Source organism: Streptomyces sp. NPDC001970 (assembly GCF_053594115.1).
The window spans coordinates 1-111,559 of sequence record NZ_JBSFDW010000010.1; the positions used below are offsets into that span (position 1 = coordinate 1).

General features: G+C 72.0%; 101 protein-coding genes, 6 tRNA genes and 4 pseudogenes (1 of these 111 cut by a window edge). 65 read left to right on the forward strand and 46 right to left on the reverse strand.

Going from position 1 to position 111,559, the window contains the following annotated elements; translation table 11 throughout:
• Positions 1–479: 479 nt before the first annotated feature.
• Positions 480–1,106 carry a hypothetical protein gene (locus ACWCP0_RS14720; RefSeq protein WP_451079187.1) on the forward strand — a complete coding sequence of 209 codons (627 nt, stop codon included), beginning with the start codon at positions 480–482 and terminating at the stop codon, positions 1,104–1,106.
• Between the two features lie 323 nt (positions 1,107–1,429).
• Here the strand turns inward: ACWCP0_RS14720 and ACWCP0_RS14725 are convergent, their stop codons facing one another.
• The 3 genes from ACWCP0_RS14725 to ACWCP0_RS14735 all read right to left on the reverse strand — a co-directional run bounded on the left by ACWCP0_RS14725 (position 1,430) and on the right by ACWCP0_RS14735 (position 3,970).
• The gene (locus ACWCP0_RS14725) at positions 1,430–2,509 is read right to left on the reverse strand and encodes a sensor histidine kinase (protein WP_451079188.1); all 1,080 of its coding nucleotides are present in this window, start codon (positions 2,507–2,509) and stop codon (positions 1,430–1,432) included.
• On the reverse strand, positions 2,502–3,197 hold the full coding sequence (locus tag ACWCP0_RS14730; protein WP_451079189.1) for a response regulator transcription factor: 696 nt from the start codon (positions 3,195–3,197) through the stop codon (positions 2,502–2,504). The genes ACWCP0_RS14725 and ACWCP0_RS14730 overlap by 8 nt, the downstream gene beginning before the upstream one ends.
• A 68-nt stretch (positions 3,198–3,265) precedes the next feature.
• Positions 3,266–3,970, reverse strand: a complete 705-nt coding sequence (locus ACWCP0_RS14735; protein WP_451079190.1) for a VanZ family protein — start codon at positions 3,968–3,970, stop codon at positions 3,266–3,268.
• Between the two features lie 527 nt (positions 3,971–4,497).
• On the opposite strand from ACWCP0_RS14735, the gene ACWCP0_RS14740 reads away from it, so the two are divergent.
• Together ACWCP0_RS14740 and ACWCP0_RS14745 are read left to right on the forward strand one after the other, a co-directional pair.
• Positions 4,498–5,235 carry a VOC family protein gene (locus ACWCP0_RS14740; RefSeq protein ID WP_451079191.1) on the forward strand — a complete coding sequence of 246 codons (738 nt, stop codon included), beginning with the start codon at positions 4,498–4,500 and terminating at the stop codon, positions 5,233–5,235.
• Between the two features lie 183 nt (positions 5,236–5,418).
• Positions 5,419–5,907, forward strand: coding sequence for a hypothetical protein (locus ACWCP0_RS14745; protein ID WP_451079346.1), 489 nt, complete (start codon positions 5,419–5,421; stop codon positions 5,905–5,907).
• Positions 5,908–5,942: 35 nt separating this feature from the next.
• Here the strand turns inward: ACWCP0_RS14745 and ACWCP0_RS14750 are convergent, their stop codons facing one another.
• From ACWCP0_RS14750 to ACWCP0_RS14765, 4 genes are all read right to left on the reverse strand, one after another.
• The gene (locus ACWCP0_RS14750; RefSeq protein ID WP_451079192.1) at positions 5,943–7,577 is read right to left on the reverse strand and encodes an allophanate hydrolase; all 1,635 of its coding nucleotides are present in this window, start codon (positions 7,575–7,577) and stop codon (positions 5,943–5,945) included.
• A gap of 96 nt (positions 7,578–7,673) precedes the next feature.
• Positions 7,674–11,225 (reverse strand): 5-oxoprolinase/urea amidolyase family protein, encoded by a 3,552-nt coding sequence (locus tag ACWCP0_RS14755; RefSeq protein WP_451079193.1) that lies wholly within the window; start codon positions 11,223–11,225, stop codon positions 7,674–7,676.
• Positions 11,222–11,815 (reverse strand): urea amidolyase associated protein UAAP2, encoded by a 594-nt coding sequence (locus ACWCP0_RS14760; protein WP_451079194.1) that lies wholly within the window; start codon positions 11,813–11,815, stop codon positions 11,222–11,224. The genes ACWCP0_RS14755 and ACWCP0_RS14760 overlap by 4 nt, the downstream gene beginning before the upstream one ends.
• A complete protein-coding gene (locus ACWCP0_RS14765) occupies positions 11,812–12,636 on the reverse strand; it encodes an urea amidolyase associated protein UAAP1 (RefSeq protein WP_451079195.1) in 825 nt (274 codons plus the stop codon). The genes ACWCP0_RS14760 and ACWCP0_RS14765 overlap by 4 nt, the downstream gene beginning before the upstream one ends.
• Positions 12,637–12,794: 158 nt before the next feature.
• On the opposite strand from ACWCP0_RS14765, the gene ACWCP0_RS14770 reads away from it, so the two are divergent.
• The gene (locus ACWCP0_RS14770) at positions 12,795–13,415 is read left to right on the forward strand and encodes a TetR/AcrR family transcriptional regulator (RefSeq protein ID WP_451079196.1); all 621 of its coding nucleotides are present in this window, start codon (positions 12,795–12,797) and stop codon (positions 13,413–13,415) included.
• Positions 13,416–13,536: 121 nt separating this feature from the next.
• Here ACWCP0_RS14770 and ACWCP0_RS14775 read toward each other — a convergent pair whose 3' ends face one another.
• The 4 genes from ACWCP0_RS14775 to ACWCP0_RS14790 all read right to left on the reverse strand — a co-directional run bounded on the left by ACWCP0_RS14775 (position 13,537) and on the right by ACWCP0_RS14790 (position 17,525).
• Positions 13,537–14,475: an ADP-ribosylglycohydrolase family protein gene (locus ACWCP0_RS14775; protein WP_451079197.1), complete on the reverse strand. Its 939-nt coding sequence runs from the start codon at positions 14,473–14,475 to the stop codon at positions 13,537–13,539.
• A 4-nt stretch (positions 14,476–14,479) separates the two neighbouring features.
• A complete protein-coding gene (locus tag ACWCP0_RS14780) occupies positions 14,480–16,018 on the reverse strand; it encodes an amino acid permease (RefSeq protein WP_451079198.1) in 1,539 nt (512 codons plus the stop codon).
• Between the two features lie 119 nt (positions 16,019–16,137).
• Entirely contained in the window at positions 16,138–16,944 is an 807-nt protein-coding gene (locus tag ACWCP0_RS14785; protein WP_451079199.1) for an anti-sigma factor, read from the reverse strand.
• Positions 16,941–17,525, reverse strand: coding sequence for a sigma-70 family RNA polymerase sigma factor (locus tag ACWCP0_RS14790; RefSeq protein ID WP_351223993.1), 585 nt, complete (start codon positions 17,523–17,525; stop codon positions 16,941–16,943). The genes ACWCP0_RS14785 and ACWCP0_RS14790 overlap by 4 nt, the downstream gene beginning before the upstream one ends.
• A 333-nt stretch (positions 17,526–17,858) precedes the next feature.
• Between ACWCP0_RS14790 and ACWCP0_RS14795 the strand changes: the two are divergent.
• Positions 17,859–18,008, forward strand: a pseudogene (locus ACWCP0_RS14795) (ABC transporter permease); the annotation flags it as partial.
• Between the two features lie 110 nt (positions 18,009–18,118).
• On the opposite strand, the gene ACWCP0_RS14800 reads toward ACWCP0_RS14795, so the two are convergent.
• On the reverse strand, positions 18,119–18,967 hold the full coding sequence (locus ACWCP0_RS14800) for a siderophore-interacting protein (RefSeq protein WP_451079200.1): 849 nt from the start codon (positions 18,965–18,967) through the stop codon (positions 18,119–18,121).
• 73 nt (positions 18,968–19,040) lie between these two features.
• Positions 19,041–19,946, reverse strand: a complete 906-nt coding sequence (locus tag ACWCP0_RS14805; protein ID WP_451079347.1) for a 5'-3' exonuclease — start codon at positions 19,944–19,946, stop codon at positions 19,041–19,043.
• A 361-nt stretch (positions 19,947–20,307) separates the two neighbouring features.
• Between ACWCP0_RS14805 and ACWCP0_RS14810 the strand changes: the two genes are divergently transcribed.
• The 4 genes from ACWCP0_RS14810 to ACWCP0_RS14825 all read left to right on the forward strand — a co-directional run bounded on the left by ACWCP0_RS14810 (position 20,308) and on the right by ACWCP0_RS14825 (position 25,434).
• Positions 20,308–21,390 carry a quaternary amine ABC transporter ATP-binding protein gene (locus tag ACWCP0_RS14810; RefSeq protein WP_451079201.1) on the forward strand — a complete coding sequence of 361 codons (1,083 nt, stop codon included), beginning with the start codon at positions 20,308–20,310 and terminating at the stop codon, positions 21,388–21,390.
• The gene (locus ACWCP0_RS14815; RefSeq protein ID WP_451079202.1) at positions 21,383–24,004 is read left to right on the forward strand and encodes an ABC transporter permease/substrate binding protein; all 2,622 of its coding nucleotides are present in this window, start codon (positions 21,383–21,385) and stop codon (positions 24,002–24,004) included. Before ACWCP0_RS14810 ends, ACWCP0_RS14815 begins: the two co-directional genes overlap by 8 nt.
• Before the next feature lie 162 nt (positions 24,005–24,166).
• Complete coding sequence (locus ACWCP0_RS14820; protein ID WP_451079203.1) at positions 24,167–24,718, forward strand: helix-turn-helix domain-containing protein; 552 nt, start codon at positions 24,167–24,169, stop codon at positions 24,716–24,718.
• An 8-nt stretch (positions 24,719–24,726) separates the two neighbouring features.
• On the forward strand, positions 24,727–25,434 hold the full coding sequence (locus tag ACWCP0_RS14825; RefSeq protein WP_451079348.1) for a helical backbone metal receptor: 708 nt from the start codon (positions 24,727–24,729) through the stop codon (positions 25,432–25,434).
• Here the strand turns inward: ACWCP0_RS14825 and ACWCP0_RS14830 are convergent.
• Complete coding sequence (locus ACWCP0_RS14830; protein ID WP_451079204.1) at positions 25,373–26,473, reverse strand: TDT family transporter; 1,101 nt, start codon at positions 26,471–26,473, stop codon at positions 25,373–25,375. The two genes, ACWCP0_RS14825 and ACWCP0_RS14830, sit on opposite strands and share 62 nt — an antisense overlap.
• A 70-nt stretch (positions 26,474–26,543) precedes the next feature.
• On the opposite strand from ACWCP0_RS14830, the gene ACWCP0_RS14835 reads away from it, so the two are divergent.
• A complete protein-coding gene (locus tag ACWCP0_RS14835) occupies positions 26,544–27,476 on the forward strand; it encodes a LysR family transcriptional regulator (protein ID WP_451079205.1) in 933 nt (310 codons plus the stop codon).
• Between the two features lie 469 nt (positions 27,477–27,945).
• On the opposite strand, the pseudogene ACWCP0_RS14840 reads toward ACWCP0_RS14835, so the two are convergent.
• The 3 genes and pseudogenes from ACWCP0_RS14840 to ACWCP0_RS14850 all read right to left on the reverse strand — a co-directional run.
• Positions 27,946–28,221: pseudogene (locus tag ACWCP0_RS14840) on the reverse strand (gamma-glutamyl-gamma-aminobutyrate hydrolase family protein); the annotation flags it as partial.
• 13 nt (positions 28,222–28,234) lie between these two features.
• Positions 28,235–29,680 (reverse strand): ethanolamine permease, encoded by a 1,446-nt coding sequence (gene eat / locus ACWCP0_RS14845; protein WP_451079206.1) that lies wholly within the window; start codon positions 29,678–29,680, stop codon positions 28,235–28,237.
• A gap of 102 nt (positions 29,681–29,782) precedes the next feature.
• Complete coding sequence (locus tag ACWCP0_RS14850) at positions 29,783–30,511, reverse strand: FadR/GntR family transcriptional regulator (RefSeq protein WP_451079207.1); 729 nt, start codon at positions 30,509–30,511, stop codon at positions 29,783–29,785.
• Positions 30,512–30,695: 184 nt separating this feature from the next.
• Here ACWCP0_RS14850 and ACWCP0_RS14855 point away from each other — a divergent pair, with 184 nt between their 5' ends.
• The 3 genes from ACWCP0_RS14855 to ACWCP0_RS14865 are packed head-to-tail and all read left to right on the forward strand — an operon-like array spanning position 30,696 to position 34,239.
• Positions 30,696–32,069: a glutamine synthetase family protein gene (locus ACWCP0_RS14855; protein ID WP_451079208.1), complete on the forward strand. Its 1,374-nt coding sequence runs from the start codon at positions 30,696–30,698 to the stop codon at positions 32,067–32,069.
• Between the two features lie 8 nt (positions 32,070–32,077).
• On the forward strand, positions 32,078–33,448 hold the full coding sequence (locus ACWCP0_RS14860) for an aldehyde dehydrogenase family protein (protein WP_451079209.1): 1,371 nt from the start codon (positions 32,078–32,080) through the stop codon (positions 33,446–33,448).
• A gap of 5 nt (positions 33,449–33,453) precedes the next feature.
• Positions 33,454–34,239, forward strand: a complete 786-nt coding sequence (locus tag ACWCP0_RS14865; protein WP_451079210.1) for a 3-oxoacyl-ACP reductase — start codon at positions 33,454–33,456, stop codon at positions 34,237–34,239.
• Positions 34,240–34,624: 385 nt separating this feature from the next.
• Here ACWCP0_RS14865 and ACWCP0_RS14870 read toward each other — a convergent pair whose 3' ends face one another.
• On the reverse strand, positions 34,625–35,827 hold the full coding sequence (locus tag ACWCP0_RS14870) for an amino acid deaminase/aldolase (RefSeq protein WP_451079211.1): 1,203 nt from the start codon (positions 35,825–35,827) through the stop codon (positions 34,625–34,627).
• Between the two features lie 183 nt (positions 35,828–36,010).
• Between ACWCP0_RS14870 and ACWCP0_RS14875 the strand changes: the two genes are divergently transcribed.
• Positions 36,011–37,228 (forward strand): hypothetical protein, encoded by a 1,218-nt coding sequence (locus ACWCP0_RS14875; protein ID WP_451079212.1) that lies wholly within the window; start codon positions 36,011–36,013, stop codon positions 37,226–37,228.
• Entirely contained in the window at positions 37,225–38,439 is a 1,215-nt protein-coding gene (gene mycP, locus ACWCP0_RS14880) for a type VII secretion-associated serine protease mycosin (RefSeq protein WP_451079213.1), read from the forward strand. Before ACWCP0_RS14875 ends, mycP begins: the two co-directional genes overlap by 4 nt.
• 302 nt (positions 38,440–38,741) lie before the next feature.
• Here mycP and ACWCP0_RS14885 read toward each other — a convergent pair.
• Positions 38,742–39,047 (reverse strand): annotated as a pseudogene (locus ACWCP0_RS14885) (serine hydrolase); the annotation flags it as partial.
• Positions 39,048–39,070: 23 nt separating this feature from the next.
• Here ACWCP0_RS14885 and ACWCP0_RS14890 point away from each other — a divergent pair.
• From ACWCP0_RS14890 to ACWCP0_RS14940, 11 genes are all read left to right on the forward strand, one after another.
• A complete protein-coding gene (locus tag ACWCP0_RS14890) occupies positions 39,071–39,802 on the forward strand; it encodes an SseB family protein (protein ID WP_451079214.1) in 732 nt (243 codons plus the stop codon).
• 24 nt (positions 39,803–39,826) lie between these two features.
• On the forward strand, positions 39,827–40,219 hold the full coding sequence (locus ACWCP0_RS14895) for a DUF1844 domain-containing protein (RefSeq protein WP_451079215.1): 393 nt from the start codon (positions 39,827–39,829) through the stop codon (positions 40,217–40,219).
• 364 nt (positions 40,220–40,583) lie between these two features.
• Positions 40,584–41,216: a translation initiation factor IF-3 gene (gene infC / locus ACWCP0_RS14900; RefSeq protein WP_451079349.1), complete on the forward strand. Its 633-nt coding sequence runs from the start codon at positions 40,584–40,586 to the stop codon at positions 41,214–41,216.
• Between the two features lie 104 nt (positions 41,217–41,320).
• Positions 41,321–41,515, forward strand: coding sequence for a 50S ribosomal protein L35 (gene rpmI, locus ACWCP0_RS14905; RefSeq protein WP_451079216.1), 195 nt, complete (start codon positions 41,321–41,323; stop codon positions 41,513–41,515).
• A gap of 104 nt (positions 41,516–41,619) precedes the next feature.
• Positions 41,620–42,012, forward strand: coding sequence for a 50S ribosomal protein L20 (gene rplT / locus ACWCP0_RS14910; RefSeq protein ID WP_242333133.1), 393 nt, complete (start codon positions 41,620–41,622; stop codon positions 42,010–42,012).
• Between the two features lie 714 nt (positions 42,013–42,726).
• Positions 42,727–43,575 carry a TrmH family RNA methyltransferase gene (locus ACWCP0_RS14915; RefSeq protein WP_451079217.1) on the forward strand — a complete coding sequence of 283 codons (849 nt, stop codon included), beginning with the start codon at positions 42,727–42,729 and terminating at the stop codon, positions 43,573–43,575.
• Positions 43,576–43,679: 104 nt separating this feature from the next.
• Positions 43,680–44,810 carry an ATP-binding protein gene (locus tag ACWCP0_RS14920; protein ID WP_451079218.1) on the forward strand — a complete coding sequence of 377 codons (1,131 nt, stop codon included), beginning with the start codon at positions 43,680–43,682 and terminating at the stop codon, positions 44,808–44,810.
• A gap of 134 nt (positions 44,811–44,944) precedes the next feature.
• Positions 44,945–46,069 carry a phenylalanine--tRNA ligase subunit alpha gene (gene pheS, locus ACWCP0_RS14925; protein WP_451079219.1) on the forward strand — a complete coding sequence of 375 codons (1,125 nt, stop codon included), beginning with the start codon at positions 44,945–44,947 and terminating at the stop codon, positions 46,067–46,069.
• Positions 46,069–48,600 carry a phenylalanine--tRNA ligase subunit beta gene (gene pheT / locus ACWCP0_RS14930; RefSeq protein ID WP_451079220.1) on the forward strand — a complete coding sequence of 844 codons (2,532 nt, stop codon included), beginning with the start codon at positions 46,069–46,071 and terminating at the stop codon, positions 48,598–48,600. Before pheS ends, pheT begins: the two co-directional genes overlap by 1 nt.
• A 630-nt stretch (positions 48,601–49,230) precedes the next feature.
• Positions 49,231–50,574 (forward strand): transcriptional regulator, encoded by a 1,344-nt coding sequence (locus ACWCP0_RS14935; protein WP_451079221.1) that lies wholly within the window; start codon positions 49,231–49,233, stop codon positions 50,572–50,574.
• A gap of 85 nt (positions 50,575–50,659) precedes the next feature.
• Positions 50,660–51,190, forward strand: a complete 531-nt coding sequence (locus tag ACWCP0_RS14940) for an NUDIX domain-containing protein (protein ID WP_351224049.1) — start codon at positions 50,660–50,662, stop codon at positions 51,188–51,190.
• Positions 51,191–51,210: 20 nt separating this feature from the next.
• On the opposite strand, the gene ACWCP0_RS14945 is transcribed toward ACWCP0_RS14940, so the two are convergent.
• Both ACWCP0_RS14945 and ACWCP0_RS14950 read right to left on the reverse strand, forming a co-directional pair.
• Positions 51,211–51,468 carry a hypothetical protein gene (locus tag ACWCP0_RS14945; protein WP_451079222.1) on the reverse strand — a complete coding sequence of 86 codons (258 nt, stop codon included), beginning with the start codon at positions 51,466–51,468 and terminating at the stop codon, positions 51,211–51,213.
• Positions 51,469–51,622: 154 nt separating this feature from the next.
• Positions 51,623–52,483 carry a 3-hydroxybutyryl-CoA dehydrogenase gene (locus ACWCP0_RS14950; RefSeq protein ID WP_451079350.1) on the reverse strand — a complete coding sequence of 287 codons (861 nt, stop codon included), beginning with the start codon at positions 52,481–52,483 and terminating at the stop codon, positions 51,623–51,625.
• 146 nt (positions 52,484–52,629) lie between these two features.
• On the opposite strand from ACWCP0_RS14950, the gene ACWCP0_RS14955 reads away from it, so the two are divergent.
• A complete protein-coding gene (locus ACWCP0_RS14955; RefSeq protein WP_451079223.1) occupies positions 52,630–53,874 on the forward strand; it encodes a glycoside hydrolase family 10 protein in 1,245 nt (414 codons plus the stop codon).
• Between the two features lie 20 nt (positions 53,875–53,894).
• On the opposite strand, the gene ACWCP0_RS14960 is transcribed toward ACWCP0_RS14955, so the two are convergent.
• Together ACWCP0_RS14960 and ACWCP0_RS14965 are read right to left on the reverse strand one after the other, a co-directional pair.
• Positions 53,895–54,095 (reverse strand): DUF1918 domain-containing protein, encoded by a 201-nt coding sequence (locus tag ACWCP0_RS14960; RefSeq protein WP_351224055.1) that lies wholly within the window; start codon positions 54,093–54,095, stop codon positions 53,895–53,897.
• A gap of 93 nt (positions 54,096–54,188) precedes the next feature.
• On the reverse strand, positions 54,189–55,124 hold the full coding sequence (locus ACWCP0_RS14965; protein WP_451079224.1) for a DMT family transporter: 936 nt from the start codon (positions 55,122–55,124) through the stop codon (positions 54,189–54,191).
• Here ACWCP0_RS14965 and ACWCP0_RS14970 point away from each other — a divergent pair.
• The gene (locus ACWCP0_RS14970) at positions 55,123–56,559 is read left to right on the forward strand and encodes an aminotransferase-like domain-containing protein (protein WP_451079225.1); all 1,437 of its coding nucleotides are present in this window, start codon (positions 55,123–55,125) and stop codon (positions 56,557–56,559) included. The genes ACWCP0_RS14965 and ACWCP0_RS14970 overlap by 2 nt on opposite strands.
• A gap of 7 nt (positions 56,560–56,566) precedes the next feature.
• Here ACWCP0_RS14970 and ACWCP0_RS14975 read toward each other — a convergent pair whose 3' ends face one another.
• Positions 56,567–57,190 carry a DUF6461 domain-containing protein gene (locus ACWCP0_RS14975; protein ID WP_451079226.1) on the reverse strand — a complete coding sequence of 208 codons (624 nt, stop codon included), beginning with the start codon at positions 57,188–57,190 and terminating at the stop codon, positions 56,567–56,569.
• 57 nt (positions 57,191–57,247) lie between these two features.
• Here ACWCP0_RS14975 and ACWCP0_RS14980 point away from each other — a divergent pair, with 57 nt between their 5' ends.
• Entirely contained in the window at positions 57,248–57,688 is a 441-nt protein-coding gene (locus ACWCP0_RS14980) for a GNAT family N-acetyltransferase (RefSeq protein WP_451079227.1), read from the forward strand.
• Between the two features lie 61 nt (positions 57,689–57,749).
• Positions 57,750–58,325, forward strand: a complete 576-nt coding sequence (locus tag ACWCP0_RS14985; protein ID WP_451079228.1) for a histidine phosphatase family protein — start codon at positions 57,750–57,752, stop codon at positions 58,323–58,325.
• Here the strand turns inward: ACWCP0_RS14985 and ACWCP0_RS14990 are convergent.
• The gene (locus ACWCP0_RS14990) at positions 58,302–59,330 is read right to left on the reverse strand and encodes a pyridoxal-phosphate dependent enzyme (RefSeq protein WP_451079229.1); all 1,029 of its coding nucleotides are present in this window, start codon (positions 59,328–59,330) and stop codon (positions 58,302–58,304) included. The two genes, ACWCP0_RS14985 and ACWCP0_RS14990, sit on opposite strands and share 24 nt — an antisense overlap.
• A gap of 85 nt (positions 59,331–59,415) precedes the next feature.
• Positions 59,416–60,210, reverse strand: coding sequence for an ArsR/SmtB family transcription factor (locus ACWCP0_RS14995; RefSeq protein ID WP_451079351.1), 795 nt, complete (start codon positions 60,208–60,210; stop codon positions 59,416–59,418).
• Positions 60,211–60,787: 577 nt separating this feature from the next.
• On the opposite strand from ACWCP0_RS14995, the pseudogene ACWCP0_RS15000 reads away from it, so the two are divergent.
• The 7 genes and pseudogenes from ACWCP0_RS15000 to ACWCP0_RS15030 form a co-directional block, all read left to right on the forward strand.
• Positions 60,788–61,074 (forward strand): annotated as a pseudogene (locus tag ACWCP0_RS15000) (AraC family ligand binding domain-containing protein); the annotation flags it as partial.
• Between the two features lie 144 nt (positions 61,075–61,218).
• On the forward strand, positions 61,219–61,533 hold the full coding sequence (locus ACWCP0_RS15005) for a helix-turn-helix transcriptional regulator (protein WP_451079352.1): 315 nt from the start codon (positions 61,219–61,221) through the stop codon (positions 61,531–61,533).
• Positions 61,534–61,737: 204 nt separating this feature from the next.
• Entirely contained in the window at positions 61,738–62,766 is a 1,029-nt protein-coding gene (gene argC / locus ACWCP0_RS15010) for an N-acetyl-gamma-glutamyl-phosphate reductase (RefSeq protein WP_451079230.1), read from the forward strand.
• Entirely contained in the window at positions 62,763–63,917 is a 1,155-nt protein-coding gene (argJ, locus tag ACWCP0_RS15015) for a bifunctional glutamate N-acetyltransferase/amino-acid acetyltransferase ArgJ (protein WP_451079231.1), read from the forward strand. The genes argC and argJ overlap by 4 nt, the downstream gene beginning before the upstream one ends.
• A gap of 20 nt (positions 63,918–63,937) precedes the next feature.
• On the forward strand, positions 63,938–64,843 hold the full coding sequence (gene argB / locus ACWCP0_RS15020) for an acetylglutamate kinase (RefSeq protein ID WP_451079232.1): 906 nt from the start codon (positions 63,938–63,940) through the stop codon (positions 64,841–64,843).
• Positions 64,840–66,051: an acetylornithine transaminase gene (locus ACWCP0_RS15025; protein WP_451079233.1), complete on the forward strand. Its 1,212-nt coding sequence runs from the start codon at positions 64,840–64,842 to the stop codon at positions 66,049–66,051. Before argB ends, ACWCP0_RS15025 begins: the two co-directional genes overlap by 4 nt.
• A gap of 7 nt (positions 66,052–66,058) precedes the next feature.
• On the forward strand, positions 66,059–66,598 hold the full coding sequence (locus ACWCP0_RS15030; protein ID WP_451079234.1) for an arginine repressor: 540 nt from the start codon (positions 66,059–66,061) through the stop codon (positions 66,596–66,598).
• Positions 66,599–66,605: 7 nt separating this feature from the next.
• Here ACWCP0_RS15030 and ACWCP0_RS15035 read toward each other — a convergent pair whose 3' ends face one another.
• Positions 66,606–67,601 carry a sigma-70 family RNA polymerase sigma factor gene (locus tag ACWCP0_RS15035; RefSeq protein ID WP_451079235.1) on the reverse strand — a complete coding sequence of 332 codons (996 nt, stop codon included), beginning with the start codon at positions 67,599–67,601 and terminating at the stop codon, positions 66,606–66,608.
• A 218-nt stretch (positions 67,602–67,819) separates the two neighbouring features.
• Here ACWCP0_RS15035 and ACWCP0_RS15040 point away from each other — a divergent pair, with 218 nt between their 5' ends.
• A complete protein-coding gene (locus ACWCP0_RS15040) occupies positions 67,820–68,059 on the forward strand; it encodes a hypothetical protein (protein WP_451079236.1) in 240 nt (79 codons plus the stop codon).
• A gap of 402 nt (positions 68,060–68,461) precedes the next feature.
• Here ACWCP0_RS15040 and ACWCP0_RS15045 read toward each other — a convergent pair whose 3' ends face one another.
• The 5 genes from ACWCP0_RS15045 to ACWCP0_RS15065 form a co-directional block, all read right to left on the reverse strand.
• Positions 68,462–69,214, reverse strand: coding sequence for an FAD:protein FMN transferase (locus ACWCP0_RS15045; RefSeq protein ID WP_451079353.1), 753 nt, complete (start codon positions 69,212–69,214; stop codon positions 68,462–68,464).
• Between the two features lie 38 nt (positions 69,215–69,252).
• Positions 69,253–70,167, reverse strand: coding sequence for an FMN-binding protein (locus ACWCP0_RS15050; RefSeq protein WP_451079237.1), 915 nt, complete (start codon positions 70,165–70,167; stop codon positions 69,253–69,255).
• An 8-nt stretch (positions 70,168–70,175) separates the two neighbouring features.
• Positions 70,176–71,543: a ferredoxin reductase family protein gene (locus ACWCP0_RS15055; protein WP_451079354.1), complete on the reverse strand. Its 1,368-nt coding sequence runs from the start codon at positions 71,541–71,543 to the stop codon at positions 70,176–70,178.
• 127 nt (positions 71,544–71,670) lie between these two features.
• Positions 71,671–72,252: a pyridoxamine 5'-phosphate oxidase family protein gene (locus ACWCP0_RS15060; RefSeq protein WP_451079238.1), complete on the reverse strand. Its 582-nt coding sequence runs from the start codon at positions 72,250–72,252 to the stop codon at positions 71,671–71,673.
• Positions 72,228–73,697: a hypothetical protein gene (locus tag ACWCP0_RS15065; RefSeq protein ID WP_451079239.1), complete on the reverse strand. Its 1,470-nt coding sequence runs from the start codon at positions 73,695–73,697 to the stop codon at positions 72,228–72,230. The genes ACWCP0_RS15060 and ACWCP0_RS15065 overlap by 25 nt, the downstream gene beginning before the upstream one ends.
• 115 nt (positions 73,698–73,812) lie before the next feature.
• Here ACWCP0_RS15065 and ACWCP0_RS15070 point away from each other — a divergent pair, with 115 nt between their 5' ends.
• The 3 genes from ACWCP0_RS15070 to ACWCP0_RS15080 all read left to right on the forward strand — a co-directional run bounded on the left by ACWCP0_RS15070 (position 73,813) and on the right by ACWCP0_RS15080 (position 78,869).
• Positions 73,813–75,006, forward strand: a complete 1,194-nt coding sequence (locus ACWCP0_RS15070; RefSeq protein ID WP_451079240.1) for an argininosuccinate synthase — start codon at positions 73,813–73,815, stop codon at positions 75,004–75,006.
• A gap of 84 nt (positions 75,007–75,090) precedes the next feature.
• Complete coding sequence (gene argH, locus ACWCP0_RS15075; protein WP_451079241.1) at positions 75,091–76,518, forward strand: argininosuccinate lyase; 1,428 nt, start codon at positions 75,091–75,093, stop codon at positions 76,516–76,518.
• Positions 76,519–76,649: 131 nt separating this feature from the next.
• Positions 76,650–78,869 carry an NADP-dependent isocitrate dehydrogenase gene (locus tag ACWCP0_RS15080; protein ID WP_451079242.1) on the forward strand — a complete coding sequence of 740 codons (2,220 nt, stop codon included), beginning with the start codon at positions 76,650–76,652 and terminating at the stop codon, positions 78,867–78,869.
• Positions 78,870–78,941: 72 nt separating this feature from the next.
• On the opposite strand, the gene ACWCP0_RS15085 is transcribed toward ACWCP0_RS15080, so the two are convergent.
• Positions 78,942–79,448, reverse strand: coding sequence for an HAD domain-containing protein (locus tag ACWCP0_RS15085; RefSeq protein ID WP_451079243.1), 507 nt, complete (start codon positions 79,446–79,448; stop codon positions 78,942–78,944).
• A gap of 85 nt (positions 79,449–79,533) precedes the next feature.
• Here ACWCP0_RS15085 and ACWCP0_RS15090 point away from each other — a divergent pair, with 85 nt between their 5' ends.
• Positions 79,534–80,085 carry a TetR/AcrR family transcriptional regulator gene (locus tag ACWCP0_RS15090; RefSeq protein ID WP_451079244.1) on the forward strand — a complete coding sequence of 184 codons (552 nt, stop codon included), beginning with the start codon at positions 79,534–79,536 and terminating at the stop codon, positions 80,083–80,085.
• Complete coding sequence (locus ACWCP0_RS15095) at positions 80,082–81,629, forward strand: MFS transporter (protein ID WP_451079245.1); 1,548 nt, start codon at positions 80,082–80,084, stop codon at positions 81,627–81,629. The genes ACWCP0_RS15090 and ACWCP0_RS15095 overlap by 4 nt, the downstream gene beginning before the upstream one ends.
• 248 nt (positions 81,630–81,877) lie before the next feature.
• Here the strand turns inward: ACWCP0_RS15095 and ACWCP0_RS15100 are convergent, their stop codons facing one another.
• Positions 81,878–82,567: a lysophospholipid acyltransferase family protein gene (locus tag ACWCP0_RS15100; RefSeq protein ID WP_451079246.1), complete on the reverse strand. Its 690-nt coding sequence runs from the start codon at positions 82,565–82,567 to the stop codon at positions 81,878–81,880.
• 224 nt (positions 82,568–82,791) lie between these two features.
• Between ACWCP0_RS15100 and ACWCP0_RS15105 the strand changes: the two genes are divergently transcribed.
• From ACWCP0_RS15105 to ACWCP0_RS15115, 3 genes are all read left to right on the forward strand, one after another.
• Positions 82,792–83,964, forward strand: a complete 1,173-nt coding sequence (locus ACWCP0_RS15105) for a glycerophosphodiester phosphodiesterase (RefSeq protein ID WP_451079247.1) — start codon at positions 82,792–82,794, stop codon at positions 83,962–83,964.
• 141 nt (positions 83,965–84,105) lie between these two features.
• Complete coding sequence (locus ACWCP0_RS15110) at positions 84,106–84,675, forward strand: sigma-70 family RNA polymerase sigma factor (protein ID WP_451079248.1); 570 nt, start codon at positions 84,106–84,108, stop codon at positions 84,673–84,675.
• A gap of 36 nt (positions 84,676–84,711) precedes the next feature.
• Entirely contained in the window at positions 84,712–85,215 is a 504-nt protein-coding gene (locus ACWCP0_RS15115) for a GNAT family N-acetyltransferase (protein ID WP_451079249.1), read from the forward strand.
• Between the two features lie 259 nt (positions 85,216–85,474).
• Here ACWCP0_RS15115 and ACWCP0_RS15120 read toward each other — a convergent pair whose 3' ends face one another.
• Complete coding sequence (locus tag ACWCP0_RS15120; RefSeq protein WP_451079250.1) at positions 85,475–85,918, reverse strand: hypothetical protein; 444 nt, start codon at positions 85,916–85,918, stop codon at positions 85,475–85,477.
• A 2-nt stretch (positions 85,919–85,920) separates the two neighbouring features.
• Positions 85,921–86,280, reverse strand: a complete 360-nt coding sequence (locus ACWCP0_RS15125) for a hypothetical protein (protein WP_451079251.1) — start codon at positions 86,278–86,280, stop codon at positions 85,921–85,923.
• A gap of 561 nt (positions 86,281–86,841) precedes the next feature.
• Between ACWCP0_RS15125 and ACWCP0_RS15130 the strand changes: the two genes are divergently transcribed.
• The 8 genes from ACWCP0_RS15130 (at position 86,842) to ACWCP0_RS15165 (ending at position 97,934) form a co-directional block, all read left to right on the forward strand.
• Positions 86,842–87,924 carry a methionine ABC transporter ATP-binding protein gene (locus ACWCP0_RS15130; protein WP_451079252.1) on the forward strand — a complete coding sequence of 361 codons (1,083 nt, stop codon included), beginning with the start codon at positions 86,842–86,844 and terminating at the stop codon, positions 87,922–87,924.
• On the forward strand, positions 87,921–88,589 hold the full coding sequence (locus tag ACWCP0_RS15135; RefSeq protein ID WP_451079253.1) for a methionine ABC transporter permease: 669 nt from the start codon (positions 87,921–87,923) through the stop codon (positions 88,587–88,589). The genes ACWCP0_RS15130 and ACWCP0_RS15135 overlap by 4 nt, the downstream gene beginning before the upstream one ends.
• Positions 88,590–88,690: 101 nt before the next feature.
• A complete protein-coding gene (locus ACWCP0_RS15140) occupies positions 88,691–89,563 on the forward strand; it encodes a MetQ/NlpA family ABC transporter substrate-binding protein (protein ID WP_451079254.1) in 873 nt (290 codons plus the stop codon).
• Between the two features lie 200 nt (positions 89,564–89,763).
• Positions 89,764–90,396, forward strand: a complete 633-nt coding sequence (locus tag ACWCP0_RS15145; protein ID WP_451079255.1) for a GNAT family N-acetyltransferase — start codon at positions 89,764–89,766, stop codon at positions 90,394–90,396.
• 77 nt (positions 90,397–90,473) lie between these two features.
• Positions 90,474–91,739: a precorrin-6y C5,15-methyltransferase (decarboxylating) subunit CbiE gene (cbiE, locus tag ACWCP0_RS15150; protein ID WP_451079256.1), complete on the forward strand. Its 1,266-nt coding sequence runs from the start codon at positions 90,474–90,476 to the stop codon at positions 91,737–91,739.
• 343 nt (positions 91,740–92,082) lie between these two features.
• On the forward strand, positions 92,083–95,511 hold the full coding sequence (gene cobT, locus ACWCP0_RS15155; RefSeq protein WP_451079257.1) for a nicotinate-nucleotide--dimethylbenzimidazole phosphoribosyltransferase: 3,429 nt from the start codon (positions 92,083–92,085) through the stop codon (positions 95,509–95,511).
• A gap of 277 nt (positions 95,512–95,788) precedes the next feature.
• Positions 95,789–97,048 carry a uroporphyrinogen-III C-methyltransferase gene (gene cobA / locus ACWCP0_RS15160; RefSeq protein ID WP_451079258.1) on the forward strand — a complete coding sequence of 420 codons (1,260 nt, stop codon included), beginning with the start codon at positions 95,789–95,791 and terminating at the stop codon, positions 97,046–97,048.
• A gap of 64 nt (positions 97,049–97,112) precedes the next feature.
• Positions 97,113–97,934: a TrmH family RNA methyltransferase gene (locus tag ACWCP0_RS15165; RefSeq protein WP_451079259.1), complete on the forward strand. Its 822-nt coding sequence runs from the start codon at positions 97,113–97,115 to the stop codon at positions 97,932–97,934.
• A gap of 193 nt (positions 97,935–98,127) precedes the next feature.
• Here the strand turns inward: ACWCP0_RS15165 and ACWCP0_RS15170 are convergent, their stop codons facing one another.
• Positions 98,128–99,366 (reverse strand): serine/threonine-protein kinase, encoded by a 1,239-nt coding sequence (locus ACWCP0_RS15170; RefSeq protein WP_451079260.1) that lies wholly within the window; start codon positions 99,364–99,366, stop codon positions 98,128–98,130.
• Positions 99,367–99,571: 205 nt separating this feature from the next.
• Here ACWCP0_RS15170 and ACWCP0_RS15175 point away from each other — a divergent pair, with 205 nt between their 5' ends.
• From ACWCP0_RS15175 to ACWCP0_RS15190, 4 genes are all read left to right on the forward strand, one after another.
• The gene (locus ACWCP0_RS15175; protein WP_451079261.1) at positions 99,572–99,850 is read left to right on the forward strand and encodes a hypothetical protein; all 279 of its coding nucleotides are present in this window, start codon (positions 99,572–99,574) and stop codon (positions 99,848–99,850) included.
• A gap of 186 nt (positions 99,851–100,036) precedes the next feature.
• Complete coding sequence (locus ACWCP0_RS15180; RefSeq protein ID WP_451079262.1) at positions 100,037–100,243, forward strand: hypothetical protein; 207 nt, start codon at positions 100,037–100,039, stop codon at positions 100,241–100,243.
• 568 nt (positions 100,244–100,811) lie between these two features.
• Positions 100,812–101,741, forward strand: coding sequence for a phosphotransferase family protein (locus ACWCP0_RS15185; RefSeq protein WP_451079263.1), 930 nt, complete (start codon positions 100,812–100,814; stop codon positions 101,739–101,741).
• Positions 101,742–101,793: 52 nt separating this feature from the next.
• A complete protein-coding gene (locus tag ACWCP0_RS15190) occupies positions 101,794–102,066 on the forward strand; it encodes a TFIIB-type zinc ribbon-containing protein (protein ID WP_451079264.1) in 273 nt (90 codons plus the stop codon).
• A 61-nt stretch (positions 102,067–102,127) separates the two neighbouring features.
• On the opposite strand, the gene ACWCP0_RS15195 is transcribed toward ACWCP0_RS15190, so the two are convergent.
• The 5 genes from ACWCP0_RS15195 to ACWCP0_RS15215 form a co-directional block, all read right to left on the reverse strand.
• Positions 102,128–102,199: transfer RNA gene (locus ACWCP0_RS15195), tRNA-Val, on the reverse strand.
• A 34-nt stretch (positions 102,200–102,233) separates the two neighbouring features.
• Positions 102,234–102,305, reverse strand: a tRNA-Val gene (locus ACWCP0_RS15200).
• Between the two features lie 20 nt (positions 102,306–102,325).
• Positions 102,326–102,397, reverse strand: a tRNA-Val gene (locus ACWCP0_RS15205).
• Position 102,398: 1 nt separating this feature from the next.
• Positions 102,399–102,472: transfer RNA gene (locus tag ACWCP0_RS15210), tRNA-Cys, on the reverse strand.
• A 38-nt stretch (positions 102,473–102,510) separates the two neighbouring features.
• Positions 102,511–102,583: transfer RNA gene (locus ACWCP0_RS15215), tRNA-Gly, on the reverse strand.
• A 200-nt stretch (positions 102,584–102,783) separates the two neighbouring features.
• On the opposite strand from ACWCP0_RS15215, the gene ACWCP0_RS15220 reads away from it, so the two are divergent.
• From ACWCP0_RS15220 to ACWCP0_RS15230, 3 genes are read left to right on the forward strand one after another with little or no spacing between them, the layout of a single operon-like run.
• Complete coding sequence (locus ACWCP0_RS15220; protein ID WP_451079265.1) at positions 102,784–103,833, forward strand: chorismate-binding protein; 1,050 nt, start codon at positions 102,784–102,786, stop codon at positions 103,831–103,833.
• Positions 103,830–104,660: an aminotransferase class IV gene (locus ACWCP0_RS15225; RefSeq protein WP_451079266.1), complete on the forward strand. Its 831-nt coding sequence runs from the start codon at positions 103,830–103,832 to the stop codon at positions 104,658–104,660. Before ACWCP0_RS15220 ends, ACWCP0_RS15225 begins: the two co-directional genes overlap by 4 nt.
• 58 nt (positions 104,661–104,718) lie before the next feature.
• Positions 104,719–105,570 (forward strand): GNAT family N-acetyltransferase, encoded by an 852-nt coding sequence (locus ACWCP0_RS15230; protein ID WP_451079267.1) that lies wholly within the window; start codon positions 104,719–104,721, stop codon positions 105,568–105,570.
• Between the two features lie 54 nt (positions 105,571–105,624).
• Here ACWCP0_RS15230 and ACWCP0_RS15235 read toward each other — a convergent pair whose 3' ends face one another.
• Entirely contained in the window at positions 105,625–106,149 is a 525-nt protein-coding gene (locus ACWCP0_RS15235) for a DsbA family protein (RefSeq protein ID WP_451079268.1), read from the reverse strand.
• Positions 106,150–106,313: 164 nt separating this feature from the next.
• Between ACWCP0_RS15235 and ACWCP0_RS15240 the strand changes: the two genes are divergently transcribed.
• Both ACWCP0_RS15240 and ACWCP0_RS15245 read left to right on the forward strand, forming a co-directional pair.
• A complete protein-coding gene (locus tag ACWCP0_RS15240) occupies positions 106,314–106,763 on the forward strand; it encodes a hypothetical protein (protein ID WP_451079269.1) in 450 nt (149 codons plus the stop codon).
• Positions 106,764–106,955: 192 nt separating this feature from the next.
• Positions 106,956–107,108 (forward strand): hypothetical protein, encoded by a 153-nt coding sequence (locus ACWCP0_RS15245; RefSeq protein ID WP_351224145.1) that lies wholly within the window; start codon positions 106,956–106,958, stop codon positions 107,106–107,108.
• A 24-nt stretch (positions 107,109–107,132) separates the two neighbouring features.
• On the opposite strand, the gene ACWCP0_RS15250 is transcribed toward ACWCP0_RS15245, so the two are convergent.
• Positions 107,133–107,693 carry a CGNR zinc finger domain-containing protein gene (locus ACWCP0_RS15250; protein ID WP_451079270.1) on the reverse strand — a complete coding sequence of 187 codons (561 nt, stop codon included), beginning with the start codon at positions 107,691–107,693 and terminating at the stop codon, positions 107,133–107,135.
• A gap of 200 nt (positions 107,694–107,893) precedes the next feature.
• The gene (locus ACWCP0_RS15255; protein ID WP_003959770.1) at positions 107,894–108,307 is read right to left on the reverse strand and encodes an SsgA family sporulation/cell division regulator; all 414 of its coding nucleotides are present in this window, start codon (positions 108,305–108,307) and stop codon (positions 107,894–107,896) included.
• A 189-nt stretch (positions 108,308–108,496) separates the two neighbouring features.
• Here ACWCP0_RS15255 and ACWCP0_RS15260 point away from each other — a divergent pair, with 189 nt between their 5' ends.
• Positions 108,497–108,976: a TIGR02611 family protein gene (locus tag ACWCP0_RS15260; protein ID WP_451079271.1), complete on the forward strand. Its 480-nt coding sequence runs from the start codon at positions 108,497–108,499 to the stop codon at positions 108,974–108,976.
• Positions 108,977–109,064: 88 nt separating this feature from the next.
• Positions 109,065–109,139 (forward strand) — tRNA-Val (locus ACWCP0_RS15265).
• A gap of 94 nt (positions 109,140–109,233) precedes the next feature.
• On the opposite strand, the gene ACWCP0_RS15270 is transcribed toward ACWCP0_RS15265, so the two are convergent.
• Positions 109,234–111,559, reverse strand: the 3' portion of a protein-coding gene (locus ACWCP0_RS15270) for an SCO7613 C-terminal domain-containing membrane protein (RefSeq protein WP_451079272.1). 221 nt of this gene lie beyond the right edge of the window; 2,326 of the gene's 2,547 nt are visible here — the last part of the coding sequence; its start codon lies off the right edge, out of view; it ends in the stop codon at positions 109,234–109,236.

Below are 111,559 nucleotides of genomic sequence, written 5' to 3' on the forward strand. Positions count from 1 at the left end.
CATCGACCGGACCACCTACAAGGCCACCATCAGCATCACCATGCTCACGGACACCTCTTGACACACCCGACTCCGCCCTAACTGAACGGCGTTGGGGCTAGAGGTGGGGCAAGGGCCCTGCACCGCGTCGGTGCAGGGCCCTTTCCGCTGCGGTGCGTCAGCCCGTTCACATAGGTGAGACTGCGCGCTTCAGTTGGCACCTGTAGCAGCTGAGTTGGCCCCTTGAGCGTCCGAGTCGGCGCGCAGGGTACTCGCGTCGCATCACTGATCTGGGCTTTCCCGGGTTTCGGCTCCCCTTGGCGGACGAGTGGGCTGTGCTCTTCGCGTGGAGTCGACGTTGCGCGTGGTGGAGCCTGGCGCCGGACCGGTGTGGTCGCACCAGTGCGGCCTGCTGGATCTCGCTCTGCCGTATACGTCAGAGGCGGACGGGCTGCTGGAGCCTGTTGAGGGAACTTGGGCCGGCGGTGGATCGTCTGCGCATGCACCGCGCCGACGACCAGGACACCCTCGACCTGATCCGCGCCTTCATGAGCATGCACGTCACCCTCGTCCTGATCGGCGTTGACATCCCCGCCTCCGGCCTCCTGCGCGAAGGACGCCTGGACCCGGCGACCGGACAGAGCGTGCTCCCGGCCTCCCGTCACGCCACCGCACACGGCCTGGAGGCCACGCAGTCAGAGCGACGCTTCGACCTCGTCGAACTCGACCGCTTCCGCTACGACACCGACGAAAGATCACCGCCTGGATCACCCATCTCGCCGGACTCGAAAAGGGCGGTACGCCTACTGAACGCCCGGCCCGGCATGCTCACCGAAGGCCGCATGCCGGAATACCTCTTCGCCCGCACGAACGGCGTCGTCGGCCTGCTGGAACGCCTCATCGAGGACGGCTGCACCGAAGCGATCACCAACCAGACCGAATGCCTGACCCAGACCCTCGTCGACAGCCTCCCCCTCACCCTCGCGGGCGCCCCCGGCCGTGACGCGCAGGCCGGCGAAATCCCCGCCCTGCCCACAGACCCGGCGCCCCAACCGCCGGTCCGCCGCTCCGGCCGGCACCGCAACGGCGCCTTCGACGACCCCGGACCCGCGGCGGGAACAGCATGACCGGCCCCCTGCCCAGAAGCCTCGATCCGGCGCCTGGTGAGCTGCTACCGGGATACCTCCTGCGCATCGCCCACCGGATCGGGGTCCCTCCGCTCGACATCGCCCACCGGTGCCGGCTCACCTCCGGCCCGCTGATGCCCGCCCACCACCTGGTCCGCCTCGATGAAGCACTCTCCCAGCAGGTCGCGGCCGTCTGCCGCCTCACCCCCACGGAAGCCGCTGCGCTCACCCTCGCCGGGCAGGCCCCGGGCTACGCACCGCTCACCCTGGCCTGCACCGATCTTCCAGCCAACGATCCAGCGGGCCCCGCTCGGGGACGATGCCTACGGCGTGCCGGGAAGCCGAACCGTGACGAGGAGACCGCCGGCGGGGCGGGGGACGAGATCGAGGGTCCCGTCGTGGGCGCGGACGATGCTGTGCACGATGGCCAGGCCGAGGCCGACGCCGGCGTGCTCGTCGGTGCGTACGCGTTCCGTTCCGCGCTGGAAGGGTTCGGTGAGGGTCGGTACCAGTTCCGGTGGGAGCCGGCGGCCCGTGTTCTCGACCCGCAGCACGCTCGTGTCGCCGTGCGCCTCGGTGTGGACCGTCACGGTGCCGCCGGCGGGGAGGTTGTGGACGATGGCGTTCTGGACGAGGTTCGTCACCATCCGCAGCAGGAGCTCCGCGGAGCCGCTGGTCTGGGCCGCCCCGCCGGTGACGTCGAGCGTGATCCGGCGTTGTTCGGCGAGGGGAAGCAGCGTTTCGGCGGCTTCTTCGGCGATGAGGGAGAGGTCGACGCTCTCGCGGGTGAAGTTTCCGCGGTCGCCGCGGCTGAGCAGCAGGAGGGCCTCGGTGAGGTCGATCGCCCGCGTATTGACAGCGCGCAGGCGTTCGATGAGTTCGCCGTGGTCCCGCGTGGGGTCCTTGCGGGCGACGTCGAGGAGTGTCTTCGAGATTGCCAGCGGGGTGCGCAGTTCGTGGGAGGCGTTCGCGGCGAACCTCTGCTGTTCGGTGACGTGGGATTCGAGTTGTTCGAGCATGGTGTCGAACACGTCGGCGAGTTCGCGGAATTCGTCTTTGGGGCCTTCCGAGCGGATCCGGTGGGACAGTGATCCGTTCGCGGCCATCCGCGCCGCGTCTGTGATCCGTGTCAGGGGTGCGAGCATCCGACCGGCGAGAATCCATCCTCCCAGGAGGCCGAACACGAGGAGGAAGGCCAGTGCTGCGGCCGCGGCGGGGGCGAAGGTGCGCAGGAGGAGGTAGCGGTTGGGTGCGATCCCGAGAAGGCCCCGGGGGCTGTCGGGTACGTAGCGCAGCAGGAACACCCACACCACGGCCAGCAGGAGAGCACTGGCGAGGAGGAGGAATCCGGCGTAGCTGCTGGTGAGTTTCAGTCGGGCGCTGAGCCCTGGGCGCCTATTCATGCGTACTGCCGGGGTGGGTGGTGTCCATGCCGGTGTCGATGCGGTAGCCGACGCCGGGCACCGTGGCGATGATCCATGGTTCGCCGAGCCGTTTGCGCAGTGCGGAGACGGTGATGCGCACGGCGTTGGTGAGGGGGTCGGCGTTCTCGTCCCAGGCCCGTTCAAGCAGCTCTTCAGCGCTGACGACCCCGCCCTCGGCGACGACGAGGACTTCCAGCACGGCGAACTGTTTGCGGGTGAGCGCGACGTAGCGTCGGTCGCGGAAGACCTCCCGGCGGAAGGGGTCGAGCCGCAGGCCCGCGATCTCGCGGACCGGGGGCCGGGCGTACGCGCGTCTGCGGTCGAGCGCCCTCAGCCGCAGGACGAGCTCCCGCAGCTCGAACGGTTTGGTGAGGTAGTCGTCGGCGCCGAGCTCGAACCCGGAAGCCTTGTCGTCGATCCGGTCGGCAGCGGTGAGCATGAGGATCGGGATGCCGCTGCCGGAGGCGACGATGCGCCGGGCGACCTCGTCGCCGGAGGGGCCGGGGATGTCGCGGTCGAGGACCGCGAGGTCGTAGGAGTTGAAGCTGAGCAGTGCCAGGGCGGAGTCGCCGTCGCCGGCGATGTCGGCGGCGATAGCCTCCAGCCGCAGACCGTCACGGACGGCTTCGGCCAGGTAGGGCTCGTCCTCCACGATCAGTACGCGCATGTCTGAAGCCTAAGCAGCACAACCTATCGCCGACGTATGCAAAGACGTGTGCACACCGGACACGCGACTCAGCCTGCAGGTGCCAGCGCAGGGCGAGGCTGGTCCGACGGCGCTTGTGCCGTAGTGCGCCACCAGCGGCGCGACGCCAGCGCGGTCAGCACGGCGCCGGCGGCGTTGACCAGTACGTCGTCCACGGAGGACACCCGGTCCAGCCGCAGGACGTACTGTGCGGTTTCGACCAGGACCGCGCAGCCCGCCCCGAGCGCCAGGATCCGTGGCACGGACGCCAGCGCCGCGAACCGCATCGGGGCGAAGAACCCCAACGCCGCGAAGATCAGCAGGTTGCCGACGATCCCGGCCGGCCCCATCGTGAGCAGGTCCCGCAGCGGTACCAGGCTCACCCGGCCGGGGACGGTGCCGGCCCCGGCACCCGGCATCATGGTCATCCATACGAACGGCACCGTCCCGTGGACCATGCCCACCTCGGCCAGCGACATCCGCCACGCCGATGTGACGCCGGTGGCACGCCGACGGCGCGCCAGAGCCCACACCACCAGCGCGGCCAACGGCAGCGCGACCAACGTCATGAGCACCACACCGTTGAACGTACCGAAGCAGCCGTGCCACCGCCCGGCCATGCACATCGGAGCGGACATCATGAGCGGCCGCCGCACGACGAACGCGGCGCTCGCCATGCCGAGGATCGCCACGCTGAGGAGCACGATCCTGCGCGTGCGGCGGAGCGGTGCTGGCAGGGATGCGTTGTGGTTCATGCCCCCATTGGAGACGGAGGGCCGTTGCGGTGGCGTATGCGATTTTCGATACGCCCGCGATACACGGAATCCCCGGCATCAAGGAACTGGCTGAAGCTGCCATGGAGATGGTCCCGCCGCTGGTGATCGCGCCGGCCCAGCCACCGCAGTGCCGGACGACTCGTCCGTGAACATCGCACTGCCGAGCATCCAGGACGAGCTCGCCGTCACGCCCGCACATCTGCCCTGGTCCGAGGACCATTGCGGCTGAGCTGAACCGCCACCGTGATCAATATGAGCGACCTCACCACTCGCACCCGACTTCCTTCCCGTGGTGCGAGAGTGAGCGTGCAGTTGGCCGGACGGTCCATCTATGGCGCTCAGTCACACCGGGTGTGACTGAGCGCTTCATCTGGCGAGTGAGCAGTTCACCTGGCGGGGCTGAGCGCTCAAGTTGGCGATCTGAGCATTGCGGCTCGTGAGCGAGTTGATCTCTGTTCGGCGACGGTGCGGATGTCGTGGCAGAGCGGGTGCATAGGGTCGCCGGCATGGCACTGCGACCTGTCCTGGTGAACATAAAGGCTCTTGATGACTCGGCGGTCGGCCGGTTCTGGGCGGAGGCGCTCGGCTGGCGTGTTACCAGCGAGGGATCCGGCGCGACCGCCGCTCAACCCGTCGGCTTCGATTGGCTGGACCCGGTCACCGTCTGCGTCGACGTCATTGCCGTCCCGGAACCCAAGACAACGACAAAGAACCGTGTGCACCTCGATCTCGCCACCACCTCTGCGGCCCATCAGGCGGAGTTGGTCGCGCGCCTCCAGGCTCTCGGTGCGACGCCCGCCCACGTGGGCCAGGGCAAAGTGCCGTGGACGGTCCTCGCGGATCCGGAGGGCAACGAGTTCTGCGTGCTGGAGCCTCGGGAGATCTACCGGGACACCGGGCCGATCGCCCGGGTGGTGGTCGACTGCGCGGATCCGCGGGCCATGGCCCGGTTCTGGGACGAGGCGATGGGCTGGACCCTGCACGAGGTGACCGACGATCATGCGGTGTGGCGCTCCGCCAAGGGTGTCGGCCCGTATCTCGAGTTCGTCCGCACTGGCGTGAAGACGGTGCCGGACCGCGTCCATCTTGACCTGGTGCCGGACCCCGGTGACGAGAAAGCAGCGGAGGTGGCCCGGCTGCGGGCCCTCGGCGCCACCGACCTCGACGTCGGCCAGGGCGACGTCCCGTGGACGTGCCTGGCCGACCCGGAGGGCCACGAGTTCTGTGTCCTCGCCCGGTCCTGACGCGGAGCCTCAACGACACCCCGACACGTGAGCCCTGTCCGCTCATGCGCCATGACCCCCGGGTGGGTTGGGCTGCGGCGTCCCGGTGGATGCGGGCGGCGAGAGCCCCGTGTCGGGGCGAGATCAGCTCGCTCGCCAACCACGGACACGGATACGGGCCGGTCAGAGGTAGGGGTGGAATGGATGAGCCCAGATGGGGAGCGGGAGCGCTGGGAACTGCGGTCCGAAGCCGGTGTGGGGCCGCTGCAGTTCGGGATGTCTCCAGCCGAGGTCGCCGAGGCACTGCTGGTCTCTGAGCCGCAGGCACGGGTTGGAGGTCCGTACGGGCAGGAAGGCTTTCCGGACGGTGTGAAGGCGTTCTACGACGCGGGCAAGCTTGCATGCGTCGCGCTGGATGCCGTCACCGGTCGGCAGGTCTTCCTGGCCGGCTTCCCGCTGGCAGGGAGCGATCCAGCGCAGGGCCACCAGTTTCCTCTGGACCATGCCGCGGAGCATGGGAACTGGGTGCTTCACACCCCTGACGAGTCGCTTTCCCTGACCGATCTCGGGCTTGTTCTGCGTTCACAGCGGGTCGGGGAAGCACGCCTTACGCGTCCGCTCTTCGTGAAGGAGGAGTGGCTGGATTCGCCGTACTACCGAGACCACCTTCCGCTGGAGGATGCCTCAGGCTGAGCGCTCGATCTGGCGAGCGGCGCCACCTGGACTGCTCAGTCACCATAGGCCCGCCAGGCGCCGTACGCCGTGATGTCCTCGGCGCCGTCGATCGCCTCGGGCTCGCAGAGGAAGCCGGCCACGGCGGTGTCGTCGGCCAGGGTGACGCGGCCGATCGTCATGGGGCGGGGGAGCGCGGCGACGAGACGGCCGAGGCCCTCCGCCGGAAGCTCCCAGACTTCCGCCTCGATCGGGGTGCCGCCCTCGGGGACGTGCACGAGGCCGGGTTTGGGCGGGTCGGTGGGCAGGGCGTACAGGCGGTAGCGGGGCGCCGTCGTGGTCGTACGGAGCAACCGGGCGCCGAGCGCGAGGAGTTGGGGGTTGAGGGGCTGCCCCGTCAGATGCGCGCCCACCACAGCCAGGCGCACGGGCGGGGTGAGCAGGGCGGCGATGGTGGCCAGGGCGTCGTCCGTGCCCGCCGGGCCCAGCAGCATCGCACCGAACGGGCGGCCGCCCACCTCGCCGGCCGGCACCGCGACCGCGGCCAGGTCGAAGAGGTTGGTGGAGTTGGTGAAGCGGCCGAGGCGGGCGTTGCTGCCGAGGGGGTCGGCCGCCACGTCCGCGAGCGTGGGGTGCCCCGGCGTGGTCGGCAGCAGGAGCGCGTCCGCGTCGCCGAGACCGGCCAGCGCGGCGGCGCGCAGGGCCGCGAGCCGCTCACGGTCCTCGAAGAGCCGGTACGCGGGGAGGTCGCGTGAACGGCGAATGATCCCGGCGACGGTCGGGTCGAGATCCGGGGTCCCCTTGTCGACAAAGGCACCCACCGCGGCGTACCGCTCGGCCACGAACGCGCCCTCGTACAGCATCGCCGCCGCCTCCGTGAACGGTGCGATGTCGACCGGCCGAAGCTCGGACCCGGCCGCCTCGAGACGGGCCGCCGCCTGCTCATACGCCTCCGCCCAGCCCTTGTCCAGCTCGCCGAGCCGATCGGTGGGCGCAACGGCGACCCGCCAGGGCCCGGGCACCCGGGCGGGAGCGGCCACCGGCGATCCGCCCCGCGCCAGCACCGCCAGGGCGAGCCGCGCCTCCGGGAGCGTACGGGCGAAGACGCTGACGCAGTCGAGGCTTGCGCACGCGGGCACCACCCCGTCCGTCGGCACCAGGCCGCGGGTGGGCTTGAGCCCCACGATGCCGTTGAATGCGGCGGGGACGCGGCCGGAGCCCGCCGTGTCCGTACCCAGCGCCAGATCGGCGATGCCGAGCGCGACGGCGACCGCCGAGCCCGAGCTGGAGCCCCCGGCGGCCTTCTCCGGGTCGAGGCCGCTGGGCACCACCCCGTACGGGGAGCGGGTGCCGACGAGTCCGGTCGCGAACTGGTCCATGTTGGTCGTGCCGAGGACGACCGCACCGGCCTCCTTCAGGCGGGAGACCACCGGGGCGTCCCGTTCCGGCCGGTACGCGTACGAAGGGCAGCCGGCGGTCGTCGGCAGTCCGGCCACATCGATGTTGCCCTTGACCGCGACGACGGTCCCGGCCAGCGGGAGGTGCTCACCGGCTTCGCGCCGGGCGTCGACCGCGCGGGCGTCCGCCTCGGCGTCGGCCTGCGGGCGCAGGGTGATCCACACCTCGGGGCGGCCGACCTGCGCGATGCGTTCGTACGCGGCGCGGACGCGGGGGAGTGCGGGGTGGGGCATGGCGCAGGTCTCCTCGGTGGAAGGGACGGGGTGCGGCGTGACATAGGACGTGGCGTCAATTCCGGTATACGTGGCGTACTCCCGGCAAACACGGCGTCACTCCCGCGGCGCCAGGATCAGCAGCGGCGTGCCCGCCGTGACCTGGGCGCCGGGTGCGACCAGGACCTCGGCGACCACGGCGTCCTGCGGTGCCGGGACGCGTGATTCCATCTTCATCGCCTCCAGCGCCAGCAGCGGCTGCCCCGCGCGGACCGGGTCGCCCGGGGCCACGTGCACCTGCCATACCGAGGCCGCGAACTCCGCCTCCACGACCCGGCCGCCCGGCGGAGCGGTGAACTCCGCGGACGGTGCGTCCGCGGACGGAGCCGACGCCCGTTCCGCCCGGGCGAACTCGCCCGCCGCCTCCCAGGCCTCCCGTTCCGCCGTGAAGGCCGCCGCCTGACGCGCCCGGAACCCGGCGATCGAGTCCGCGTGCCCGGCGAGAAACCGCTGGTGGTCGGCGAGCGAGAAGGTGCCCTCCTCGATGCGCGGCGTGAAGCGGCCCGCCGCCATGTCCGCGCGCAGCTCCAGCAGTTCCTCCGCGCCCACCGCGTACCACTTGATGCGGTCGAAGTGCCGCAGCAGCCACGGTCGCGGCCCGGACCAGGGCGACCACACCTGGGTTGTACGGCCCACGAACTGATAGCCGCCCGGGCCCTCCATCCCGTACACGCACAGATACGCGCCGCCGATGCCGACGGAGTTCTCCGCGGTCCATGTCCTCGCCGGGTTGTACTTCGTCGTCACCAGGCGATGGCGCGGATCGAGGGGTGTGGCGACCGGTGCGCCGAGGTAGACGTCGCCGAGCCCCAGGACCAGGTACTCCGCGTCGAAGACCGTCCGGTACACGTCGTCCACCGACGCGAGGCCGTTGATCCGGCGGATGAACTCGATGTTCCACGGGCACCAGGGCGCGTCGTCCCGTACGCCCGCCATGTAGCGGGCGATGGCCTCGCGGGTCGCCGAATCGTCCCAGGACAGCGGGAGATGGACCGTACGGGAGGGGACGACGAGCGCGTCGGCGGGCGGCAGCTCCTCCTCGACGCGGCGTACGTGTGCGAGGACCCGGTCCAGCGGCAGCACGGCCGGGTCGATCTTGATCTGGAGGGACCGGATACCCGGAGTCAGGTCCATGACCCCGGGCAGGGGATCGACCCGCAGTGCCTCGGCGAGGGCGTGCACCCGCAGCCGCAGGGCCAGATCCAGCTGCATCGGCCCGAACTCGACCAGCAAATTGTCGTCGCCGCTGCGGCGGTACGTGACATCGTCGCGCCGCGCCAGGACCCCGCCGTCCACGATCTCCGCGCGCGGGGCCCCGTCCGTGGTCACGGGCACGAACCGCACCCCGTCCTCCGGCCGCAGCTGCCCCAGTTTCCAGCGTTCGCGTGTCAGGACCGTCGCCGGGCAGACGAAGCCGCCGAGCGAGGGCCCGTCCGGGCCGAGCAGCACCGGCATGTCACCGGTGAAGTCGACCGCCCCGACCGAGTACGGCGTGTCGTGGATGTTCGACGGATGCAGGCCGGCCTCGCCGCCGTCGGTCCGTGCCCAGCGCGGCTTCGGACCGACCAGGCGCACCCCCGTGCGCGCGGAGTTGAAGTGGACCTTCCAGTCGGCCGCGTAGAAGTCACGGATGTCCTCCTCGGTGAAGAACTCCGGTGCGGCATGCGGACCTTCGACCGCGCCGACCTCCCACGCCGAGGTGAACGCGGGCCGGTCGGCGTGCGGCACCGGTGCCACCGCGTCCGTCTCCGCGCCTCCGTGCAGCACATCCCCCGTGACGAGCGCCCGGCCACCGTGCCCGCCGAAGCGGCCCAGCGTGAAGGTCGCCGCGCTGCCCAGGAAGCCGGGAACGTCCAGCCCACCCCCCGCGACCAGCAGATAGGTGCGCAGCCCGTGCTCGGCCGGCGCCCCGATGCCGAGCGTGGCCCCGGCCGGGACCGTGAACGGCTGCCACTGCGCGGCCGGTTCGCCGTCGACCGTGACCGGAGCCGGCGCGCCCGTCACGCACACCGTGGTGGCGTGGCTGAAGCGCAGGGCCGGTCCCTGGAGCGTGCACTCCAGGCCGGGGGCGCCCTCGGCGTTGCCCAGTGCGCGATTGCCGAGGCGGAAGGACAGATCGTCCATGGGGCCCGACGGCGGTACGCCGACCTCCCAGTGGCCGGTGCGGCCGGGCCAGTCCTGGACGGTGGTGAGCGTGCCGCCGGACATGACCTCGATCCGGGGCGTCGGGTCGGTGACGGTCGCGAGGGTCGCCGTGGAGTGGGTGGCTTCGCGCACGGCCGGGTCGGCGAGCGCCGCCCGTACGAGCCCCAGATTGGTCTCGATGCCGTCGACGCGGGTGGCGGCGAGAGCCAGGTCCAGTCTCTCGAGCGCCTCGGCGCGGTCGTTCCCGTGGGCGACGACCTTCGCCAGCATCGGGTCGTACGCCGTTGTCACCTCCGTGCCCGTCGCGACCCAGCCGTCCACCCGTACGTCGTCGGGGAAGGCGACCCGGGTCAGCAGTCCGGCACTCGGCCGGTGGCCCCGCGACGGATCCTCGGCGTACAGCCGGGCCTCGACGGCGTGGCCGCGTGGCGCGCCCGGCTCCCGTACGACACCTGGGTCGCCCTGCGCGAGCCGCAGCATCCACTCCACGAGATCGACGCCGTGGATCTCCTCGGTGACCGGATGCTCCACCTGGAGCCGGGTGTTGACCTCCAGGAAGTACGCTTCCTCGCGCTTCGCGTCGTACACGTACTCGACGGTGCCGGCGGAGCGGTAGTCGACACTCGCGCACAACCCCCGGGCCGATTCGGCCAGTTGTTCACGGACCCGGTCCGGCAGGCCGGGGGCCGGGGCCTCCTCCACCACTTTCTGGTTGCGGCGCTGGAGGGAGCAGTCGCGGTCGCCGAAGGTGACGACCCTGCCCTGCCCGTCGCCGAAGACCTGCACCTCCACATGGCGGGCGTCCTCGACGAGCCGCTCCAGGAAGACGCCGGCCGAGGAGAAGGATGCCTCGGCCACCCGTTGCACGCGCTCCCAGGCGTCGGCGAGCCCCGCCGGATCGTGCACGGCCCGCATGCCGATGCCGCCGCCGCCGCCCGTCGCCTTGAGCATGACGGGGTAGCCGATGCGCTCCGCGGCGGCAAGGGCCTCGGTGAGTCCCGGCAGCAGACCGCTGCCGGGCGCCAGGGGGACGCCCGCGGCCTCGGCCGCCACGCGGGCGGTGTGTTTGGCGCCGAACAGCTCCAACTGGGCGGGGGTGGGGCCGACGAAGACCAGTCCTGCGTCCTCGCAGCGGCGGGCGAAGCCCGCGTCCTCGGACAGGAAGCCGTAGCCGGGGTGGATCGCCCCGGCGCCCGTGTCCTTCGCGGCCTTCAGCACCAGATCGGCGTCGAGGTACGACTCCTTCGCGGGCGCCGGCCCGAGGCGGACCGCCTCGTCCGCGAGCCGGACGTGGCGTGCGGAGCGGTCGGGGTCGGAGAAGACGGCGACCGTGCGGATCCCGAGGCGCCGGGCCGTACGGATGATGCGTACGGCGATCTCGCCCCTGTTGGCGACGAGAAGCGTGTCGAAGGCCGTGCCGCGAGCCGTGTCGTACGTCGTGTCGTGAGGCGTGTCGAAGGTCATGCGGCGGCCTCGATGGTCATCTCCACCGCCGTCGGCTCGAAGCCGTTGCAGGGGTTGTTGATCTGGGGGCAGTTGGAGACCAGGACCAGGACGTCCGTCTCGGCGCGCAGGGTGACGCGCAGTCCGGGGGCGGAGATTCCGTCGACGATGCCGAGCGTCCCGTCCTTCTCGACGGGGACGTTCATGTACCAGTTGATGTTCGACACGACATCCCGTGCGGTCAGTCCGTGCCGGGCGCCCTCCGCGAGGAAGTTGTCCAGGCAGGCGTGCTGCGACCAGGTGTGATGGCCGTAGCGCAGGGTGTTGGACTCCTTGGAGCAGGCGCCGCCGAGGGTGTCGTGACGGCCGCAGGTGTCCTCGGTGACCGTCATCAGCGGGGTGTGCTCGTTCGACATCAGCACGCTGCCGGTGGTGAGGAAGATGCCGCCCTGGGCGTGGATCGTGTCCGGGGCGCTGTAGCGGACGGCGGTGTCGTGGGCGTCGTACACCAGGTAGTCCACGGCCTGGTTGCCGTGCAGATCGGTGATGGTGAGCTGCTCGCCCCGGCGGACGACCGCCGACCAGGCGGAGCGGGCGGGTACGACGGTCATGACTGCCCCCTGGCGGCGAGGAACTCGGCGGTGTTGAGGAAGGCACGGCGGCCCTCCGGGGTGGCGTCCCAGAGCGGGTCGCCGGGCGCGGTCGGCGCGGCGCGCCAGGCGAGGACCTCCAGCGGGCTGCTCGTGTACGCGGGCCGCGGGTCGAGCGGATGCGGGACGTTCGCGATGAGCACGGTCAGGTCCTGCTCGGCGCGCAGGGTCACGGACGCCCCCGGGCCCGCCGAGCCGGTGAAGTCGAGCGAACCGTCGTCCCGTACCTCCACGCCCTGGAAGAGGGCGACGGAAGGCGGCAGATCGCGGGGCTCCAGACCGTTTTTCAGGGCGGCGAGCTTGAGGAGTTCGCGTCCGGCGGGGGCCGGCGACCCGGGGCTCCCGCCCCCGTAGCGCGCGGTGTTCCGTGCGAGCGTCGAGGTGCCGCACAGCGCGTCATGGCGGCCGCCGGTGTCCTCGACGAGGGAGGCGAGGACGCGGCCCTGGCCGGAGAGGAGCAGCCGGCCCTTGGTGAGGTACGCGTTCCACTGGACCTTGACCGTGTCCGCGGTGTTGAGGCGCTCCCAGGGGCGCCCGTCCGCATACAGCACGAGGTGCGCACAGGCGTCGCCCCTGAGGTCGGTGAGGCGCAGCTCGGTGCCGCGGGCCAGGACGCGGTGGGTGTAGCTGCCGTCCGCCACGGTCTCCGCCCAGACCAGATGCCCGGCGGCGCAGGGCGGGGCCGGCCAGTCCGTGGCGGGTACCACGGGCATGGCCTCGGCGCGGGTGCCCTCCTGGGCGCGGGCGTGGTCCCGGGCTCCGTGTGTCGTCGCAGTCGCCATGGTGGCGGTACCTCCGGCTCGCGCGTCTCGGGTTCATTTCTGTCGTGCGACAGAAATTAGGAGGACGGGACTTCCGTGCGATTGCACGTGCATTGCCGGGGCGTAACCGAACGCTCACCAAGATCCCGGCGCCGTCTGCGTGTGGGACGATCGGCCACATGGGTACGACGGGACGGAAGGTCGGACGACCGCGCGCGGAGCAGCGGCCGGACAGCGGGCTGTCCGCGCGCGAGGAGCTGCTCGCGGCCGCGGCGGAGCTGTTCACGACGCGGGGGTACGCGGCGACGACGACCCGGGTCGTGGCCGAGCGCGCCGGGATGCGGCAGGCCACGATGTACCACTACTTCGGCGGCAAGGAGGATCTCCTCTCGGAGCTCCTCGAATCGACGGTCACACCGTCGCTGGCCCTGGCGCGACGGCTCCTCGCGGACGACGAGCGCGGGGCGGAGGAGAGGCTGTGGGAGCTCTGCCGCTCGGACGTCGAGCTGCTGTGCGGGGGCCCGCACAACCTGGGCATGCTGTATCTGCTCCCCGAGATCCAGGCGGAACGTTTCGCCGGGTTCCATCGGGTGCGGGCGGACCTGAAGGACGCATACGGGCAGCTGCTCGCCGGCACGGGGCCGGGGCGCGCGCTCGACAAAAGTGAACTCTCACTCCGCACGGACCTGGTCTTCGGCCTCATCGAGGGCGTCATCCTCGTCCACCGCTCGGACCCGGACCGCCCGCTGGCGTCGTTCGCGTCGGCGACGGCGGATGCGGCGCTGCGGATCGTGGGCTAGCAGGGGCGGTGCCCCTGCCGCCCCGGGCGTGTTTCGAGCCCGTCCGGCATTGGGGGACGGACACACCGGCCCACACGGCGGTACGGGGGCAAGCACGCGCTCCGAACCGCGGCAGCGGGGCTCAGACCGCCAAGGCCCGGGCGAGGGCCGAGAGGTCCGGGGCGCGCAGGACGCGGTCCCCGTAGCCAGGGAGCGGGACGTGGAGGGGGTCCGTCCAACGTGGTGGGATCGCGGACGCCCCGTACACCGCGCCGGCCAGGGCGCCCGTGACCGCCGCGACCGTGTCGGTGTCGCCGCCGAGACCGATCGCGGCGCCCAGCGACTCCTCGAACGACGACGTGGTACGCAGCGCCCACAGCGCCGAGGCCAGGCACGGCCACACCGCGCCGTTGAACTCGGTCGCGTCGTCCGGATGCCACCCCGGAGCCAGTACTCCCGCCCAGCGCTCCCGGTGGTCCTCGTACACTGCGGCCAGTGCGTCGGGCACGGCGCGCAGCGGGTCGTCCCCCTCGAGCGCGACCCGGATCAGCTCGTGGAGCACCGCCGTGCCCTCCCATGCCGCCCGGTCGCCGTGCGTGAGGGCCGCGATCCGGCGGGCGGCGTCCATCGTGGGCGCGCGCCCGTCACACGCGAAGTACACCGCCGACGTCGCGGCCCGCATCAGTGAACCGTTGCCTGCCGCACGGCCGTTGACCTGGAAATGCAGGCCCGCAGCGAGATTCCACGGGTCGCCGCTGCCGAGCACCTGCTCGGTCTGGAGGCCGATGTCCTTCGGCTCGCCCGCGGCCCAGCGCCGGAAGCGCTCGAACATGTCCTCCGGGTCGAGTCCGCCCCGCTCCAGCAGGGACTCGCCCACCAGAACGGCCATCTGAGTGTCGTCGGTGGCCTCGCCGGGATCCCAGCCACCGCCCCCGCACATCTCGCCCACGCCGTCCGGGAAGCGGGCCGCGTACCCACCCGCGAGCCCGAACTCGAACGGCGCACCCAGCGCATCACCGACAGCCGAGCCGACCACCGCCCCGACCACCCGGTCCGTTCGCTCTGCTGTGTGCGGACGCATCGGGTCAGCGTATGCGCCCCCGCAGCGCCCGGTACGTCGCCCCCGCCGCCAGCGTGCTGCCCACGAAGAGCAGCGTGAACCACTGGAAGTACCAGTGACCGCCCGTCGGGTCGTAGACCTCGGCGCGGGGCCAGGCGAGGTTCAGGGTCATCGCGATCCCGTACACCAGCGCAAGCGCGTTGATCGGCAGGCCCCAACGGCCGAGGGTGAAGAGCGGGGCGCCCTTCTCGTCGCGGTCGTCCGGGTGCGGCTTGCCCCATCGGCCGCGCAGGCGGCGCACCAGCATCGGGCCCGTGACCATCGCGTAGGCCAGGTAGACCATGGCGATGCAGGTGGTGCCGATGGCCAGCAGGGCCTCGGGGGAGAGGAAGTTGAGAAGCAGGAGCAGCGCCGCGAGGACGCCGACCGTGACGGCCGCCGCGGCGGGCATACCCGTGCGGGCCGGGACCTTGGAGAGGAGGCCGGACAGGGGGAGTTGGCGGTCGCGGGCCATGGAGTAGAGCATGCGGGTCGCCGAGGTCTGGATGGCGAGCGTCGCGGCGCAGATCGCGATGACCACGTCCGCGAGGAGCACCTTGCCGAGGCCGTCGCCGAGGGTGCTGGTGAGGACGTACGAGAGACCCTCGGTGGCGAGTCGCCCGTCCACCAGGCTGGGCGCGGCGAGCAGGCCGCCGAGCAGCAGCAGACCGCCGCAGACGCCGGAGGTGGTGAGCGCGGAGAACGTGGTGCGGGGCGCCGTGCGCCGGGGGTTGACCGTCTCCTCGCTCATCTCGCTCGCGCTCTCGAAGCCGATGAGGACGTACGCCGCCGTGAAGGAGCCGATCAGCAGCGCGCCGATCGCCCCGCCCGCGCCGCCCGTCTCGAGGACGATGCCGGGGTCGCGTTCGGCGTGGGTGAGGAGCAGCGTCACGATGAGGGCGACTCCGACGATCTCGGCGGTCACGCCGATGGTGTTGACGGCCGTCAGGACCCGGTTGTCGAGGACGTTCACGACGGTCGTGAGAGTCAGCAGGATCAGCCCGAGCAGGGCCGCGTTCGCCGCGCCGCTCGCCGAGGTCGGTGAGGGATCGTCGCCGACGAGCTGGAAACCGGACCAGATCGCGGGCAGCACGGCCTGCAGCGCGAGGGCCGCTGCGCCCACCACGACGACCCTGCCGATCACCATGAGCCAGCCCGCGTACCAGCCGAACGCCGGGGTGCTCAGGCGCGTCGCCCACTGGTAGACGGCGCCCGCGATCGGGTATCGGGCGGCGAGTTCGGCGAAGCAGGCGGCGACCAGGAGCTGGCCGGCGAGCACGACCGGCCAGGTCCAGAAGAAGGCCGGGCCGCCGAAGGAGTAGCCCATCGCGAAGAACTGGAAGACCGTCGTCAGGACGGAGATGAAGGAGAAGCCGGCGGCGAAGGACGCGTACCGGCCCATCCGCCGCCGCAGTTCCTGCTGGTAGCCGAAGCCCGCGAGCTCGGACTCGTCGGGCCCGGTCGCGGTCCCGGTCCCCGGCCGGGGGAGGGGGTTCGGGGTGGAGGTGGGTGCGGTCACGGTCATGGCAGCCCCTGTCGCTTCATTCCTGTCGGGCGACAGAAATTAGGGACGGGCTGTTTCCGCTGCGTGTCACGGCCATGTCGGGGCGGGGCCGAAGTGCTCACGGCCCCGCCCGCACCCCCTTACGCCAGAGGGAAGTTCAGCAGCGCGAGCGGCTCGGACGTCGGTGCCGGCGAGCCTCCCGCAGGCTCCACCGTGACGCCCATCCCGGACGCCCGCCCCACCGGTCCGTCCATGAGCAGCGACTCGGCCGCCCCCGACGAGTCGAGCAGTCCGGCCGGCCGCATCGTCCCGCCGTCGGCGAACCACAGCTGGTACACCTTCCCGGCGCCCGGCCGCGGCAGCCCGGACGCCAGGAACACGGCCCGGTCCCGCTCGCGCGACACGGCCACCGTGCCGGTCGCCCCGCCGTCGCCGAGTGCCGCCGTGCTGGTCCGCACGTCGGGTGCCGTCAGCACCTGGGCCAGCGCCTCGGCCTCGCGCTGTGCCTGCTGTGCCACGGTCCGGGCCTGCTCGGCGGCGCGCTGCTGCCAGACCGCGACACCCCCGAGCGCGGCCACGCCTGCCAGGCACGCCGCGAGCACGAGGCGGGAGAGCCGCCGCCTGCCGCCCGGCCGGAAGCCCTTCACGCGCGGCCGGTCCCCGCCCGCCGCGCCCGCGCCGCCCACCAGCGGGGCTTCCTGGCGCACCGTGGCGATCCGTGACAGCACCTGGCCCTTCATCGCGGGCGGCGGGTTCTCGGTGGCCGCGAGTCCCAGCCGTACCGCCGTCGCGCTGAGCTCCCGCACCTCCTGCGCGCAGGCCTCACAGGCGTCGAGGTGCCGCTCGAACCGGACGCGTTCGCGGTCGCCGAGCGCGTGCAGGGCGTACGCGCCGGTCAGCGTGTGCAGTTCGGCGTCGCGCCCGGCGCTCCGTCCCACCGTGCTCATGCGTTCACCCCCAGGCAGTCGCGCAGCCGGATCAGCCCGTCGCGCATACGGGTCTTCACGGTGCCCAACGGCACGGAGAGCAGCTCGGCCACCTCGCGGTAGGCGAGCCCCCGGTAGTAGGCAAGGGTCACCGACTGGCGCTGCAGCTCGGTCAGGGTGCGCAGACAGCGGCGTACCTGTTCGCGCTCCAGCCTGGCCTCGACCTGTTCGACGACCTCGTCGAAGTCCGGGGTCCCGCCGAGCCTGGCCGCCTTCTGCTCACGCTCGGCCGCGGCCTGGGCGGACCGCACCCGGTCCACCGCGCGGCGGTGGGCGAGGGTCAGCGTCCATGTCATCGCGGAGCCCCGGGAGGGCTGGAAGCGCGCGGCCGTACGCCACAGTTCGACCAGCACCTCCTGCGTCACCTCCTCCGACTGTGCCGGATCACGCAGCACGCTGCGCACGACGCCGAGCACGGGGCCGCAGACCGCGTCGTACACCTGGGAGAAGGCATCCTGGTCGCCGCGTGCGACCCGCACGAGCAGTTCGTCGAGCCCCGGACCGGCCGGCGGCGCCCCTGTGATCCGTACGGCTTCCTTCACTCGCACTCCCTCTCGCCCCGAGCTCACCACGTCGCCCCACCTCATATACGGAGCCGGAGGGCGTGTGGACTGGTGTACGGAAGAGTTGTTATGCGGCCGTGCCACGGCATCGACATCGTGCCTTCCTGATGCTGCCGCTGACGTTACTCTCCTCGGCCTGCCGGGCACCCGGTCGGACGCCGGGGTGGATGCGGCACATCGCCGACGATCAACCGCAGCACCGCCTCGTCCCGCAGACAACGCAGGGAGCCCTCGGGCCTCGACGGGCCGACGCCCAAGCTCACTCGTCCACGATCATTGGCACATGTACGTGCTCATCCGGCAGCCGGTCGCAACCCCCGTCGACCGGCGATGATCGCGGGCCGTTCCGCGATGTCCGCCGACCCGGTGCGGGGCGACGTGCTGACCCGGGGTGGTGCGCTGCCGGCGCCGGCGGTCGCTGCCGTGCGGCTGTCGACCCGTACGTTCCGCTCGGGCCGGTAGTCCGTCCGGCGCCCGTCGGCTGCCAGGCCGACCGCACGAAGGTCCGGCCCCGGGCACTCGCTGCCCGGGGCCGGACCCTCTCGTATGCGTGGCGGCGGCCGGCGCAGGCGCTACGCGGCCCGCGAGGCCTCCTGCTCGCGTTCGACCTGCGCGTTCCAGTCGCGCTTGATCGCACGCCATGCCTCGTCCGACTTGCCCAGGCGCCAGTAGCCCGAGATCGACAGGCGGGCGGCGGGGACGCTCCGCTCCAGGCGGAGATGGCGGCGGAGCTCCTTCACCGCGCCCGCCTCGCCGTGCACGAAGGCCTGGACGTCGCCGGCGGGGAAGTCCAGCTCGCGGACCGCCGCGAGGAGCGCCTCGCCCACGGCCCGGTCGCCCCGGTGCAGCCAGGTCACCGTGACCCCGTGCGGCGTCGCGATCTTCTGCTCCTCCTCGGGGCCGGCCAGCTCCACGAACGCGTGGACGACGGCGCCCGCCGGCATCCGCTCCAGCGATGCGGCGATGGCGGGCAGTGCGCTCTCGTCGCCCGCCAGCAGATGCCAGTCCGCGGTCGCGTCGGGGGCGTAACCCCCGCCCGGGCCCTGCAGCCACACCGTCTCGCCCGGCCGGACGCGCGCCGCCCAGGGCCCGGCCAGCCCCTCGTCGCCGTGGACCACGAAGTCGATCGTCAGCTCGCGGTGCACGGGGTCCCAGGCTCGCACCGTGTACGTGCGGTTGGCCGGCCACTGGTCGCGCGGGAGCTCCTCACGGATCCGGGCCATGTCGAACGGCTCCGGGTACGTCACCCCCGGCAACGGGAAGACCAGCTTGACGTACGCATCCGTCGACCCGTCCGTCGCGAACGCGGCCAGGCCCTCGCCGCCGAGCACGACGCGCACCATGTGCGGAGTGATCCGGTCCGTGCGCACCACCCGCGCCTCATGGGCCTGCGGTGCCTTGCGGGCGGGCGTCTCTGCCACGGCGTCTCCCTCGGTGTCGTGCCGGTTAGGCTCACCTAAGTTAACACCTCACCCGGGTGATCGCCGTTCCGGCTCAGGCCCTTAGCTCGACCAGCAGCCGGTTCACCACCCGCCCGAGACCCCATCGCGCTGCCAGCTCCTCAAGCCGCTCGGGATCGCGCGGCTCCTTCGGCAGGGCCGGATCGAAAGCGGGCAGCGGTACGTCCGCGGCCACCCGCACCACCTTCGGCGCCACCGCCACGTACCCCCGCGCCTCGTCGAGCCGCTTGCGCTGCGAAGGCGTCAGCTTCGACGCCGGGTCGTCGACGGCCGCCATGATCCCGGCCAGGTCCCCGAACGCGTCCAGCAGCTTCGCCGCCGTCTTCTCGCCGATGCCCGGCACACCCGGCAGCCCGTCGCTCGGGTCTCCCCGGAGCAGCGCCAGATCCACGTACCCGGGCCCGTCGACCCCGTACTTCTCGCGCAGCACCGCCTCGTCCGTGGCCTGCATCATCCCGACGCCCTTCAGCGGGTACAGCACCCGCACACCCCGCGCGTCGTCCACCAACTGGTACAGATCCCGGTCGCCGGTCACGATGTCCACCGGCCCCGCCGCGCGGAGGGCGAGCGTGCCGATGATGTCGTCCGCCTCGTACCCCGCGACGCCGACCCGCGCGATGCCCAGCGCGTCCAGCACCTCCTCGATGATCGGGACCTGCGGGGCCAGCGTGTCCGGGACCTCCTCCTGGTCCGGACCCGTCTCGGTCTCCACCGCCACCCGGTGCGCCTTGTACGACGGGATGAGCTCCACCCGCCAGTGCGGACGCCAGTCGGCGTCCATGCAGGCCACGAGCTCGTCGGGATGGTGGTCCTGGACCAGCCTGGTGAGGAATTCGATCAGCCCGCGCACCGCGTTGACCGGTGTGCCGTCGGGCGCGCGCACGGAGTCCGGAACCCCGAAATAAGCGCGGAAGTAGAGGGAAGCGGTGTCGAGGAGCATCAGGCGTCGCGTCACAGTCCGATGATGCCGCACCCCACCGACAACGCCCCGCGCGCACGACGCGACGCCCGCCGCGGCTGCCCGGCTGCCGCGGGGCGCCCCGGTCCGCCCGACGCGACGCCCCCGTCCCCCCACGCGACGGCCGCCTGGCCGCACGGTGTCGTCCGAGTGAACTGGATCACTTTCCGTTTGCCCCCGGCGTGCCCGGGCAGGCGCGACGCCGGAGCAGACCCCATTGCGCCCTCGGCCAGCAGCGACGCTGCCGGCGACGCAAACCCGGGGAGGCGGGCCGAACCCGTCCGCTCCACGGCCCGCAGGGTGGGGGAGGCGGGCCGTTCTTGGTTCAACACGTGAGGTTTATGTGTCCAGGCTTGAAGCCGAGCATCTGTACAAGGTGTTCGGTAAACGACCCGACCAGGCGGTGCGGAAGCTCGAGAACGGCGCCGGCCGCGACGAGCTGCGTACCGATGGAACGACCGCGGCCGTGATCGACGCCTCCTTCACCGTCGAGCCCGGCCAGATCTTCGTCGTCATGGGTCTCTCCGGATCCGGAAAGTCCACGTTGCTGCGCATGCTCAACGGGCTGCTGGAGCCGACAGCCGGGCGCGTCCTCTTCGACGGCCAGGACCTGACCACGCTGAGCGCCCGTGACCTGCGCGCCGTCCGCTCCACCCGGATCAGCATGGTCTTCCAGCACTTCGCGCTGTTCCCGCACCGCAGCGTGCTGGAGAACGCCGCCTACGGCCTCGAGGTGCAGGGAGTCGCCCGCGCCGAGCGCGAGCGCCGTGCCGCCGAGGCGCTGGAGCTGTGCGGCCTCGCGGGCTGGGAGAAGTCCTGGCCCGACGAGCTGTCCGGCGGTATGCAGCAGCGCGTCGGCCTCGCCCGCGCGCTCGCCACCGACGCCGATCTGCTGCTGATGGACGAGTCCTTCAGCGCCCTCGACCCGCTGATCCGCCGCGACATGCAGGACCAGCTCCTGGAGCTCCAGAAGACGCTCAAGAAGACGATCGTCTTCATCACGCACGACCTGCACGAGGCCATGCGCCTCGGCGACCGGATCGCGGTGATGCGCGACGGCCGGATCGTCCAGCTCGGCACTGCCGAGGACATCCTGGTCAGTCCCGCGAACGACTACGTCGCGTCCTTCATCCAGGACGTGGACCGCACCCGCGTCCTGACCGCGGCGGCCGTCATGACCGAGCCCCGCCCCGACGCGGACACCTGCGACTGCGAGACCGTCACCCCCGACACCCTCGTCGCCGACGTGTGCGCCGTCAGCGCACGGGTCCCGCACCCCGTGGCCGTCAAGAACGCGGCCGGCAAGGTCGTCGGCGTCGTACCGCAGTCCCGTCTGATCGGCCTCGTCGGCGACGAACGCGGCGAGCCGGTGCCGTGCCGCCTCCCGGCCCAGCAGCGGCCGACGGAGGTGGCCGCCCATGCCTAGGCTCCACCTCGGCCAGTGGGTCGACAGCGGTGTCGACTGGCTCCAGGCCCACCTCTCCTGGCTGTTCGACGCCATCAGCCGACTCGTCACCACCATGTACGACGGCATCGACGCGGCGCTCTCCGCGCCCGAGCCGCTCCTCTTCGCCGCCATCCTCGCCGTCGCCGCCTGGTGGCTGCGCGGGCTGCTCGCGGGCGTCCTGGCCTTCGCCGGATTCGCGCTGATCGACTCCATCGAGCTGTGGGACGACGCCATGTCGACCCTCTCCCTGGTGCTCGTCGCCACGATCGTCACCCTGGCCATCGCGGTGCCGCTGGGCATCTGGGCCTCCCGCTCGAAGACCGTCAGCGCCGTGACCCGGCCGGTCCTGGACTTCATGCAGACCATGCCGGCCATGGTCTACCTGATCCCCGGCATCATCTTCTTCGGCGTCGGCGTCGTGCCCGGCATCATCGCCACCATCGTCTTCGCCCTGCCGCCCGGCGTACGCATGACCGAGCTCGGCATCCGCCAGGTCGACAAGGAACTCGTCGAGGCCGCCGAGGCGTTCGGCACGACGCCGCGCAACACCCTCGTCCGCGTCCAGCTGCCGCTCGCGCTGCCCACGATCATGGCCGGCATCAACCAGGTCATCATGCTGGGCCTGTCCATGGTCGTCATCGCCGGCATGGTCGGTGGCGGCGGCCTCGGCGGCGCCGTCTACCGCGCCATCGGCAACGTCGACATCGGCCTCGGCTTCGAGGCGGGCATCTCCATCGTCATCCTGGCCATGTACCTGGACCGGATCACCGGCGCGCTGGGCCGCCAGGTCTCGCCGCTCGGCCGCCGTGCCCTCGCCAGGGCGAAGGCCCTGACCGGCGGTGCGAAGATCTGGAACTACCGCCCCCAGCCCGTCGTCGCCGTCGTCGGCGTCGTGGTCCTCGCCCTCGTCGCGGGCGGCATGGGCATCTTCGGCGGCACCAAGTCCGCCGACGCGTCCGACGCCACGAACGTCGGCCAGGGCAAGAAGATCTCCGTGGGCTACATCCCCTGGGACGAGGGCATCGCCTCCACCTTCCTCTGGAAGGAGATGCTGGAGCAGCGCGGCTTCGAGGTCGACGCCAAGCAGCTCGAGGCCGGCTCGCTCTACACCGGTCTCGCCGGCGGTCAGATCGACTTCCAGACCGACTCCTGGCTGCCCGTCACCCACGCCCAGTACTGGGACAAGTACCAGGACAAGCTGGAGGATCTGGGCTCCTGGTACGGTCCCACATCGCTGGAGCTGTCCGTTCCCTCGTACGTGAAGGGCGTCGACTCCCTGGAGGATCTCAAGGGCAAGGCGGGCCAGTTCAAGGGCCGCATCATCGGCATCGAGCCGAGCGCCGGAATGATGGGCATCCTCAAGGACAAGGTCCTCAAGGAGTACGGTCTGGAGGGCGAGTACAAGGTCGTCGACGGTTCCACGCCCGGCATGCTCGCCGAGCTGAAGCGCGCGTACGACAAGAAGGAACCCGTCGTCACCACCCTGTGGTCGCCGCACTGGGCCTACAGCACGTACGACCTGAAGAAGCTCAAGGACCCCAAGGGCACCTGGGGCAAGGGCGACGGCGTCCACACTCTCGCCCGCAAGGGCTTCGCCGCCGAGAACCCGCAGGTCGGCAAGTGGCTCAAGAACTTCAGCATGACCGAGGCTCAGCTCACCGGCCTCGAGGCGAAGATCCAGAAGACCGGCAAGGGCAAGGAGCAGGAAGCCGTCCGCGCCTGGCTGAAGGACAACCCGGGCCTCGCCGACAAGTGGACCCCGGTCGCCAAGGCCGGCAGGTCCGCGGACGGCAAGGACGAGCGCGAACGCGCCCTGAACGTCGCCTGGTTCCCGTGGGAGGAGGACATCGCCGCCACCTACCTGTGGAAGGCCGTCCTGGAGGAGCGCGGATACCGGATGAACCTCAAGCAGTTCGAGGTCGGCCCCATGTACACCGCGCTGTCCCGTGGCCAGATCGACGTCCAGTTCGACGGCTGGCTGCCCAGCACGCAGAAGAAGTACTGGGACGCGTACGGCGACAAGCTCACCGACATCGGTTCGTGGTACGGCCCGACGTCGCTGGAGATCGCGGTGCCCTCGTACGTGCAGGGCGTCGACTCGCTGGCGGATCTCAAGGGCCGCGGCGACGAGTTCAAGGGCCGGATCATCGGCATCGAGCCCGGCACCGAGACCATGAACATTCTCAAGAGCAAGGTTCTGCCCGGCTACGGCCTGGACAAGGAGTTCACGGTCGTCGACAGCTCCACGCCCGGCATGCTCGCCGAGCTGAGGCGCGCGTACGCGAAGAAGGAGCCCGTCGCCGTCATGCTGTGGACCCCGCACTGGGCCTACAGCGAGTACGGGCTGACCAAGCTCAAGGACCCGCAGAAGCTCTTCGGCGAGGGCGACCGCATCCACACGGTCGCGAGCAAGGACTTCCCGAAGCAGTACCCGCAGCTGACGAAGTGGCTCAAGGACTTCAAGCTGAGCGAGCAGGAGCTCGCCGGCCTGGAGAACGAGATCCAGAAGCGCGGCACGGGCCACGAGGAGGAAGCGGTCAAGGCCTGGATGGAGCAGAACCCGGGCATCGTGGACCGGCTGGCGCCTCAGTAGACCATCCCTCTCCCCCCACCGGTCGGGCCCCGTCACATACAGTGGCGGGGCCCTCACCGATGGGGGTACCCCGGGCGAGGCTCTGGGGGAGCCTGTGACAACTGTGCGAATCGGTGCCGGGAATCTGCGTAAGGTACTGAAGAGGAGGGAGGGAACGCAGCCATGGCAGACAAGGAAACACTCCGCGTCGGCTCCGCCGTCCGCAGACGCCGCAAGGCCCTCGACCTCACGCTGGCCGCCGTCGCCGAACGCAGCGGCCTGTCCGTGCCTTTCCTCAGCCAGATCGAGAACGAGCGGGCCCGGCCCAGCACGCGCTCCCTCCAGCGGGTCGCCGAGGCGCTGGAGACCACCGCAGCCGAGCTGCTGGCCGCCGCGGACTCCGCCCGCGTCGTCGATGTCGTCCGCGCGGACGACTCCACCGGTTCCGGCACTGCCGGGCGCGTACGGTCCCTCGTGCGCGGCCACCACCAGCTGCATGCCGTCGAGTACACCGGGGAGCAGGACGCGGACCGGGAGTACCAGCACCGCAACGACGAGCTCATGTACGTCGCCGACGGGGCGGCCGAGGTCGAGGCCGAGGGCCGCGCCTACCGCCTGGAGAAGGGCGACACCCTGTATCTGTCCGGAGGCGTACGGCACCGGTGGCGGGCCACCAGGCCAGGCACCCGCCTCCTCGTCGTCGCCGTCCGCGAACACGTCGAGTCAGGACCGTGAGACGGGCCGTGCCGAAGCGTGTCGTCTCGCTGGTCCCGTCCCTCACCGAGGCCGTCGCGGCCGGCGCCCCCGGGCTGCTGGTCGGCGCCACCGACTGGTGCACCCACCCCGCGGACCTCTGCGCGGCCCGTGTCGGCGGCACCAAGAACCCCGACGTCGACGCGATCGTCTCGCTGCGGCCCGATCTCGTGGTCGCCAACGAGGAGGAGAACCGGGCCCCGGACATCGCCGCCCTGCGCGCCGCCGGACTCGACGTCCTCGTGACGGAGGTCCGGACGCTGCCACAGGCCTTCGGCGAACTTGAGCGCGTCCTGCTCGCCTGCGGCGCGGGCCGGCCGCGCTGGCTCGACGACGCGGAGGCCGCCTGGGCGGCGGTCGTGCCGGGCGAGGTGCGGCGCGCGGTCGTGCCGGTCTGGCGCCGGCCCTGGATGGTCCTCGGCCGCGACACCTTCGCCGGGGACCTGCTGGCCCGCCTCGGCGTCGAGAACGTCTATGGCGGGCACCCGGAACGGTATCCCCGGATCCCGGTGGACGAGCTCAACGCGGTGGGCGCCGACCTCGTCGTCCTGCCCGACGAGCCCTACCGCTTCACTCCGGACGACGGTCCCGAGGCGTTTCCCGGCCTGCCCGCCGCGCTCGTCGACGGGCGCATGCTCACGTGGTACGGGCCGTCGCTGGCAGTGGCGCCCGAGGCACTGCGAGCAGCGCTCCGCTGACCAGGCCACGCGCCGTGCGGACCCCGGCCACGGCCCAGGCCGCGATGAGGAGCACGTACAGCCCCACCGCCAGCCACTGCAGGGCGGGCAGACCGGTGTGGGCGGCCAGCCCCGCCGCGCCCGTGACACAGGTGCCGACCGGGAAGGTGAACGCCCACCAGGTCATCGCGAACGGCATCCCTCTGCGGGCGGCGCGGGCCACGAGAGCCCCGGCCACCGCCAGCCACAGCAGGGCGAAGCCCAGCACCGGCACTCCGTAGACGACCGCGAAGACGCCCAGCCAGCTCGCGTACGGGGCCGAAACCGCCATCGGCGCCACGTCCGCCAGTTTGTTCACGGCGGTCGTCGACTGGCCCAGCGGACCGAGCACGAGGAACAGCGTCGGGGTCAGGGCGAGCGGCAGGGGACCGTGGCGGACCAGCCGGGCGAAGACGAAGGGCAGGATCGCCAGCACCGCCAGCAGGCTCAGCCCGAACATTCCGTAGCAGGCCACCAGCAGCGCCGCACGCCACGGGCCGGCGGGCAGCCGGCCGACCAGCATCGGGCCGGCCGCCGCCGACACCATCGGGGCCACCACCGGCAGCAGCCACACCGGCGAAGCGCTGCCGGGGGCGACCTTGTGACGCGTGATCATCAGGTACGGGATCGCCACGGCCACCGCGAGCGCGACGACCGTTCCGACGGCGAAGAGGGCCGCGCCCGCCACCGTCGCCGCCCGCTCGCCGACGACGCCGGGCCCGACCGACAGGGAGCCGATGCCGACCGCGAGCAGCGCCATCGCGAGGCAGCCGTAGAACGGGGCGATCGCAGGATCGAGCAGCTGGGCGCGGGCCCTGTCGCTGTGGTGGAACCAGTGGCCGGCGCGGGCGACGAGCAGGGCCGCGAGCAGCAGCACGGACAGCGCCCACACCGCCTCGCACGCGGGTCGCAGGCCCGGCGGCTGCACCGGCAGGGCGGTACCGGCGTTGGCCACGATCGCGGTGCCCATGACCGCGGCGTACCAGTTCGGCCCGAGATTACGGAGCCAGGGGATGACCATGAGGCAAGCCTCTGTCTCCGTAAGGCCTCCCACCAGGGATGTTGCTTCTATGTCCTCATAAGCTGTCCTTATGAGCGAAGAGCAACAGGGCCGAGGCCCGCTGGCCCACCGGGTGCCCGACCTCGGTGCGCTGGAACTGCTGCTGGCCGTCGCCCGGCACGGCAGCCTCGGGCGCGCGGCGCGCGAGCTGGGCATCACCCAGCCCGCCGCGAGCAGCCGGATCCGCTCCATGGAGCGGCAGCTCGGCGTCGCCCTCCTCGACCGCTCGCCGCGCGGCTCACGGCTCACCGGCGCGGGAGCGCTCGTCACCGACTGGGCCGGGCGGATCGTGGAGGCGGCGGAGGCCTTCGACGTGGGCGCCCAGGCGCTGCGGGACCGACGCGACTCGCGGCTGCGGGTGGCGGCCAGCATGACCATCGCGGAGTACCTGCTTCCGGGGTGGCTCATCGCTCTGCGGCAGGAGCGGCCCGACACGTCGGTGTCGCTCCTCGCCGGGAACTCGGCCGCCGTGGCGGAGCGGCTCCTGCGCGGCGAGGCGGACCTCGGCTTCGTCGAAGGGCTCGCTGCTCCGGCGGGCTTCGACGGCGCGGTCATCGGCCACGACCAGCTCGTCGTGGTGGCCGCTCCCGGGCACGCGTGGGCACGGCGCCGCACGCCGCTGCCGCCGCAGGAGCTTGCGGGCACCTCGCTGGTGCTGCGCGAACGCGGCTCGGGCACACGGCAGGTCCTCGACTCGGCGCTCGCGCGCTACGGAGGGCTCGCCGAGCCGCTGCTCGAACTCGCCTCCACGACGGCGGTGAAGGCGGCGGCGGTCAGCGGCGCGGGGCCGGCGGTCCTCAGCGAGCTGGCGGTGACCGAGGAACTCGCGGCGCGCCGCCTGGTCCGCGTCCCGCTGGAGGCCGTCGACCTGCACCGCGACCTCCGTGCGGTCTGGCCGTCGGGCCACCGCCCCACGGGCCCGGCCCGCGACCTCTTGTCCCTGACGCGGCGGGGCGCGGGGTGACGGGTGCGCCGCGGGTTGCGCGTCCGTCTGCGGGCCCATGGGTGGTTTGTGCCCACCCTTCTCCATAGCCCTTCAGGTAGGGGAGGTACCCCCACCTCCCCCTAGGACTTTCCACTGGGGGCCTCAGTGGGACGAACTGCCCACAACCCACTGGGGAACGGCCCACGACCCGCACCCGGGGGACGACCGGGGTGGGGCCGTGCAGAGTCGCCCCCGCAGAAGCCGGCTCCCCGTTCCGGATGACGCCGTACCCACCGATTCGAGGAGGCGAGCCCGGAAGGGCCCCGCACCACCACCCACCGGCGCACTCCGAGCCCGCCCGGGGGCCCCACGCCGCAGGGCGCAGAGGGAGCCCCGGACAGACACACCGGACGCCACCACGGCACCGGCCGACCCCGCACCGCCCCGGGAGGCCTCGCCCCGGTGTCCGCCGCCGGCGCGCGGAGCCGTGCGGCGGACTCCGCCGGCACCGCCACCGGGACGGCACCGCCCCCACCGCCCCCGCGGGCTCGGCGCCGTAGCGGACCGGCTCGACGTCCGGGCCGCCCGCGACGACGAGCCCGTCCAGCCGGGCCACGACGGACGCCGCACGCCCCGGATCGTCCGGTGGGAGCATCGCCGCGATGCCCCCGGCCGACTGGACGAGCCGCGGATAGCCCTCGGGCAGCAGCGCGGCGGGCAGCTGCCACACGCCCCACGAGGCCTGCTCCAGGTACGTGCTGACGCCGATGAGCGGCTGGGTCACTGTTCTTCTCCGGTCAGTCGCGTGCGAGTTCGGCCTCGGCCGCGGCCAGCGCCGCGAACTCCTCCTCCGGTGCCCGCGCCACCAGCCGGTGCCGACTGTAGAAGGCGAAGTACGCGAGGGCGACGCCGTAGACGGCGAGTGCGATGAACGCCGCGTCCTTGTCCACCAGGAAGGTGGCCACCAGCGCCGACAGCGCGAGCACGAACGCCACGGAGGAGGTCAGCACGCCGCCCGGTGTGCGGTACGGCCGCGGCAGCTCCGGCTCACGACGCCGCAGCACGATGTGCGACAGCGCCATCAGCGCGTACGAGATCGTCGCGCCGAAGACGGCGATGTTCAGCATCCGCGCCCCGTCCCCGGTCGCGGCCGCCAGCGCGAAGCCGATCGCGCCCGGGATGAGGAGCCCCAGGTAGGGGGACTTCCGCCGGCTGGTCAGGGAAAGGAACCGGGGCAGGTACCCCGCCCGGGAGAGGGCGAAGAGCTGGCGTGACCCGGCGTAGATGAGCGAGAAGAACGAGGCCACCAGGCCCGCGAGGCCCGCGTAGTTGACGAAGCGGCTGAGCGCGGTGGGGTCGCCGTCGCCCTGGAGCGCCACCACCAGCGGGTTCCCGGCCTCCTGGATGGCGGCCGAGCCGCGCGCCCCGGTGGAGGCGAAGAACGTCAGCAGGGCGAGCAGGACGAGGATGCCCATCGAGACGGCGAGGGCCCTCGGCATCGACCGCACCGGATCCTTCGCCTCCTCCGCGGCGAGCGGCACGCCCTCGACCCCGAGGAAGAACCACATGCCGAACGGGAACGCCGCCCAGATGCCGAGCAGCCCGAACGGCAGCCACGAACTGGACCCCAGAGCGCTCTCGTCGACAGGGATGTCGTCCAGGCCGCTCACCTGGAAGTCCATGAACGCCCCCACCGCGAAGATCAGGAGCGCGGCGACCGCGATCGCCGTCACGACGAGGCTGAACCGCAGCGCCTCACCGACGCCCCAGAGATGGATCCCGATGAAGATCGCGAAGCAGGCCAGATAGACCGGCCAGCCCGAGGTGAGGCCGAACAGCCCGAGCGATTCGACGTAGTCGCCGATGAAGATGGCGATCGCTGCGGGCGCGAGGATGTACTCGATGAGGATCGCCGTACCGGTGAGGAAGCCACCCCAGGTGCCGAGCGCCCTGCGGGCGAAGCCGTAGCCGCCGCCCGCCGTGGGCAGGATCGCGGAGAGCTCGGCGAGCGCGAAGACGAGGCACGCGTACATCAGCCCCATCAGCACGGTGGCGGCGGCGAGCCCGCCGAAACCGCCCTTGGACAGGCCGATGTTCCAGCCGGAGAAGTCGCCGGAGACGACATAGGCGACGCCGAGCCCCGTGAGGAGAAGCCAGCCCGCGCTGCCGCGCCGCAGCGTGCGGCGCTCCAGATAGTCGTCCGGTGGTGGTGTGCTGCTCCCGGTGGTGTCTTCCAGCGTCATGGCAGAGCTCCCGCGTCGGGCCCAATGGAGTGGAGCCATACCTTTGCGTTGGGCGCCGGGAAAACGCAAGACCCGTGCGTTACTTTCGGGTTACGTCACGGCCTACGTGAGGAAGCCCCGCAGCAGCGCCGCCGTGCCCGCGCAGTGCTCCCGCATCACCTCGCGCGCGGCGTCGGCGTCCCCCTCCAGCACTGCCTCGACCAGTGCCGCGTGCTGCTGCTGGGAGTGCTCAAGGTTCCGTACGAGCAGCGGAATGCAGTCCAGCAGATCGTTCACGGTGGCCCGTACGGCCGCGTACTGGGCGGTCAGGCTGGGGGAGCCGGACAGTTCGGCGAGGGTGAGGTGGAGCAGCGTGTCGCGTCGGCGGTAGTCGTCGAGCGGTGCGTCGTGGGTCGCCGCGAGCGCCGTACGCAGCCGCTCGGCGCCCTCGTCGGTGAGGCCGTGCGCCGCGCACAGCCCCGCGGCGCCGACCTCCAGCACCTCGCGGAAGCGGAGTGTGTCCTCGACGTCGACCGTCGTGATGCGCCGGCGCAGCTCCTCCTCGCCCGGGATGCGGCCGCGGTGGAGCACGAACGTTCCTCCGTAGCGGCCGCGGCGGCTCTCCACCAGCCCCTGCTCCTGGAGGACCTTGAGCACTTCGCGCAGGGTGACGCGGCTGATCCCCATCCGGTCGGCGAGCTCGCGTTCGGCGGGGAGCCGCTCGCCGCCGGGGACGAGTCCGAGCCGTACCACCCGGAGGATCTGTTCGAGAGCCTCCTCGAAGCCGTTGCCCGCCCGCACCGGCCGGAGCACGTGCGACAGCCGGTCCGTCCGCTCGCTCTCCTTCGACACCTTGCGGTTTCCCCTTCCCAGGCAATGGTCTTCAGTAATACCTTATGGTCTCCCGGCTGACCCTAAACTGTATTCCCCGGGGGCCACCGCACCGGAAACGGCTCCGCCGCGGGCCGGACCCCCGGCAACAGGAGCGGGTCGACCGGAGCGCCCAGCAGTTCACTTACGAAGGCGGGAGCAATCCGTGGCAGACCGCACACCCCCACTGACCGTCGAGGAGCTCAGGGTCCTCGTCGCGAGCGGCGAGATCGACACCGTCGTCCTGGCCTTCCCCGACATGCAGGGGCGGCTCCAGGGCAAGCGGTTCGCCGCGCGCTTCTTCCTCGACGAAGTCCTGGAGCACGGCACCGAGGGCTGCAACTACCTGCTCGCCGTCGACACCGAGATGAACACGGTGGACGGCTACGCGATGTCCTCGTGGGAGCAGGGGTACGGCGACTTCGCCATGCACCCCGACCTCGCAACCCTGCGCCGCGTCCCCTGGAACGAGGGCACGGCGATGCTGATCGCCGACCTCGCCTGGAACGACGGCGGCCCCGTCGTCGCCGCGCCCCGCCAGATCCTGCGCCGCCAGCTCGAGCGCCTCGCCGAGCTCGGGTACACCGCCCAGGTCGGCACGGAGCTCGAGTTCATCGTCTTCAAGGACTCGTACGAGCAGGCCTGGGACGCCGACTACCGCGGCCTGACCCCCGCCAACCAGTACAACATCGACTACTCCGTCCTCGGGACGGGCCGGATCGAGCCGCTGCTGCGCCGTATCCGCAACGAGATGGCCGGCGCCGGCCTGACGGTCGAGTCCGCCAAGGGCGAGTGCAACCCGGGCCAGCACGAGATCGCCTTCCGCTACGACGAGGCCCTCGTCACCTGCGACCAGCACGCCGTCTACAAGACGGGCGCCAAGGAGATCGCCGCCCAGGAGGGTGTCTCGCTCACCTTCATGGCGAAGTACAACGAACGCGAGGGCAACTCCTGCCACATCCACCTGTCCCTGCAGGACGCCGACGGGCGCAATGTGATGGCAGCGGACGGGAACGGCCAAGAGCACGGCATGTCGCAGGTCATGCGGCACTTCCTCGCCGGGCAACTCGCCGCGCTCCGGGACTTCTCGCTCCTCTACGCCCCGAACATCAACTCCTACAAGCGCTTCCAGCCGGGCTCGTTCGCCCCCACGGCCGTCGCCTGGGGCCACGACAACCGCACCTGTGCGCTGCGCGTCGTCGGCCACGGCCGCTCGACGCGCTTCGAGAACCGGCTCCCGGGCGGTGACGTCAATCCGCATCTGGCCGTCGCCGGACTCGTCGCGGCCGGCCTCTACGGCATCGAGCAGCAGCTCGAACTCCCCGAGGTCTGCGCGGGCAACGCCTACACCGCCGACTACGCGCACGTTCCCACGACCCTGAGGGAGGCCGCCGAGCTGTGGGAGAACAGTCCCATCGCCAAGGCCGCCTTCGGCGACGAGGTCGTCGCCCACTACCGCAACATGGCGCGGGTCGAGCTGCAAGCCTTCGACGCCGCGGTGACCGACTGGGAGCTCCGCCGCTCCTTCGAACGCATGTGAGGCACCACTTGTCGCAACCGTACGCCCTCGATGTGCTGAACCCGGCCACCGAGGAAGTCATCGCCACCGTCCCCGGCGCCGTCGGACAGGACGTCGACGCCGCCGTCGTCCGAGCAGCCGCGGCACAGCGCACCTGGGCCGCCGCGGCCCCCGCCGACCGCGCCCGGCTGCTGCGCCGCTTCGCCGGTGTCGTCGACGACCACGTCGAGGAGCTGGCGCGGCTGGAGGTCCGCGAGGCCGGCCACACCATCGGCAACGCCCGCTGGGAGGCCGGCAACGTCCGCGATCTGCTCGACTACGCTGCCGGGGGAGTGGAGCGGCTCAGCGGCCGCCAGATCCCGGTGCCCGGCGGACTCGACATCACGATCCTCGAACCGCTCGGTGTCATCGGCGTCATCGTGCCGTGGAACTTCCCCCTGCCCATCGCGGCCTGGGGCACCGCCCCCGCGCTCGCGGCAGGCAACGCGGTCGTTCTCAAGCCCGCCGAGACCACACCGCTGACGGCGCTGCGGCTTGCCGAACTCGCCCTCGAGGCGGGCCTGCCGGAGGGTCTGTTCCAGGTGCTGCCGGGCCGCGGCGACATCGCGGGCGACGCGCTCGTACGCCATGAAGGCGTTGCCAAGATCGTGTTCACCGGATCGACCCGGACCGGCAAGCAGATCATGTCGCTGTGCGCCGACCGCGTGAAGCGCGTGACGCTCGAACTCGGCGGCAAGAGTCCCAACATCGTCTTCGCCGACGCCGACATCGAGGCGGCGGCCGCGAGCGCGCCCATGTCGTTCCTCGACAACAGCGGCCAGGACTGCTGCGCCCGCACCCGCATCCTCGTCCAGCGGTCCGTGTACGACGACTTCCTGGACCGGCTCGCGCCCGCCTTGAAGGCGGTCGTCGTCGGCGACCCGGCGGACGAGACCACGCAGATGGGTCCTCTCATCTCCCGCGTGCAACTGGACCGCGTACGGTCCTATGTCACCGATGACCTGGCAACGGTCCGCGGCAGCGCCCCCGAAGGCCCCGGCTTCTGGTTCCCGCCCACCCTCGTCACGGACGTCGCCCCCGACGCGCCGATCGCCACCGAAGAGGTCTTCGGCCCCGTCGCCGTCGTGCTCCCCTTCGACGACGAGGACGATGCCGTACGCCTGGCCAACGCCACCGATTACGGCCTCTCCGGCTCCATCTGGACCCGCGACGTGGGCCGCGCCCTGCGCGTGTCCGGGGCCGTCGCCGCCGGCAATCTTTCCGTCAACTCCCACTCCAGCGTCCGTTACTGGACCCCGTTCGGCGGCTACAAGCAGTCGGGGCTCGGCCGCGAACTCGGTCCGGACGCCCTCACCGCCTTCACCGAAACCAAGAACGTCTTCATCAGCACGGAGGCCTGAACCACATGACCGACACCACTGCTGTCTGCCGCCGCCTCGTCGGCCGAACCGCCGTCATCACCGGTGCCGGCAGCGGCATCGGCCTGGCCACCGCGCGCCGGCTCGCCTCCGAAGGCGCCAACGTCGTCTGCGGCGACATCGACGTGGCCGCCGGCAAGGCGGCGGCCGACGAGGTCGGCGGTACGTTCGTCCGCGTCGACGTCACCGACGCCGAACAGGTCGAGGCGCTGTTCAGGACCGCTTTCGACACGTACGGAAGCGTGGACATCGCCTTCAACAACGCGGGGATCTCGCCGCCCGACGACGACTCGATCCTGGAGACCGGCCTCGACGCCTGGAAGCGCGTCCAGGAGGTCAACCTCACCTCCGTGTACCTGTGCTGCAAGGCGGCCATCCCCTACATGCGGCGGCAGGGCAAGGGCTCCATCATCAACACCGCGTCGTTCGTGGCCCGCATGGGCGCCGCGACCTCGCAGATCTCGTACACGGCCTCCAAGGGCGGCGTGCTCGCCATGTCCCGCGAGCTGGGGGTGCAGTTCGCCCGCGAGGGCATCCGGGTCAACGCCCTCTGCCCGGGACCGGTCAACACCCCGCTGCTGCGGGAGCTGTTCGCCAAGGATCCCGAGCGGGCCGCGCGGCGTCTCGTGCACATCCCGGTGGGGCGCTTCGCCGACGCGGACGAGATCGCGGCTGCCGTGGCCTTCCTCGCCAGTGACGACTCGTCGTTCGTCAACGCGACGGACTTCCTCGTCGACGGAGGGATCTCGGGGGCGTACGTCACCTCTCTCTAGGCCCGGACTTCGCAGGTCACCCGTTAGTGACGGCTCGACGCGTGATCGTTGCCGGTTCCCGGCCGCTGTCGAGCGGACAGGGATACGTGCGCACCCAAGTCGACCGCTGCTTGACCGGCTGCGACCGCTCGATCTTCACGAACGAGGGACCTGCGAACTACGGATCCAGGCCGACGGCGTCAGCATGACGCACCCGCCCGGCCGGTACCCGGATCCAGGCGCCCCGGCCACCTGACGCCGGTGGGACGGCACCGCCCGGACCGGGCACCTCCCGGCCCGTCGCAGCCCCGTCGCAGCCGTTCCGTCGCCGGCTTCCGTCCGGTCGGCGACGTGAGCGGAGGCGTCCCGGCCGGCGGCCGGCCCATAGGGGTGCCCGTGGCGGCGCTCAGAGGAACGTACGGCCCTCGCCGCGGTATGTCGGTACGGACGCCACCACCTGGTCGCCCTCGATCAGCCGCAGCTCGTCGAACCGCTCGCACAGCTCCCCGGCCTTCGCGTGCCGGAACCACACCTTGTCGCCGATGAGGAGATCGTCGGCCGGCGCGCCCAGCAGCGGGGTCTGCACCTCTCCGGGCCCCTCCGCCGGGTCGTACCGCAGCCCCTCCGGCAGATACGGCACCGGCAGCCGGTCCCGTCCCGCCGCCCCGGACGCCGGATAGCCGCCGCCGAGCACCGTCACCACGCCGACGCCCGGGCGGCGCACCACCGGCTGGGCGAACAGTGCAGCGGGCCGCCCGCTGAAGGACGTGTAGTTGTCGAACAGCCTCGGCAGATAGAGCCCGGAGCCCGCGGCGATCTCCGTGACCGCGTCCTCGGCCGCCGTGTGCTGCACACTGCCCGTGCCGCCGCCGTTCACGAACTCCAGGTCCGGGGCCACGTCCCGCACCGCGCGCACGACGGCGGCGCGGCGCTGTGCCAGCTCGCGGCGGGCCGCCGCCTGCATGAGGCGGATCGCCCGCGACCGCAACGGGCTCCCCGACACCGCGTCGCCGACGCCCGCGACATGCCCCTCGTACGCCATCAGGCCCACCAGCCGGAAGCCGGGGCGGCGGACGATCTCCCGGGCGAGCCCGGCCAGCTGCGCCGGGTCGCGCAGCGGCGAACGGCGCGCCCCGATCCGTACCCGCCCGCCGAGGAGATGCAGCGCCGTGTCCAGTTCCAGACAGATCCGGATCTCCTCCGTGCCGCCGTCCCGCGCACGGTCGATCAGCTCCAGCTGCGCCGGATCGTCGACCATCACGGTGACGGCGGCGGCGAGCTTGGCGTCCCCGGCCAGTTCGGCGAAGGCGGCCCGGTCGGCCGACGGATAGGCGAGGAGCACGTCGTCGAAGCCGGCCCTGGCCAGCCAGAGCGACTCCGCCAGCGTGTACGACATGATCCCCGCGAAGCCGTCCATGGCCAGCACGCGTTCCAGCAGCGCACGGCACCTGACGGACTTGCTCGCGACCCTGACCGGCTTCCCGCCCGCCCGGCGGACCAGATCCGCCGCGTTCCCGTCGAACGCCTCCAGATCCACGACGGCGAGCGGCGCGTCGAGATGGGCGGTGGCCCGGTCGTACCGGGTCCGGTCTGCGGCACGGGGAGTCATGGCCTGAGCTTGCCAGACCCAATTACCGGAGGGTAGGGGGACGTTCCGGTCAGATGCCCCGGGCCTGCGGTCCTGTTCCCGCGAGGCCTGTGTCAGCCCTTAGAGTGAGCACACGCGGTGACGAACGGGCGTGCCCCGAAGGGCGATCCGCCGGCGCTACGACACGAGGGAAACGGGGGGCGGATGAGCACCGAAGCACCACGCTCGTCGCGCATCACGGACGCCCTCCTTCCTCCGGGGCCTCCGGCCGAGCCCCCCGTCACTCCCGCCGAGACCACCACCCGCCTCCGCCCGATCACCGACTCGACACCACCACCGTCGCCGCGCGCCGCGGCTGGTGCTGCCGGCGCGGCATCCGGCGCCGTGCCCCCGCGCCCGTCCGGGCCGCCGCCCGGGAGCCGGCCGGGCGCCGCCGTTCCCGCGCAGGGGAACGCCTCGACGGGGCCGGGCGGGCAGGGAGGCGTCGGATCGCGGCCCTACGCCGAGCACGCGCGCCCTGCGGCTCCGGCCCGGATGCCCCGAAGCGGCGCGGCCGTTCCGCCGCAGCCCTCGCGGCCGCCGTGGACGCCGCCGGTCCTCCCGTACGCGAGCGCCCTCCCCGAGACACCGACCGAGATCACCACCCGGCTGCGGCCCATCCGGACCCGCCACCCGGCACGGTCCGCCGCCGCGGTCGCCTGCCTCGTCCTCGGGCTCGGGCTGGTCGGGGGCGCCGTCACCGGCAGTTGGCTCGCCGGGGACCCGTCGACGTCGCCCACGGCCACCGGCGGCTACACCGAGGCACGCACCCTCTGGCACAGCGTCCCCGTCGACAGCCTCTTCCCGCGCACGCTGAACGGACCCGGCGCGGGGCCCGGCCGCGCCGACCGCTCCTGGACACGGATCGCCGTCGCGCCCGACGGGCCCTGCGCGGGGGCCCTCGATCCGCTGCTGGTGAAGGTGGTGCAGCCGGTCGGCTGCCTGCGCGTCCTGCGGGCGACCTACACCGACGCCACCGCCACCAGCGTCACCACCGTCGGCATGATCTTCACCGAGGCGGACCAGGACGCGATGGCGGCCCTGCGCACCCGCTTCTCCCGCGAGGGCCTGGACGAACGCGCGGACCTCATGCCCCGGACCTACGCCGCGCCCGGCACCGCCGCCGCGGGCTTCGGCGACAAGCAGCGGGCCAGCTGGACCGTCAGTGTCCTGCGCGACGCGCCGGTCATCGTGTACGCCGTCTCGGGCTTCGCCGACGGGCGCACCGTCGCCGACCCCCAGCCGGCAGGCGAGGCGATGGTCACCGGAGCCACCTCCGCTCCCGCCCAGGCAGGCCTGGGCCATGAGGCCAAGGGCATCGCGGACCGCATCGAACGCGCCCTGCGCAAGATCGCAGCCCCGGCCACGGAGCGCCCCGAGTGACCCCGCAGCCCACCCACGCCCCGAGGCCCGTCCGCATCGCGGGGCCCGCACGCCGCCGCGCCGGCGGCGCCCTCGCCGCCGCCCTCGCCTTCGTCCTCGTGTCCGCCGCGCCCGCCCAGGCCGACGGCATCCGCGCACGCCAGTGGGCCCTCGACGCCATGCACACCGACGAGGCGTGGCAGACCACCAGGGGCGAGGGGATCACCGTCGCCGTCCTCGACACCGGCGTCGACGACAGCCACCCCGACCTGGCGGGCCAGGTGCTCCCGACCAAGGACCTCATCGGCTTCGGGGCCAAGCGCGGTGACCGCGCCTGGGCCCAGCACGGGACCGCCATGGCCGGGATCATCGCGGGGCACGGCCACGGGCCCGGCCGCGAGGACGGGGTGCTCGGCATCGCCCCCGAGGCGAAGATCCAGCCGGTCCGGGTGATCCTCGAAGGCAGCGACCCCGCCCGCAAGAGGGCCCGCAGCACCCGCGGCTCCGCCCTCGCCGACGGCATCCGCTGGGCCGCAGACAACGGCGCGGACGTCATCAACCTCTCCCTCGGCGACGACAGCGAGTCCGCGCACCCGGAGAAGAGCGAGGACGCGGCCGTCCAGTACGCCCTCGCCAAGGGCGCCGTGGTCGTCGCGTCGGCCGGCAACGGCGGCCAGAAGGGCGACCACATCTCGTACCCCGCCGCCTACCCCGGCGTCATAGCCGTCGCCGCCGTCGACCGCTTCGGCACCCGCGCCTCCTTCTCCACCCGCCGCTGGTACGCCACCGTCAGCGCCCCCGGCGTCGATGTCGTCATCGCCCACCCCGACCGGCGCTACTACGAGGGCTGGGGCACCAGCGCCGCATCGGCGTTCGTCTCCGGAGCCGTCGCGCTCGTGCGGTCCGCCCACCCCGGCCTGACCCCGGCGCAGATCAAGGAACTCCTCGCCGACACCGCGCGGAACGGTCCCAGGAGCGGGCGCGACGACGCCAAGGGGTACGGAATCGTCGACCCGGCTGCCGCGCTCGAGGCGGCCGACAAGATCGCCCCGGCCGATGCCAGGGCCGCGTCCACGTCCGGCTACCGCAAGCGCTACTTCGGCAGCGGCCCTGCCGCCCCGTCCGCCGCCGACGTGCCGGGCGGTCTGCTCGTCCCCGTCGCCGGAGGCATCGGCGCCCTGCTGCTCGCCGGCGCGGTCGTCCTGTGGCGCGGCGGCCGCCGGCGCACCTGAAGCGCGGCCCCGACCGCCTCCGCCTCCACGCGCGCGATCCCGGCTTCCAGGGTCGGATGGCCGTCCGACAGGACGGCCATCAGCAGACCACCGGCCCGCCCCACGGAGTGCACGGCCCACAGCCCGCTGTCCCGCTCCGGCAGCCAGCCGTTCTTCAGCGCACAGTCCCCGCCGGCAGCCGAGACCCCCCAGTCCTGGCCCGCGACGACGCGACCCATCAGCCGCTCGATGTGCGGATGGGCCCCGCCGAACACCGCCCGCAGGAGGGTGAGCTGATCCCGTGCGGTGGTCCGCGTCAGACCCCACGCCCGGTCGGCCCGTGTCTCGACGAGCCCGAGCCGGGCATGCGCCGCGTCCAGCCCGGCGGGCCCGCCGATCACCTCCCACAGCGCCGTAGCCGCGTCGTTGTCGCTCCGCACGATCATCGCCTCGGCGTACGCCGCTTCGCGCCCGCTCGGCGCACGCGCCTCGTCCCCGGCGCGCAGCAGCAATGCGGCCAGGACCGACACCTTCACGATGCTTGCGCAGACGTACGACCGGTCATCGCCGTACACAACGGTGCGGCCGCTCTCCGGGTCGAGCACGGCGACCGAGACACAGGCACTCATACAGCGGAGGTTAGGCTCCTTGCGTGGCGCTCAAGAGCATTCCCGATCCCGGCTTCTCCGACGACGACGGCACCGCCGACCCGGCCCTGACGGCGGCCCTCGCCGCCTGGGCCGAGGACAGGACCGCCGAGCAGCCGGTCCTCGAGGCGCTCAAGGGCGCCCGCCTCCTCGTCCCCGTCGTCGCCGTGCTCGGTGAGGTGGAGGAGGACGAGAAGGGACTGCGCCGCGAGAAGACGAGCGACATGGCCGTGCCCACGCTGACGGCGGGAGACCGCCGGGCGCTGCCCGCGTTCACGTCGACCGAGTCGCTGGCCCGTTGGGATCCGGCGGCGCGGCCCGTCGCCGTCCCCCTGCACCAGGCGCTGCAGGCCGCCGCGCACGAGAGGGCGGACACGGTCGTGCTGGACCTCGCCGGCCCGGTGCCTTACCAGCTCACCGGCCCCGCCCTGCTCGCCCTCGCCGAGGGGCGGACGAGCACCGACCCGCTGGCCGACCCGTCGGTGACGGCGGCGGTACTGGCGGCGGTCGCCGCCGAGCCCGCGGTGCTCCGTGCCCACCTCGGCCCCGGCAGCGCCGACGGCACCCTGGCGCTCGTGCTGGCACCGGACGCGGTCCCCGCCGAGGCGGCCCGGCGCGTCGCCCGCGCGCTGGCGGCCGACGAGACGCTGCGGGCCCGGCTGGTGCGCGGACTCGACCTCGCGCTGCTGCCCCCGGAGGCAGCGCCTCCGGGGGAGCCCCTGTACGTACGGCCCTGAGGGCCACCGCATATCGTGTGGCGCATGAGTGACGCGACCCCCAGCAATGCGACCCCTGGCGACGCGACCCCGGGCGACGGGTCCCCCGACTTCGACGCCATGACCCGCGACATCGCGGAGGTTCCCGCGGTCGAGGTGATCGTCACGGTCGCGGTCAACCTGATGAGCGCCGCCGCGGTGAAGCTCGGCCTCACCGAGGACGGCGAGAAGCACAAGGACCTTGACGAGGCCCGCAAGCTGGTCCATGCGCTGGCCGGGCTGCTCGACGCCGGTGCGACGGAGATCAGCTCCTTCCACGCGGCGCCGCTGCGCGACGGCCTGAAGTCGCTCCAGCTGGCCTTCCGCGAGGCGTCGGTCGTGCCCGACGAGCCGGGCCAGGGCCCGGGCGAGAAGTACACGGGCCCGGTCTTCGGCTGAGTCCGTGACATGCGGGCGGACGCGTGGCGCCCGCCGGTTAGCCCCTTCCGCCCGGAGCTGCTAACCTTGTGTAACGACCGGTCGGACATGGATGTGTCCGACCCACAAGTGGAGGCTCCGATCTCCCACCTGGCCGCCCTCAGGGTGGCGGGTCACCGGTCAGACGGCGACCATCGTTCCGTACGGACGATGGAGCCGTCCGAGTAGCGCCCCGCGGTTGACCGCGGCGGTGTTCCGGTAGTTCAAGGAGCCCCGCCTGTGTCCCGTCGGGGCCATTTTTCATGACCCGGTGCGGTTGGTCTAAGGAAACAGACGTTGCGCGGCTGTCCGCCAGACTGCCGCGTGGTGCTACCGAGGAGGATCCATCAGCGCCGAGCCCCGCATCAACGACCGGATTCGCGTTCCCGAGGTGCGACTTGTCGGTCCCAGCGGCGAGCAGGTCGGGATTGTTCCGCTTGCCAAGGCCCTGGAGCTTGCCCAGGAGTACGACCTCGACCTGGTCGAGGTGGCGGCGAACGCCCGTCCGCCTGTCTGCAAGCTCATGGACTACGGCAAGTTCAAGTACGAGTCGGCCATGAAGGCCCGTGAGGCGCGCAAGAACCAGGCGCACACGGTCATCAAGGAGATGAAGCTCCGGCCGAAGATCGACCCGCACGACTACGACACCAAGAAGGGTCACGTCGTTCGGTTCCTCAAGCAGGGCGACAAGGTCAAGATCACGATCATGTTCCGTGGTCGCGAGCAGTCCCGGCCGGAGCTCGGCTACCGGCTGCTGCAGCGGCTCGCGGAGGACGTCCAGGACCTCGGTTTCGTGGAGTCGAACCCGAAGCAGGACGGCCGAAACATGATCATGGTTCTCGGTCCGCACAAGAAGAAGACCGAGGCGATGGCCGAGGCCCGCGAGGCTCAGGCCGCCCGCAAGGCGGAGCGCCAGGGGCAGTCCGCCCAGGCGGAGACCTCCGCCGAGGAACCCGCCGAGGAACCCGCAGAGGCCTGATTCCAGGACAACCCGTCCCGGACATCAACCGACACATCTGACGCTTTCGCCTGCCGGTTTGCGGATCGGCGACGGAAGCGCACTGACGAGGAGATAACGGCGCTATGCCGAAGAACAAGACGCACAGCGGTGCCAAGAAGCGCTTCAAGATCACCGGCTCCGGCAAGGTGCTCCGTGAGCGCGCCGGCAAGCGCCACCTGCTCGAGCGCAAGTCGTCCAAGCTGACGCGTCGCCTCACTGGCAACGCCGAGATGTCCCCGGCCGACAGCAAGACCATCAAGAAGATGCTGGGCATCTGACTGATCCCCGGCCCCCGGTGACGGGGGCTTCCGGCCGAGACCGGGACACATTCGTTTCCGGGCCGTGTGAGTCCAACCACGGCCCCGCTACAAGGAGTTAACAAGTGGCACGCGTCAAGCGGGCAGTCAACGCCCACAAGAAGCGCCGGGCGATCCTCGAGCAGGCCAGCGGTTACCGCGGTCAGCGTTCCCGCCTGTACCGCAAGGCGAAGGAGCAGGTCACCCACTCCCTCGTCTACAACTACAACGACCGCAAGAAGCGCAAGGGCGACTTCCGTCAGCTGTGGATCCAGCGCATCAACGCCGCTGCCCGCGCGAACGGCATCACCTACAACCGCTTCATCCAGGGTCTGAAGGCCGCCAACGTCGAGGTGGACCGCAAGATCCTCGCCGAGCTCGCGGTCAACGACGCGGGTGCGTTCGCCGCGCTCGTCGAGGTCGCCCAGAAGGCGCTCCCGGCGGACGTCAACGCCCCGAAGGCCGCGTCGGCGGCCTGACGGCCGTCCCTCGCGTCCCTCCGGACACCCCGGACCCGCAGGCCCCTGGCCTGCGGGTCCGCGTGCGTCCGGCTGAGCACGCAGACCGCGCCGGGGCCGGGGCGTGAGGCCTCGCGGCCCCGTGCCCCCGCACCGGGCCGTCCGCCCGCGTCGGGTCGTGACCCCGACGCCCGCGGCGGGCCTGCCCGGCGGAGGGGTGGCGGACACGGCCCTCGCCCCGCCGTTGCCGGCTGTGCCGAGGCGTCTGCGCTGCGTGGAGGGCAAGCCCCAGGGCACCCTGGAACGTGACCGGCACCACTGGGTCGGCCCGGGTGTCCGCCCCGGTGCAGGTGCTCGATCGCCCGGTGGGCTCGATGCGTGCCCGGTACCCCCGGGTGGGCCCGGGCGTCCGTCCTCGATCGCCCGACGGACTCCACAGGAGCCCCTCGCCGGTGGAGACGGGAGCCTCGCGCTCCCACGCCCGAGGGCGTCGGTCGGAGGTCCGGGGCGATGCCCCGGAACCAACGCCCTGACGTCCCCCGAACGCCCGCGGGGCGCAGGGGAGCGTGAGGTGCCGGGTCCCGGGGGGCAGAGGCCCAGCGGGGATCCGGGGTGAGCCCCCGCGCGGCGGAGCCGCAGACCGACACTGCGGGAAGAGTCCGGTAGGGGAGACAAGGCCCTGCCGCAAGCGGCCCCGCGCCCACGAACGAGACCGAAGAGAAGTGAGTGCACCTCATGCACACCCCCGAGCTGATCTCCCCGCGATCCCCGCGCGTCGTCGCCGCGCGACGCCTGGCCCGGCGGAACTTCCGGTCGAAGGACCGTCGGTTCATCGCCGAGGGGCCGCAGGCCGTACGGGAGGCCGCGGAGCACAGGGGCGGCGACGGTGAGGCGACGCTGATCGAGCTGTTCACCACCGTCGAGGCGGCCGAGCGCTACGCGGACATCGTCGACGCCGCCCGCGCCGCAGGCGCCCGGATCCACTACGCCGCCGACACCGTGCTGGCCGAGGTCTCGCAGACCGTCACGCCCCAGGGACTCCTCGGCGTCTGCCGCTTCCTCGACTCGCCGTTCGAGGAGATCCTCGCCGCCAGGCCCAGGCTCGTCGCCGTCCTCGCCCACGTACGCGACCCCGGGAACGCCGGTACGGTCCTGCGCTGCGCGGACGCCGCGGGCGCGGACGCCGTCGTCCTCACCGACGCGTCCGTGGACCTGTACAACCCCAAGTCGGTTCGGGCGTCGGTCGGTTCGCTGTTCCACCTGCCCGTCGCCGTCGGCGTACCCGTCGAGCAGGCCGTCAGCGGGCTCAGGTCCGCCGGCGTGCGGATCCTCGCCGCCGACGGGGCCGGGGACGACGACCTGGACGACGAGCTCGACGCCGGGACCATGGGCGGGCCGACCGCATGGATCTTCGGCAACGAGGCCTGGGGCCTGCCCGAGGAGACCCGTGCGCTCGCGGACGCCGTCGTGCGCGTACCCATCCACGGCAAGGCCGAGAGCCTCAATCTCGCGACCGCGGCCGCGGTGTGCCTCTACGCCTCGGCCCGCGCCCAGCGCACCCCGGGCGGCTGCCGGGGACGGTGACCGCGGAGCCCCAGGAGCTCGCAGGGTGTCGCTCTGTCACCGGCGACTAGTAAGGTGACGAACTCGGGGGCCCACTGCACCGGTTCGAGAGGTGGGGTACGGGGATGGCTGTCGGCACGAGCGGGCCGTCGGAGGCGCACATCGCCTCGGCGTGTCCGTCCACGGGCGCCGCAGGCCTGGAGGTGGACCCCGACGACCTCCCCGACGGATTCGTCGTCGCGGACGAGACCGGCCGCGTGATCTGCTTCAACGCCGCGGCCGTACGGATCACAGCGACCCCCCGCTCCGAAGCGCTCGGCCGCCCCCTCGAGCAGGCCCTGCCCCTGGAGGACCTCAAGGGGCGCCGCTGGTGGACCCTGACCGACCCGTACGGCGGCCTCGGCACCCGCGTCGGCCAGCCCGAGCGCAATCTCCTGCTCCCCGGCGGCCGCGAGGTCCTGGTCTCCGCCCGGTACGTGCGCGAGGTTCCCACCGGCCCCGTGCGCCGCGTCGTGGTCTGCCTGCGCGGCACCGAGGCGCGGCGCCGCACCGAGCGCAGCCACGCCGAGCTGATCGCCACCGTCGCCCACGAGCTGCGCTCCCCGCTGACGTCGGTCAAGGGCTTCACCGCCACCCTGCTCGCGAAATGGGAGCGTTTCACCGACGACCAGAAGCGGCTGATGCTGGAGACCGTCGACGCCGACGCGGGCCGCGTCACGCGCCTCATCGCCGAGCTCCTCGACATCTCCCGGATCGACTCCGGCCGCCTCGAGGTGCGCCGCCAGCCCGTCGACATCGCTGCCGCCGTCGGCCGCCACATCCAGGCGCACACCGCGGCCGGCCAGTCCCCGGACCGGTTCTTCGTCCGCGTCCAGCGCCGGCTCCCCGATCTGTGGGCGGACCCCGACAAGATCGACCAGATCCTCGGCAACCTGCTGGAAAATGCGGTGCGCCACGGCGAGGGAACCGTCACCATCGACGTGGCACCCGCGCCCGCAGTCCCCGGAAAGAACGTCGAGAAGGGAACGGCCGTCACCGTGAGCGACGAAGGCCCCGGCATTCCCGAGGAGTCGATGGGCCGTGTCTTCACCCGCTTCTGGCGGGGAAGCAAGCGTGGCGGCACCGGACTCGGTCTGTACATCGTCAAGGGCATCGTCGAGGCGCACGGCGGGACGATCACCGTCGGCAGGGGCCCCGGCGGCGGTGCGGAGTTCCGATTTATCCTGCCCGTCGGCGCCCCGGCGTATCTCAGCTGACACACGCTGAGTCCCGCCCTTCGGCCCACGGGCTCTTACGCACACCTCACCCCGCTAAACTCGACCTTTGGCACCTTTGCGTCCTCGGTCGTCGAGCGGGGGCCCCAGCCACCCCATCGGAAGTACGGGAAAACATGTCGGCACCCAATAAGTCGTACGACCCAGTCGAGGTCGAGGTACTGAAACCGGAAGAGATCGAGCGCATGCGGGACGAGGCGCTCGCCGCCTTCGCGGCCGCCGGCGACCTCGACGCGCTCCACGAGGCGAAGATCGCGCACACCGGCCCCGCGTCGCCGCTCGCGCTCGCCAACCGGGAGATCGGCGCCCTGCCGCCGCACGCCAAGGCCGACGCCGGCAAGCGCGTCGGCCAGGCCCGCGGTGCCGTGAACAAGGCCCTGGCCGCCCGCCAGGCCGAGCTGGAGGCGGATCGCGACGCCCGCGTGCTGGTCGAGGAGGCCGTGGACGTCACCCTGCCCTACGACCGCACTCCGGCCGGCGCGCGCCACCCGCTGACCACGCTCTCGGAGCGCATCGAGGACGTCTTCGTGGCCATGGGCTACGAGGTCGCCGAGGGCCCCGAGGTCGAGTCCGAATGGCTCAACTTCGACGCGCTGAACATCGCCGCCGACCATCCGGCCCGCGGTGAACACGACACCTTCTTCGTCGAGGGCCCGCGCGGCGCCGAGAGCTCAGGCGTCGTCCTGCGCACGCACACCTCGCCCGTGCAGGTCCGCTCACTGCTGGACCGCGAGCCGCCGGTGTACGTGATCTGCCCCGGCCGTGTGTACCGCACCGACGACCTGGACGCCACCCACACCCCCGTCTTCCACCAGGTCGAACTGCTCGCTGTGGACGAGGGCCTGACCATGGCCGACCTCAAGGGCACGCTCGACCACATGGTGCGGGCGCTCTTCGGTGGTGAGGGCATGAAGACCCGGCTGCGGCCGAACTTCTTCCCCTTCACCGAGCCGTCCGCCGAGATGGACATGGTCTGTTACGTGTGCCGCGGCGAGTCCGTCGGCAACCCTGACCGGCCCTGCCGCACCTGCTCCAGCGAGGGCTGGATCGAGCTCGGCGGCTGCGGGATGGTCAACCCGAAGGTGCTCGTCGCCTGCGGTGTCGACCCGGAGAAGTACAGCGGATTCGCCTTCGGGTTCGGCATCGAGCGGATGCTGATGTTCCGCCACAACGTCGAGGACATGCGAGACATGGTCGAGGGTGACGTCCGGTTCACCCGGCCGTTCGGGATGGAGATCTGATGCGGGTCCCGCTTTCATGGCTGCGGGAGTACGTCGACCTGCCGGCGACGGAGACCGGCCGTGACGTACAGACCAAGCTCATCACGGCCGGCCTGGAGGTCGAGACCGTCGAGCGGGTCGGTGCCGGGCTCAAGGGCCCCCTTGTCGTGGGCCAGGTGCTCACCATCGAGGAGCTGACCGAGTTCAAGAAGCCGATCCGCTTCTGCACCGTCGACGTCGGCCAGGCCAACGGCACCGGCGAGCCCCAGGAGATCATCTGCGGCGCCCGGAACTTCGCCGTCGGCGACAAGGTCGTCGTGGCCCTGCCCGGTGCGGTTCTGCCCGGTGACTTCCAGATCGCCGAGCGCAAGACGTACGACCGGATGTCCCGCGGCATGATCTGCTCCGGCGACGAGCTCGGCATGGGCGACGACGGCTCGCACGGCATCATCGTGCTGCCGCCCGAGTACGAGGTCGGCATCGACGCCGCCGAGCTGCTGGAGCTGTTCGACGAGGTCCTCGACATCGCCGTCACGCCCGACCGCGGCTACTGCCTGTCGATGCGCGGCGTCGCCCGCGAGACCGCCATCGCGTACGGGCTGCCGCTGCGCGACCCGGCGCTGCTCGACGTCCCGGGCCCGAACTCCTTCGGCCACCCGGTGAAGATCGCCGACCCCATCGGCTGCGACCGCTTCGTCGCCCGTACGGTCGTCGGTCTCGACCCCGAGGCGCACTCGCCGATCTGGATGCAGCGCCGGCTGCAGAAGGCCGGCATGCGCCCGGTCTCGCTCGCGGTCGACATCACCAACTATGTGATGCTCGAGCTCGGCCAGCCGCTGCACGCCTACGACCGGTCCCTCGTCGACGGGCCGATCGGGGTGCGCCGCGCCGAGCCCGGCGAGAAGTTCACGACCCTCGACGGCACCAAGCGCGTCCTGGACGCCGAGGACCTGGTCATCACCGACAACCGCGGGCCGATCGGCCTCGCGGGGGTCATGGGCGGAGCGAACACCGAGATCGCCGACTCCGTCCGCGACCCCGAGACCGGTGAGGTCAAGGGCACCACCGAGGTCGTCATCGAGGCCGCGCACTTCGACGCGATCTCGATCGCCCGCGCCGCGCGCCGGCACAAGCTCTCCTCCGAGGCGTCCAGGCGCTTCGAGCGCGGCGTCGACCCGCAGGCCGCGGCCGCCGCCGCGCAGCGCACGGTCGACCTGCTGGTGCTGCTCGCCGGCGGCACCGCCGAGGCCGGCGTCACCGAGATCGTGGCGCCCTCTGCGCCGCGCACGGTCACGATGCGCGCCGACCACCCCGACCGCGTCGCCGGTGTCCACTACGGCCGCGAGACCGTCGTACGCCGACTCCAGGAGGTCGGCTGCGACGTCTACGGCCAGGACGAGCTCGTGGTCACCGTTCCGTCGTGGCGCCCCGACCTGCACGCGCCGAACGACCTGGCCGAGGAGGTCATCCGGCTGGAGGGCTACGAGAACCTGCCCTCCACGCTGCCCACGCCGCCATCTGGCCGCGGGCTCACCGGCCGGCAGCGGCTGCACCGGCGCATCGGCCGCGCGCTGGCGGGCGCCGGATACGTCGAGGCACTGAACTACCCGTTCGTCAGCGAGCAGATCTTCGACCAGCTCGGCCTGGACGCGGAGGACACCTGCCGCCGCGTGGTCAAGCTCGTCAACCCGATCTCCGACGAGGAGCCGGCGCTGCGTACGGCGCTACTGCCGGGGCTGCTCGCCGCGCTGCGCCGCAACCACGGGCGGGGCGGCCACGACCTGGCCCTCTTCGAGACCGGGCTGGTCTTCCGGCCGGGCGCCGAGGCCGGAGTCGCGGCAACGCAGCTGCCCGTCGACCGGCGCCCCACCGACGAGGAGATCGCCGCGCTGAACGCCGCGCTGCCCGCGCAGCCGCGGCATGTCGCGGTCGTCCTGGCGGGCGCGCGCGAGCAGGCCGGCTGGTGGGGCGAGGGCCGCCCGGCCGACTGGGCGGACGCGGTCGAGGCGGCGCGTACCGTCGCCCATGAGGCGGGCACGGAGCTGATCGTCCGCCAGGACCAGTACGGACCGTGGCACCCGGGCCGCTGCGCCGGCCTCTTCGTGGTGATCGACGGCGAGGAGCAGCCGGTCGGCTTCGCCGGTGAGCTGCACCCGCGCGTCGTCAACGCACTGGGTCTGCCGCCGCGCACCTGCGCGATGGAGCTCGACCTGGACCGCGTCGAGCAGGCGTCCGCCGGTGTCGTCCAGGCGCCGCGGATCTCCACGTTCCCGGTGGCCACGCAGGACGTCGCGCTGGTCGTCTCCACCGAGGTCCCGGCCGAGGAGGTCGAGCGGGTCCTGCGCGAGGGCGCGGGCGAGCTGCTGGAGTCCATCCGGCTGTTCGACGTCTTCACCGGCGAGCAGATCGGCGAGGGCAAGAAGTCCCTGGCCTACGCGCTGCGCTTCCGTGCCGCGGATCGCACGCTGACGGTCGAGGAGGCCTCCGCGGCCCGCGACGCCGCCATCGCGCTCGCCACGGAGCGCGTCGGCGCGGTGCTGCGCGGCGCCTGACGCCCTGCGGCCTCGCGGCCCTGAGGCCCTGCCCGAGGGGGCGTACCCGGAACTGTTCCGGGTACGCCCCCTCGGCGTCGGGCCCGGGCGCGGATGCCTCCGGCGGTTCAGGGTGCGCAGGGTTGTCCGCTACCGCGGGCGTGGCTGGTGTGTTCGTTCTCAAGTGCTGGTCGGGCGGGGGGTTGCGGTACCCGTATCGCCGGGCGGCCCCGCCCCACGGGCCGGCGTGACCTCGACCGCACGGTGCCGGGCAGTCCCCGACAACCAGCCCGTCCGGCGTTCGAGGCTGGACACCCGGTTCGCCGCCGCAGTACCGGCACACTGCCGGACCTCGCTCACGGGGGCCGGAGCGGCCACCAAGGTGCCGCGCGGGAAGGAGTTCGCGGCCGGCGCCGCCCGCCCTGCCGCGGAGTGTCGGGCAGATCAGCAGGGCGGACGGCGCGGATGCGGGCCGCCGCGCTGTACGAGGGGGAGCCGGCGGCCCGGCCGCCTCCATGAGAGACAGCTCAGTCAACCGGCACACAGGGCACGGCGGCAGAGCGCGCACGGCACGGATATATGCATTCCTTTCACACCCCGTGCGAACCGCGCTCCACTACGCTGGGCCGCACCGAGCCAACGGAGGGGCCCATGCAGCCCAACACCCTGCTCGACGCGCTGCTCGACGAGGCGGGCATCTCCCATGCGGGCCTGGCCGCCCACGTCAACCAGGCGGGCCGGGCGCGAGGCCTCGCGCTACGGTACGAACACACGGCCGTGGCCCGCTGGTTGAAGGGCCAGCGGCCCCGCGGCCAGGTGCCGGATCTGATCTGCGAGGTGCTCGCCTCCCGGCTGCACCGCGTGGTCACGCTCGACGACATCGGTCTGGGCGTCCCCGGGGAAGCCGCTGCCGCCCCGCACGGCTCACCGCTCTCCGGTTTCGTCGAGCGCGCCACCGCCCTGTGGCGCTCCGACGAGCAGCAACGCCCGCACATCATCGGCGCGGCGGCGGTCACGGGCACGCCCGCGGTGATGCCCGTCTGGGAGTGGGAGAACCCCCCGGAGGACGCGGACGTCTCCCGCAGCGGCCAGGCCCGGGTCAGCATGGCCGACATCAAGATGCTGCGTGCCGCCCGCGCGCACTACGAGCTGATGTACCGGAAGGCCGGCGGGATCGCCACCCGTTCCCGGGTCGTCGGCTTCCTCAACGCCGAGACCGCCCCGCTGCTCCGCGGAGCCTACAGCGACGCACTCGGCCGCCAACTGCACCGCGCCACCGGCGGACTTGTGGCCGTCGCGGGCATCTGCGCCTACGACTCCGACGCGCACGGCCTCGCCCAGCGCTACTTCCACCAGGCACTGCGCCTGGCGAAGGCGAGCGGCGACCGGGGCCTCGGCGCCTATGTCATCGCGCTCCTGGTCAACCAGTCGCTGTTCATGGGGGAGTACCGGCAGGCGGTCGCCTTCGCGGAGGCAGCGCTGCGGGCCGCCGGGCGGCAGATCACGCCCGCGCTGGCCGCCGATCTGTACGCGATGCAGGCGAAGGCCTACGCGCAACTCGGCGACGGCGGCAGCGCGCTCGGCCGCATCCGGCGCGCCGAGGCCGAGGCGGAGCGGATCCGTCCGGGACATGAGCCGGACGAGACGGGCTATGTGCAGCCGGGGCTCGTGAACGTCCAGGTCGCGGAGGCGCTGCTGAGCCTCGGCGACCTGACCGGAGCCCGCGAGCACGCCGCCGCGGCGGCCGCGAGTCCGGCGCACGACCGGGGCCGGGTCCACCGGCTCGCCATGCTCAGCCAGATCGAGCTCCGTCAGGGCGAGGCGGACCGGGCCGCGCGGACCGCGACGGAAATGACCGAGCGGGCGCGGGGGATGGAGTCCCAGCGGCTGAGGGACCGGCTGCGCGAGGTCCGCCGGCACCTGGTGGAGAACGGGTCCCCGACCGCCGCCGAGGCGGCCGAACTCATCGACGGGGCCCTGCGGGTGCCCCTGTGAGGGCGCCGGTTGCTTGGTGAGCGTTCCCCCGCGCGCCCACTCCTGCTGCGATATTGCCATCTACTTGTCGGAAGGTGGCAGAGAAGTGCAGTGGACGAATTTAAGCGAACACACTGTGTACGAGAACCGCTGGTTCAGGGTGAACCTCGCGGACGTGGAACTTCCCGACGGGCGGCACCTGGACCACTTCCTCATCCGTCTGCGCCCGGTCGCGGTCGCGACCGCCGTCAACGAGGCCAACGAGGTCCTCATGCTCTGGCGGCACCGCTTCATCACCGACAGCTGGGGCTGGGAACTCGCCGCGGGTGTCGTCGAGGACGGCGAGGACGTCGAAGCCGCGGCGGCGCGGGAGATGGAGGAGGAGACCGGCTGGCGGCCCGGACCTCTCCAGCATCTGCTGACCGTCGAGCCCTCCAACGGCCTCACCGACTCGCGGCACCACCTCTACTGGTCGGAGGCGGCGACGTACATCGGCCATCCCGAGGACGACTTCGAGTCCTCGCGCCGCGAGTGGATACCGCTGAAGCTGGTCCCCGACATGATCGCCCGCGGCGAGGTCCCGGCCGCCAACATGGCGGCCGGGCTGCTGATGCTGCACCATCTGCGGCTGGGCTGACCCGGCAGCCGGCGTGCCCCTCACCCTCCGAGCGCCTGCCAGACCGCCACCGCCAGGGCCCCCACCGCGGTGAGCGCGGCGACGGCGGGCAGTGGCCACTTGGCGTGCTCGATCGCCACGACGCGCGTGGCCAGATCGGTGAGATCCCGGTCGATCCGGTCATGGCGCTGTGCGAGCAGGGCCAGTTGTCCGTCGATACGGGCGAGACCCACGTCGAGCGAGCGCCGCAGCTCCGCGAACTCCTCGACGGCCGTTAAGTGATCGGGGTCGGTGGTCACCTCTGTGCTCCTCCTCGGGAAAGTCGTCCCACGGGTCCTCGATGTCGCGGGCCCGAGTCAACCCTCCCTGCTGGGAGCAGGGGAGCGTGTGCGCACGGCATATGCGGACACGCTCCTCACACCCCGTGTGAAACACCAGTGCGAATCACACGCATCAGGAGTACGAGTAGAAGCCCGAGCCCGTCTTACGGCCCAGCCGTCCCGCGTCCACCATGCGCTGCAGCAGCGGCGGGGCCGCGTACAGCGGCTCCTTGAACTCGGTGTACATCGAGTCGGCGACCGAGGCCACGGTGTCGAGGCCGATCAGGTCGGACAGCTTGAGCGGGCCCATGGGGTGGGCGCAGCCGAGCTCCATGCCGTTGTCGATGTCCTCGCGGCTCGCGATGCCCGACTCGAACATCCGGATCGCGGAGAGCAGATACGGGATGAGGAGCGCGTTCACGACGAAGCCCGAGCGGTCCTGCGCACGGATCGCGTGCTTTTCCAGCACCTGCTGGACCACGGCCTCGGAGCGCTTGATGGTCTCCTCGGACGTGGTCAGGGCGGGAATGAGCTCGACGAGCTTCTGCACCGGCGCCGGATTGAAGAAGTGGATGCCGATGACCTGGTCGGGACGGGACGTCGCGACGGCCAGCTTCACCAGCGGAATGGAGGAGGTGTTCGACGCGAGGATGGCGTCCGGCCGGGTCACGACCTGGTCGAGCACCTGGAAGATCTCGGTCTTGACCTGCTCGTTCTCGACGACTGCCTCGATGACGAGATCCCGGTCCGCGAACTCCCCGAGATCGGTCGTGAAGCTGAGCCGGGCCAGCGTCGCCTGGTGCTCCTCCTCGGTGATCTTGCCGCGTTCGGCGGCCTTCGAGAGGGAGCTGTACAGACGCGTACGGCCGAGCTCGAGGGCCTCGCCGGTGGTCTCGGCGACCTTGACCTCGAGCCCGCTGCGGGCGCACACCTCGGCGATACCGGCGCCCATCTGGCCACAGCCCACCACTCCGACGCGGGATACGTCGGCCACAGTCTCGGTCACATCGTGCCTTTCGCTGATATTGCGTGGTCTTCAGTGCGGCAGGTCCCCCGTTTGGTTCCGGCGCCCGCCTCGACCCCACGACGTTACTCCGAGGGTGCGTGTGCTCCGAGGGCCGGGGCGGCATGCTTCGCCCTATGACACAGATCACCAGAAGAGGATTCGTCTCGGCGGTCGGCTCCCTCGCCGCGCTGGCGATGGCCGCAGACACCTCGACGGGCGCGGCCGCCGCCCCGGCCGGCCGTAGGAGCGGGCCGGAGTTCCGCGGTATGTGGCTGGCCTGCGTCGCCAACCGCGACTGGCCGTCCAAGGCCGGTCTGAGCGCGGGTGCGCAGCGCGCGGAGCTGCTGGACCACCTCGACACGGCGGTGGCCCGCCGGCTCAACACGGTCGTCCTCCAGGTCCGGCCGACCGCCGACGCGCTGTGGCCGTCGCCGTACGAGCCGTGGGCCGCGTGCCTCACCGGCGTCCAGGGGCGGGACCCGGGCTGGGACCCGCTCGGCACCGCCGTGGCGGAGGCCCATGCGCGCGGGCTGGAGCTGCACGCCTGGTTCAATCCGTACCGGGTCGCCACGCACACGGACCCGACGCGGCTCTCCCGGAACCATCCGGCGCGGCTGAACCCCCACTGGGCGGTGCCGTACGGCGGAAAGCTCTACTACAACCCGGGGCTCCCCGAGGTCAGGGCCTTCGTCCAGGACGCGATGCTCGACGCCGTGGCGCGGTACGACATCGATGCCGTGCACTGGGACGACTACTTCTACCCCTATCCGGTCGGCGGGCAGGAGTTCGACGACGACGCGGCGTACGAGAGGTACGGCGCGGACTTCCGGAGCAGGGCGGCCTGGCGGCGCAACAACATCGACCTGCTGGTGCGCGAGACGGCCGCGCGAATCAGATCGACGCGAGCGGGGGTCCGCTTCGGGATCAGTCCGTTCGGGGTCTGGCGCAACGCGGAGACCGACCCGCTGGGCTCGGACACGGCGGCAGGTGTGGAGACGTACGACGATCTGTACGCCGACACCCGCACATGGGTGCGCGAGGGCTGGATCGACTACGTCGTCCCGCAGCTGTACTGGCACATCGGCATGGCCGCCGCGGACTACGCCACCCTGCTGCCCTGGTGGGCCGAGGTGGCCCGGGGGAGTGGCGTCGACCTCTACATCGGAGAGGCGCTGTACAAGGCGGGAGACCCGGCTCAGGCCGACTCCTGGCAGGACCCGGCCGAGCTGTCACGCCACCTCACGCTCGCCGCCGACTACGCGGACGTGCGCGGCCACTGCTTCTTCTCGGCGAAGGAAGTCACGAAGGACCGGATCGGGGCGATGGCCCGCGTGGTGGCCGATCACTATCCGACCCGGGTCCTGGCGCCGCGGCACTGAAGAGGGGCGGTCGGGGGTGGTCAGGGTCCGGTTTCGAGATGGTGGCGTACGACGGTGTCGGGACCGGGTGACATCAGGCACTCGTGACCGTCGTCCTCGAAACGGACGCGGTACGGCGGGTTGCCCCTGTCGCCCAGCACCTCTACGACTTCGGCCGTCCGGTCGTGCTGACCGACGACCCGGCCGTGTACGACCAGCTTGTCTCCCACACTCGCTTCCATCGGGCGTGACCTCCTTGCAGGGGGTGGTCGGTATTCCTGAGTCTACGTCCGGGTGTGTGACCCTTGTCACCCTCAGAAGGTCCCCGTGCGGTCTCAGGCGTTCGCTCGCTGGGTGACGGCGATGCAGACGAGGACGGCGCAGGCCGCGACCGGGGCGGCGGGGGAGAAGTGCTCGGAGAGCAGCAGCACGGACCAGACGAGGGTCAGCAGCGGCTGGGCGAGCTGGAGCTGGCTGGCCTTGGCGATACCGATCGAGGCCATGCCGCGGTACCAGACGTACAGCCCGAAGAACGTCGATCCGGCGGCCACCCACAGCAGCCCGGCGATGCCGTGGGCGGTCGGTCGGACCGGTTCGGCCATCAGGGCGAGGACCGCGCCCGGCACGGCGAGCGGCAGGCACAGGATCAGCGCCCAGCCGATCACCTGCCAGCCGGGCATCAGCCGTGCCAGCCGGCCGCCCTCCGTGTAGCCCGCGGCACACACCAGCAGGGCGCCGAACAGGTAGACGTCGCCGGTCGAGAGCGCTCCGCCGCTCTGCTGAAGCGTGAACGCGATCACGACGGCAGCGCCGGCGAGCGCCGCGGCCCAGAAGGTGCGGGAGGGCCGCCGCCTGGTGCGTACGGCCGCGAAGACCGCGGTCGTGAGCGGGAGCAGCCCGACGACCACGGCGGCGTGGGAGGTCGTCGAGGTCTGCAGGGCGAGGGTCGTGAGCAGCGGGAAGCCCACGACGACGCCGCCCGCGACGACCGCGAGGGGACCCCAGAGCCGCCGGCCGGGGACCGGCACGCGGAACGCGAGGAGGAAGCCGCCCGCGATCAGGGCGGCGAGGACGCTCCGTACGGCGACGAGGGACCAGGGCCCGAAGGACTCCAGACCCCAGACGGTGGAAGGGAAGGTGAGCGAGAAGGCGACGACACCGAGCGAGGCGAGCAGGGTGCCGCTGCGTCCACCGGTGTCGGTCGTGACGAGCGGAGCCGAACCGCTGACCGCTATCGACCTGGTGGCAGTAGCGCTATCCTGTGTTGTCATGCAAGAGCGTAGCAGTGTGGCCGAGCTGGCAAAATCCTTGAAGCGGGAGCTGAACCGCTACTCAGTTGGTGAGAAGCTGCCGTCGAGCCGGGTCCTCGTCGAGCGCTACCGCGTATCCCCGGTGACCGTCTCCCGCGCTCTCGCGCAGCTCGCGGCCGAGGGGCTCGTCGTCACCCGGCCGGGCGCGGGCGCCTTCCGGGCGGAGCCGCATGCGGACACCTCCCTGCCCGGGGACACCTCCTGGCAGGAGGTCGCGCTCAGCGCGGACGCCGCGACCGAGCTGGTGCCCCGAGCCGTGGACGCGTCGGGCGTGCTGGTGACGCTCGCGGCGCCGCCGCCCGGTGTGATCGAGTTCAACGGCGGCTATCTGCACCCCTCCCTCCAGCCGGAGCAGGCGATGGCCGCCGCGCTCGCCAGGGCCGGACGGCGCCCCGGAGCCTGGGGCAGGCCACCCACCGACGGGCTGCCGGAGCTGCGCGAATGGTTCGCCCGCGGCATCGGCTCCGGTGTCACCGCCGCCGAGGTGCTCGTCACCGCGGGCGGCCAGTCCGCCCTCACCACCGCGCTGCGCGCCCTCGCCCCGCCCGGCGCCCCCGTGCTCGTCGAATCGCCCACCTATCCCGGAATGCTGGCCATCGCCCGCGCCGCCGGACTCCGTCCCGTACCCGTGCCGGTCGACCCCCAGGGCGTACGCCCCGAGCTCCTCGCCGCCGCCTTCCGCGCCACCGGAGCGCGGGTCCTCGTCTCCCAGCCGCTCTTCCAGAACCCTACGGGCGCCGTGCTCGCCCCCGAGCGCCGTGCCGAGGTGCTGCGGATCGCCCGTGCCGCCGGCGCGTTCGTCATCGAGGACGACTTCGCCCGCCGCCTCGTCCACGACGATGCGGGCCCCCTCCCCGCCCCGCTCGCCGCGGACGATCCCGACGGCGTCGTCGTCCACGTCTGCTCGCTCACCAAGGCCACGTCCCCGAGCCTGCGCGTGGGCGCCCTCGCCGCCCGCGGCCCCGTGCTCGAACGCCTGCGCGCGATCCACGTCGTCGACACCTTCTTCGTCCCCCGTCCCTTCCAGGAAGCGGCCCTCGAACTCGTCGGCTCCCCGGCCTGGAGCCGCCACCTCCGTGCCGTCGCGGCCGAGTTGAGGACCCGCCGCGACACGATGGCCGCCGCGCTGCGCCTGCACCTCCCCGAACTCGCCCTCCCGCACATCCCCTCCGGCGGATACCACCTCTGGCTCCGCCTCCCCGACGGCACCGACGAGTCCGCCCTCGTCTCCACGGCCCTCCGCGCAGGCGTCGCCGTCGCACCCGGCCGCCCCTACTTCAGCGCCGAACCCCCGGCAGGCCACCTCCGGTTGAGCTTCGCGGGCGTGGTGGGCCCGCCGGAGATCGCGGAGGGGGTACGGCGGCTGCGCACCGCCTGCGACGAGATCCTCGGATGACGACCCGTCACGGGCGCGGTATCGGCACCCTCCCGCAGAGGAACTCCGTACCGTCGAGCAGCTCCGGGGTGATCCGGACCCCGGTCAGCCGCTCGGCGAACGCGAACGTGGCTGCGGTCGTCAGCGCGAAATCGTCGTCGTCGACCTGGTTCTGTGGATCCCGCACATCGAGGCCGGCCGCGCTCATCTCCTCGACCGAACCGTCGGGGTCCGCGCCGTAGCGTGCGTACGCGAACAAGGGCTCGAAGTTCAGCCGCAGCTCGCCGTCCACGAACCAGTTCACATAGTCGGCCGCATTGATGTTGCGGAAGTGCGACACCAGCTCCGAGCCCCGCGACAGAGGGCTCAACACCTCGTCCAGCGTTCCGACGTAGCCATTCGGCTCGATCATCAAGGCCCATCCCTGCGACGTCGTGACGCCCACGAACTGGCTGTCGCCGCCGTCCCAGGCCTCGTGCGCCGCCTCGACCAGGCCCCTGGTCCCGGTCATCCGCACACCGCGGTCGGCGGCCCCCAGCCGTGTCAGAAGCTCCTCCGGTGCGAGCCCCCGTACCAGGGTCAGGCAGTACGCCTCCGTCAGCTCGGGACAGTGCCCGTCGAGCCAGCCGTAGTCGGCTGCAGTCGCGTTCATGGGAAGATCGTGGCAGCTGCCACTGACAATCGGCTCCCGGCCTGCGAAGGTGCGGTGATGAGCGACGACACGACGGTCACCTTCGGCGCGTACGAGATCTCCACCGACCCGGCACGCCTCGACCCCGCCCGTATTCACCACTGGCTCTCCACCGACGCCTACTGGGCCATCGGCCGCAGCCGCGAGAAGCAGGACCGGGCCATCGCCGGGTCGCTGAACTTCGGGGCGTACGACTCCGCGACCGGCGAGCCCGTCGGGTACGCCCGGGTCGTCACCGATCACGCCACCTTCGCCTGGCTCTGCGACGTGTACGTCGACCGGCCCGCGCGCGGCAGAGGGCTCGGCACCGCGCTCGTCGAGGCGGTCCGGGACCACCTCGCGCCGCTCGGGCTGCGGCGGATCCTGCTCGCCACCGCGGACGCGCACGGCGTTTACGAGAAGGTCGGATTCGCACAGCTCAGTGACCCGCGGGAGTGGATGAGCCTCGGTCTCCGGTGAACTTCGTTAACGGTCGGTAACCCCCCTTGACCGGGGCCCCGTCCGGCACCACGATCCCGCCATGAGTGTTCGGATCACCCTTGTGGCCGCCGCGCGCTGCTCCTCCCGGCTGGCCGAGCGCTTCGACGACGACCGGCCGCTGGACCAGGCCGGCTGGCACGAGGTGCAGCTCGCCGCACATGCCCTCGTGCCGCTGGGCGCCGCCGAGCTGCGCTACTGCTCGCCGACCGCCCGCAGCCGGGCGACGGCCGACGCGCTCGGGTACGCCCCGCTCGCCCAGCCCGCGCTGAGCGACTGCGACATGGGGCGGTGGCGCGGCTTCACGCTGGCAGAGGTGGCGGCGCGCGAGTCGGACGCCGTCGACGCCTGGCTCGCCGATCCGCGCTCGGCGCCGCACGGCGGGGAGCCGCTGCTGGGGTTCATCTCCCGGATAGGGGGCTGGCTGGACACCCGCCCCGCCGACGACGTCGGTTCCATCCTGGCCGTGGCCGAACCCGCTGTCGTACGCGCCGCGCTCGTGTACGCGCTGAAGGCCCCGCCGTCGACGTACTGGAACGTCGATGTCCGTCCGCTCTCCACCGTCGTCCTCACCGGCAGTTCGCGCTGCTGGAACCTACGCCTGGAGGCCGGGGCCTGAGCGCGAGCGGGCCGCCCCCTCACCGGCCACCATCACCACGCTCCCGGAGGCGGCCGACTCGCGCATGCGCGTCAGCAGATGGCGTACGGCCCAGCCGACTGCTCCCGTCGCGAGCCCGCCCCCGACCCAGCTCGCGGCCCTGCTCCCGTGGCCGTTTCCGTTCCCTTTCCCCTGCGCGGCCTCCGCGCGCAGCCACCGCAGCCCGTCCGCCGCCGCGTCCTCCGCCACCGGGATCACCAGATCCAGCAGTTCCGGGCGGAACGCCGGTTCCGTGCGCGGCCGGCCGATGCCGGGGATCGGGGACGGCAGCCCGGTCGTGTAGTCGGAGCAGCCACCCGCCCAGGCGGGGAAGTACGCGGAGTGCTCGGCGTCCACGCCCGCGACCCGGGTCCCGGGGCCGCCCCGCTTGCGTGCGTACCGCCCGAGTGTCGCCGTGGTCGTGCCCGTCCCCAGGCCTGCCACCAGCCACGCCGGATTCGCAGCAGCCGCCTCCGCCAGCTGTCCGTACAGCTCCTCGGCGAGATCCGGCAGCGGGCAGCGCGCGAGCGCCCGCTCCGAGTCGGCGAAGTGGTCCAGGAAGTGACCGCCGAGCTTGACCGCGAGCCCCCGCGCCTCGTCCTGGATGTCCGCGGGGACCGATGCGATCCGCCACCGCCCGCCGTACCACTCGACCGCCTCCCGTACCGCCGGGGTCGTCTTGGCCGGTACGAGCGCCACGAACCCCAGCCCGGCGCGGCGCGCGCAGTACGCCCCGGCCACGGCCGCGGGCCCGCCCGTCCCCATCACGAGGGTCGTGCCCTCGCGCACCGCGCCGTCCAGGACCGCCTCGCACAGCAGCGCCCGGACGAGGCGGTGCTTGAGCGTCCCGGACGGGTGCGCAGACTCGTCCTTGACGTACAGCTCGCCGGGCGGCCCGGTCAGCCGGACCAGCGGGGTCGGTTCCGCGTCCGCGCACAGCTCACGTACGGCATCCGCGGCCCAACGACCGCCCTCCGCATGCACCATGCGCCTATGATCCCCGCGGTGACCGGCACACTCCGCACCATCACCTCCGTATGGCAGAGCCTCCGTCCGGCGGCGGTGGCGGCGGCTACGACGGCCCGGGCAGCTCTTCGCCCGTCTCCAGCAGCGTCTTGAGGCTGGACAGGATGTGGGGCCAGCCGCCGCCCACGGCCTCCAGCACCGTGCTCCCGGGAGTGAAGCCGTCGTGCACGACCGTCAGCTTGACCATCTCCCCGGCCGGCTCGATCTCGAACGTCACCTTCGACCGGGGCTCGTCGGCCATCCGGGCGAAGAGCTCCTCGTTCATCCCGAAAGCCCTGGCGAGCTCCGGGGTGAAGGTGTGCCAGCTGTACGACAGCCGCCGGTACGGCTCGGACTCGAGCACGACCTGGGCGGGGTCCGCGATCGTGACGCCCTCCTGCTCCCAGGTCATCCGCGACCCCGTCGTCCAGTCCGACGTGAACGTCACGCCCCAGTAGCGACGGGTGAAGGCCGGGTCGGTCAGTGCATGCCAGAGCCGCTCCGGCGTGGTGTTGATGTACGTGGTGTAGACGAATGCGGGGTTGTCGTTCATGGGTTCTCGCTCCAATGCGGCCTTCAGGTCGGCGAGGGCGCGCACGCGCTCGCGGTCGTACTGGCTGATCCAGCGCTCGGCGATGGCGTTGATCGGCACGGCGTTGAGGTAGTGCAGCTTTTCCCGGCCGCGCCACACGGTGGTCACCAGATCGGCCGCCTCCAGCACCGTGAGGTGCTTGCTGACCGACTGCCTGGTCATGTCGAGCCCGGCACACAGCTCGCGCAGGCTCTGCCCGTTCCGGGCATTCAGGCTGTCCAGCAGCCGGCGGCGGCTGGCGTCGGCCAGTGCCTTGAACACCTCGTCCATGTGATCTCTCGCCACTTCCATCATGCAGCCGTTCAGCTGCATGAAACATAGGCAGCCAAATGGCTGCATGTCAAGCGAGGCGGGCCGGCGCCCGGTGCCCCGTACCCCGGACACGGGCTCTGCGCCGGGGCACACGGGGCCCGCGGGCGCGGGGTGGGGGACAGGCGTGCGATGGCGACGCGGCGGCCGGAGCCGGACGCGTTACGCGTCCTGGTGGTCGTCGGGCTGGTGCCACCTCGGCGCTCGTCTTCGGTGAGCGACTTCTGCGTCAAGAACGCCGAGACCACGGGCACCACGACGATCGCCGCCGGCCTCGGGGTGGTGTGGGCGATGCCGATGCTCTTCCTCGTCGCCGCGTTCGGCGCGTGGCATGCGCTCCGTCGTCGCGGCCCGCGCGGCTTCGCCGGGGAGCGGTTGCTCCGGCTCGGCGTGCCACTCCCGGCGAGGCCCGGGGGCTTGAACGCTCGTGCGGCACAATCGGGACATGACGTCTTCCGGAGAACGCGCCGCCTACTGGCGGGTTCCCGGGCTTGCGCTGGAGGCCATGGACGCCCGCTTCGAGCAGTACGCCTATCCGATGCACGCCCACGACACGTACTCGTTCGGAGTCACCGACGACGGCGCGCAGTCGTGGTGTGCCGGGGAGAGCGGCACGTCAGCGCGGCCGGGCTGGTCATGGCGTTCAATCCGGACGAGCCGCACGACGGACAGTCGGCCGTCCAGCACGGGTACCGCTACCGGATGCTGCACCTCGGCGAGGATCTTGTCCGGGAAGTTCTCGCCGACGCGGCTCCTGGCAGTACGGGGCAGCCGCTCTTCGGCACTCCGGTGGTGGACAACCCGGCGCTGGCCCGCGCCGTGGCCCGCCTCCACAGCGCGGTGGTCCAGAACGCACCCCGATTGGTCGTCGAGGAACGCCTCACCACCGCCGTACTGGCCCTGAGCCGCGACGCCGCCACGCGGTCGGCACCTCTGCTGGACCGGCCGAGCCGGGTGGACCCGGCCGCCATGGCACGGGCCCGGAGCCTGCTGCGGCAGCGATTCGTCGACAACATCACCACCGACGAACTGGCCCGGGTGGCCGGATGCAGCCGCTTCACGCTCCATCGGGGTTTCCGTGCGGCGTACGGTCTCGCGCCCAGTGACCACCAACGCGATCTGCGGTTGCGCCGAGCCCGTGCGCTCCTGGCCGAGGGCACGGCGCCATCGACGGCGGCCGCCGAGGCCGGCTTCGCGGACCAGGCCCATCTCACTCGGTGGTTCACCCGCACCTACGGTGTCACCCCGGCTGCCTATCGAACGGCGCCCCAACAGGCGCCCTAACCCCGAGTGGCACTTAGCTCGACCAAGTGTCATCTATCCCGAAAAGTCGCAGCAACACAGCGTTACGGGATCAAGATCCGCCAACTAGCGTGCTCGTCCGCCGACTAAAATTCTTGGTCGCACTTCCTGTTCGGCGTGCGTGGGCAGCTCGTTGCATAAATCTGCAACGCTGCGTATAGTCATGCCATCAATGAGGAGGGTCCGATGGTGGTACGTGCAGCAGTGGCGGGGGCGAGTGGATACGCGGGCGGGGAGCTGCTCCGACTGCTCCTCGCCCACCCCGGGGTCGAGATCGGCGCCCTGACCGGCCACTCCAACGCCGGGCAGCGGCTCGGCTCCCTCCAGCCGCATCTCCTTCCGCTCGCCGACCGCGTCCTCGAGCCCACCACCGCCGAGGTCCTCGCCGGTCACGACGTCGTCTTCCTCGCACTGCCGCACGGCCAGTCCGCCGCAGTCGCCGAGCAGCTCGGCGCGGACGTCCTCGTCGTCGACATGGGCGCCGACTTCCGGCTGAGTAACTCCGCCGACTGGGAGAAGTTCTACGGCTCCGCGCACGCCGGGACCTGGCCCTACGGCCTGCCCGAACTGCCGGGTGCCCGCGTCGCGCTGGAGGGGTCCAAGCGCATCGCGGTACCCGGCTGCTATCCGACCGCGGTCTCGCTCGCGCTCTTCCCGGCGTACGCGGGCGGGCTCGCCGAGCCCGAGGCCGTGATCACCGCCGCCACCGGCACCTCCGGCGCGGGCAAGGCCCTCAAGCCGCACCTGCTCGGCTCCGAGGTCATGGGCTCCATGAGCCCGTACGGCGTCGGCGGCGGCCACCGGCACACGCCCGAGATGATCCAGAACCTCAGTGCGGTGGCGGGGGAGCCGGTCACCGTGTCGTTCACGCCCACCCTCGCGCCCATGTCCCGCGGGATCCTCGCCACCTGCAGCGCCAAGGCCAAGCCGGGCACGACCGCCGACGCCGTACGCAGCGCCTACGAGAAGGCGTATGCGGACGAGCCGTTCGTCCACCTCCTCCCCGAGGGGCAGTGGCCCGCCACGGCGTCCGTCTACGGTTCCAACGCCGTTCAGGTGCAGGTCGCCCACGACGAGGCCGCCGGCCGCATCATCGCGATCAGCGCCATCGACAACCTCACCAAGGGAACGGCGGGCGGCGCGGTCCAGAGCATGAACATCGCCCTGGGTCTCGATCAGACCACAGGACTTTCCACGATCGGAGTCGCGCCATGACGGTGACGGCAGCACAGGGATTCACGGCCGCGGGCATCGCCGCCGGAATCAAGGAGAGCGGCAACCCGGACATGGCGCTCGTCGTCAACAACGGGCCGCGCCACTCCGCCGCGGGTGTCTTCACCTCCAACCGCGTCAAGGCCGCCCCCGTCCTCTGGTCCGAGCAGGTGCTCAAGGGCGGTGCCGTCTCCGCCGTCGTCCTCAACTCGGGCGGCGCCAACGCCTGCACAGGACCCAAGGGCTTCCAGGACACGCACGCCACCGCAGAGAAGGCCGCCGAGGTGCTCGAGGGCCACAGCGCCGGCGAGATCGCCGTCGCGTCCACCGGACTCATCGGCGTGCTCCTGCCCATGGACAAGCTGCTGCCCGGCATCGAGAAGGCGGCCGCAGAACTCAGCGTCCACGGCGGCGAGAAGGCCGCCATAGCCATCAAGACCACCGACACCGTCCACAAGACGGCCGTCCACCAGGGCGACGGCTGGACCGTCGGCGGCATGGCCAAGGGCGCGGGCATGCTCGCCCCCGGCCTCGCCACCATGCTCGTCGTCCTCACCACCGACGCCGACCTGGACAGCGCCACCCTCGACAAGGCGCTGCGCGACGCCACCCGCGTCACCTTCGACCGGGTCGACTCCGACGGCTGCATGTCCACCAACGACACCGTGCTGCTGCTCGCCTCCGGTGCGTCGGGCATCACCCCGGAGTACGGCGCGTTCGCCGACGCCGTACGGGCCGTCTGCGACGACCTCGCCCGCCGGCTCATCGGCGACGCCGAAGGCGCGAGCAAGGACATCCGCATCGAGGTGGTCGGTGCCGCGAGCGAGGACGACGCCGTCGAGGTGGGCCGCTCGATCGCCCGTAACAACCTCCTCAAGTGCGCCATCCACGGCGAGGACCCCAACTGGGGCCGGGTGCTGTCGGCGATCGGCACGACGAAGGCCGCCTTCGAACCCGACCGTCTCAACGTCGCCATCAACGACGTCTGGGTCTGCAGGAACGGCTCCGTCGGTGAGGACCGCGACCTCGTCGACATGCGCTACCGCGAGGTGAGGATCACCGCCGACCTGGCCGCGGGCAGCGAATCGGCCGTCATCTGGGCCAATGACCTCACCGCCGACTACGTCCACGAGAACAGCGCCTACTCCTCCTGAGGACCAGGGACAAGGGACAGATGAGCACGCGTAAGCACACCGCACTCCCCAAGGCGCAGACCTTGATCGAGGCACTGCCGTGGCTCACCCGCCATCACGGCAAGACGGTAGTCATCAAGTTCGGCGGAAACGCCATGGTCGACGAGGACCTGAAGGCAGCCTTCGCCCAGGACGTCGTCTTCCTGCGCCACGCCGGCATCAAGCCCGTCGTCGTGCACGGCGGCGGCCCCCAGATCAGCGCGCAGCTCGACAAGCACGGGCTGGTCAGCGAGTTCAAGGCAGGGCTCCGCGTGACGACGCCCGAGGCGATGGACGTCGTACGGATGGTGCTGGCCGGCCAGGTCCAGCGCGAGCTGGTCGGGCTGCTCAACCAGCACGGTCCGTTCGCCATCGGCCTCACGGGCGAGGACGCGCACACCATCACCGCCACCAAGCACCGCCCGACCATCGACGGCGAACTCGTCGACATCGGCCGGGTCGGCGAGATCACCGCGATCGACACCGGCGCGATCAAGACGCTCCTGAGCGACGGCCGGATTCCGGTGATCTCCTCCATCGCGCGCAGCGCGGACGACGGCCATGTGTACAACGTCAACGCCGACACCGCAGCGGCGGCCCTCGCCGCCGCCCTCGGCGCGGAGACCCTGATGGTCCTCACCGATGTCGAAGGCCTCTACGAGGACTGGCCCGACAGCGACGAGGTGATCAGCCGCCTCACCGCCACCGAGCTGGAGAAGCTGCTGCCCGAGCTGTCCAGCGGAATGGTCCCCAAGATGCAGGGCTGCCTGTACGCCGTACGCAACGGCGTCAACACCGCGCGCGTCATCGACGGCCGGGTGCAGCACTCCATCCTGCTGGAGATCTTCACCGACGAGGGCATCGGCACGATGGTCGTACCCGACGGAACCGAAGGGGGAACCCCGTGAGCGACCCGGCCAATCAGCAGCTGTCCCAGCGCTGGCAGGGCTCGATGATGGACAACTACGGCACGCCGCAGCTGTCCCTGGTCCGCGGCGAGGGGGCGAAGGTCTGGGACGCCGACGGCACCGAGTACCTCGACTTCGTCGGCGGCATCGCCGTGAACGCGCTCGGCCACGCCCACCCCGCCATCGTCGAGGCCGTCTCCCGGCAGATCGCCTCGCTCGGTCATGTCTCGAATCTGTACGTCGCAGAGCCGCCCGTCGCCCTCGCCGAGCGGCTGCTCCAGCTCTTCGGCCGGCCCGGACGCGTCCTGTTCTGCAACTCGGGTGCCGAGGCCAACGAAGCCGCTTTCAAGCTGGGCCGGCTGACCGGACGTACGCACATGGTCGCCACCGCCGGCGGCTTCCACGGGCGGACGATGGGTGCCCTCGCGCTCACCGGGCAGCCCGCGAAGCAGCAGCCGTTCCTCCCACTGCCCGGTGACGTCACACACGTTCCGTACGGCGACGCCGACGCGCTGCGGGCCGCCGTCACGACCGACACCGCCCTCGTGATCATCGAGCCGGTCCAGGGCGAGAACGGCGTGGTCGTCCCGCCCGCCGGCTATCTCAAGGCCGCCCGCGAGATCACCGGCGCCACCGGCACCCTGCTCGTCCTCGACGAGGTCCAGACCGGCATCGGCCGCACCGGGCACTGGTTCGAGCACCAGGCGCACGGCGTCGAGCCGGACATCGTCACCCTTGCCAAGGGCCTGGGCGGCGGCCTGCCGCTCGGCGCGGTCGTCGCCTTCGGCGAGGCGGCCGACCTCTTCCGGCCGGGGCAGCACGGCACGACCTTCGGCGGCAACCCGGTCGCCTGTGCGGCCGGTCTCGCCGTACTCAGGACCCTCGACGGCATGCTCGACGAGGTGAAGCGGATCGGCGAGCGGATCAGGGACGGGATCGAGAATCCCGTCGGGAGTCGCCGGCACCCTCTGGTCTCGCATGTCCGCGGCGCGGGCCTGCTGCTGGGTATCGTGCTCAACGAGCCCCTCGCGCCCCAGGTGCAGAAGGCGGCTCAGGGTGCCGGCCTCCTGGTCAACGCGCCCGCCCCCGATGTCGTAAGGATCATGCCGCCGCTGATCATCGGCGACGCGGAGGTGGACGCGTTCCTCCGGGCGCTCCCCGGCATCCTCGACGCAGCACATCACGGGGACGGACGATCCGGAGAATGAGACGACGATGACCGAGGCGACGCAGGACACCGAGACCGGCGGCCCGTCGGTGCCGCAGACCCGCACGGCACGCCACCGCCGGATCGTGGACATCCTCAACCGGCAGCCGGTGCGCTCGCAGAGCCAGCTGGCGAAGCTCCTCGCCGACGACGGGCTGAGCGTCACCCAGGCGACGCTCTCCCGGGATCTCGACGAGCTGGGCGCGGTGAAGATCCGCAACACCGGGGGCGAGCTGATCTACGCGGTGCCCAGCGAGGGCGGATTCCGCACCCCGCAGGCACCGCTCGGCGAGTCCGCGAAGGAGGAGCGGATGCGCCGCCTCTCCGGCGAGCTGCTGATCTCCGCCGAGGCCTCGGCCAACCTGGTGGTCCTGCGCACCCCGCCCGGCGCGGCCCAGTTCCTCGCCTCGGCCATCGACCAGGCCGAACTGCACGCGATCCTCGGCACGATCGCGGGCGACGACACGGTCCTGCTCATCTCCCGCGACCCGGCGGGCGGCAAGGCGCTGGCGGACCATCTGCTGCGGCTCGCGCAGAACGACCGCTGACGGGCCCTCAGCGCACGGCCGGTGCCGGCTCGGCGAGCGGCAGCCCGAAGGCGGGGAACAGCGACGGGTCCTGGAAGGAGACGACCCGGGCGATCCCGGACGCCGTGACGGTGTGCACCTCGATGGCGAACGCACGCAGGACGCCGTCCTCGCCGCACTCGTACAGCGCGAGCGCCGGCTGGCCGTTCGCCGCCGTGGGGACGAGACGGCTGCCCGGGCTGCCGAACACCGGGCAGTGCGTCGAGACCAGCCGTACGGCGGCCTCGCGGCCGGTGAACCACGTCGGGTTCGGCGGCATCTCGAAGACGATGTCATCCGTCAGCAGCCGCATCAGGCCCTCGACGTCGGCATGGGCGAACGCCGTCGCATACCGTTCCACCAGCTCCCGCTGCTCCGGCTCCGTGGGGCGCACGACCGTGTCCGGCGCCGGGGCCGCCCGGGAGAGCTGGGCGCGGGCGCGCTGGAGGGCGCTGTTCACGGCCGTCTCCGTGGTCCCGGTCAGTTCGGCGACCTCGGAGGACCGCCACCGCAGCACATCGCGCAGGATCAGGATCGCCCGCTGCCGGGGCGGAAGCAGCTGAAGCGCGGCGACGAAGGCCAGCCGGACACTCTCGCGCGAGGTGACGACGGCCGCCGGGTCGGCGCCTTCGGCGCGGTCCGCCGCGAGCAGCGCGTCCGGCAGCGGCTGCAGCCAGGGCACCTCCGGCTGCTCGGGTGCCAGCGGCACGCCCGGGTCGTCACCGGGCGCGCCGAGCCCCGACGGCAGCGGGCGGTGGCTGCCGCGCTCCAGGGCGGTCAGACAGGCGTTGGTCGCGATGCGGTAGAGCCAGGTGCGCAGCGAGGAGCGGCCCTCGAAGCCGTCGTACGCGCGCCAGGCGCGCAGATAGGTCTCCTGGACCAGGTCCTCGGCGTCGTGGACCGAGCCGAGCATCCGGTAGCAGTGGGCGAGCAGCTCACGACGGTACGGCTCGGTGAGGCTCGCGAAGTCCGTGTCGCTCGCCATGGCTGTCACTCCCTCTGCCCCCTGTGCACGTGCGGGGCCCATGGGAAGAGACTCGGAGTCCGGCCGGAACTCATCGCCGCGAGCCCGGCGGAAGACCGACGACTTCCCCGCAGCCCCCGCGTCGGTACGGAGATGAACGCTTCACAGCCCCGGACACAGCCTCGGCCCGACGCGCAGCGACAGCCGGATCCGCGCCGCTGGAAGGCGCCGGCGCTGCTGTGCGCCGCTCGCAGGCGCCGGTGGGCGGGAACCTCGTGCTGATACTCCTCGGCATGGCCGCCTGGGGCATGTCGCTCACGGTGTCCCCGTACGCCCAGCAGGCGCTCGGCCACTCCGCTCTGCTGTTCGGACTCAGCTCCGCCGTGATCCCGGCACGGCGGCCGTGGGGTCGGTGGCCGGCCAGGCCGTCGTCACCCGCACCGGGCCGCGTTCCGTCGCCGTGGCCGGTATGGCCCTGACGGGCATCGGCTGCCTCCTGCTCACCCGGGTCCCGACGGACGGCAGCTACTTCGGTGACATCTTCCGCGGGCTGCTTGTCTTCGGGCCCGAGCTCGGAGCCGCCTTCGTCGCCGCCTCCGTCGCCTCGCCGGCCGGCGTCGCGGAGCGGGAGTCCGGAAGGAACACGGACTCCTTCCGGATCGGCGGCGCCTTCGGTGTGGCCGTCCTGTCCACGGTCGCCGTGCCCCGCGCCGGCGCGGCCGACCCCCTCGCCGCGCTCACGGAAGGCTTCCGCACGGTCTTCGCCGCCTCGATCGGCTTCTCGGCGGCCGGGCTGCTGGTCGCACTGCTGCTCCTGGGGCCGAGCGCGCCGCTGAGCGACCCCGGTGGCCGCTGCCGCGATCGCCCGGCGACCCTGCAGGTCAGGCGGCCGGTGCGTCCGAGTGGTTCTGCTTCGTCAGATGACGGAAGAAGCCACTGGTCTGCCACGTGGTGCCGTCCGCGGCGACGGCGAAGCCTTCGGTGTCCGGCAGTCCCTCCAGCCAGTCGCGGCCCCGCTCGCCCATCGCATAGGCGGCCGTCGCCCGGGCGTCAGCCTGGGTCAGGCCCGGTGCCACGACGGTGAGGGAGGCGAGAGCTCCGACCGGCGGGGCGCCCGTGTGCGGATCGACGATGTGGCAGCCGCGTTCGGCGGGCCCCGATGTGGCGACCGCGAGGCTCTCATCGGTCTCGACCACCGCGACCAGCCCGCCGGGGGACAGCGGGTCCGAGATGCCGACCCGCCACGGGCCGCCGTGCAGCTGGACGTCGCCCCCGCCGTTGAGGCAGACCGCGGCGGCACCGGACGAGGCGAGCATGCGCGCCGCGCGCTCCACCGCCCAGCCCTTGACCAGACCGGTGGGGTCGAGTCCGCCGCCGTACCCGGTGGTGAACCAGCCGTCGCTCAGCCGCTCCTCCGTCTCGCAGAGCCCGAGCACCTCGGTCACGTCGGGCGCGCAGTCCGCCAGGACGAGTTCCCCCCGGGCGAGCCTGCTCACCTCGCTGTCCCGGCGGTACGTCGAGAAGAGCTCGTCCGCGCGGTGCAGGGCGGCCACGGCCGCGACGAGTCCCGCGCGCATGCGCGGGCCGTCGCAGTCGGCGGCCATCCGCACGTCGAACGAGAACACCGTGCCCATCGCGTGCTCGATGTGGCGCAGGCGTGCCCGGTCCGCCGTCACAGGCCGGCCTTGTCGAGGGCGCTCTGCAGGGACGTGATGTAGCCCTGGCTCGTGTACGAGGCTCCGGAGACGGTGTCGATCCGGGCGCTCTGCGCGGCGACGGCGGCCTGGTTGAGTTTCGGTACGGCGGTGGCGGCGATCTGGCGGCTGTTGGGATCGGACGACGGTGTCTTGACGGCCTCGGCCGCGGTGATCCTGCCCCCGCTGACGGTGATGCGGACCTGGACGTCGCCGTACTGGGTCGACGCCACGTCCCCGAGGACCGCCTCGGGCGTCGCCGGCGTCTCGGGCGTCTCGGGCGTTTCGGGCGCCTCCGAGCCCGAGTCAGAGTCCGAGCCGGAGCCCGAGCCGCCGGTGCCGCTCCCGGTGTTCGATTCGGGCGTTGAGTCCGCTTCGGGAGTCGAGCCCGCTCCGGCTCCTTCCTCGGCGCCGGATCCCGGAGCCCCGGCGGCCCCGGCCTTGTCGAGCGCGCTCTGCAGGGACGTGATGTATCCCTCGCTCGTGTAAGTGGCTCCGGAGACGGTGTCGATCCGGGCGCTCTGCGCGGCGACGGCGGCCTGGTTGAGTTTCGGTACGGCGGTGGCGGCGATCTGCCGGCTCTTGGGATCGGACGACGGTGTCTTGACGGCCTCGGCCGCCGTGATCCTGCCGCCGCTCAGCGTGAGCCGCACCTGCACCGGGCCGTACTGGGTCGCGGCCTCGTCGCCGAGGACGCTCTGCCCGCCCGCGGGTTCGACCCCGGCCCCGGTCCCGGCGGGTGCCGACCCCGCGGGCGGCACGGCACCGCCGGCCTGCGGCGCCGTCCCCGCCGCCGGTGTGCCCGGCTGTTTCACCGCGAGGAGCAGCACGACGGCCGACGTGGTGCCGGCGATGCTGAGCATGATCCGGCGCAGTGGGTGTTTCCTCTTCACGGACGGCCTCACATCTCGAACGACTCGTGGTGGATACGGCGGGACGGCACTCCCGCCGCGCGCAGTGCGTGGTACGACTCCTCGGCGAGACCGGGCGGTCCGCACAGATAGACGTCGTGCTGGGCGATGTCCGGCAGCACCTCCTTGAGCCGCTCGGTGGTGATCCGGGGACGTGCCCCGTCCGGCCCGTTCACGGCGTACATCAGCCTCGCCTCCCGCGCCTCGGCGATCTGCTGCAGCTCGCTCCACAGCGCCAGGTCCTCCGTCGTGCCGGCCCGGTAGAGCAGGGACAGGTCCCCGGGGCCGCCCGGCAGCGTCTCGAACAGGGCCCGCAGCGGCGTGATGCCGGCCCCTCCGGCGATCAGGAGCACCTTGTTCCGGCTCCGCCGCCCCGCGGTCATCGCTCCGTAGGGCCCCTCGGCCCAGACCCGCGTCCCCGGTTCCAGCCGGGCGAGCGCCGTGCTGTGCTCGCCGACGGCCTTGACGGTGATGCGCAGCAGATCCGGGCGGGGCGGAGCGGAGAGGGAGTACGGATTCGAGCTCCAGCGCAGCCCCTTGGTGAGGAACCGCCAGCGGAAGAACTGCCCCGCCTCGGCGCCCAGCCGGTGCAGTCGCCGCCCGCTGATCAGTACCGAGACCACGCCGGGGGCCTCGTCCACGACCGATTCCACCCGCATCCGGTGCCGGAGGTTGAGCCGTACCGGCGCCAGGATCCGGTACCACACGAGCAGGGCGCCGACCGTCCCGTACAGCACGTACCAGACTGTGCGAGCGGTGGGACCGGCCACGAACTCGGCGCCGGTGGCCACCTGGTGCCAGAAGGTCAGATACACGGCGGCATAGGTCAGCAGATGCAGGTAGTACCAGGTCTCGTAGCGCATGCGGCGGCGCACCGCGCCGGCCGAGACGAAGCCGACGATCAGCAGGAGGACGGTACCGGCCGCCGCTTCGATCATTTCGGGGAAGTCGACGACGACGGTCACGGTCTGCTCGACGAGGCCGGTCCGGCCCTGTACGGAGTATCCCCAGATGATCAGTACGACATGGGCGACGATCAGGCCGATCGCGTACCGGCCGCTCATCGCGTGCCAGCGGGCCGACCGGTCGGAACCCACACGTCGCTCCAGCGCGGGGACGCGCGCCATCTGCAGCACCACGAGCGCGATCATGTAACCGCCCAGCAGGCCGGTGATCCTTCCCGCCCCGACCAGCCACTCGGCGGTGTCCATGTGGACGACCGCCGTGTTCTCCCACCACAGCCACAGGACGGCGGCCGCTCCCGCCCAGGCCGCGACCAGCAGCACCGCCGCCGGATTGCGGCGCGGCCGGATCGCGCGCATGGTCTGGCGCCTTGCGGCCCGACCGCTCTGCATCATCGTCACGGCTGCTCCTCGGCTCATCCGTATCGCCTGTGGATACGCAGACGAGGGCCGAGGAGTTCAACGCCGGGCCGCTTGTGTCAGCCGCGGGCGTCCGGGCGTCCGCAGGGCCGCTGACGGAGGGTCAGTCGTTGCGCGCGGGCAGCGGTAGCGGGAGCGCCGGCAGCCCGTCGAGGCTCACTCCGACATGCGGCTTCTTCTCGCAGTACGCCGCGAACTCCTCGTCCGTCTTCCGCCCGAAGTGCTCCGCGTGCTGCGTACGCTCCTCGCGGTAGTCCATGAACGGTACGGCGAATCCGCAGGCGTCACTGATCCGGCGGGCGTGCACCACGATGATCGCGCGGGCCGCGGCCCCGTCGGCGTCCTTGAAGTACGGGATGAACTCCGCCCACCGCGGGTCGTCCCGGAGCACCGCCTCCCCGTGACCGTGCACCCGCAGCACTTTCGGCGGACCGGCGAACGCACACCACATCAGGGTGATGCGGCCGTTCTCCCGGACATGGGCGATGGTCTCTGCGCCGCTGCCGCCGAAGTCCAGGTAGGTCAGGGTCCGTTCGTCGATGACGGCGAGGGTGCCCTTGCGGCCCTTGGGGGAGAGGTTGACGTGACCGTCGCCCGCGAGCGGGGCGGTGGCGGTGAAGAAGAGGGGCTGTTCCTCGATGAATGTCCGGATGCGGCCTTCTATGCGTTCGTAGGTCTGTCCCATGCTCGGATTATGGACCTGATGAGGGAACCGCCGGGGCGCCCGGGGCTGTTCGTCGCGGACTCCGGCACGCCTGACCGCCACCGCAGCCGCCGCATCACGTAGTCGCTGAACAGGTGGGTGCAGCGGTCCAGCAGCGCGGCGATTTCGGCAGGGTCGTGGCGCTCTCCCACCGGCGGTTCCCACTGCTGGATCGCGGGCCCGGCCAGGGACCGGAGCGTGGGGTCCTCGTCCTCCAGCAGGCTTACGGCAGCCCGGAGTTGCGCGATTCCGCCCTGCGCGCGCAGCAGCCGGAAGGCCGCCCGCCGCGTGTGGGCCGGCCGGTCGGCGGCGAGCCGCCGCGCGAGCCAGTCCTCCGGGAGGCGGCCTGCCGACGGGAGCAGGGCGGCGACCGTCTCCCGCGCGACGGCGGCCGCCGGGTCGTCGAGCAGCGGGCGCAGCCGCTCCGTGTCGGCCTTGTCCAGCGCGCGCAGTCCGGCGACCGCTCGGGCGCGCACCGACGGGACCGGGTGGGCGGTGAGCGGCCACAGCAGCGCGGCATCGCCGGGCTCACCGCATTCGGCGAGCCCCAGGGGTGCCCAGGCCGGTATGCCGAGGTCGGACGGGTCCGCGCACAGGGTGCGGTAGAGCGGGAGCGGTTCGAGGCCGCCCTGCCGCAGCACATAGCGGGCGCAGGCCCGGACCGGTCCTGAGCGGTCGGTGAGATACGGCCGGGCGTCGGCATGGCGTCCGGCCCGGCGCAGCGCGGTGACTCCGGCGGACCGCACTCCCGGCTGCCGGGAGTGCAGGAGCGGAACGATCACGTCGTCGTAGCCGCTCGCGTCGAGCGCGAGCGCGAGCGCGGCGTCGGCGCACAGGTTCTGCACGACGGTGTCGGCGTCGGTGGCGGCGGCGCGGGCCAGGCGCGCCGCGGGGAGCAGTCCGCGGTCCACGGCCGCGCCGTACGCGAAACGGCGGGTGTCCCGGTCCTCGGCGGACAGCAGGGGCGTGAAGGTCGCGGCCGGAGCGGACCGCAGGAGTGCGGCGAGGGTGTCGCGCGCGAAGGTGCCGCGCTCACGGCGAGCCATGCGCAGGACGAGCCCGGTGAGCGTCACGAGCGTCTCAGGGCGCGCGGAGGCGAGCAGCCCCGGGAGCAGCGCCCGGGCCCGCCCGCGTACCGGAGCGGCCCAGTCCGCGGTGCGGACGACGATCAGCGGCAGCAGCTCGGGCCGTGCGGCCACCTGCTCCAGCGCCGATTCCCGGACGCGGCCGTCGCGGTGGCACAGGGCGAGCGCGAGCGCCGGCCGGTGCGTGGTGCCCGCGGCCCCGGTCTCGCGGGCGCTCGGCCGCTGGAAGCGCACCTCGGCGTCGAAGTCGAGCCAGGCCCCGGGATCGCTCACATCGAGTGCCGCATGGACCGGTGCTCCCTGCGCGATCCGCTCCACGGCGGTGTACTCCCTGGTCCGCATGGGGTGAGCGTACGGAGGGCGATCCCCGGCGGCCACGGAATTCCCTGGCGTTGACAAAACATACGGAGGTCTGCATAGTTATACCCATCACCGCATGCACCGTAAGGAGAATCCCGTGACCGAGCGCGTCGTACTCGCCTACTCGGGCGGTCTGGACACCTCCGTCGCCATCGGCTGGATCGCCGAGGAGACGGGCGCCGAGGTCATCGCCGTTGCCGTGGACGTCGGCCAGGGCGGCGAGGACCTGGACGTCATCCGCAAGCGCGCGCTTGCCTGCGGTGCCGTCGAGGCCGAGGTCGCGGACGCCAAGGACGAGTTCGCCGAGGAGTACTGCCTCCCGGCGATCAAGGCCAACGCCCTCTACATGGACCGGTACCCGCTGGTCTCCGCCCTCTCCCGGCCGACGATCGTCAAGCACCTCGTCGCCGCGGCCAAGAAGCACAACGCCGGCATCGTCGCCCACGGCTGCACCGGCAAGGGCAACGACCAGGTGCGCTTCGAGGCCGGCATCCAGGCCCTCGGCCCCGACCTGAAGTGCATCGCCCCGGTCCGTGACTACGCGATGACCCGGGACAAGGCGATCGCCTTCTGCGAGGAGAAGCAGCTCCCGATCGCGACCACCAAGAAGTCGCCGTACTCCATCGACCAGAACGTCTTCGGGCGGGCCGTCGAGACCGGCTTCCTGGAGGACATCTGGAACGCGCCGATCGAGGACATCTACGAGTACACCTCCAACCCGGCGACGCCCCGCGAGGCCGACGAGGTGATCATCTCCTTCAAGGAGGGTGTCCCGGTCGCCATCGACGGCAAGCCCGTCACCGTCCTGCAGGCCATCCAGCAGCTCAACGAGCGCGCCGGCGCCCAGGGCATCGGCCGGATCGACATGGTCGAGGACCGGCTCGTCGGCATCAAGTCCCGTGAGGTGTACGAGGCCCCGGGCGCGATCGCGCTGATCACCGCCCACCAGGAGCTCGAGAACGTCACGGTCGAGCGCGAGCTGGCCCGCTACAAGCGGCAGGTCGAGCAGCGCTGGGGCGAGCTCGTCTACGACGGCCTGTGGTTCTCGCCGCTCAAGCGCGCCCTGGACGGCTTCGTCAACGAGGCCAACCAGCACGTCACCGGCGACATCCGGATGACCCTGCACGGCGGCCGCGCCGTCGTCACCGGCCGGAAGTCGGACGAGTCGCTGTACGACTTCAACCTCGCCACGTACGACTCGGGCGACACCTTCGACCAGTCGAAGGCGCAGGGCTTCATCGACATCTTCGGCCTGTCGTCGAAGATCGCGGCCAAGCGCGATCTGGCCTGATTCGATACGCGTACGACGGCCGCCTCCCTGTTCCTCCGCGGCAGGGAGGCGGCGGCACATCCACCCTCCTGAGGAGCAAGAGCTGTGAGCAGCAACAACGGTGACGTCCGGCTCTGGGGCGGCCGCTTCGCCGACGGGCCCGCCGAGGCGCTGGCGAAGCTGTCCGCGTCGGTCCACTTCGACTGGCGGCTCGCGCCGTACGACATCGCAGGCTCTCGCGCCCACGCCCGCGTGCTCCACAAGGCGGGCCTGCTCACCGCCGACGAGCTGGAGCGGATGATCGCCGGACTCGACCGGCTCGAGGCCGATGTCGCCGACGGCAGCTTCGTGGGAACCATCGCCGACGAGGACGTCCACACCGCCCTGGAGCGCGGACTCCTCGAACGCCTCGGCCCCGACCTCGGCGGCAAGCTGCGCGCCGGCCGGTCCCGCAACGACCAGGTCGCCACACTCTTCCGGATGTATCTGCGCGACCACGCCCGCATCATCGGCGGACTCGTCGCCGACCTCCAGGACGCCCTCGTGGGTCTCGTCGAGGCCCACCCGGACGTCGCCATGCCCGGCCGTACGCACCTTCAGCACGCCCAGCCCGTGCTCTTCGCCCATCACGTCCTGGCGCACGTCCAGGCTCTGTCCCGGGACGCCGAACGGCTCCGGCAGTGGGACGAGCGGACAGCCGTGTCGCCGTACGGCTCCGGCGCGCTCGCCGGGTCCTCCCTGGGGCTCGACCCGGAGGCGGTCGCGAAGGACCTCGGCTTCGAGCACGGCTCCGCCGGGAACTCCATCGACGGTACGGCGTCCCGCGACTTCGTCGCCGAGTTCGCGTTCATCACCGCGATGATCGGCGTGAACCTGTCCCGGATCGCCGAGGAGGTCATCATCTGGAACACGAAGGAGTTCTCCTTCGTGACGCTCCACGACGCCTTCTCGACCGGTTCGTCGATCATGCCGCAGAAGAAGAACCCGGACATCGCCGAACTGGCGCGGGGAAAGTCGGGCCGCCTCATCGGCAACCTCACCGGGCTGCTCGCGACGCTTAAGGCGCTGCCGCTCGCGTACAACCGCGACCTCCAGGAGGACAAGGAGCCGGTCTTCGACTCCTGCGACCAGCTGGAGGTCCTGCTCCCGGCGTTCACCGGGATGATGGCCACGCTGACCGTCAACCGCGAACGCATGGAGGAGCTGGCGCCCGCAGGCTTCTCGCTGGCCACCGACATCGCCGAGTGGCTGGTCAAGCAGGGCGTGCCGTTCCGCGTCGCGCACGAGGTCGCGGGGGAGTGCGTCAAGGAGTGCGAGGCGCACGGGATCGAGCTGGACCAGCTCACGGACGACCAGTTCGCCAAGATCTCCGAGCATCTGACCCCTGAGGTCCGCACGGTCCTCGACGTTCCCGGCGCGCTCGCCTCCCGCAACGGACGCGGAGGCACGGCCCCGTCGGCCGTCGCCGTCCAGCTTGCCGAGGTCAAGGCCGACCTGGCGGCCCAGCACGCCTGGGCCACCGCGAAGAACTGACCCGTCCGTGTCGAAGGGCCCCGTCGCACCATGGTGCGACGGGGCCCTGCTCGGTGGAGGCCGATCACGAGATATCTTGATGTCGAGCAATGTTGGAGACGTTGACGTGGATACCTGGAGCGGAGCACCCGGTGACTGACTCGACCATCATCTATACGCACACTGACGAGGCTCCGGCCCTGGCGACGCACTCGTTCCTGCCCGTGGTCCAGGCGTACGCCTCGACCGCGGGGGTCACGGTGGAGACCCGCGACATCTCGCTGGCCGGCCGGATCATCGCCCACTTCCCCGAGTACCTCGAGGAGGGCCAGCGCATCGGTGACGCGCTCGCCGAGCTCGGCGAGCTCGCCAAGACCCCCGGTGCGAACATCATCAAGCTGCCGAACATCTCGGCGTCGATCCCGCAGCTGAAGGCCGCGATCGCCGAGCTGCAGGAGCAGGGCTACGCGCTGCCGGACTACCCGGACGACCCGAAGACCGACGAGGAGCGCGACGTCCGCGCCCGTTACGACAAGGTCAAGGGCAGCGCCGTCAACCCGGTCCTGCGCGAGGGCAACTCCGACCGCCGCGCCCCCGCGTCGGTCAAGAACTACGCCAAGACCCACCCGCACCGCATGGGCGCCTGGACGCCCGAGTCGAAGACGAACGTCGCCACCATGGGCGTCGACGACTTCCGCTCCACCGAGAAGTCCGCGGTGATCTCCGAGGCGGGGTCGCTGCGCATCGAGCTGGCGGGCGACGACGGCTCCACCACCGTCCTGCGCGAGTCCGTACCGGTGCTGCCCGGCGAGGTCGTGGACGCGTCCGCCATGCGCGTCGCCGCGCTGCGCGAGTTCCTCACGGCGCAGATCGCCCGCGCCAAGGCCGAGGACGTGCTGTTCTCCGTGCACCTGAAGGCCACGATGATGAAGGTCTCCGACCCGATCGTCTTCGGTCACGTGGTGCGCGCCTTCTTCCCCAAGACGTTCGCGAAGTACGGCGAGACGCTCGCCGCGGCCGGCCTGACGCCGAACGACGGTCTCGGCGGCATCATCAAGGGCCTGGAGGCGCTGCCCGAGGGCGCCGAGGTCAAGGCGTCCTTCGACGCCGAGCTCGCCGAGGGCCCCGCCCTCGCCATGGTCGACTCCGACCGCGGCATCACCAACCTCCACGTCCCGAGCGACGTCATCGTCGACGCCTCCATGCCGGCGATGATCCGCACCTCCGGCCACATGTGGGGCCCGGACGGCCAGGAGGCCGACACCCTCGCCGTCCTCCCGGACAGCAGCTACGCCGGCGTCTACCAGGTCGTCATCGACGACTGCCGCGCCCACGGCGCCTTCGACCCGTCGACGATGGGCTCGGTGCCGAACGTCGGTCTGATGGCGCAGAAGGCCGAGGAGTACGGCAGCCACGACAAGACCTTCGAGATCCCGACCACCGGTACGGTGCGCGTGGTCGACGAGGCCGGCAACGTCGTGCTCGAGCAGGTCGTCGGCGCGGGCGACATCTTCCGCATGTGCCAGACCAAGGACGCGCCGATCAAGGACTGGGTCAAGCTCGCCGTCACCCGCGCCCGCGCGACCGGCAACCCGGCCGTCTTCTGGCTCGACGAGGGTCGCGCGCACGACGCGAAGCTCATCGAGAAGGTCAGGGCGTACCTGCAGGAGCACGACACCGAGGGCCTGCAGATCGAGATCATGTCGCCGGTCGAGGCGACCAGGTTCTCCCTCGAGCGCATCCGCCGCGGCGAGGACACGATCTCGGTCACCGGCAACGTGCTGCGTGACTACCTGACCGACCTGTTCCCGATCCTCGAGCTCGGCACGAGCGCGAAGATGCTCTCCGTCGTCCCGCTCATGAACGGCGGCGGGCTGTTCGAGACCGGTGCCGGCGGCTCCGCGCCCAAGCACGTCCAGCAGCTCGTCAAGGAGAACTACCTGCGCTGGGACAGCCTGGGTGAGTTCTTCGCGCTCGCGGCCAGCTTCGAGCACCTCGCCCAGACCACGGGCAACGCCCGCGCCCAGGTCCTCGCCGACACCCTGGACCGGGCGACGGCGACCTTCCTGAACGAGGACAAGTCGCCCACCCGCCGTGTGGGTGGCATCGACAACCGTGGCAGCCACTTCTACCTGGCGCTCTACTGGGCCCAGGAGCTGGCCAGGCAGACCGACGACGCGGAGCTCGCGGGGGCGTTCGCGCCCCTGGCCAAGACGCTGACCGAGCAGGAGCAGACGGTCGTCGGCGAGCTGCTCGCGGTGCAGGGCTCGCCGGCCGACATCGGCGGCTACTACCGGCCCGACGCGGCCAAGGCCTCGGCCGTGATGCGTCCGTCGCAGACCTTCAACCAGGCCATCGCGACCCTGGGCTGACGCGCCTCGCAAGCCGACGACCGCCCCGGCCGGACATCCGTCCGGCCGGGGCGGTCCCGTTCTCCCCGGCGGCTACAGCGCCGCCGCCCAGTCCGCGAGCGCGTCGAAGTCCGGCCGGGTCAGCCCGATGCGGTGATCGATGTGGAGCAGCAGTGCGGCTGCGAGGTGGTTCTGCTCCACCCACTCCCGGTCCAGGTGCGTGATCTCGTCGTCGATCCACGCGAAGGGCCGCCCGGCCGCGTACTCCAGCACGTACTGCGTCTTCCAGAACGTCCCGCGCGGCGAGGCCCCGTGCATCACGGGCCAGTCGATGAACGGCAGTTCGGGCAGCCCCAGATGCGGCCCGACCCACACGTTCGCCTCGTCCTTCCAGGTCGTCGCCCACACCAGCTCGTACGACGCGGCCAGTGCCAGGAACTCCGCGCCGTGCCCGGGGTTCAGCCACACCCGCAGCGGCTTCGGGTGGGTCCAGCCGCTCGGGCGCATGCGATGCGTCGCATACCCGTCCGGCCGGCTCTGGGGCTTTCCGCCGTACGGATTGAGCGGACCGTCGATGTCGATCAGCAGCAGCGGCTTCATGCGCACAGCATTCCCTCCAGCCTCCCTGTGAGGCATCGAAATATCGAATGAGACATGAACGTCTCATTCGGTGTATGCTTGTCTCATGGCCATGGACCGTGAACAGGTGCTCCGCACCGCCGCCGCCCTCCTCGCCCGCAAATCGACCGCCACGATGGACGAGGTCGCACGCGCCGCGGGCATCGGGCGCGCCACGCTGCACCGGCACTTCGCGGGGCGGGACGCCCTGGTCCGGGCGCTCGAGGCCTTCGGTATCCAGGAGTTCGAGGCCGCCCTGGACCGGGCGCGGCTCGACGAGGGCGGCGCGAGTGACGGGCTGCGCCGGCTCATCGCCGAGATGGAGCCGTGCGCGGAGCTCCTCGCCTTCCTGGTGACCGAGAACCAGCTGTTCGAGGGCGACCAGATGAACGAGGGCTGGTCCAGGCTCGACGCCCGCGTGTCGGCCCTCTTCCGGCGCGGCCAGGAGCAGGGCGAGTTCCGTATCGACCTCTCGCCCGCATGGCTCACCGAGGCCCTCTACGGGCTGATCGGCACCTGCGCCTGGTCCGTCATGGACGGCCGGGTCGCCAAGAACGACTTCCAGTACATGATCGCCGAGCTGCTGCTCGGCGGAGCACGACGGAGTGTGGAGAAATGAGCAGCAGTACCGTCCAGCGCCTGAGCGGGACGGATGACACCCTGTACCGCCCCGGGCGCTGGCTCGCGCTCGCGGTACTGGTGCTGGCCGTGCTGCTGGTGGCCGTCGACGCCACCGTACTCGGCCTCGCGACGCCGTTCCTCAGCGAGGACCTCAAGCCGTCGGGCACCCAGCTCCTGTGGATCGGTGACGTCTACTCGTTCGTCATCGCCGGACTGCTCGTCTCCATGGGCAGCCTCGGCGACCGCATCGGGCGCAAGAAGCTGCTGCTGAGCGGCGCCGTCGCCTTCGGTGCGGTGTCCGTGCTCAACGCGTACGCCCACACGCCCGAGACGATGATCGCCGCCCGCGCCCTGCTCGGAGTCGCCGGCGCCACCCTGATGCCGTCCACGCTGGCGCTGATCCGGAACATCTTCCACGACCCCAGGGAGCGCAGCCTCGCCATCGGCATCTGGGGCGCCATGGCCTCGGCCGGCGCGGCCGTCGGACCGGTCGTCGGCGGATTCCTGCTGGAGCACTTCTGGTGGGGCTCGGTGTTCCTCATCAACCTTCCGGTCATGGCCGTCCTGGTCCTCGTCGGCATCAGGCTGCTGCCCGAGTCGAAGAACCCCGTCGCAGGACCGTGGGACCTGATGAGCGTCGCACTGTCCCTCATCGGCATGGTCGGCGTCGTGTACGCGGTCAAGGAGGCCGCGTCCCACGGGCCGAGCTGGGAGGCGGTCGCCGCCGCGCTCATCGGTGGGGCCGGACTGTACGGCTTCGTCCGCAGGCAGCTGACCCTGCCCGCGCCGCTGCTCGACATCCGGCTGTTCCGCCACCGGGGGTTCTCGGGTGCTGTGCTGGCCGACATGCTGACGGTCCTGGGCCTGTCGGGACTGGTCTTCTTCCTGTCGCAGTTCCTGCAGCTGGTCCAGGGCAGGCAGCCGTTCGAGGCCGGTCTCGCGGAACTTCCCGCCGCGATCGGCGCGGTGGCCACCGGCCTGGTCGCAGGCGCGTTCGCCCGGCGGTTCTCCGTACGGTCCGTGGTGGCAGGCGGTCTCGCCGCGGTGGGCCTCGCGCTCGCCGTGCTGACCCTCATCGGACGGTCCACCGGGTATCCGCTGCTCGGCGCGGCCCTGCTCGTCGTCGGCATCGGCGCCGGATTCTCGTTCACCGTCACGGCGGACGTGATCCTCTCCAGCGTCCCCAAGGAACAGGCGGGCGCGGCGTCCGCGGTGTCCGAGACGGCGTACGAACTCGGCGCGGCGCTCGGTATCGCCCTGCTCGGCTCGGTCGTGACCGGGGTCTACCGGGACTTCGCGACCCCGGCCGGAGTGCCGTCGGGTGCCGCGTCCGCGGCGCACGAGTCGCTCGGAGGCGCCGTCGAAGCGGCCGCCGCGCTGCCGCAGCAGCAGGGTGCGGCGCTCGTCGGCGCCGCCCAGGAGGCGTTCGTCGACGGGCTCAGGCTCGCGTCGGGCGCGGGCGCGGCGGTGCTGCTCGCCACGGCGGTCGCCGCGTGGTTCCTGCTGCGGGGCCAGAAGCTGGCCGACGGCGTCGAGCACTGACGCCGCCCGGACCGGCTCGGACATGACGTGAGCTCCCGGCGCACCGGCGCCGGGAGCTCACGTCACGTCTCACGGTGGCGAATCGGACGGCCTGCCTTCGCCCACTCGTGCGGACGGTGTCGCCCGCCGTCCGCCACTCCGCCTTCGCCCTGGTGGCGCCGTTGCCGTCCGCCGTCCTTGCGGGCTCGGGGCCTGGGCGCCTCGTACGCTTCAGGCGGCTGCGCAGGCCCCGGCCGACGGTCCGTCGCTCAGGCCGCCTTCGCCTTGGTGGCGTACATGTCCACGTACTCCTGGCCGGACAGCCGCATCACCTCGGTCATCACCGAGTCCGTCACCGCGCGCAGCACATAGCGGTCGCGGTCCATGCCCTCGTAGCGGGAGAACTCCATCGGCTCCCCGAAGCGGACCGTCACCCGGCCGGGACGTGGCAGGCCGGCGCCGCCCGGCTGCAGCTTGTCCGTGCCGATCATCGCGAACGGCACGACGGGCGCGCCGGTCATCAGGGTCAGGCGCGCGATGCCCGTTCGGCCCCGGTAGAGGCGGCCGTCGGGGGAGCGGGTGCCCTCCGGGTAGATGCCGAAGATCCTGCCCTCCTCCAGCACCCGGCGGCCGGTCATCAGCGCCGCGACTCCGCCGTTCGCCCCGTCCCGGTCGACCGGGATCATGCCGACGCCCGTGAAGAACCAGGCCATCAGCCGGCCCTTCACCCCCGTGCCCGTGACGTACTCGTCCTTGCCGATGAAGAAGACCTGCCGGTCGCAGACGAGCGGCAGGACCATCGAGTCGATGAAGGTGAGGTGGTTGCCGGCGAGGATGACCGGGCCGTCCCCGGGGATGTGCTGGACGCCTTCCACGCGGGGGCGGAACATCAGGCGCAGGAACGGTCCGAGCACTGCCTTGATGAGCGACAAGCGGGACAACGGGTCCTCCGAAGTCATGGGCGGTCGGGTACGGCCGGCGAAGTCTCTGCAGGTGAGGACGATACTCGCGGGTCCGGTCCCTGCGCACATTGGGTTCATCGAGCGGATACACAGTGTTGACCCGAGTTTTCGACGCGTTCGCCCAGCGTCTGCCGCACGTAACGTCCCGGCACCTAGCATCGTGCGCCGCGCAGGACCCGTACGACAGGTGCGGGACATCACATCCCTTTGGAGGAGCGCTCATGACACAGGGTGCGGACAGAACCCCCGGACGGCGCACCGTCCTGGGCGCTGCGGTGCTCGGTTCGGCGACGCTCGGCCTCGGTGCCGCCTCGGCGGCGCACGCGCAGGAACAGCACGGCGCCGACGGCCGGGGCCAAGGCCACGGGCACGGGCACCGCGGGCTTCCCGTGCCCACGGTCATCGCGCACCGCGGCGCGAGCGGCTACCGCCCCGAGCACACCCTGGGTTCGTACCAGCTGGCCCTGGACATGGGCGCGCACGTCATCGAGCAGGACCTCGTGCCCACGAAGGACGGTCATCTGGTCTGCCGTCACGAAAACGACATCACGGGCACGACGGACGTCGCCTCACGGCCCGAGTTCGCCTCGCGCAGGACGACGAAGTCCGTCGACGGTACGAGCCTCACCGGCTGGTTCACCGAGGACTTCACGCTCGCCGAGCTGAAGACCCTGCGCGCCACGGAGCGGATCCCCGGCACCCGCCAGGAGAACACCCTCTACGACGGCCGGTGGGAGATACCCACCTTCGAGGAGGTGCTGCGCTGGGCGGATGCGGAGGGCCGTCGCAGAGGAGCCCCCGTCTGGCTGCACGTCGAGACCAAGCACCCCACCTACTTCCGCGGCATCGGCCTCGGCCTGGAGGAGCCGCTCGCGAAGCTGCTGCGCCGGTACGGCCGCCACCGCGCGAACTCGCCCGTCTTCCTGCAGTCGTTCGAGCCCGGCAGCATCCAGCGGCTCGCGAAGCTCGTCTCCTCGCCGCGTGTCGTCCTGCTCTCCGGCGCGAGCACCCGCCCCTGGGACTTCGTGCAGGCGGGCGACCCGCGCACGGTCGCGGACCTCGTCAAGCCCGAGGGCCTGAAGTGGATCGCCTCGTACGCGCAGGGCATCGGGCCGACCCTCGACCTGATCATCCCGAAGGACGCGAGCGGGAAACTCGGCACGCCGACCACGCTGGTCCGGGACGCGCACGCGGAGGGCCTCATCCTGCACCCGTACACGTTGCGGAACGAGAACTCCTTCCTGCCCGCGGACTTCCGGCGCGGCACCGACCCGAACGCGTACGGCGACGCCTTCGGCGCCTTCAAGGTCTACTTCGAGCAGGGGATCGACGGCATCTTCACCGACAACCCGGACACGGGACTGCTGGCCCGCACCGACTTCGTCGACGGCTGACCGCCGCCACGAGCAGCGCCGGCCGGGCCGCGGATGCCGCAGCCCGGCCGGCTCCGTCAGCGGCCGGACGCCCGTCATGCGGTCGGGTGAGAGCGGGCCACCGCCGAAACCGCAGCTCGCGGTGGTGACGTCCCGTCGGACATGACGCCCAGCGAAGACCTCGCCGCCCTTCCCGCCATCGCCACGTCGTCCGGTGCGCCGAGCGCGCTCGTACGCGTACTGCAGCCGCTCGTCGCCGCCGAGGCGAACGCCGAGGCGGACAACGGCGCCTTGGACTCCGGGGACATCGAACAGGACGTGTGGGTACGGCTGCTGGAACGGCTCGACGCCGAAGGGCCGCCCGCCGACGCGGCCGGCTGGGTGCGCGGAGCCGTGCGCGACGAGGCGCTCCGCGCCCGGCGACGGGCCCTGCGGGAGCGTCCGTACCCCGGCGAACCGGCTGCCGGCCCCGCTGCGTGCCCGGAGCGGGCCGCCCTCGTCGCCGAACGGCGCCGGGTTGTGCGGGCCGCGGTGGCCCGCACCCCTGGACACTGCCCACGGCTGCTGACTGCGATGCTGTCCCCGATGGACCCCACCTACCGAGAGATCGCAGGACAGTTGGGTATCTCACAAGGAAGTCTGGGGCCGATGCGTTCCCGTTGCCTGGGATGTCTGCGCAGAATGCTCGCGGCAGAGGTTGCAGCTCCTGAACTGCGGGGAATGGAGCGGTAGACAACCGGGTGACAGGTGAGCGGGAGGCATGCACACATGGGTATGAGCGTGAGCATCTCAGCGGCGGCGGCACAGGACGCCGAGTACATCCTCAAGCTGCAATACCTGTGCTACCAGAGCGAGGCGGAGCTCTACGGCGACTACAGCATCGAACCGCTCACCCAGAGCCTCGACGACCTCCGGTCCGAGCTCGCCCGCGGACACGCCCTCGTGGCCCGCCTCGGCGACGAAGTCATCGCGTCCGTACGGGGAGAGATCGACGAGGCCGGAACGGCCAGGATCGCCAAGCTCATCGTGCACCCGCGGATGCAGCGCCACGGCCTCGGCGGACGGCTTCTCGACGCCATCGAGGCGCATTTCGCGGGCGAGCCGGCCGCCAAGCGCTTCCAGCTCTTCACCGGCCACCGGAGCGAGGTCAATCTGCGGCTCTACCGCAGCCACGGCTACGCGCCCGTGTCGACCCGCGAGGTCGGCCCGAAGCTGACGCTGATCACGCTGGAGAAGGACGCCGACGCGCGGGACTACGCCGCGAGCGCCTAGCTGGGCCGTGGGTGAGAACTGGCGCCGTCCGCCCGTAGGGCGGGACGCGCGGCGTCCGGTGCGTGCGATCGCAAGACGGAGGATCATCCTCGTACCGGACGTACTCGGATGACTCCGACAGCTCAGCGTGGGGGCACCTCCCGTGCCCGAAGGGCTACGGGGTGGGGGCACCTCCCAGGCGCAAGCTCTGGGGGAGCGTGCCAGGCGTCGCGTGCCGGGCGGGAGTTCTCAAGCACGGCCTGGCGCACGAACACCTGGCTCAGCGCCGGGCCTTGCGCAGCCACAGGATTCCCGTGACCGGCAGCACCACCGGGATGAAGAGGTAGCCCATCCCGTAGTCGGACCACACCGTGGCATCCGGGAACGCGGACGGGTCCGCGAGTGTCCAGGAGCCCACGACCAGTACGCCCACGAGCTCGGCGGCGCAGCACACCAGCGCCGCCCTGCGGGCCGCCTCGCCGCCGCGCACCAGGGTGTAGGTGATGAACGCGTACACCACGGCGGCGATCGCGGAGAGCGAGTAGGCGAGCGGAGCCCGCTCGTACTCGGTGGCGATCTGGTAGACCGAGCGGGACACCGCCCCCACCGACATCACGCCGTACAGCCAGACGACCAGCACGCCGGGGCCGCGGACGAGCCGGGTCCGCGGGCCGCCCGGCCGCTCCTCGGTGACGCCGGCGGCGTCGGTGGCGGCGTCGGTCATCGTCAGGCCTTCCAGATGTCGTAGAGCCGTACTTCCAGGACGGCGAGGACCACGGCGCCCGCCGCGACCGTCACCGAACCCCAGCGCGTCCGCTCCGTCAGCGACAGGAAACCGGCCGCCGGGATCGCGGCGAACGCGCCGATCAGATACGCGACGAAGATCACCGAGCCCTCGTCGGCCTCCAGACCACGGGCCAACTGCACGATCCCGGTCACCAGCTGCGCCAGCGCCAGCACCGTCACCACGGCCATGCCGATGAAGTGCCAGTCCTTCGTCGGCTGGTCCCGGTAGGCGGCGAAACCGCACCAGGCGGCGAGGGCGAGCGCGGCCGCGGAGACCGCGATCGTGAGGGCGTCGAGCATGCAGCCGAGGGTATTACGGGCCGAAGGGCCCGCCGTGCGCGGGGCCCGCCGCAGCCGGGTGCCGCCGGGACGGGAACCGTGGCCTTGGCCACAACGCACGAGCCGGCCGAGCCGCTCGCGGACGTCGTCGTGAGGCCCTCCTGGCCGTGTCCGGCCGGGGCCACGGCCCTTCGCGTCAAGAGTGCAGCGGCAGCCGATCTGTCCGCACTTCGGATAGAAGTAGTCCGCTATGCGGACACCGGAGCTCCGCTCGTACGCCTGTCTGCTTTACTTGCCCGCATGACCAGGACGAGCAGCCGCACCCTTGCGACCGAGGCGAACACGACGCCCGGTGCTCGTTGTATGTGTCGAATGTGCGCCTTCTGAGGGCCCCTGCCTGAGCCTCGCGCCCCGAAGCGAGACCCCGACAGCCGCGCCGCGTCCGCCAGGAGCCTGCCGGACCGTGCCTGCCCCACGCACACGCTGCCCCCAGGTCACCCGTGTGCGTCCGGCTGTCCCAAGACGACACACCCGTGCCCGGCGCGACCGCACGCCGTGCACTCGACAGTGACGGAAACCCCTGTGATCACCACTATGGGCCTCACCAAGGTCTACCAGTCGCGAGGCCGCGACGTCACCGCCCTGGACGGCGTCGACCTGCACGTCCGCGAGGGCGAGGTCTTCGGCGTCATCGGCCGCAGCGGCGCCGGAAAGTCCTCTCTCATCCGCTGCATCAATCTGCTGGAGCGGCCCACCTCCGGCACTGTGACGGTCGACGGCGTGGACCTCACCGCCCTCGCCGGACGCGGCAACCGTGCCGGGAAGGAGCTGCGCGAGGCACGCAGCCGCATCGGCATGGTCTTCCAGCACTTCAACCTGCTGTCCTCGCGCAGCGTCAAGGACAACATCGAGCTGCCCCTGGAGATCCTCGGCGTCTCCGGCGCCGAGCGCTCCCGCCGCGCACTCGAACTCCTCGACCTCGTCGGCCTCGCCGACAAGGCCAAGGCCTACCCCGCGCAGCTCTCCGGTGGCCAGAAGCAGCGCGTCGGCATCGCCCGCGCCCTCGCCGGAAACCCGAAGGTGCTCCTCTCCGACGAGGCCACCAGCGCCCTCGACCCGGAGACCACCCGCTCGATCCTCCAGCTGCTGCGCGACCTCAACCGGCAGCTCGGCCTCACCGTCCTCCTCATCACGCACGAGATGGACGTCGTCAAGACGGTCTGCGACTCGGCCGCCCTGATGAGGCAGGGCCGGGTCGTCGAGTCCGGCACGGTGAGCGAACTGCTCGCCACCCCCGGCTCCGAGCTCGCGGAGGAACTGTTCCCGGTCACCGGGGCCGCATCGGGCCCGGACCGTACGGTCGTCGACGTCACCTTCCACGGCGAGGCCGCCACCCAGCCCGTGATCTCGCAGCTCTCGCGCACGTACAACATCGACATCTCGATCCTCGGCGCCGCGATGGACACCGTCGGCGGCAAGCAGATCGGCCGGATGCGCATCGAACTGCCCGGCCGCTACGAGGAGAACGTCGTGCCCGTCGGCTTCCTGCGCGAACAGGGCCTCCAGGTCGAGGTCGTCGAAGACGAGGCCGAGGCCGAGGCCGATTCGCAGGCCGAGGAGATCCCCGCGCCGCGCGCGGAACTGGTGAAGGAGACCGTCAAGTGACGTGGTCGGAGATGCAGCCGCTGCTGACCCAGGGCACCGTCGACACCCTCTACATGGTGCTGTGGTCCACGGTCGTCACCGTCATCGGCGGACTGCCGCTCGGGATCGTGCTCGTCCTCACCGACAAGGGCGGACTGCTGCAGAGCACCCCCGTGAACAAGGTCGTCGGCGTGATCGTGAACATCGGCCGCTCGCTGCCGTTCATCATCCTGCTGATCGCGCTGATCCCCTTCACCACCGCGGTGGTCGGCACCTTCATCGGCCCCACGGCCATGATCGTGCCGCTCGCCGTCGGCGCCATTCCCTTCTTCGCGCGACTCGTCGAGACGGCGATCCGCGAGGTCGACCACGGACTGGTCGAAGCGGTCCAGTCCATGGGCGGCTCCATCCCGACGATCATCCGCAAGGTGCTGCTCCCGCAGGCCCTGCCCTCGATCATCGCCGCGATCACCACCACCGTGATCGTCCTCGTCGGCTACTCGGCGATGGCCGGCGCCGTCGGTGGCGAGGGACTCGGATCCAAGGCCGTGACCTACGGCTTCCAGCGGTTCGAGACCCAGTTCATGCTCATCACGGTCGTCATCCTGATCGCCATCGTCACCGCCGTACAGCTCATCGGCGACGGAGTGGTGCGGCTGCTGGCCCGCCGCGGCCGCACCGCCTGAGCGCCACGGTCCGACCGGCCCTCCGCTTCACCCGGCACACCCACAAGCCCGCACTCCTTGTCCGGGCGTCATCACCGCAACACCAGAAAGAGGCACTTTTCGTGCGTAACCACCGCAAGACCATCAAGCTCACCGCGACCGCTGCCGTCACCGCCGCCCTCACCCTCGGCCTGACCGCCTGCGGCACCGCCTCCGACCCGGGCGCCAAGGCCGACTCCGGCGACAAGGCCGCCGATTCCACGCCGCTCGTCGTCGCGGCGTCCCCGACGCCGCACGCGGACATCCTCGAGTTCGTCAAGAAGAACCTCGCCGACAAGGCCGGTCTCAAGCTGGAGGTCAAGGAGTTCACGGACTACGTCCTGCCGAACACCGCCACCCAGCAGGGCCAGGTCGACGCCAACTTCTTCCAGCACAAGCCGTACCTGGACGACTTCAACAAGAAGAACAAGACCACCATCGTCCCGGTGGTCAACGTCCACCTCGAGCCGCTCGGCCTGTACTCCAACAAGGTCAAGACCCTCAAGGACATCAAGCCCGGCCAGACCATCGCGGTCCCGAACGACACCACCAACGAGGGCCGCTCGCTCCAACTGCTCGCCGAGAACGGCCTCATCGCCCTCAAGCCGGGCGTCGGCACCAACGCCAAGCTCTCCGACATCACCGACAAGAAGGGCCTGGAGTTCAAGGAGTTGGAGGCCGCCACCGTGCCCCGAGCCCTGAACGACGTCGACGCCGCCGTCATCAACGGCAACTACGCCATCGAGGCCGACCTCAAGCCCGCGGAGGACGCCCTGGTGCTGGAGAAGGCGGAGGGCAACCCCTACGCCAACTTCCTCGCCGTCAAGGCGGGCAACGAGAAGGACCCGCGCGTCGAGAAGCTCGCGAAGCTCCTCAACTCCCCCGAAGTGAAGAAGTACATCGAGGACACCTACGACGGCTCGGTCATCCCGTCCTTCGGTGCCGCCGCCAAGTAACGGCAACCGTGCGGACCTTGCGCCGCTCCTCGTGAACGAGGGCCCCGTGCACCGGTGGGTGCACGGGGCCCTCGGCGTGTCTTCCGGGGTACCGACCCGGCCATGCACATCCAGCGCGCGATGCTGCATGCTGTGCCTTTACGGCCTTCACGACTTCACGACTTCTCGACTTCTCGACGGTCTTCGGCATGGAGCTGCGCATGACTACCACCTTTCCGGACATCTCCATCAGCACGGAGCGGTTGGTGCTGCGCGCGTTCGAACCAGCCGACGCCCCGGCCCTCGCCGAGATGATGAACGACGAGCTGGTCGCTGCCTGGACGGCGGTGCCTCAGCCCTACACAGAGGCTGCAGCCCGTGGGTGGATCACCGAATACGCGCCCACCGAACGTGTCGCGGGCCGTGGCATAGACCTCGCCGTCACCGAGTTCCTCACCCAGCGCCTGGTCGGTGTGGTCCAGCTGAGCAAGACGGACTGGCGGGTGCGCTCCACCGAGATCTCGTACGTCATCGCCCCCTGGGCCCGAGGCGAGGGCTACGCGTCGGAGGCGGCACTCGCCACCGCCCAGTGGCTCTTCCGCGATCAGAAGTTCGAGCGCCTCGAGGTACGCACGGCCGCGGACAACGCCGCCTCCCAGCAGGTCGCCCAGAAGATCGGCTGCATCAGCGAGGGCGTCCTGCGCAACGCCTTCATAGCCCGCACCCAGACCGAGAGCGGCTGGGCCGACATCCGGACCGACCTGATCGTCTGGAGCCTGCTCCCCGAGGACATCGAGGGCGTGGCCGACCAGATGGACGATGCCGGATATTCCACCTTCGCCGACTGGAACTGATACCAGGTACGCTCACGACCTGCGACAACGCCGACGACAACGCCGGCGACCTCAGCGACTCCAGGAGACAGACGACGATGGCCGACCGGGTCACGGTGATCGGCTGGGACGGTTCCCCCCTCACCTCCGCCGCCAGGTCCGCCCTTGCCGCCGCCACGCTGGTCGCCGGCGCCGCCCACCACCTGGCGCTTCCCGAGGTACCCGCGAGCGCCGAGCGCATCCGGCTCGGCAGCGTCGACCTGGCCGCCCGCAGGATCGCCGGGCACCGGGGGAGCCCCGTCGTCCTCGCCGACGGCGACCCCGGCTTCTTCGGTGTCGTACGCACCCTGCGCGCCCCCCGGCACGGACTCGAGGTCGAGGTCGTCCCCGCGGTCTCGTCCGTGGCCACCGCCTTCGCCCGCGCCGGGATGCCCTGGGACGACGCCCAGGTCGTCGTGGCCCACGGCCGTACGCTCCGGCGCGCCGTCAACGTTTGTCGCGCGCACACCAAGGTCGCCGTCCTCACCTCGCCGGGTGCCGGCCCGGCCGAGCTCGCCCTCCTCCTCGAGGGCGTCCATCGCACCTTCGTCATCTGCGAGGAGCTCGGCACCGAGCGCGAACAGGTCACCGTGCTCACCTCCGACAAGGTCGCCGACCACAGCTGGCGCGACCCGAACGTCGTCATCGTCCTCGGCGGTGCGGCTTCGGTGCCGGGCGGGGGCTGGGTGGCAGGACGCGACCCCGGCTATCCCTCGCAGGTACGCGGCTGGGCCCGGCCCGCCGAGCCCGCTCGGGAGATCGCCGGCGAGCACGGCCGCGAGCACATCCGCGAGGACGTCCGGGTCCCGCTCGGCGAGGGCGAGTCGGCACAGCTGCGCGCCGCACAACTGGCCCGCCTCGGCCCCCGCCTCGGCGACCTCGTCTGGGACATCGGCTGCGGCAGCGGGGAGCTGGCCGCCGACGCGGCCCGCTTCGGTGCCGCGGTCATCGCGGTCGACGACGACCCCGCCGCCTGTCTCCGTACGGAGGCCGCCGCACGACGCCACGGCGTCCAGCTGCAGACCGTTCAGGGCCGTGCGCCGCACGTGCTGGAACGGCTCCCCGAGCCCGATGTCGTACGCATCGGCGGCGGGGGAGTGCCCGTGGTCACCGCCTGCGCCGACCGGCGCCCCGAGCGCATCGTCACCCACGCCTCCACGCGCGACGAGGCCGAGGCGATCGGCACGGCCCTGGCCGACGGCGGCTACACCGTCGAATGCGCCCTGCTCCAGTCCGTCGAGCTGGACCCCGCCGACGCCTGGTCGGAGCGCGAGCGCTCGGTCGTCTTCCTGCTCGCCGGCCACCGGCGGGATCAGGCCCTCTGACGCCCCCTGGGCCGGGCGTCGAACGCGGCGCGGTAGGCTGGCCGATCGTTGTACCGCTGCCGGTCGTTCGTCGATTCGTTCGTCAATATCCGGAAAAGGGGACTGTTTTGGGTCCCGCTGTGGTACGGCGCGACCGGGGGATGCGCAACGTGGCGCAGTCCACAGCGAACCGTGGCGGATCCTGCTGTCACAGGGGCGAACGGCCACGAGAATGCTTGATGTCTGTGGGTATTCGTGCCGCGCGGCGCACACGCTCGTTCTTGTAATGGCGGGCGCCGTGTGTGCCGATCGGGCGCCCCGGGCGAGGGTCTGAAGGAGCACAACCGATGGGCGAGGGGTACGCATGACCGACACCGGCCAGATCTCGGGCGAGGGGCTGCCGGAGAACGCAGGCATGGTGGCGCAGCCGGGCATCCCCGCTCCGGGCGCGTACACCTACCTCGACCCCTCCGACCACGTGGCCGAGACCGCCGTCGAGGACGACGACCTGCTGCTGATGCCGGGAGCGCAGGGCGCGTGGAGCGAGCCGCAGCCGATGGCTCCGCCGGCCGTGACCGCGCCATCCGCCGCGCCGCATGCCGCTTCCGTGGTGCCTCGGGCCCCGGCTCCGGCCCCCGCTGTGCAACTGCCCGTGGACGGCGCGGCTCCGGGCGCTGCCGCTGCGGCGGTCCAGGCGGCCGTGCAGCAGGCCGCGCCGCAGCCCGTCGTGCCGGTGGCGCCCGCGCCGATGATGCCCGAGCCGATGATGGCCGAGCCGGCGATGGCCGAACCCGGCACGGTCGAACCCGTGATGGCCGAGCCCGTCGCGCCGGCCGCCCGGGAGCCGATGGCTTATGAGCAGGCCGTGGCCGAGCCGGCCGTCCCCGTACCTCACCAGGCCGCGCCCGAGCCGACGCTGCACGAGGCGGGGGCTTACGAGGCGGGGGCCCACGAGGCCGGTGTGCACGAGGCCGGTGTGCACGAGGCGGGTGCGCACGAGGCCGGCGGCCGGGACTCCGGTTCGCTCGACCTCGGTGGCGTACGTGTCCCGCCCCCCGCACCGGCGCCCACGCCGTCCCCGGCGCGCCGTCCGCTCCACATGGGCCCGCCCGTGCCCGACGCCACCGGTGGTGTCGTGCGCTCCCTGTCGGACCGCGGCCCGGCCGGTCAGCCGGCAGGCGCGGCAGGCCACACGCCGCCGAACCCCGTGCCCGTCCGTCACGTGGGCCCGCCGACCACGGGTCCCGAGTACCTCGACGTGGCGCGCGAAGCGGCGGCGGTCCTCGCCGCGCCGCAGCTGGGCGAGATTCCGGCGCAGGCTGCGGCTCCGTGGACCCCTGCGGCCGCCGCTCCCGCAGAAACGGTCGTCCCGGAGGCCGTTCAGGTCGCCTCCGGCACGGCCCTGGCGGCCCCGGCCGTTGCTGTTTCCGAGGCGCCGGCCGGTGCCCTTGCCGAGGCACCCGGGGAGGCTTGGGCCGAGGTCCCCGTCAGGGCCTCGGAGCCCGTACCCGTGGTTGAGTTCGTGCCCGTGGACGGCTCCCTTCCGACCACGCCGCACCTCGCCCCGACGCCGGTCGCTGTGATGGTGGCGGCCGAGGAGGAGCCTGTCGCGCCTGAGCCCGTGGCCGTCGCGCCCGAACCGGAGGCAGTGGAACGGGCCGCCGAGCCGGTGGAGGCGACAGTGGAGCCCGTTTTCGCGGACGAGCCGGCCGGGCCCGCCGAGCAGTCCGCCGTCGCTGAGCTTGCCTCGGAGGTGCCCGTGTCAGGAGTGCCCGTATCAGAGCAGCCGGTGTCGGAGCAGCCCGTGTCCGAGGAGGCCACTCCCGCACCCGAGCCGGAGCCCGAGGCGATCGCTGTCGTACCCGCTCCGCGCAACGGCGACGACAACGACAACGTGCCGGCCGCGCAGCAGTCGGAGGAGCCCACGGGCGTGCCCGAGCCGCTCGACGAACCGGCGGAGCCGCAGGCCGCCGAGGGGCCGGAGCCTCCCTCGGAGCCGGTCGTCCCGGACGAGGACGCCGTCACGAGGACCGGCAGCACATCCGTTCCCGTTCCCGCTTCCGCTCCTGCCCCCGGCTACGACGACGCCGAGCGCGAGGCCGTACTCCGCGTCATGCGTGAGCGCCGCGACATCCGCAACGGCTTCCGCTCCGACCCCATCCCGCACGAGGTGCTCCTCCGGGTCCTCGAGGCCGCCCACACCGCGCCCAGCGTCGGCCACTCGCAGCCCTGGGACTTCGTGGTCATCCGTTCCGCCGAGACGCGCCGCACGATGCACGAGCTGGCGCAGCGTCAGCGCGAGGCGTACGCCAAGTCGCTGCCGAAGGGCCGGGCGAAGCAGTTCAAGGAACTGAAGATCGAGGCGATCCTCGACACGCCCGTGAACATCGTGGTCACCGCCGACCCGACACGCGGCGGCCGCCACACCCTCGGCCGGCACACCCAGCCGCAGATGGCCCCGTACTCCTCGGCCCTCGCCGTCGAGAACCTCTGGCTCGCCGCCCGCGCCGAGGGCCTCGGGGTCGGCTGGGTCAGCTTCTTCGACGAGCGCGAGATGGTCCGCGCGCTCGGTCTCCCGGAGCACCTCGAGGTCGTGGCGTACCTGTGCGTCGGTTACGTCGACGAGTTCCCCGAGGAGCCCGAGCTGATGCAGGCGGGCTGGTCCAAGCGCCGCCCGCTGTCCTGGGTCGTCCACGAGGAGACGTACGGCCGCCGCGCCCTGCCCGGTGAGGAGCCGCACGACCTGCTCCAGGAGACCGTCTCCAACATCCGCCCGCTGGACGCCAAGGCGCTCGGCGAGGCATGGGAGCGGCAGAAGCGGATGACCAAGCCCTCCGGGGCGCTCGGCATGCTGGAGATCATCTCCGCGCAGCTCGCCGGGCTCTCCCGGATGTGCCCGCCGCCGATCCCGGAGCCCGCGGCGGTCGCGATCTTCGCGGGTGACCACGGGGTGCACGCCCAGGGCGTGACCGCCTGGCCCCAGGAGGTCACCGGCCAGATGGTCGCCAACTTCCTCGGCGGCGGAGCGGTCTGCAACGCCTTCGCGAACCAGGTCGGCGCGGAGGTGTGCGTCATCGACGTCGGCGTGGCGTCCGACCTGCCGGCCACGCCCGGACTGCTGCCGCGCAAGGTCCGCCCCGGCACGGCCGACTTCACCACGGGACCGGCGCTCACCCGCGAAGAGGTGCTCGCCGCGATCGAGGTCGGCATCGAGACGGCCCGCGATCTGGTCGCCGCCGGCAACAAGGCGCTGCTCACCGGTGAGATGGGCATCGCCAACACCACGGCGTCGGCCGCGCTGATCTCCGTGTACACGGGCGTGGACGCGGCGGAGGTGACGGGGCGCGGCACCGGCATCAACGACGAGATGCACGCGCGGAAGGTCGATGTCGTCCGGCGCGCGCTGGACCTCCACCGGCCCGACCCCGCCGACCCGGTCGGCGTCCTCGCGGCGGTGGGCGGTCTGGAGCACGCGGCTCTGGTCGGCTTCATCCTCGGTGGCGCGTCGTTGCGTACGCCGGTCGTCCTGGACGGCGTGTCGGCGGGCGCCGCGGCGCTGGTCGCCCGGGCGGTCGCGCCCGAGGCCCTCGCGGCCTGCATCGCGGGCCACCGCAGCGCGGAGCCCGGCCACGTCGCGGCCCTCAACAAGCTGGGCCTGCGTCCCCTGGTCGACCTCGACCTCCGCCTGGGCGAGGGCACGGGCGCGCTCCTCGCCCTCCCGCTCGTCCAGAGCGCGGCCCGAGCGATGCACGAGGTCGCGACATTCGACTCGGCGGGCGTCACGGAGAAGTAGCCCGCTGCCGGTTGCGCGCACCGTGCGGCGTGACGTGGTGCGGCACCACGTCACGCCGCACGTGTCCGTCCTCGATCGCCGGACGGGCTCGGCCCGCCGTGGTTCGTGGGCAGGCGTTCCGCCCGGGGCGCCGGGCCGCGCAGGATCGGCCGCGCCCACCCCGGTGCCCGGCGACCGCGACGCCGTATCGTGGTCGCGAGGAGCCTCATCCCTGTCCCCACCAGCCGCTTCACCGTCGCAGCGGCCCGCACCGCCCCTCCCGAGGAGCCGCACCGCCATGGCCGAGCACGTCGACGTCGAGCACGCGCAAGATCACCCGCAGGCGCAGGAGCACCCCGCGTACCCCGTAGGACTCCGCCTCTCCGGGCGCCGCGTCGTCGTCATCGGCGGCGGCCAGGTCGCCCAGCGCCGCCTCCCGGCGCTCATCGGGGCCGGTGCCGACGTCACGCTGATCTCGCCGTCGGCGACGCCCTCCGTCGAGGCCATGGCGGAGGCCGGCGAGATCACGTGGACGAAGCGCCGCTACGCGGAGGGGGACCTCGCCGACGCGTGGTACGTGCTCGTCGCCACCTCCGACCCCGTCGCCAACGCGGCCGCGTCCGCCGAGGCCGAGCGCACCAGGACCTGGTGCGTACGCTCCGACGACGCCGAGGCGGCCACCGCCTGGACCCCGGCCACCGGCCGCAGCGAGGGTGTGACCGTCGCCGTCCTCACCGGAAAGGACCCCCGCCGCTCCGCCGCCGTGCGCGACGCCATCGTCGAGGGCCTCCGCGACGGTTCCCTCGCCGCACCGCAGCACCGTGCCCGCGCCCCCTTCGTCGCCCTGGTCGGCGGCGGTCCCGGCGACCCGGACCTGATCACGGTCAGGGGCCGCCGCCTCCTCGCCGAGGCCGACGTCGTCATCGCCGACCGCCTCGGGCCGCGCGACCTGCTCGACGAACTCCCCCCGCACGTCGAGGTCATCGACGCCGCGAAGATCCCGTACGGCCGCTTCATGGCCCAGGAGGCCATCAACAACGCGCTCATCGAGCACGCCAAGGCGGGCAAGTCGGTCGTCCGTCTCAAGGGCGGTGACCCGTTCGTCTTCGGCCGTGGCATGGAGGAGGCCCAGGCGCTCGCCGAAGCGGGCATCGCCTGCACGGTCGTCCCCGGAATCTCCAGCTCCATCTCGGTGCCGGGCGCCGCGGGCATTCCCGTCACACATCGGGGCGTGGCCCACGAGTTCACGGTCGTCAGCGGCCATGTCGCGCCGGAGGACCCGCGTTCCCTCGTCGACTGGAAGTCGCTCGCCAAGCTGACCGGCACCCTCGTGATCCTCATGGGCGTCGACAAGATCGGTGCGATCGCGGAGGCGCTGATCGCCCACGGCAAGGCGCCCGACACCCCGCTGGCCCTCGTCCAGGAGGGCACGACGGCCGCCCAGCGCCGCGTGGACGCCACGCTCGCCACGGTGGCCGAGACCGTCAGGACCCAGGACGTCCGGCCCCCGGCCGTCATCGTCATCGGCGACGTCGTCGCCGAGGGCCCACAGAAGTAACCAACGGTAACCAATCCGCGCCCCAGCCGTTGGCACCACCCCCCGGACAAGGCAGTATCACCCTGTGGCTGATCTCATCACCGTCGACGATCCCGATGACCCGCGTCTGCGCGACTACACGGGCCTGACCGACGTCGAGCTGCGACGCAAGCGCGAGCCCGCGGAGGGCCTCTTCATCGCCGAGGGCGAGAAGGTCATCAGGCGGGCCAAGAGCGCCGGTTACGAGATGCGGTCGATGCTGCTCTCGGCCAAGTGGGTCGACGTCATGCGCGATGTGATCGACGAGCTGCCCGCCCCCGTGTACGCCGTGAGCCCGGAGCTCGCCGAACGCGTCACCGGCTACCACGTGCACCGCGGCGCGCTCGCCTCGATGCAGCGCAAGCCGCTGCCGGCGGCCGACGAGCTGCTCCGGACCACCCGCCGGGTCGTGGTCATGGAGGCCGTCAACGACCACACCAACATCGGCGCGATCTTCCGCAGCGCGGCCGCGCTCGGCATGGACGCGGTACTTCTCTCGCCCGACTGCGCGGACCCGCTCTACCGCCGCTCGGTGAAGGTCTCCATGGGCGCCGTCTTCTCCGTGCCGTACGCACGCCTGGACACCTGGCCCAAGGGCCTGGAGACGGTACGGGGGGCGGGCTTCAAGCTGCTCGCCCTCACCCCGGACGAGAAGGCGTCGGCCATCGACGAGGCGGCTCCGCACCGGATGGACCGGGTCGCGCTGATGCTCGGCGCCGAGGGCGACGGACTGTCCACGCAGGCCCTGGTGGCGGCGGACGAGTGGGTGCGGATCCCCATGGCGCACGGCGTCGACTCGCTCAACGTGGGCGCGGCGGCCGCGGTCGCCTTCTACGCGGTCGCGGCGGGCCGCCCCGACAACCTCTAGGCCCGGACTTCGCAGGTCACCCGTTAGTGACGGCTCGACGCATGATCGTTGTCCGTTCCCGGCCGCTGTCGAGCCGACAGGGATACGTCCGCACCCAAGTCGACCGCTGCTTGACCGGCTGCGACCGCTCGATCTCCACGAACGAGGGACCTGCGAACTACGGATCTGGGCGAGGAGCCGCGCTCCGTCGGGCCTAGCCCCGCAGGCCCTGCGCCAGCGTGATCCCCAGCGCCACGACCAGGGTCACCACGACGAACACGAAGATCCGCTGACGCAGCAGCCGCGGATTGGCGGGCCTGCGCCCGGTGGACGTCGTCCGCACCCCGGGCCGGGAGGGAGCGGTACGGCTGCCCGTACCCGCGCCACCCCGGGACTGCGACGGTCGCGAGTCCCCCGTACGCGGCGACGAAGGACGCGAATTCCCCGAGGGACGCGACTGATGCGGCGGACGCGACACCCGGTCCCGGGGTGGGGGAGCCCCCGCGGCCCCCGCGGCACGCCCCTGGGTGTTCCGCTCCGTGTAGCGGGCGGTGTGACGCCCGGACGACAGGTCCTGCTCCGCCCGCTCGCGCTGTGCCGGCGGCCGGACGTCGGGCACCAGCCCCTGCGCCTCGCGCGCCGCGATCTCCTTCAGGCGCATCGACAGCTGAAGGGTGCTGGGACGCTGGTCCGGGTCCTTCGCCAGACACGCCCGCAGCAGCGGAGCCAGCGCGTCCGGTACGCCGTGCAGCTGTGGCTCCTCGTGCACCACCCGGTAGAGCATGACCTCGGAACTGCCGTGCCCGAAGGGGGAGTCGCCGGTCGCGGCGTACGCGAGCGTCGCACCCAGCGAGAAGACGTCGGTCGCGGGAGTGACCACGGCGCCGCGCACCTGCTCCGGTGCGAGGAAGCCGGGCGAGCCCACCGCCGTACCGACGTGCGTGAGCGTGGACGCCCCCGTGGCCCAGGCGATGCCGAAGTCGATGATCCTCGGCCCCTTGGGGGAGAGGAGAATGTTGGACGGCTTCAGGTCACGGTGCACGACCCCGGCCTCGTGGACGGCCACCAGGCCCTCCGACAGCGCCGCCCCGATCGCCGCGGTCTCGGCCGCGGCGAGCGAGCCGTCCGCGGCCACCTTGTCGTGCAGCGAGGGCCCCGGCACGTACTGCGTGGCGAACCAGGGACGCTCCGCCTCGAGATCGGCGGCCACGAGGCGGGCCGTGCAGCCTCCCCGGATCCGCCGCGCGGCGGACACCTCGCGGGCGAACCGGGAACGGAACTCCTCGTCCTCCGCCAGATCCGGCCGGATGACCTTCAGCGCCACCCGCTGCCCGCGGCGGTCGGAACCGAGGTACACGACCCCCATCCCGCCCGCGCCGAGCCTCCGGTGCAGCCTGAACGAGCCGACGACACGCGGATCCTCGCGCCGGAGCCGCATCATCGCCATGTCCATCCCCGTCGGCCTGTTGTCCGTTATCCGTTTGACGTGGCACAGCTTACGTATCCGTAGCCCGGTGTGCTCATAGGCCGCGCCCTCGCGGACCCATCGATTGTCAGTGCCGGATGGGAGACTTGAGGGGTGGTCAGGGAGCCGTCGGTCCAAGGCTTCCGGCCCGTGCGATTTCCCAATGGTCCGTCGCAGAAGGGGGATTGGATCGATGAAGGGTGACCGCGTGGAGATAGTCGTGGACGCGGGTGACACGACGAGGACGTACGAAGTGGTGGCAAGCCGGGCGGGGCGCCGGGTGGAGACGGCGGTCCGGCGCGGGGTGGTGGAAGTGAGCGAAGTCACGCGCACCGGGGTGGTGGTGCGGACGGCCCGCTTCATGGCCAACCGGGTGCTGGCGCTGGTCGAGCAGCCGGTGCCGAGGGAGCACTCCTCGGAGGTCCCGCCGGAGTCCGCCAGGCGTCCCCTCCGGGAAGACCCTCAGGCCTAGGTCCACGTCTCCACCCAGGGGAGTACGTGGGCAGCGGGTGGCTCATCCTCCGGGAGGCCCGGTAATCGGTACGCGGGCATGACGCCCGGGGCGTGCCGCCTCCCTAGTGTTGAGGTCAAGCGGCGGGTGAACACTCGTCCCCGAGGTCAGACACTCGCCGCTGCCAACCAGGACAGGAGAGGACCCATGGCGGACACGGCATCGCGGACCATGATCCGCGCGCAGGGACGCAGGGCTTTCGCCGCGTTCGGCGGCCGCCCGTCCGGCCGACGCCACCCGTTGGTGGCGACGGCGATGGTGCTTCCTCTCGCGACCCTGCTCGTCGTCGTCTTCGGCGGCTGGGAAGCAGTGGTCACACAGGCGTCGTCCGTGGGCGTGATGCTGGGGCGCTGAGCGGCGCCCCGGACCCGGGAGAGCGGCCCGGGTCGGGGACATCCCACCCATAACCCCGTGGGGACGGGGGTGCGGCGGACGACAGCGTTCGGCCGGTCAGCTGGGGAGCTGGCCGGCCAACGCCATTTTGCTGAGGGTGCAGGGGGCCACGCCCCCTGCACCACCCCCACCGCGCCGACCGGGCTCATCCGGTGCCGGGCCGGTAGCTGTTGGCGCGGTCGGGTTCGATCCGGTGCCGGCCGGTTGCAGCGGAGGCGGTCGTGGTCGGCCCGTGCCGGGGCGGCTGCCGTCGGGGTCGGCTCCGGGGCTTGTGTCCTGGACTGTCGGTCCTCACCGCGCTCCGCGCGAACTCCGGGCGCCTCTACGTCCGGAACACTGCCCCCCTGCGCGTCCCCCTCGAGGGCGGCCCCGGTCGCCGATGCCCGGTGGGCGGCCGTCCCGCCGGTGGTTTGTGGGCAGTCGTACCTCACGGGCCCGAAGGGCTACGGGGGAGGGTGGGCGCAGACGGACACCCAGCCCGCCCCCGTAAGCTCGCAGGGTGAAGCAGGGCAACGGTACCCTCGTGGGCGTGCTTTCGGAGGTCGCGCGGGGCGCCGCCCACGTGCCGGGTCAGGCGGCCTGCCGGGCCTGCGGGCGCGGGGGCGAGGTGCTGGCCGAGCGCGAGGACGGCGTCGTCGTACGGCACGGGCAGGCCGTCGCCAAGGCGCACGCGGCAGGGATCGACCCCGACGGGCACGACGTGCGTCTCGCCGTCGCTGCGCACCCGCGGCTGGACGGGATCCTGTTGCCACCCATCCCGCATGCCGCCGCCGCGTTCGACGGGCGCCACGTCACCGCCTGGCCCTACGGAACGCCCGTGGACCCCGGCGAGCCCGACGCGGCTCCGTGGGAGGAGGCCGGGGCCCTCCTCGCCCGCCTCCACCGCGTGCCGCTCGACGCGCTGCCCGGCCCGCTGCCGCCCATGCGCGGCCCCGCCAAGGCGGCCGCAGCCGTCGCGCGGGCAGCGGCCGCACACCACCACCCCGCCGCCCGGCCCGTGCTCGACGCCTGGCGCAGGCTGCCCGCCTGGGCCCGTGACGAGGCTCCCCCGCCCCGACCGCCCCGGCTCTGCCACGGGGACCTGCATCTCGGGCAGCTCGTCCGCCACCCCGCAGACGAGGGCCCCTGGCTGCTCATAGACGTCGACGACCTCGGCCTCGGCGATCCCGCCTGGGATCTCGCCCGCCCCGCCGCCTGGTACGCGGCGGGGCTCCTGCCCCCCGATGTGTGGACCCGTTTCCTCACCGCGTACCGAACCGCCGGCGGTCCCGCCGTCCCGCCCGCACCGTACGACCCGTGGCCCCAACTCGACGTTCCCGCACGCGCCCTGACTGTGCAGACCGCGGCCCTCGCCCTGGCCAGGAGCACCGCGGAGGACCGCGATCTCGACGACGTGGAACGGCTGATGGTCGACTCCTGTGCCCGAATTGCCGCGCTCCCGGCCGAGTTGCAGGCATGATCCCGTCGTAGGCTGAGAACACCATCCGAACGGTGAGGAGCTGAGCCCGACCATGCAGTGTCCCAAGTGCCATGCACCCATGCACACCTACAACCGCAACGGCGTCCAGATCGAGCAGTGCAGCGGCTGCCGGGGAATATTCCTCGACTACGGCGAGCTGGAGTCGCTGACCCGCCTGGAGTCCCAGTGGGCGCAGCAGGCCCCGCCTCCGGCCCCGCAGGCCTACCCTGCGCCCGCCGCGCCGGCCTGGGGTGCCCCGCACCACGGCCACCACGGCGGGCACCACCACCAGCGCGGGTTCGGCCGGATGCTCTTCTCCTCCTGACAGAGGAGAGGCACGACGACGGAGCCCCCGGCCGCATCGCGCGGCCGGGGGCTCCGGTCTGTGGACGATACTGGGATTGAACCAGTGACCTCTTCCGTGTCAGGGAAGCGCTCTCCCGCTGAGCTAATCGTCCTCGGGACCACGACCCTGGGGCCGCGGGTACTGCGTGCGCGATACTGGGATTGAACCAGTGACCTCTTCCGTGTCAGGGAAGCGCTCTCCCGCTGAGCTAATCGCGCCGGGACCCTCGCAGGTCCAGTGGACGATACTGGGATTGAACCAGTGACCTCTTCCGTGTCAGGGAAGCGCTCTCCCGCTGAGCTAATCGTCCTTGGAGGTGGAGACGGGATTTGAACCCGTGTAGACGGCTTTGCAGGCCGTTGCCTCGCCTCTCGGCCACTCCACCAGGAGCTGCGGGGGTTCTCGGGAAGATCCCCCACTTCGAGCGGACGACGAGATTCGAACTCGCGACCCTCACCTTGGCAAGGTGATGCTCTACCAACTGAGCCACGTCCGCCTGTCGTTTCCGGCCCGCTCTCGCGTCCCGGCGACGTGTTGAACTCTAGCGGATTCCCGGGCCAGCACAAAAACGCGTTTCCGCAGCGTGCTGAGCTGTGTTCACGGCGGGTTCACCACCGGGTGCGGCTCGCAGCCGTGGGGGACCGCCCCGGAGCAGGGCCGCAGCGGCAGCCACCGGCCCGCCATAGACTCACAGCCGTGCACGACCTCGCTCCTCTGGCCCGCTTCGGCGGCCTCGTCGCAACCGACCTCAGGGACGTCACGAGTGACCCCGAGGCCCTCGACTCCTCCGGCTTCTGGGCCGTCTCGGCCGACTTCGAGGGCCGCCTCACCTGCGCCCGTTTCGGAGACGTGCGCCCGGCGCCGGTTCCCGCGCCGGATCCGGAGGCCTGGCGCGGGCCCGAGGCCGGGGACTGGACGTCGTCGCTGGACCGGGCCGCGTACACGGCGGGCGTACGCCGGATCCGTGAGTACATCGCCGTCGGCGAGGTCTACCAGGCGAACCTGTGCCGGGTCCTGTCCGCGCCCCTGCCCGACCCGGACGCCGCCGACGTCGACGCGCTGACCGCGTTGCTGGCGCGCGGTAACCCGGCCCCGTACGCAGGAACGATCCGGCTGCCCGCGCACGGCGTGGAGATCGCCACCGCGTCGCCCGAGCTCTATCTCCGCCGCGAGGGCCGCAGGGTCGAGTCCGGACCGATCAAGGGCACCGGCCGAACGGCCGCCGATCTGCTCGACAAGGACCATGCCGAGAACGTGATGATCGTGGACCTGGTCCGCAACGACCTGGGGAGGGTCTGCGCCACCGGGTCGGTGACGGTACCCGCCCTCTGCTCCGTCGAGGCCCACCCGGGGCTGGTCCATCTGGTGTCTACCGTGCGCGGCGAGCTCGCCCCCGAGGCGGGCTGGCCCGAGCTGCTGGACGCCACCTTCCCGCCCGGTTCGGTCACCGGCGCCCCCAAGTCGAGCGCCCTGCGGATCATCGAGGCGCTGGAGACGGCGCCGCGCGGGCCGTACTGCGGAGGCATCGGCTGGGTCGACGCCGACCGCGGTACCGGCGAGCTGGCGGTCGGGATACGCACCTTCTGGATCGACCGGGCCCAGGGTGTCCTGCGCTTCGGCACCGGCGCCGGCATCACCTGGGGCTCCGACCCCGAGCGCGAGTGGGAGGAGACCGAGCTCAAGGCATCCCGGCTGCTCGCGGTAGCGTCGGGAACGTACGCGCAGAGTGGGAGGACCGCGTCATGAGGATCTGGGTCAACGGCGGACTGCGGGACGCAGACACCGCGGTGGTGTCCGTGTTCGACCACGGGCTGACCGTGGGCGACGGCATCTTCGAGACCGTGAAGGCGACCGAGGGCCGCACCTTCGCGCTCACCCAACACCTCGACCGGCTCACCCGCTCGGCCCGCGGCCTCGGCCTGCCCGACCCGGACCACGACGAGGTACGCCGCGCCTGCGAGGCCGTCCTCGACGCCAACCCCGTGGCGCTCGGCCGGCTCCGCATCACGTACACCGGCGGGCTCTCGCCGCTCGGCTCCGACCGCGGTGACAAGGGCTCCACCCTCGTCGTCGCCGTCGCCGAGGCCAGGCGCCGCCCCGACACCACCGCCGTGATCACCGTCCCGTGGACGCGCAACGAGCGCGGCGCGGTGGCCGGGCTCAAGACCACCTCGTACGCCGAGAACGTCGTCGCCCTCGCCCGCGCCCATGAGCAGGGCGCCTCCGAGGCGCTCTTCGCCAACACGGTGGGTCGGCTCTGCGAGGGCACCGGCTCCAACGTCTTCGTCGTCCTCGACGGCCAGCTGTACACCCCGCCGCTCTCCTCGGGCTGCCTCGCCGGGATCACCCGTGCGCTGACGGTGGCCTGGACCGGGGCGCTGGAGGCGGACCTGCCGATGGACGCGCTGGACCGGGCCGAGGAGGTCTTCCTGACGTCCACCACGCGCGATGTCCAGGCCGTGCACCGCGTCGACGCCCGTGCGCTGCCCTCCGCGCCCGGTCCGCTGACGGCCAAGGCCATGCGGATCTTCGAGGAGCATGCCGCCGCCGACCCCGATCCGCAGGCCCCGTGAGCCGGTAACCTCGCAAAACCTGGTGACGGGCAGCCGTGGGACAGGTAGAACACCCCTGATGACCACGACCCTGCGGCCGTCCGGGCCGCTTCAGCGGAGCGAGGGCGGTGCCCGTTCGCGTACGTACGACGTATGCGTGAACAGCAGGCCCGTCGGAACGATCGAGCTCGCCACCCATCCCGGGCTCGGCGCGTCGGCGGGCGTCGTGCGGTCCCTGCGGATCGACGAGCCCGACCGGCGGCGCGGGCGGGGTACGGTCGCGGCACTCGCAGCGGAGGAGGTGCTGCGCGGCTGGGGCTGTACGCAGATCCTCACCTCCGTGCCGGCGGAGAACGCCGCGGCGCTGCGCCTGACCACCGCGCTCGGCTACACGGAGCGCGGCCGGAACATGCTCAAGGAGCTGCCGGACGGGCCGCCGCCCCGGCTGCCCGACGGGGTCGAGGGGCGGCCCATGACCGAGGGCGAGTTCCAGGATTGGCTGGCCACCGCGGTCGACAGCTACACGCGTGAATGGGCCACCCGCGGGGTGCCCCACGACGAGGCCCGCGCCAAGTCCGAGGCCGACCACCGCGATCTTCTCCCCGACGGCCTCGCGACCCGCGGCGCCTGGATCGACGTCCTGGTCGCGGACGCGGACGGCACGGTCGTCGGGCACGTCTGGCTCGCCGAGCGCGAGGTCCGTCCGGGGGAGCGGGGCGCGTACGTGTACGACGTCGAGGTCGGGGAGCCGTACCGGGGCCGGGGGTACGGGCGGGCGCTCATGCTCCTCGCGGAACGGGTCGCGCGTGCGGAGGCGGGGGCGTCGCTGCTCGGGCTGCACGTCTTCGCGGGGAACGCGCCGGCACTCGGGCTGTACGAGTCGCTCGGTTACCGGACGTCTCAGATCCACTACTACAAGCAGATGCTGTAGGGGACCGGACGGACACGCGTGCCGCCGGCACCTCGCGACCCGCCGGCCCCCGCGCTACGCGTCCGGCGACCCCGTCGCGAGGAGGCGGTCGGCGATCTCCTCGACGCGCTCGCGCAGGCCCTCCTGGCTCTTGCCGCCGTCGAGACGCTCACCGCCGATCACGTACGTCGGCGTGCCCGTCACCCCGATCGCCTTGCCCTCGGCCTGGTCGGCGTCGACGATCAGGATGTGGCGGCCGTCGACGAGGGCGGTGTCGAACTCCTCCGCGTCCAGGCCGAGTTCGCGCGCGGCCTCCACGAGGAACGGTTCGCCCTCGCGGTCCAGCTCCTCGGCCCGGTGGAGCACGGCCTCCACGTACGCCCAGCCCCGGCCCTGCACGATGGCCTCCTCGGCGGCCTGCGCGGCGGCGAAGGAGTGTTTGTGCTTCTCCAGGGGGAAGTGGCGGAGCCGCAGCTCGAGCCGGTCGCCGTAGCGTTCGCGCAGTGCGCCCAGATCGGTGAGGGCGGAGCGGCAGTCGGGGCACTGCAGCTCGCACCACACGTCCAGGACGAGGGGCTCGGAGGGGGAGGTGTCGCTCATGGACCCAGTCTCCCAGCCGCGCGCGGGCCGGCCCAACCGGGACCTGGGGAGGAGCCGTGTCCCGGAGATCTCCCTGAGGTACGCGCGGACCGTGGCCGGTAGGGGCCGGGGCGGTGCAGGATGGAAGGGACGTTCCCACCCGTACAGGCCTTGTGGAGGACCGGATGCTTGCCGAGACCATTTGTTCCGCGGTGTCCGCGGCCGGGCTGGGCATCGCCGCGGTCACGGCGTACCGGAGGCGGTTCAAGACCGCGACCCGCATCGTCGCGTATGCGCTCGTGCCGCTCGGCCTGGTGCTGACGGGTGCTGTCGAGTGGATCGCCTCGACGGCCTTCAGCCCGGCGGCCTGGGTGGGCGTCGGCGTGCTCGGGCTCGCGTGGGTGCTCTTCATGACGACCCGCGCGGTGGAGCGCCGCTCGCTCGGCAGGGCCGCCAAGGGCGGCGCGCGCCAGGGGGCGATCGCCCCGTCGGCCTCCGCCCCGGCGTCCGGCTCGGCCCCGGCCGTCGGCAAGGCGTCCCGGCCCGCGGCCCCGCCGAAGGGGAAGCCGCGCACCGCCGGCCAGGACGACGACTTCAGCGACATCGAGGCGATCCTGAAGAAGCACGGCATCTGACCGGCAGGCGCCGGAACCCGCGCCGGCTGCGACTCCTGCCGCCAACATCCACATCAGTGCGACGAGTTGACGCGCCCGCGGCACCCGTCGGGCGCCCCGGGGCGGTCGGCACCACGGATGTGATGAACTCGCCGCATCGGAAGGCGTGTTGTTCGATCATCGCGGGGCGCGCTGCGACATCATCGCCCCGAGATGCTGGATACCTCCCGGGGCCAGACCCCCGCCCCCGCCGACGAGCCGCGTGGTTGTCTCTTCGCGCTCTCTCAGCCGCCCCTGATGATCTTTCTCGCGGTGATCGGCTGTCTGCTGCTCATCGCCTCGGTCCACGACCTGTTTCTGCTGTGAGCCCTGCCGGGCGCACGACGACCGTCAGCCGGCGGCCGCTTCCTTGCGGCGCGCACGGTACGCGGCGACGTGCAGACGGTTGCCGCAGGTGCGGCTGTCGCAGTAGCGGCGGGAGCGATTGCGCGAGAGGTCGACGAAGGCGCGCCCGCAGTCCGGCGCCTCGCAGCGGCGCAGCCGCTCCTGCTCTCCCGCGACGAGGATGAAGGCCAGCGCCATGCCGCAGTCGGCGGCGAGGTGGTCGGCGACGGATGCGCCGGGCGCGAAGTAGTGGACATGCCAGTCGTAGCCGTCGTGGTCGGTCAGCTGCGGGGTGGTGCCCGCGGCGGCGACGAGCTGGTTGATCAGCTCGGCCGCGGTGCGGGGGTCCTTCGCCGCGAAGACCCCCGCGAAGCGGGCCCGCACCTCGCGTACGGCGTCGAGATCGGCCTCGCCCAGCTCACCCACGCCGCTGACGTTGTGGCTTCGTACGAATTCGTACAGCGACGAGACGTCCCTGAGCTCATCGCCCTCTGCCTGCTCCGGCGCGGTGTTCACCAGATCGACGACGGTGTCGAGCGCGATGCGGGTGTCGTGGGGGATCAGCACGATTCGCTCCCTGGCCTGCTGCGGGCGGGCGTCGCCCACCGAATTGCGCTGACTCTAGCGTCTCGCTCACGAACGCGACGGCGCCGTCACTGCGGGGTGATCCGCAGTGACAGCGCCGCCGTATGCCGTATGCCGTATGTGGTTGTCCGCGCGGCGCCGTCTCCCCGAGTCGGACGGCGCCGGGCAGCCCTCGGTCTGGCTCAGCTTTCGGCCAGGATGTGCGAGAGCTCCGTGTCGAGATCGAAGTGACGATGCTCGGTGCCCGGTGGCACCGCGGCATCGGTCCGCTTCAGGAAGGACTCGAGGGCCCGTGCCGGGGCCTCGAGCAGGGCTTCGCCCTCCGGGGAGCTCAGCGCGATGCAGACGACGCCCTGGCCATGACTGCGCGACGGCCAGACTCTGACGTCGCCGGTGCCGGTGGGCCGGTGCAGCCCCTCGGCGAGGAGATCGCGGGCGAACACCCACTCGACCGTCTCCTCGGCTCCGGTATGGAAGGTGGCGTGCACGGCATAAGGATCGGCCGTGTCATACCGCAGGCCCGCGGGTACAGGCAGTGAGGACTCGCTCGATACAACGAGGCGCAGGTGCAGCTCGCAGCTGACCGTGGTGTTCATAAGCGCCAGGGCCTTTCGCTCAGTGTGCGCTCGGGGATTCGCACGTCGGCGAAATCGACATGCCACCTACGGTGCCGTTGTAAACCCCTCTGTCTGTTTTGTGATCCTTGAGGTACCCCGTACGGAGGAGCCGGACCTACGACTGTGCGGTCATGCCGGAGAGGCCTCCCGTCAGGTACTTTGGGGATCATGAATGCGGAGAGTGACGAGCGGGAGAACGCGGCCGCGGCGTCGGCCGCGGAACCCGCCACGGGGGACGTGACCGCGGGTGCGAGCGAGGACGAGGCGGCGCAGGAGCGACCGCTCGGATCCCGGGCGCCCGAGTTCGTGAAAGCGCGCAGGACGCTGCACCTCAGCTGGCAGGTCGGCGTGTTCGTCGTCGGACTCGCCGTCGTGGTGGCCGGCGTGATCATGCTGCCGCTGCCAGGGCCCGGCTGGCTGGTGATCTTCGGTGGCATGGCGATCTGGGCCACCGAGTTCGTCTGGGCGCAGCTCGTGCTGCGCTGGACGAAGCGGAAGGTGACCGAGGCCGCACAGCGGGCGCTCGACCCGAAGGTGCGCCGGCGCAACATCATCCTCACCACGGTGGGCCTGGTGATCATGGGCGTACTGATCGGGATCTACATCTGGAAGTTCGGCATCGTGATGCCTTGGAAGATCGACGAGTGACGCCGCGGTGATGGCCCTGCCGGTCGTCGCAGCGACGGCCCGATGGTCAAGGAGCGCCGCTGACATGCGGTAATGTTTGCGGTGCACCGGGCGATTAGCTCAGTGGGAGAGCGCTTCGTTCACACCGAAGAGGTCACTGGTTCGAACCCAGTATCGCCCACCACCCGGACCGAAGGCCCCGGAGACCGAGTCTCCGGGGCCTTCGGCATTTCACCCGTTCGGCCCATCGGTGCGGCCCCGCCCACCGCCTCCGGACATCACCGCATCCGGCTCAGGGTCTCCCGGAGTCTGCGGGCGTCGCGCAGGCGCTGCTCGTACGTCGCGCCGACCGCGAGGAGCAGCAGTCCGGCGAGGGCGGGCGGCAGCCAGCGCGGCAGCGCGCCGACGACCTGGACCACATACGGGGCGAGCTCGTGCAGGGCGTCCAGCGTCAGGGTCAGACCGCCCAGCACCAGCAGGGCCTGCAGCCGCAGCCGGGCGCCGGCCAGCGTGACCGCGAGCGCGGCAGCACCGAGGAGCAGCGGACGCAGCCAGTGCGCGTCCCACCAGGCCGCGAGCAGGCTCGGTACGAGGGTCGCGGCCAGGCCGGGACCGTATGCGACCCACGACGAGGCCTCCGGGTCCTTGCGCCGCCGCAGCAGGCCGACGGCGAGCGCCGGAACGGTCACCGGGAGGGTGTACGCCTCCGGCGCGGACACCTCCGAGGCCGCGAGGCGGACCCAGGTGGCCGCCACGAACAGCACCGCCGCGGCGTACCCGGCGGCGGGGCGCCGCTCGGCCCGTACCGCCGTGCCCGCCGCGACGACGCCCGCGAGGGCCAGCACAAGCGCGAGCGTGGGGGCGTGCGGCACCGCCAGACCGATCGCGACCAGTGCCGCGGCGGCACCGGTGAGCTCGACGGGCAGCGCGACCGGGTGGTTGCGCAGCCGCGCCCCGAGCAGTGCGGCGGCGGCGGGTACGGCGAGGAGTGCGAGGGCCACGTGGTGTGCGGGCAGCCCGGCGGCCGCGGCCGTGGCCCCGACCTGACCGGCCGTCCACACGACCGTGGTGCATGCCAGAACGGCCTGGACGGCGCCCCGTGCCATGAGCGCCGCCGCGACCGTCGCGACGGCCAGCACACCGAGCACGGCGAACGTAGCGGGCCGTGTGGTCAGCCCCATCAGCGCGACGCTCAGCCCGCCGGCCAGGCCGCAGACGAGCGCGGTGACGGCCGTGGCGTCCGGGCCGGCACGCCCTGTTCCGGCCGCGTCGGCTCCGGTCCCGGGGGTGTCGCCTTCCACCGGCTCCCGGTTCGGGACGCCGGCCCGGAGTGCCGCCCGGGCCAGCGCCGCCGACACCACCGCGAGCTCCACGGCCGACGTGGCCGCGTACGGCAGGGACAGGGCCGCGGGCACGGTGAACGCGGCGCTCCAGGCGAGGACGAGCGCGGCGCAGGACATCGCGGTACGGGGGAGCGCGACGGCCGGGAGCAGGCGGGGCGCCGCCCACAGGCTCGCGGCCACCACGGCCAGGACCAGCGGGGCGGTGCCCATGTCCGGCAGAAGCGGGGTGAGGTCGCGGGCGCCGGACCAGACGTCGTCGACGACCGCCACCGGCGCCGACAGCGCGGTCGCCGCGTACGGCAGGGCCCAGGCGGCCGAGGCACCGTGGACCACGGCCGACGCGAGACCGAGGCCGGTCAGCATGGGGCGCGGTGCCCGGATCCGTACGACCGGAAGTAGCGCGACGGCGCACAGCAGATACGCGGGCACGCCCCACTCGTCCGGCACCGCCGCGCGGAGCACGCCGCCGACACCCGCGATCACGGCCAGGCCCGCCACGACGGCCGTCGCCACCACGGCCGGCCCCGTCGCGGGCGATGTGCGCGTCGCGGTCTGCTGCCCGCTCGGCGGCTCCTGCGGCGATGCCGCCGGCGCACGCCAGGCCGCGACCAGCGCGAGACCGGCGGCCGCGAGGAGCAGGACGCCCGGCTCCACGGCCTCCGCCGCTGTCCCTGCCGTCACCGAGAGCCAGAGCCCGGTCAGCAGCGACCAGCCACCGGTCACCACCGCGCCCGCGACCGCGAGACCCCGGACTGCCGCCGGCTTCGCGGTGAGCGCGATCGCGACGTCGATCGCGGCGGTGGTCAGCGTCGCCCACGCGATCGTCCAGGCGCTCGCATCCGCCGCCAGCGCCCAGAGCGGCAGCGGCAGTTGTACGGTCACCACGGCCACCGGCAGCGGTATGCGCAACGTGCGCAGCGCCAGCCCGTACGCCGCCCACAACGCGGCCAGCACGCCGGAGGCGACGGCCGCGTACGCCACGGCGTGCGTGTGCGGCAGGGCCGCGCGGCGCAGGGCGTACGCATCCAGGACCATCAGGACCAGGCCGAGCGCCGCCACCGATTCGGCGGTCGACGTGAGCCCGCGCCGCAGCAGCAGGACCGGTGTGGCGAGAGCCGCCACCGTCACCGCGCCGAGCACCAGGGACCGTCCGCCGATGCCCATATGACCCCAGCTGACCAGGGTGAAGGCGATCGCGGCGATGGTCAGCAGGATCCCGCCGAGGGTGAGCAGCACATTCTGCGCGCTCGGCGGCGAGGTC

Excerpts from the sequence above, each read along its gene's own strand:
- ACWCP0_RS14720 (WP_451079187.1), top strand. The coding sequence starts at position 480 with ATGCACCGCGCCGACGACCAGGACACCCTCGACCTGATCCGCGCCTTC.
- ACWCP0_RS14725 (WP_451079188.1), bottom strand. The coding sequence starts at position 2,509 with ATGAATAGGCGCCCAGGGCTCAGCGCCCGACTGAAACTCACCAGCAGC.
- ACWCP0_RS14730 (WP_451079189.1), bottom strand. The coding sequence starts at position 3,197 with ATGCGCGTACTGATCGTGGAGGACGAGCCCTACCTGGCCGAAGCCGTC.
- ACWCP0_RS14735 (WP_451079190.1), bottom strand. The coding sequence starts at position 3,970 with ATGAACCACAACGCATCCCTGCCAGCACCGCTCCGCCGCACGCGCAGG.
- ACWCP0_RS14740 (WP_451079191.1), top strand. The coding sequence starts at position 4,498 with ATGGCACTGCGACCTGTCCTGGTGAACATAAAGGCTCTTGATGACTCG.
- ACWCP0_RS14745 (WP_451079346.1), top strand. The coding sequence starts at position 5,419 with ATGAGCCCAGATGGGGAGCGGGAGCGCTGGGAACTGCGGTCCGAAGCC.
- ACWCP0_RS14750 (WP_451079192.1), bottom strand. The coding sequence starts at position 7,577 with ATGCCCCACCCCGCACTCCCCCGCGTCCGCGCCGCGTACGAACGCATC.
- ACWCP0_RS14755 (WP_451079193.1), bottom strand. The coding sequence starts at position 11,225 with ATGACCTTCGACACGCCTCACGACACGACGTACGACACGGCTCGCGGC.
- ACWCP0_RS14760 (WP_451079194.1), bottom strand. The coding sequence starts at position 11,815 with ATGACCGTCGTACCCGCCCGCTCCGCCTGGTCGGCGGTCGTCCGCCGG.
- ACWCP0_RS14765 (WP_451079195.1), bottom strand. The coding sequence starts at position 12,636 with ATGGCGACTGCGACGACACACGGAGCCCGGGACCACGCCCGCGCCCAG.
- ACWCP0_RS14770 (WP_451079196.1), top strand. The coding sequence starts at position 12,795 with ATGGGTACGACGGGACGGAAGGTCGGACGACCGCGCGCGGAGCAGCGG.
- ACWCP0_RS14775 (WP_451079197.1), bottom strand. The coding sequence starts at position 14,475 with ATGCGTCCGCACACAGCAGAGCGAACGGACCGGGTGGTCGGGGCGGTG.
- ACWCP0_RS14780 (WP_451079198.1), bottom strand. The coding sequence starts at position 16,018 with ATGACCGTGACCGCACCCACCTCCACCCCGAACCCCCTCCCCCGGCCG.
- ACWCP0_RS14785 (WP_451079199.1), bottom strand. The coding sequence starts at position 16,944 with ATGAGCACGGTGGGACGGAGCGCCGGGCGCGACGCCGAACTGCACACG.
- ACWCP0_RS14805 (WP_451079347.1), bottom strand. The coding sequence starts at position 19,946 with ATGCTCCTCGACACCGCTTCCCTCTACTTCCGCGCTTATTTCGGGGTT.
- ACWCP0_RS14815 (WP_451079202.1), top strand. The coding sequence starts at position 21,383 with ATGCCTAGGCTCCACCTCGGCCAGTGGGTCGACAGCGGTGTCGACTGG.
- ACWCP0_RS14820 (WP_451079203.1), top strand. The coding sequence starts at position 24,167 with ATGGCAGACAAGGAAACACTCCGCGTCGGCTCCGCCGTCCGCAGACGC.
- ACWCP0_RS14830 (WP_451079204.1), bottom strand. The coding sequence starts at position 26,473 with ATGGTCATCCCCTGGCTCCGTAATCTCGGGCCGAACTGGTACGCCGCG.
- ACWCP0_RS14835 (WP_451079205.1), top strand. The coding sequence starts at position 26,544 with ATGAGCGAAGAGCAACAGGGCCGAGGCCCGCTGGCCCACCGGGTGCCC.
- eat (WP_451079206.1), bottom strand. The coding sequence starts at position 29,680 with ATGACGCTGGAAGACACCACCGGGAGCAGCACACCACCACCGGACGAC.
- ACWCP0_RS14865 (WP_451079210.1), top strand. The coding sequence starts at position 33,454 with ATGACCGACACCACTGCTGTCTGCCGCCGCCTCGTCGGCCGAACCGCC.
- ACWCP0_RS14870 (WP_451079211.1), bottom strand. The coding sequence starts at position 35,827 with ATGACTCCCCGTGCCGCAGACCGGACCCGGTACGACCGGGCCACCGCC.
- ACWCP0_RS14875 (WP_451079212.1), top strand. The coding sequence starts at position 36,011 with ATGAGCACCGAAGCACCACGCTCGTCGCGCATCACGGACGCCCTCCTT.
- ACWCP0_RS14895 (WP_451079215.1), top strand. The coding sequence starts at position 39,827 with ATGAGTGACGCGACCCCCAGCAATGCGACCCCTGGCGACGCGACCCCG.
- rpmI (WP_451079216.1), top strand. The coding sequence starts at position 41,321 with ATGCCGAAGAACAAGACGCACAGCGGTGCCAAGAAGCGCTTCAAGATC.
- ACWCP0_RS14915 (WP_451079217.1), top strand. The coding sequence starts at position 42,727 with ATGCACACCCCCGAGCTGATCTCCCCGCGATCCCCGCGCGTCGTCGCC.
- ACWCP0_RS14920 (WP_451079218.1), top strand. The coding sequence starts at position 43,680 with ATGGCTGTCGGCACGAGCGGGCCGTCGGAGGCGCACATCGCCTCGGCG.
- pheS (WP_451079219.1), top strand. The coding sequence starts at position 44,945 with ATGTCGGCACCCAATAAGTCGTACGACCCAGTCGAGGTCGAGGTACTG.
- pheT (WP_451079220.1), top strand. The coding sequence starts at position 46,069 with ATGCGGGTCCCGCTTTCATGGCTGCGGGAGTACGTCGACCTGCCGGCG.
- ACWCP0_RS14935 (WP_451079221.1), top strand. The coding sequence starts at position 49,231 with ATGCAGCCCAACACCCTGCTCGACGCGCTGCTCGACGAGGCGGGCATC.
- ACWCP0_RS14955 (WP_451079223.1), top strand. The coding sequence starts at position 52,630 with ATGACACAGATCACCAGAAGAGGATTCGTCTCGGCGGTCGGCTCCCTC.
- ACWCP0_RS14960 (WP_351224055.1), bottom strand. The coding sequence starts at position 54,095 with ATGGAAGCGAGTGTGGGAGACAAGCTGGTCGTACACGGCCGGGTCGTC.
- ACWCP0_RS14970 (WP_451079225.1), top strand. The coding sequence starts at position 55,123 with ATGCAAGAGCGTAGCAGTGTGGCCGAGCTGGCAAAATCCTTGAAGCGG.
- ACWCP0_RS14965 (WP_451079224.1), bottom strand. The coding sequence starts at position 55,124 with ATGACAACACAGGATAGCGCTACTGCCACCAGGTCGATAGCGGTCAGC.
- ACWCP0_RS14975 (WP_451079226.1), bottom strand. The coding sequence starts at position 57,190 with ATGAACGCGACTGCAGCCGACTACGGCTGGCTCGACGGGCACTGTCCC.
- ACWCP0_RS14980 (WP_451079227.1), top strand. The coding sequence starts at position 57,248 with ATGAGCGACGACACGACGGTCACCTTCGGCGCGTACGAGATCTCCACC.
- ACWCP0_RS14985 (WP_451079228.1), top strand. The coding sequence starts at position 57,750 with ATGAGTGTTCGGATCACCCTTGTGGCCGCCGCGCGCTGCTCCTCCCGG.
- ACWCP0_RS14990 (WP_451079229.1), bottom strand. The coding sequence starts at position 59,330 with ATGGTGCATGCGGAGGGCGGTCGTTGGGCCGCGGATGCCGTACGTGAG.
- ACWCP0_RS14995 (WP_451079351.1), bottom strand. The coding sequence starts at position 60,210 with ATGGACGAGGTGTTCAAGGCACTGGCCGACGCCAGCCGCCGCCGGCTG.
- ACWCP0_RS15005 (WP_451079352.1), top strand. The coding sequence starts at position 61,219 with ATGGCACGGGCCCGGAGCCTGCTGCGGCAGCGATTCGTCGACAACATC.
- argC (WP_451079230.1), top strand. The coding sequence starts at position 61,738 with ATGGTGGTACGTGCAGCAGTGGCGGGGGCGAGTGGATACGCGGGCGGG.
- argJ (WP_451079231.1), top strand. The coding sequence starts at position 62,763 with ATGACGGTGACGGCAGCACAGGGATTCACGGCCGCGGGCATCGCCGCC.
- argB (WP_451079232.1), top strand. The coding sequence starts at position 63,938 with ATGAGCACGCGTAAGCACACCGCACTCCCCAAGGCGCAGACCTTGATC.
- ACWCP0_RS15030 (WP_451079234.1), top strand. The coding sequence starts at position 66,059 with ATGACCGAGGCGACGCAGGACACCGAGACCGGCGGCCCGTCGGTGCCG.
- ACWCP0_RS15035 (WP_451079235.1), bottom strand. The coding sequence starts at position 67,601 with ATGGCGAGCGACACGGACTTCGCGAGCCTCACCGAGCCGTACCGTCGT.
- ACWCP0_RS15045 (WP_451079353.1), bottom strand. The coding sequence starts at position 69,214 with ATGGGCACGGTGTTCTCGTTCGACGTGCGGATGGCCGCCGACTGCGAC.
- ACWCP0_RS15055 (WP_451079354.1), bottom strand. The coding sequence starts at position 71,543 with ATGATGCAGAGCGGTCGGGCCGCAAGGCGCCAGACCATGCGCGCGATC.
- ACWCP0_RS15060 (WP_451079238.1), bottom strand. The coding sequence starts at position 72,252 with ATGGGACAGACCTACGAACGCATAGAAGGCCGCATCCGGACATTCATC.
- ACWCP0_RS15065 (WP_451079239.1), bottom strand. The coding sequence starts at position 73,697 with ATGCGGACCAGGGAGTACACCGCCGTGGAGCGGATCGCGCAGGGAGCA.
- ACWCP0_RS15085 (WP_451079243.1), bottom strand. The coding sequence starts at position 79,448 with ATGAAGCCGCTGCTGCTGATCGACATCGACGGTCCGCTCAATCCGTAC.
- ACWCP0_RS15090 (WP_451079244.1), top strand. The coding sequence starts at position 79,534 with ATGGCCATGGACCGTGAACAGGTGCTCCGCACCGCCGCCGCCCTCCTC.
- ACWCP0_RS15095 (WP_451079245.1), top strand. The coding sequence starts at position 80,082 with ATGAGCAGCAGTACCGTCCAGCGCCTGAGCGGGACGGATGACACCCTG.
- ACWCP0_RS15100 (WP_451079246.1), bottom strand. The coding sequence starts at position 82,567 with ATGACTTCGGAGGACCCGTTGTCCCGCTTGTCGCTCATCAAGGCAGTG.
- ACWCP0_RS15105 (WP_451079247.1), top strand. The coding sequence starts at position 82,792 with ATGACACAGGGTGCGGACAGAACCCCCGGACGGCGCACCGTCCTGGGC.
- ACWCP0_RS15110 (WP_451079248.1), top strand. The coding sequence starts at position 84,106 with ATGACGCCCAGCGAAGACCTCGCCGCCCTTCCCGCCATCGCCACGTCG.
- ACWCP0_RS15115 (WP_451079249.1), top strand. The coding sequence starts at position 84,712 with ATGGGTATGAGCGTGAGCATCTCAGCGGCGGCGGCACAGGACGCCGAG.
- ACWCP0_RS15120 (WP_451079250.1), bottom strand. The coding sequence starts at position 85,918 with ATGACCGACGCCGCCACCGACGCCGCCGGCGTCACCGAGGAGCGGCCG.
- ACWCP0_RS15125 (WP_451079251.1), bottom strand. The coding sequence starts at position 86,280 with ATGCTCGACGCCCTCACGATCGCGGTCTCCGCGGCCGCGCTCGCCCTC.
- ACWCP0_RS15145 (WP_451079255.1), top strand. The coding sequence starts at position 89,764 with ATGACTACCACCTTTCCGGACATCTCCATCAGCACGGAGCGGTTGGTG.
- cbiE (WP_451079256.1), top strand. The coding sequence starts at position 90,474 with ATGGCCGACCGGGTCACGGTGATCGGCTGGGACGGTTCCCCCCTCACC.
- cobT (WP_451079257.1), top strand. The coding sequence starts at position 92,083 with ATGACCGACACCGGCCAGATCTCGGGCGAGGGGCTGCCGGAGAACGCA.
- cobA (WP_451079258.1), top strand. The coding sequence starts at position 95,789 with ATGGCCGAGCACGTCGACGTCGAGCACGCGCAAGATCACCCGCAGGCG.
- ACWCP0_RS15170 (WP_451079260.1), bottom strand. The coding sequence starts at position 99,366 with ATGGACATGGCGATGATGCGGCTCCGGCGCGAGGATCCGCGTGTCGTC.
- ACWCP0_RS15175 (WP_451079261.1), top strand. The coding sequence starts at position 99,572 with ATGAAGGGTGACCGCGTGGAGATAGTCGTGGACGCGGGTGACACGACG.
- ACWCP0_RS15180 (WP_451079262.1), top strand. The coding sequence starts at position 100,037 with ATGGCGGACACGGCATCGCGGACCATGATCCGCGCGCAGGGACGCAGG.
- ACWCP0_RS15190 (WP_451079264.1), top strand. The coding sequence starts at position 101,794 with ATGCAGTGTCCCAAGTGCCATGCACCCATGCACACCTACAACCGCAAC.
- ACWCP0_RS15225 (WP_451079266.1), top strand. The coding sequence starts at position 103,830 with ATGAGGATCTGGGTCAACGGCGGACTGCGGGACGCAGACACCGCGGTG.
- ACWCP0_RS15230 (WP_451079267.1), top strand. The coding sequence starts at position 104,719 with ATGACCACGACCCTGCGGCCGTCCGGGCCGCTTCAGCGGAGCGAGGGC.
- ACWCP0_RS15235 (WP_451079268.1), bottom strand. The coding sequence starts at position 106,149 with ATGAGCGACACCTCCCCCTCCGAGCCCCTCGTCCTGGACGTGTGGTGC.
- ACWCP0_RS15240 (WP_451079269.1), top strand. The coding sequence starts at position 106,314 with ATGCTTGCCGAGACCATTTGTTCCGCGGTGTCCGCGGCCGGGCTGGGC.
- ACWCP0_RS15245 (WP_351224145.1), top strand. The coding sequence starts at position 106,956 with ATGCTGGATACCTCCCGGGGCCAGACCCCCGCCCCCGCCGACGAGCCG.
- ACWCP0_RS15255 (WP_003959770.1), bottom strand. The coding sequence starts at position 108,307 with ATGAACACCACGGTCAGCTGCGAGCTGCACCTGCGCCTCGTTGTATCG.
- ACWCP0_RS15260 (WP_451079271.1), top strand. The coding sequence starts at position 108,497 with ATGAATGCGGAGAGTGACGAGCGGGAGAACGCGGCCGCGGCGTCGGCC.